This window comes from Burkholderia sp. WSM2232 (assembly GCF_000472545.1).
In the GTDB taxonomy this organism is placed as follows: Bacteria; Pseudomonadota; Gammaproteobacteria; order Burkholderiales; family Burkholderiaceae; genus Paraburkholderia.
On the sequence record NZ_KI421432.1, the window covers coordinates 474526 to 589527 of the forward strand.

Below are 115002 nucleotides of genomic sequence, written 5' to 3' on the forward strand. Positions count from 1 at the left end.
TACCGTTGCGCGATGCACCGGATTGTCGCGTTCGGCCAAGAGCTTGGGTAAAACGGCCGCGCCTTCGCAATGAGCGATTTGCGCGGCTAAACTCGCTTCCGGTCTTCGAGGGATCGCTATCTCAGGACTACCCCGTCCCTCGACTTTCGGCCTGCCGTTCCCTCGGGCGGCAGGCTTTTTTTTCGCAATGCGGCTCACGCAAGCGCGTCATCGACAATGGGTTTGCGAGCCATGAACCAGTAGAAGATCGCGGCGCATCCGGCAATCGCGCCGCCCGAGATGAAGGCAAGCGCGTACGAACCGGTACGGTCCACGATGAAGCCGGCCACGACCGGCGAGAACGCCCCGCCGAAATAGCCGCCGAAGTTCTGGATCGCGCTGACGGAGGCGATCATCGACGAAGGTGCGATGTCGGCTGCAAGCGCCCACGCAGATCCGATCACCGCCGCGATAAATGCGAGCCCTACCGTGAAGAGCGCGAGCGTCACATTCAGCGCGTGCGTGAACGGCAGTGCGATAGCGCATGCAGCCGCTCCCACCGCGCAGCACGCAATCAACAGGCGCTTGGCATCAATCGGCGAAGCGAACTGGCGGTCCACCATCTTCTTCGCAAGGTAGCCCACGGCAATCTCACCGAGCGCGCCGCCAACCCAAGGAATGCCCGCGTACACGCCAAGCTGCGCAAACGAGATGTGAAAGCGGTCGAGCAGATAGAGCGGCAGGAACACAAGAAAGATATTCCACAGCCAGATGGTGCAGAAGTAGCCGAGAATCATGCCCCACACGCTGCGTCGCGTGAAAAGCGATCGCCACCGCAGCGACGAATCGGCCAAAGATCTTTCATGGCCGCCGCCGCCCGCCTCGATGTACTCGCGTTCGTCTTGAGAAAGGCGCTTGCTCTGCGCCGGATTGCGATACAACATCAGGAACAGCAGCGCGAATGCAATGCCAAATGCCCCCGTCACATGAAAGAGAGAGCGCCAGCCAAACGCCACCATCAGCGCGACCAGCACGGCAGGCGCGATGGCCGGTCCCCACTTGGATGACGAATCCCACACGCCGGTAGCGAAGCCGCGCTCCTTTGCCGGAAACCACGCCGCGGTAATTTTCGCGGATGTCGGCCAGCATGGCGCCTCGCCGACGGCAAGCAATGCCCGCATGACGATCAGCCCGGACAGAGAGCCGACCACGCCGGTGAGCCAGGTGGCGACGCTCCACCAGATCATTGCGAGTGCATAAGCGCGCTTCGCGCCGAAGCGGTCGATCACCCAGCCGGCCGGCAATTGCATGACCGCATAGGTCCACGCAAAGACACTCCCCAGCAAACCGATTTGCGTGCGCGTCAAACCGAGTTCCTGAATCATGCCCGGCGCGGCAATGGAAAGACTCGCGCGGTCCATGTAGTTGATGATTCCGCCAATCAGCAGCCAGATCAGCACGTGCCAGCGAAAATTGAAGCGAGCCGGCCGCACCGCGGCGGCCGTGAGCGAACCAGTGGGCTTGTCCATCATGTCTCCGTCCAGGTGGCCGAGATGGCCATTCGTCCTTGCCGATACGCACCGTGCAGCGCACCGGCACTTGTATGCATGTACTGAACGACAAGTGTACGGACGCGAGCGCGAGACCTCCAATGTCGAAACCGCATGTGCCGATAGCGTTTTCGTTATCGTGACGGCGGGTGTATGGCGGCCGCGCACTAAACTATCGGGCGACGCATGCCCCGATGCACCGTCCAATACTCATGGGAGACGAAGTGAAATTCGACACGACAACCGTCCGCCTGATTCTCGCGATAGCCGAGGAAGGCAGCATTTCGCGAGCCGCCGACAAGCTGAGCCTGGCAGTCGCGGCGGCCTCGCGACGCGTGTCGGACCTCGAAGAACAACTCGGCGCGAAGCTCTTCAGACGCGTGCCACATGGGGCGGAGCTCACCGAGTCGGGGGGCAGGCTGCTCGAATACGTCCGGCAGATCGACAACCTGATCGACCGCATGGAAGGCGACGCCGAGGCGCTCAATCACGGCCTTGAAGGACGAATCATCATTGGCGCCCCGAAGGCAGTGGTGATTCAGTTTCTGGCTCGCGAGATCGCGGCCATCCAGCAGAAGTACCCGCGTATCGCGCTGAAAATCGTCGAAGAAAACAGCAGGATCGTGCAGCAACTGCTGCGCGACAAAGTGATCGACGTGGGCATCTACGAGAAGAAAAGCGGCTTTCTCGACCTGGAGAAATTCGCGTACAGGGAGGACCGGCTAGTGCTTGTTCATAGCCGCGCGCATTTCGAATTCGGTGCTGCGCCGATCAGCATCGACGATCTTCTCGACGTTCCCATCGTGAGTCTCGGGAAGGGCTCGGCGGTGCTGTCAGCCGTGGAGCGCGCATATCGCAGCCGCGGCCGGCTGTTTGCGAACAACCTCACGGTGAGCGGCTTCGACACCATGCTGGCCATGGTGCGTCACGGACTTGGCGTCGGCCTTATGCCGCCCGCTGTGTTGCAGAGCTTCCGCCCCGAGGCAGCGCTCGCGTCAGTCGAGCTGGACGGAGACTGGGCAAGTCGCCATTACGTCTTGTCCTGCATCGAGGGACACGCTCAGGAACAAACTCTGCGCAACGTCGTGGAAGCATTGCTCGCCGGACGCTAGCGCGCAACCTGGGTACGTGGTTTCGCCAATCGCGAAACCAGGCATGACGCCGCGATCCTTGCCGCGCGTCCCGCAACTCGGCGACAGTGGAGTCACCACACGACCACCCGACCGAGGAGCAAGCCCGCCATGACCCAATCACCGCATCTACCGCTGCAAGGCATACGCGTGCTCGATGTGAGCCAGGTCATGGCGGGCCCGTTCGCCTGCATGATGCTCGCCGACCTGGGCGCGGACGTCGTCAAGGTCGAGCCGCCCGAAGGCGACCAGACGCGCAGTTCAATGGGCTTCAAGATGAAAGGCCCGGACAGCATGGGCTTTCTGAACCTGAACCGTAACAAGCGCTCGGTCACACTCGATCTGAAGAGCGACGAAGGGCGCGAGATGTTCTACAAGCTCGCGAAAACAGCGGACGTGATCGTCGAGAACTATCGACCCGGCGTCGTGCAGCGTTTGCGAATCGATTACGAATCCATCAAGGCGATCAATCCGAAGATTGTCTATGCGAGCATTTCCGGCTTTGGGCAAAGCGGGCCGTGGGCGTCGCGGCCCGGCTTCGATCTGATGGCGCAGGCCATGTCGGGCGTAATGAGCGTGACGGGCTACAAAGGCGGCAAGCCGGTGAAAGCGGGCGTGCCTGTTGCGGATATCGGCTGCGCGCTGTTTGCCGTGTACGGGGTGCTCTCCGCTTACATCGGCGCGCAGAAAAGCGGCGAAGGCCAGCATATCGACGCGTCGCTATTCGATTCGATCATGGCCTTCTCGATCTGGGACATGTCCGACTACTGGGGCACGGGCGTGCCGCCGACGCCGCTTGGCACAAGCAACAAGATGAGCGCGCCCTACCAGGCCGTGAAGGCGCGCGACGCATACTTCGTGATGGGCGCGACGAACCAGAAGCTGTGGACACGGTTATGCGAGGTGCTGGATCGCCGCGACCTGCTCGAGCATGCCGATTACGCGAGCGTGTCGCTGCGCCTGAAAAATCGCGAGGCAATGATCGAGGCGCTGGAGCAGGAATTCGGCAAGCGCGACAGCGCGGAATGGGTCGACGTGCTGCTTGCGGCAGGCATTCCCGCAGGGCCGATTCTTTCGTATCCCGAAGCATTTTCAAGCGAACACGCCCTGCATCGCAACATGTGCATGGAAATCGATCACCCGAACGAAGGCAAGGTGAAGAACATCGGCTTTCCGGTCAAACTGCTCGGCACGCCGCCCACCGTGCGCCGGCATCCGCCGCTGCTCGGCGAGCACAACGACGAAATCTTCGCGGAAGTCAACGGAGCCGCGTCATGAGTGAAGCGCAACAGGTTCGTCTTACGGTGCATGCGTCAGGCGCGGCCGAAATTCTGATAGACCGGGCCGAGCGGCATAACGCGATGACGCTCGATATGTACGAGTCGTTGCTCGCGCACGTCGCGCAGTGTGAAGCGAATCGCGACGTCCGCTGCATTCTCTTGCGCGGTGCGGGCGGCAAGTCTTTCATCTCCGGCACGGACATTGGTTATTTCGAGGACTTCCGCGATGGGCGTGACGGCGTTGCGTACGAAGCGTTCGTGGAGCGCGTGATAGACACCGTCGAGCGGATCGCCGTGCCGACTATTGCGGTGATCGACGGCTGGGCCGTGGGCGGCGGTCTCGCGCTCGCCACGGCGTGCGATTTCCGCGTTTGCACGGACGCCTCGCGCTTTGGCGCGCCGATTGCAAAGACGCTCTCGAATACGCTGTCGTCGCGCAACATCGCGCGGCTTCAAGCGGCCTTCGGCACACCGCGTGTCAAGAAGATGCTGATGCTCGCCGACTATCTGACGGCTGAAGAAGCGCTTGGGTGCGGCTACGTGCAGGAGGTTTGCGACCGCGCGGCATTGCATGATGCGGCGCACACACTCGCGCAACGATTGATGGCGCTCTCGCCGGTGACGCAGCAGGCGGTGAAGGAAAGCCTGCGACGCATCGTGATCGAACAACGGCTCGACGACGAAGACCTGATCGAAGCCGTGTATGGCAGCAGTCGTTTCCGGGAAGCTGTAGCGGCGTTTACGAGCCGCCGATCCCGCGACTGAACGGCTATCTGAAGCAGATGAACTGAGAAAGCCGCATTCGTCGCACCGACCGATAGATGCGCCGCTCACGCGGCGCATCGGGCCTCGCGCACTCTTTTGCGTGCCTCGGGGCAGCTTTTGTGGCGACGTTCTTGACGTCCCCGCCGCCGCGCGACTACTTAATCGTAGTGGCGATGCTTGTGACGCTTCTTGCCCGAACGGTAGCCACGCGAATAGTCGTCGGCATACGAGTTCGAGCGCGAGATGTTGCCGCCGAGCGCCGCGCCTGCGCCGCCGCCCAAGGCTGCGCCGACCAGGCCGCCGCCACGGCCGCCCATTGCATTGCCGGCCGCGGTGCCCGCGCCGCCGCCCAGCGCGCCGCCGATAATCGCACCGGTGCGCTCCCGGCGGTTCGACGTCACCGCGCCGCCCGCACCACCGCCCACTGCGCCGCCAATCACGGCGCCGGTGCTGCCGCCGACCGCGCCACCCAGCGCGGCGCCCGCGACGCCGCCCAGGCCGCCGCCGAGCGCGTTATTCAGGTCGCCGGCAACCGCCGACAAGGAAGCCGCGCTTGCGAGCGCCGCCACAGCCACAATCTGGAGGATTTTCCTGGACATAAAAGGTCTTTGATTTTTTATGAGACGGCGCCGAGTATAACCGGAGGCTTGAAAGCCCTCTGTAACTGTGGCACGGCTTACCGGTAAGACGTGTAACAAATGATAGCGCCGTCATTTTTACCTCTTGATGCCCCCGCGCTCAGCGCCTGCGCTTCTTCTTCAACTGGATCGTTTCGAACAGTTCGTAGTTCGCGGTCGGCGTTTGATCCGCACCGGGAGCGTGGTAGTAGTTCATCGTGATGGTGGTCTCGCCGCCCGCGTGGCCGGGGTCGTGATCGAACACGGCAATGCCGTAGCCCGTGCCTGTATCGCGTTGCGCGGACCAGATCGCGTCTTCCACGGCATCGGCACCTGCCCGCACGAAGGTGCCCGCCGTCGTGCCCGCCACCGGACGATTGGGCCGCGTGAAGATGCGCGCTTGCGGCAAACCGGTGCCCGCATCCACGCCATACACGTCAAGCGGCGCGCTCGTGCCGCCGCCGCCGAGAATCAGGTGGATCGTGCCCTGGCTAGTGTCGAAGGTGGACGCGCCCGCAGAAATGGCGGACATGACCGGCTTCGGCTGCAAGGTATCGACCGGCTGGCCCGTTGCAATGTCGGTGCCCTTGTGATGATTGCAGCCGCGAACCGGGTAGCTGCGCTCGTAGTCGTGGTCGTGGCCGCACAGCACGAGGTCCACGCCGTAGCGGTCGAACAGCGGCAGCCACGCCTCGCGGATGCCTTTATCCGAGCCGTTGCCCGTCTTCGACGAACTGAGCGCGTCCTGATGCATCTGCACGACGATCCAGTCGATGTCGTCGTCGCCCGCCGCGTGGCGCAGCGTCTTTTCGAGCCAGCGCGTCTGTTCGCCGCCGGTGTAGCCGCGCACATAGAAGGACGTGCCCGGCTGGATCGGCGGATTGCCGGTGCTGGCCGCCGGCACGAGCGGATTGGGTCCGGCCACGAACGCGGCGGCGTCCTGATAGACGACGTCGTCGGCATCGAGCGAAATGAACAGTACCGAACTCACGCGGAAGCTGTACCAGCGCCCCTGAAAATGCGTGTGATTGTCGGGCAGCGCATAGCGCGCGAGATACGATGCGAACCCTTGCTCGCCGTTGTGGAATTCGATTTCATGGTTGCCCGGGCACGGCATCCACGGACGATTCGCCGCCGAGCTCTGGCAGTTGTTGCCGAAGTCGCGCCACACCTGCGGCTGGTGCGTGGGGTTCAGATTGGCATAGCACAGGTCGCCGTTGAGCAGATGAAACAGCGGCTGGAAACGCTCCACCGCCTGCACCGCAAAGCGGCTTTGCGGCGAGGACAGAACCCAGCCGGTGTTCGGTGTCGCGAGATCGCCATAGCTAGTCCAGCGAAACGGCGCGCGGCCGTGCGGCGCTGTGCGAAAGCGGCCGGTAAAGGGCTGCGCCGCGTGGCTGTCGTTTTCGGCCGTGACCTCGTACTCGTAGTTCGTATCCGGCTCGAGACCACCCAAACGCGCATGATAGTTGAACACGACCTCACCGTTCAGGCCGTCGGTGTAGGTAGTCTGCACGCCATGCACGATGTGCTTCTGGCCGCCCGGGCGGCCCACGCGCAGATGCGGCTTGACGGCCGCCGCGAGCGACGCCCATGACACGGTCACTTCGCTCGTGGGATCGTTGCCCCAGGTCAGATGGATCTGCTCGGGCGTGCCGTCCGCCGTGCCGCTCGCGGCGCGCGCCGTCGACAGTGCATTGGCCGCGCCGGCCAGACCCGATGCGCCGGCGAATTTCAGAAACCCGCGACGCGAAACGATGGTAGCGCCCTCATCGGCTGGCGAGGCCTTAGCGTTTTTTGTATTCGACATGTCAGTGTTTGTGGGTAGGAAGAACTGGCGGCTTTTGACCAGCGATCCTAGTCGCGAAACGGTGACAGTTGAATGAAAAGGCCAAACGCCGAGCGCCACGCGCCAACGACCGGGCGCTAACGACCCCGCGACTAAGACTGCCGCGGCTGCGGGTTGTTGGCGGGATCGGTATCGAACTTCGAGACGCCTTGAATGCCGTGTTCGTTCACGAGCTTCAATAGTTCGGTCTCCATCGCATCGGCCGTATGCTTTTCGTAAATCTGTTCGCCCTTTACGTAGACCGTAAACGAACGCAAGTACTTCGCCTTCTTTTGCGGATTTTCAATCGTGTCGCGCGTCCACTGGTAAAGCGGATACTGCTGGATGCCGACGCGCTCCGCCTCGCTCACGTAGTCCGCGAACGCGTCGTACTGGCACTTCACGCTCGCGTCATGCCGATGCAATATCCGTTGAAGCTCCTGGTGCCCGGCGCCGGACGCATCGGCGCGCAGCACATCTGCCAATTCCGGCGCGACGGTGAGCCGAAGCTGGAATTTCAAGGTCGAGTCCACGTGTTGCTCCCAGTCGATGTGAGTCGTGTATCGGGCCGAAGCGGCTGACCGCTTATGCCTGGTTCACGGACTGAGCGGGCAACTGCTCTTCGATGCGCGCGATTTCGCTGCCCTGCACCGGCCTGCCGAGCAAAAAGCCTTGTGCATGGGTGCAGCCCGAGCGCCGCACGAAATCGAGTTGTTCCTGCGTTTCGATGCCTTCCGCAGTGGTCGGCATGCCTATTTCGCGTGCCAATGCAACGATTCCACGCACCACTGCTGCGGACTCGCGCCGATGTACGGACTCCTTGACAAACGAACTGTCGATTTTCAGCTTGTCGAACGTAAAGCGCACGAGCGTGGACATCGTCGAGAAGCCGGTGCCGAAATCGTCGAGCGCGAGACCGATGCCCAATGCACGTAGCCGCGAGATGTTGCGCCGGGTCACCACGTCGTCGTTAAGCAACACTGTCTCGGTCACTTCTATGTTCAGGCGCTCGGGCGGCAGGCGCGTTTTGCGAAGCACGCCCGCCACGATCGACGCAAACATTTCCTCGCGCAACTGCACCGGCGACACGTTGACCGCAACCGGCACCTTGTCGCGCCACATCACGGCTTCCTTGCATGACTGCAGCAACGCCCACTCGCCGAGCGCGAGTATCAGGCCGGTGCGCTCCGCCGTGGGAATGAACGCGGACGGCGAGAGTTCGCCACGCGTCGGATGCGTCCAGCGAATCAGCGCTTCGCGGCCCGTCACGACGCCGCTTGCGAGGTCCACAATCGGCTGATACTCCATGCGCAAGCCGCCGAACGTGCGCAACGCACCTTCGAGGTCGCTGCGCAACAGGCTCAGGCTTTCGTCGGAGACATGCTGTTCGGCGTCGAAAATCGCGTAGGCGCTCTTGCCGCTGCGCTTGACCGCGTATAGCGCACGGTCGGCGCAGATCAGCAGCTGCGGCCCGGTCGACGCATGCTCCGGATACAGCGCGACACCTACGCTCGCGCCGATATGCACGAGCGCTTCGCTCAGCGAAAATGGCCGCGCCAGTGTCTTGACGATGCTGTCCGCGAGCAGCCGCACGTCGCGAGACGGGTCGGGCGCTTCTGAAATCACCACGAATTCATCGCCGGCGAGGCGCCCGACAATATCGGTGGCCGGTATTGCGTCAAGTAGGCGAAGCGCGGCTTCCTGAAGAATCTGGTCGCCGGCGGCGTGCCCCAGACTATCGTTAATGGCCTTGAAGCCGTCCAGGTCGATCAGTAGAACAGCGAACAATTTGTCGCGTTGCGAAGCGCTGAGCGCTGTGCGCTCAAGCAGCAATTCGTTGATGCGTGCACGATTCGGCAATCCGGTAAGGCTGTCGTGATGCGCGAGGCGCTGGCTGGTTTCGCGTGCGAGCAGCAAGGCCACGGTGTCGCGATTGCTGCGCAGCGCCACGGTCAGGAAACCGGCCGCGCAAAACGGCGCCTGAAACAGCAGCACCAGTTTGCCCGAACCTGGCGAAAGCGCCGCGCCCACGCCGAGCAGGCCGAGAATAAAGAAAATCTGCAGCAACACGAGCCGCGGCGTGGCCGCATTACGTCCCGCGAGTCCGCCGACAACGCCGACCGCGCACACATTGCCCAGCAGAAAGAGCGTGGGGTCCGCGCTGACGTTGCACAAGAGCGCGCCGAAGCCAAACAGCGCGCTCCAGAGAATGCTCGCCAACAGGAACGCCGAGGTAGGAGTAGGCAGATTGCGCGCACTACGGCTGCGGCATGCCCAGATCAGCGCCAGACGCACCGTCAGCAACGCGACCACGGCGCCCGTCCATGTGGCGTACAGCAGGCTCGGGTGCAGGTAGTAAGCGGTCACGCAGACACTGATTTCGCATACCGACGCAAAAACAATTGATGCCGTGCGCGTGAACAGATTGGCGAGAAGTATCTGCCGGTTCTCAGCGCTCAGGTTCTGAGCGGACGAGACGATCCACCTGAAAAATGGAGACCTTGGTTCACTAAAAGCCATGACCTACGCATTTTTGTTGGTGAAGGGATCGCAGCCGGCAGCGTGTGTCCCGATTATTACGTAAACACTGTTCAGAAGGTTAATTCGGCCATACGGTGGCGGCTATCGCCTTCCCAATTGTTGAGCACAGGCGCGACAGCAAACGGTTGTGCCGAGCCCTTACGGAAACCCGTGTCGACGAGGTTCTCTATTTTCCCCTTTCGTAAGGTTAACCCCGATTTAAACGCAAACCAACAAAAGGGAAATTCTGTCTGCTGCGTGTAATCCAAGTGCAACCAATCGATATCGCCGTAAAGCCCGGCTTTGCGGCCGGTGTCCCGCGCGCCTGAAAGGAGAGCAATTTGGTCCTGGAACTGGAGCAAGTCAGTGTCGTTTCTGGCGGGCAACCGTATCTATACGGCGTGGATTTGCGTCTTGTCCCAGGCGCCATCAATGTGCTGCTGGGTCCGACGCAGGCGGGCAAGACAACGCTCATGCGCGTCATGGCCGGCCTGGACAGACCGAATTCGGGCCGCGTGCTGGCCGACGGTCAGGACGTGACAGGCGTCAGCGTGCGCCAGCGCAACCTGGCCATGGTCTATCAGCAGTTCATCAATTACCCGGCGATGACCGTCTTCGAGAACATCGCCTCGCCGCTCCGGTTGCAGAAGACCGACTCCGCCGAAATCCGCCGGCGTGTGCTCGAAGTCGCGGCCAAACTGCATATCGAGCATCTGCTCGAGCGGCGGCCGAACGAACTCTCGGGCGGTCAACAGCAGCGCTGCGCGCTCGCGCGGGCCCTCGTCAAGCGCACCTCACTGGTGCTGCTCGACGAACCGCTCGTGAACCTCGACTACAAACTGCGCGAGGAACTGCGCATGGAGCTGGCAACGCTTTTTGCGGACGGCAAGACGACCGTGGTGTACGCAACCACGGAGCCACTCGAAGCGCTGCTGCTCGGCGGCCATACCGCAGTCGTGGATAAAGGCCGCGTGCTGCAATTCGGTCCCACGCTCGACGTCTACAACGCGCCCGTCAACGTGGACGCCGCAGCCGTCTTCAACGACCCGCCCATGAACATGCTGACGAGCGAGCTGAGCGGAAACGGCAGCGCGCGTCTGCCTGTCGGCATCGAGGTTCCTGTCCGCACGAGCACCACGGCAAACGGCAAGTGCCGCATCGGCATCCGGCCGGGACATCTGCGTCTTCAGGCGAAGTCCGCCAACGCGGTGGCCATTCCATGCCGTCTCGAACTGGCCGAACTGAGCGGCTCCGAAACCTATCTGCACCTGCGCACGCTGACAGGCAGCATTGACCTGGTTGCGCAGTTGCAGGGCGTGCATCAGATCGAACTCGGCACTCGCCTCGACGTTTTCATCGACCCGGACGAACTCTTTGTGTTCGGCGCGGATACAAAGCTGGTGTCCAGCCCGGAGGCCGCTTATGGCGCGCATTGAATTCCACGATCTCGCCCACGCGTATCGGCCGAATCCCGCGACGCTGGACGATTACGCGCTGCAACCCATGAGCATGGTGTGGGAAGACGGCGGCGCTTATGCGCTGCTCGGGCCGTCGGGTTGCGGCAAGACCACGCTGTTGAATATTGTCTCGGGTCTCGTCAAACCGTCGGAGGGCAAGGTGCTGTTCGACGGGCGCGACGTGACCGCGCTGAGCGCACGCGAGCGCAACATCGCCCAGGTGTTCCAGTTCCCCGTGATCTACGACACGATGAGCGTGTTCGACAACCTTGCGTTTCCGCTGCGCAACCGCAAGATGCCGGCAACGGAAGTGAAAAAGCGCGTGCACGAAGTGGCTGAGATTCTCGATATGACACGCGAGCTCCCCCACAAGGCCAGCAATCTCGCAGCGGACGCGAAGCAAAAGATATCGCTGGGTCGCGGCCTCGTGCGCCAGGACGTTGCGGCAATTCTGTTCGACGAACCGCTCACCGTGATCGACCCGGCCATGAAATGGATGCTGCGCCGGCAGTTGAAGAAGATCCATCAGCAGCTCAAGCTCACGCTCATCTACGTCACGCACGACCAGGTCGAGGCCCTCACCTTCGCCGATGAAGTCGTGGTCATGACCAACGGCCGCATCGTTCAGAAGGGTGGTGCCGACGCGCTGTTTCTGCGGCCGGACCATGCGTTTGTCGGCTACTTCATCGGCAGCCCGGGCATGAACCTCTGTCCGCTCGAACTGGATGCCGAAGGCGCGCGAATCGGCTCACAACGCCTCGCGCTCGACACCGCCACGCTCACGACGCTCAAGGACGCACATGCACACGCGAACGGCGCGCTGACCTTGGGCATTCGTCCCGAGTTCGTGCGGCTTGCAAGCGAACGGGAAGCGGGCGCCGTGCAGGTTCAGGTACTGCGCGCGCAGCAGCTTGGCAACTATCAGCTCGTCACCGCGCAATGCGACGGCCACATCTTTAACGCGAAGCTGGAACCGCATCTGCGCGTAGTAGACGGCCCCGCCTGGCTGCGCGTGGCCGCGCCCGAAACGGTGTTCTTCTGCAACGACGAAAGAATCGGCACACGCATCTCCGAAGGGGTCGCGCGATGAACAAGCCCGTCAATCAGAAAGCGTGGCTCCTTGTCGTGCCCGTGTTCATCTGCGTGGCGTTTTCCGCGATCCTGCCGCTGATGACCGTCGTCAACTATTCGGTGCAGGACATCATCAGTCCCACACAGCATGTGTTTGTTGGCACCGAATGGTTTCGCAACATCATGACCGATCCCGACCTGCGCGACGCGCTCGGCAGGCAGATCATCTTTTCCGCGTGCGTGCTGCTGTTCGAGATTCCGTTGGGCGTGGGTCTCGCGCTTTCCATGCCGGCTTCGGGCTGGCGCGCGTCGGCGGCGCTCGTGGTGCTTGCGATGCCCTTGCTGATTCCATGGAACGTGGTCGGCACGATCTGGCAGATTTTTGGACGCCCCGATATCGGCCTGCTCGGATACTGGCTCAACAGCCTCGGCTTTGACTACAACTACACCGCAAGCCCTACGGCCGCATGGGTCACCGTGCTCGTGATGGACATCTGGCACTGGACACCGCTCGTCGCGCTGCTTTGCTACGCCGGCTTGCGCGCAATTCCCGATGCGTTTTATCAGGCTGCCGAAATCGACGGCGCGAGCCGCTTCGCCGTGTTCCGCTACATCGAATTGCCGAAAATGCGCGGCGTGCTGATGATCGCCGTGCTGCTGAGATTCATGGACAGCTTCATGATCTACACCGAACCGTTCGTGCTGACGGGCGGTGGCCCGGGCGATTCCACAACCTTTCTGAGCCAGTACCTGACACAAAAAGCGGTCGGCCAATTCGACCTCGGCCCGGCTGCGGCTTTCTCGCTGATCTATTTCCTCATCATTTTGCTGCTGTGCTTCATTCTCTATAACTGGATGAGCCGCGTCGGCAAAGGCGGCCCCGCTGCGCAAGGAGAAGAACATGCAGGATAAGCGCCGCTGGATGCGCACCCTGGTTCTCGTGGTCTACATGGCGTTCGCGCTGATTCCGCTTTACTGGATGCTGTCGATCTCGCTGCGCACGAATGAAGAAACCATGTCGACATTCGCCACGCTGCCGCAGCACGTGACATTCGAGAACTACAGGATCATCTTCACGGACCCGTCGTGGTACTGGGGCTATATCAACTCGATCATCTACGTGCTGATGAACACGGTGATGTCGGTGCTGGTCGCGTTGCCTGCGGCGTATGCGTTCTCGCGCTACCGTTTTCTCGGCGACAAGCACATGTTCTTCTGGCTGCTCACGAACCGTATGACGCCGCCGGCCGTGTTCCTGCTGCCTTTTTTCCAGCTCTATTCGAGCGTGGGTTTGACCGACACGTATATCGCGGTTGCGCTTGCACACATGCTGTTCAACGTGCCGCTTGCGGTGTGGATTCTCGAAGGTTTCATGTCGGGCGTGTCGCGCGAAATCGACGAAACGGCGTATATCGACGGCTATACGTTCCCGGCATTCTTCGTGAAGATCTTTCTACCGCTCATCAAGTCGGGCGTCGGCGTCACGGCGTTCTTCTGCTTCATGTTCAGCTGGGTCGAGCTGCTGCTCGCCCGCACGCTCACCTCCGTGAACGCCAAGCCAATTGCGGCGGTCATGACCCGCACGGTGTCGGCGGCGGGCATGGACTGGGGCGTGCTGTCGGCGGCGGGCGTGCTCACCATTGTTCCCGGCGCGCTGGTGATCTACTTCGTGCGCAACTACATCGCGAAGGGCTTCGCGATGGGGAGAGTCTGATGTTCACGTGGATGTACTGGACGCCCGAGGTGGCGATTTTCTTCGTCTGCATCGTCGTGATGCTGGCCGGCATGACGGCATGGGAACTGCGCTCGCCGACGCACGAACGCAAGGGCTTTCTGCCGATCGCGACGACACGCGGCGATCGCCTCTTCATCGGCCTGCTCGCGGCCGCATATGTGAATCTCGCCTGGATCGGCATTAGCGCCGAAGGCTCGAATTCGTGGCCCGGCTTCCTGGCCTCGCTCGTGGTTCTGCTCGCAATCATGTGGAAAGGCTAAAAACAGACACACGCAATGAGCACTCGCAACTGCCGGTTCCGCTGATGCCCCAGGCGGGCGCCGGAAAGATCGAAGGGGCACGAAGGACACAGGAGAAGACCATGCAACAGAGGAGACGGATCGTCGCGCTCGCAGTGGCAAGCATCGTGTCGGGTGCCTTTGGGAACCAGGCAATGGCGGGCGTGCCTGAAGCACAGAAATGGGTCGACAGCGAGTTTCAGCCGAGCACGCTTTCGAAGCAGCAGCAGATGGACGAAATGAAATGGTTCATCGACACGGCGAACAAACTCAAGTCGAAAGGCGTCAAGGAAATTCACGTGGTGTCGGAAACCATCGACACGCATACCTACGAGTCGAAAACCCTCGCGAAGGCGTTCACTGAAATCACCGGCATTCAGGTGAAGCACGACATCATTCAGGAGGGCGATGTTGTCGAGAAGTTGCAAACGTCCATGCAATCAGGCCAAAGCATTTACGACGGCTGGATTTCCGACTCGGATCTGATCGGCACGCACTATCGCTATGGCGTCATCATCCCGCTGTCGGATTACATGGCGGGCGAAGGCAAGGAATACACCAACCCCGGCCTCGATCTGAAGGACTTTATCGGCACGAGCTTTACCACCGCGCCGGACAAAAAGCTCTACCAGTTGCCCGACCAGCAGTTCGCCAACCTGTACTGGTTCCGCGCCGACTGGTTCGCCCGCAAGGACTTGCAGGACAAGTTCAAGGCGAAGTACGGCTATGAGCTCGGCGTGCCGGTCAACTGGTCCGCGTACGAAGACATTGCCGAGTTCTTTACGAACGACGTAAAGACCATCGACGGCGAAAAAGTGTACGGCCATATGGACTACGGCAAGAAAGACCCGTCGCTTGGCTGGCGCTTCACGGACGCATGGCTTTCCATGGCAGGCGAAGCCGACAAGGGCATTCCGAACGGCATGCCGGTGGACGAATGGGGCATTCGCGTGACGCCGGACGGTTGCCATCCGGTCGGTGCGTCGGTGTCGCGCGGCGGCGGCACCAACAGCCCGGCAGCCGTGTACGCGACCACCAAATACATCGACTGGCTCAAGAAATATGCGCCGCCCGAAGCCTCCGGCATGACGTTCAGCGAAGCGGGCCCGGTGCCGGCGCAAGGCAGGATCGCGCAGCAAGTGTTCTGGTACACCGCGTTCACCGCGTCGATGCTCAAGCCCGGCAACGTGACGAATCCGGACGGCACACCGAAGTGGCGCATGGCGCCCTCGCCGCACGGCGCGTACTGGAAGGACGGCATGCAGAACGGCTATCAGGACGTAGGCTCCTGGACCTTCTTCAAGTCGACGCCGGCCAATCAGCGCGCCGCCGCATGGCTGTATGCGCAGTTCGTGACGTCGAAGAGCGTGTCGCTGAAAAAGTCGATTGTCGGTCTTACGTTCATTCGCGACTCCGACATTCATAGCGACTACTTCACGAAGAACGCGGACAAGTATGGCGGTCTGATCGAGTTCTATCGCAGCCCGGCGCGCGTCGCCTGGACGCCGACCGGCAACAACGTGCCCGACTATCCGAAGATGGCGCAGCTCTGGTGGAAAAACGTCGGCACCGCGGTCGCCGGTGAAAAAACTCCGCAGGCCGCAATGGATAACCTGGCGAAGGAAATGGACCAGGTGTTGTCACGTTTGCAGCGGGCCGGCATGAAGGTCTGCGCGCCCGAGTTGAATCCGCAGAGCGATCCGTCGAAGTGGTTGTCCGACCAGCACGCACCGTGGAAGAAGCTCGCCAACGAAAAGCCGAAGGGCGAAACGGTCAAGTACGAGCAGTTGTTGTCGGCGTGGAAGGCGGGCAAGGTGCGCTGAGCGCCTCGCGCCGCAGTGGGCATGGGTGTGAATGGGCGGCACGGTGTGCCGCCTTTTTTATGTGCGCCGATAACGATGGCAAGGGCAATGGCAATGCCGTTTCCGATGCGCGCTTGCTTCCCCACTACCCGTTTGCCATCTCCACGAGTTTCGCGACCGTGTTCATGTTGCGTGCGGTTCCCGTCTTCGCGGCAGGAATTTTTAGTTTCGTGTCCGCCATGCCGTCGTTGTAGAGAACGTAAATCTCGCGTGTGCCGAGCGCCATTTCTTCATTGCGCTGGCCGCTTGCGTGGGCGAGGGCATCAGCAGGTGGAGGCGCGTCGAGAAAAATCGCCACTGTCCGGTTGGAGGCCGCCGACTTGAACGGATTGGCGGCCAGCACCTGCGCGAGTTCCGCGCCAGTGCGCACCGCGACGCCTACCGGCTTGTCCGCATACTGCTCGAGGCAACGCTCGAGCCGGGATTTCACCGAAGCTTCGGCCAACTTGCTGTCGAACACCACATTGCCGCTCGCAATGTAGGTGCGAACCTCAGTGAAGCCGAGCGACTCGCACATGCTGCGCAACTCGGCCATAGGCAGCTTGCCGGTGCCGCCAACGTTCACCGCGCGCAGAAAAGCAACGTATCGGATCATTGGTCAGATTCTGTTTTATTTAGCGTTGTGAAGACGTATTCATATGAGTCCGGCAGCTCGCACGATCATCAACAAGCCGATGCCCACGATTACAAGCCCCATACCTCGCGCGACGAACCGCCCGCGCGGCGCGAGCCGTTCCAGCGTAATGGCAGCCGTCACCGCAGACATGGCAAGCGGGTTCATCACGCCCGCTACGACGAGCACCGCGGTCAGGCTCGCGCAGCAAAAGCAGCAGTGCAGGCCGAGGCGCGAACCGTATCGTAATGCAGCAGCGGCACGCGAGCGCAATACTGTGTGGACGCAATCCGGCGCTCGCCCGCAGCAGCGCAGATAATGCGCCTTCCAGCTGGACAATTGCAACGCGCCCGCCAGCAGCACGACGACGACGCCAACAACGGGAATCGCGCGCGAAAATGCGGGCATCCGCATTTCTAACATTGCGAGGGCCGCGCCGAGCGCGAACACGACGAGGCCCAACGCCGCCCAGACGGCGAAATACGCGAGGGCGGCCAACCATGTCTGCATTGCCACGCGCTTATGCCCTGCCTTGCGAAGCGCTTCGCCATAGCGCCACCAGGCAGGCGCAGCCGCCGGCAGCATCATCGCAACCATCATCGCAATCCACATGCCGACGAACGATGCCGCAACTGCAGGCCACGTCTGCCCGCATAGCGGCAGCCACATCATCGACATGGTCCAGCCGCCGGGCATGGGCATTTCGCCCATCGCCGACATCGAGAGGCATGCCGCGACCGTCAGCGCCGTGCTGATCGCGAACAGCAAGCCGCAGACGCCGTAAAAGACCGCACGGCGCGCATCCATGCGCGCGCCGGTCTTTGCCCTCGCGAACTTGCGGCATTCGCCAACGCCAACGAGGTCCATTACGCGCCTCAGCGCTTTTCGTATTCGTCGTGACGCCGCCACCAGATGCCGGTCTCGTTGCGCCCCTTCGGTGCGCGGTCGAGCCACTGGTACATGCCCCACAGGCCGTCCAGTCCTCGCGCGTAGGTGGAGTACGTGTGGTACACGTCGCCGTCCTCGAGCACGAACGCGCTGAGTCCTGGCCGATCGCGCGCGTAGGTGGACGGGTCTGTCCCGCAGGTCGCCGCGAACTGCGCGACAGGCTCGGGCGCCGGCACCGCGTCCATCGCGTGACGCCCACGCTGATAGTTGTATTCGACGCTGCCCTCGCGCTGCTGCTCCTCGGTGAACGAGATGTTGAAGTCGAAGTTGAAGTCGCTGCCCGCCGAGGAAGCCCACGGGAACGTCCACCCCATGCGCCGCTTGTATTCCTGCAGCTTCGCGAGCGGCGCCCGCGATATCGCCATCAGCCTGACATCGTGATTGGCGAGATGCACCGCAAAACCGTCGAACCCGTCCGCAATCGACGAACACGACGGGCAACCCGCCTTGTAGTCCGGCCCGAACATGAAGTGATAGACGAGAAGCTGCGAGCGTCCCGCAAACAGATCGGCGAGCGACGCACTGCCCCCTTCGGTCTCGAACCGGTATGTCTTGTCGACGCGAACCCACGGCAATTCCTGACGCCGCCGCGCCAGTTCGTCGCTGCGGCGCGTCAACTCCTTTTCCGCCTTGAGCAGGTCGAGGCGCGCCGCCAGCCATTGCTCGCGGGTGCCGGTGGTATGGGTTGTGGTCATGGCTCTCTCTCCGTTCGGTTTTCTGTCGTCGCTCGATCGTTTCGACACGACGTACTGGTTTGCGGTCGTGCTAGATTAGTACCTGGCTTTCCGACGGTGGGAGTGACAAGTGTGGCGCGATTTCCATGAAGACCGACCCGCTCATTCAGGCTGCGGCGCAGGCGCTCGCGGCCGGTGATCCGCTTAACGCATTGAAGCGCGTCGCGTTGCGCGACGACGCGCCGGCGCTGGCGCTGCGCGGCATCGCGATGGCACAACTCGGCGATCTGGTGCGGGCGAAGGCGCTCGTGCGAAGCGCGGCCCGCGCGTTTGGCGCGAAGCAGGCGGTGGCCCGCGCGCGCTGCGTGATTGCCGAAGCGGAGATAGCGCTGGCATCGCGCGATCTTGCGTGGCGCGCCAAGGCGCTCGCCGACGCGCGCGCGACCTTGGCAGCCCACGGCGACCGCATCAACGCGGCGCACGCCAGTTATCTGGAAGTGCGGCGGCTCGTGCTGATCGGCCAGATCGACGAAGCGGAGCGCATGCTCGACACACTCGATCCCGCGCCGTTGCCGCCCGCGTTAAGAGCCGCGCATGAGCTTGTCGTGGCGAGCGTCGCGCTGCGGCGTTTGCAAACCGCCGCGGCCCGTGTTGCATTTGCCCGGGCGCGGCATGCCGCGCATGAAGCGCGCATTCCCGCGCTGATTGCCGAAGTGGAAAACGCGTCACATGTGTTGCAACTGCCGGCCGCGCGCCTGATAGCAGGTGCAGACAAGCGCCTCTTGCTGCTTGACGAAGTCGAAGGTGTGCTCGCGTCGGACGCGCTCGTGGTCGACGCATGCCGCCACGTCGTGCAGAATGCCGCGACGGCAGTCTCGCTGACGCGGCGTCCAATATTGTTCAACCTCGCGTACCATCTTGCCGAAGCGTGGCCTGCCGACGTGCCGCGCGACGCGCTAATCGCGCGTGCCTTTAAAACACGCCACGCCGACGACTCGCATCGCGCCCGCCTGCGCGTCGAAATGGGCCGGCTGCGCACGGTGCTTGCCGGGTTAGCCGATATCAACGCAACGCGCCACGGCTTTGCGTTGGCGCCCCGTCGCGGGCATGCGGTGGTGCTGCTCGCGCGACCCGTCGACGAAGCTTATGCAGCCATGCTCGCGCTGCTTGCCGATGGAGAGTCGTGGTCGAGCTCGGCACTCGCGCTTGCACTCGGCGCCAGCCAGCGCACCGTGCAGCGCACGCTCGATTCGCTCGCGGCCGCGGGCAAGGCACAGTCTTTCGGTCAAGGACGCGCGCGCCGCTGGATGGCTCCGCCCGCCTCGGGATTCGCGACAACGTTGTTACTCCCCACGCCGGTCACGCTCAATTAGGATGACCACATGAACCGATCGAACGCCACCATCATCCGTGAATACGGTCCCTTTCCGGACGTCCAGCAAGTGGGCGGGGTCACGTATGACGGCCAGCACGTCTGGATTGCGGCCGGCAAGACACTCAACGCAATCGATCCCGCCAGCGGTCAAACGCTGCGCAGCATCGAGGTGGCCGCCGACGCGGGCACGGCCTTCGACGGCCGGCATCTCTACCAGATCGCCGAGGGCCGCATCCACAAGATCGACCCCGCCAGCGGCCGCGTGCTGTCGACCATCCCCGCGCCCGGCGGCACTGGCGCTTCAGGACTTGCGTGGGCCGAGGGTTCGCTGTGGGTCGGCGAGTATCGCGAGCGCAAGATCCACCAGGTCGATCCCGAGACCGGCGCAGTGCTCTCCACCATCCAGTCCAATCGCTTCGTGACGGGCGTGACGTGGGTCGACGGAGAACTCTGGCACGGTACCTGGGAAGACGACGCGAGCGAGCTGCGGCACGTCGATCCGCGCACTGGCGAAGTGCTGGAAAGCCTTGAGATGCCGGCCGGCGTGGGCGTGTCCGGCCTCGAATCGGACGGCGCCGAGCAGTTCTTTTGCGGCGGCGGCAATAGCGCCAAGGTGCGCGCCGTGCGTCGTCCGCAACGCGCTACCGGCGAAGTCTGATAAGCGTCACCCGGCTCACATCGCACCCCCCACATCGCACACCCGCCTGCCTCGCACAGTGTCCTCACCCAGGCTGGCGCGCCTCGCGACGCACTGCCTGCGGGGGGAGCCCGAACCCGCGTACAAACGCCTCACGTAGATGCCGCCGGTCGCGAAAGCCCGTTTCTTTCGCGATGACGTCGAGCGAATGCCGGCTCTGTTCGACCATCAGGCGCGCGGCTTCGAGGCGCAAACTCTCGACAGCACGCGCCGGCGATTGCCCTGTTTCCAGCGTGAAAACGCGGCTGAACTGACGCGGACTGAGATTCACCTTCTCCGCAAGTTCATCTACTGTAAGCGGGCGGCTCAGGTTCTCGCGTGCGTAGGTCAGCGCGCGCTGAATGCGGTCGGACTTCGGCGCGAGGTTGAGCATTTCCGAATGCTGCGACTGTCCGCCCGAGCGCCGCTGGTGCATAACGAGCTTGTGCGCCACCGAGCGCGCCACCTCCGCGCCGTGATCTTTTTCGACCATCGCGAGCGCCATGTCGAGCCCGGCGGTCATGCCGGCCGATGTCCACATGGGGCCGTCGACAATATAGATGCGGTCGTCTTCCACACGGACGTCCGCAAAGCGCTTTTGCATTTCGCGCGCATAGGCCCAATGCGTGGTGGCACGGCGCTGTGACAGCAAACCAGCCCCGGCAACCACGAAACCGCCCGTGCAGATGCCACCGATACGCCGCGCACGCGGCCCCATTCTGCGCAGAAACGCAAGCACATCTTCAGGCGGCGGCGATGCCAACGGATCGTTGACGCCCGCCACAATCCACGTGTCGATCTGGCGGCGCGCGCTTACCGGCCGCGTGCTAATGCTCATGCCGAGCGACGAACGCACCTCGCCGCCCGACATCGAAAAATTTTCTACGTGGTAAAACGGCTCGCCCAGTACCAGGTTCGCATATTCGAAAACAGACTGGGTGGAAATGGCCATCACCTGAAAGCCGTCGCTCAGCAAATATCCAATGCGATGCATGCCGTTTTTTCCTTATGTCTGAAAACATGACGATATATGTCATTTGCGACATCGTCAAAACCGAACAGAATGGTGTCACGCCATCACAACGTATTGCAAAGGAGCGACACCATGACTGAAGCACACAAGGGCACCGCGCTGATCACGGGCGCGTCGTCCGGCATCGGCGCGATCTATGCGGACCGTCTCGCGAAGCAGGGCTACGACCTGATTCTGGTTGCCCGCAACCGCGAGCGCCTTGCGGCGCTGTCGAGCCGCATCACGAACGCAACGCGTCGCAGCGTCGAAATACTGGACGCCGATCTGAACGACAAAGCCGGACTTGCCGCCGTCGAAGCGAAGCTCAAGCAGGACGCGAGCATCACGCTGCTCGTCAACAACGCCGGCGTGGGCACGCATACGCCTCTTCTTGGCAGCGACGTCGACGCGATGCAGCGCATGATCGACCTCAACGTAAGCGCGTTGACGCGGCTCACTTATGCGGCGGTGCCGGGCTTTGTCGCGCGCGGCAAGGGAGCGTTGATCAACATTGCGTCCATTGTCGCGATTGCGCCGGAAATCCTGAACGGCGTGTATGGCGGCAGCAAGGCGTTCGTGCTGGCCTTCAGCCAGTCGCTGCATCATGAACTGGCCGATAAGGGCGTTCAGGTGCAGGCCGTTCTGCCGGGCGCGACCGCAACCGAGTTCTGGCAGACCGGCGGCCTGCCGCTGGAAAATCTCGACAAGTCGATCGTGATGTCCGCCGACGACATGGTGGACGCCGCGCTGGTGGGCTTCGAGCGGCGTGAGCTGGTCACGATTCCGTCGCTGCATGCGCTCGAGAAGTGGGACGACTACGAGGCGGCGCGCCGCGCGATGTCAACGCTGCTGTCGACCAATACGCCGGCGCCGCGCTATCGGGCGGCTTGATCTGATCTGACGCACAGAGCGTTGGAAAGGCTGCAAACCGCGGAAATTAGCCGGGCCGTGGCAACGCAAGTTGCCTACGGTCCGGCTTTCGGCGGTTGGTGGCGGTCGGCAGCGGTTGCTTGCGCTTGCTCGTGCTTGCTCGTGCTTGTTAGTGCTTGTTAGTGCTTGTTAGTGCTTGTTAGTCCTTGCTTCGCGAATCTCCACACTCCATGCCGCAAAAGCGAAACCGCACTGCACGCTCAGGCATGCCGATGACCGTGCTCGCCGCCGCTCATCGACTGCGGCTCGTCATATTCCTGAGAGATGTCCTTGTTCGTGTAGTCGCCCAGACGCGAAGCGGCAATCACGCTCAGCACGCCGCAAAGGAATACATAGAAGGCAATGGCGTAGCCCGTGTGATAGTAAGCAAACAGCGCCGTCGCGATCAGCGGCGCAGGGCCGCCCGCGATCACCGACGCAAGCTGATAGCCAAGCGATGCGCCGCTGTAGCGCAGCCGCCCCGTGAACGACTCGGCAATCAACGCGGCTTGCGGGCCGTACATCATCGAGTGCGGCACCAGCGAGAGCACGATGGCGACGAAAATCCACGTGGGATTGCGCGTGTCGACCATCGCAAAGTAGAGGAAGCCAAAGAGGCCCGCCGCCGCCGCGCCTATGATGTACATGCGGCGTCGCCCGATGAGATCGGACACATGGCCGAACAGCGGAATCGTGCCGAATTCCAGCACCGAGGCGGCCAGCACGGCCGTCAACAGCAGATCGCGGGAAACACCGAGCGTCGTCACGCCGTAAGTGAAAACAAACGCCGTGAAAATATAGAACGGCGCCTGTTCCGCCATGCGTGCGACGGCCGAAAGAAGAATGTCTTTCGGCTGACGGCGGATCACTTCCAGCATCGGCGTCTTTTCGATTTTGCGCTCCGCCAGAAGCTTCGCGAAAATAGGCGTCTCGAGAATGTTCAGTCGAATATAAAGGCCGATTCCGACCAGCACGATGCTCAGGAAGAACGGCACGCGCCAGCCCCATGTGAGGAACGCGTCGCCGGAAATGGCGCTCATGGCCAGCACCGCGAGGTTGGCGAGGAACAGCCCGGCGGGCACACCGAACTGCGGCCACGACGCAACGAAGCCGCGGTGCGCGTTGGTGCGGGCCCATTCCATCGACATCAGCACCGAGCCACCCCACTCGCCTCCCACGCCAACGCCCTGAACGAAGCGCAATAACGTGAGTATCACCGCGCCCCAGATTCCAATGGACGCATAAGTCGGAATAAAAGCCACGGCGAACGTGGCGAACCCCATCAGCAGCAGCGTGACGATGAGCGTGGCTTTGCGACCGATACGGTCGCCGTAGTGCCCAAAAATAGCCGCGCCTACCGGCCTCGCGATGAAGCCGACCGCGTAGATCAGAAACGCCTGGAGTGTGCCGACGAGCGGATCGGACTGCGGAAAGTACAGCTTCGCAAAGACCAGACCCGTTACCGTGCTGTAGAGAAAGAAGTCATACCATTCGATCGTGGTGCCGATCGTGCTGGCGATAACGGCGCGGCGCAACTGGCGCCGCGCGTCCTCTTCGGAGAGGGGCAGCGCCCCTGGTTGCGTGGCAGTCATTTGGCATCCCCCGGGTGAATGCGCGACATCTTCTATTGACATGTTGCACCGGTCGAGGTTCCGGCGACACCACCTGAACGCGCATCGGGCAACGTGGAGCGAAGCCGCTCTGGCGCGCGAAAACGTCAGACGTATTGGGGCCCAAACCCAGAGCGCGGGCCCAAAGCTCGCGCTGAAAGCGCAGGCCCAGAGCGCGGCCCCGCCGTTGGCCGCAGCCGCCATCGGCGCATCCTACGCGCCACACTCGATCACCGCATCGCCCGTTGATCCATCTCAACTGCCAGTCAATCAAAGCGCCCAGTAGTTCTTCAGGACTATCGCCACGCGCAACGGCGTAGTTCCAATGCCGCGCGTGCCACCCCCACTCGGTGGATATTCAGCCGCAGCGCACATGCAGACAATGATGCTCAGTCATTCAAAGGGGCATCACGTCATGAACGCTCTGCCAAACCCGATTTTCGACGCGTGGCCGCTGCAGGACGCCGCGGTGCTGATGCTGTGCATTTCCGTGGCGGTGTGGATGGCCGGCCTCGCGATCGACCTGCGCCAGCGCAACGCACTGCTCCGATCCCGCAGGTCCGCGCGGATCGACCACCCAACTGGAGAATTGCAATGAACTCCCGGCCCATAACAGCGCGGCCTGGTCGCACACTCGCGATCTGGTCTCCCGAAGACAAGGCTTTCTGGGAACGCGAAGGCGAAGCGATTGCCAGGCTCAACCTGTGGATCTCGGTCCCGGCGTTGTTTCTCGCATTCGCAATCTGGCAGGTGTGGAGCGTCGTGGCGGTGAATCTGCCGACGCTCGGCTTCCGCTATTCGACGAACCAGTTGTTCTGGCTCGCGGCGGCGCCCGCGCTGAGCGGCGCGACCCTGCGCATCTTCTATTCGTTCATGGTGCCGCTTGTCGGCGGCCGCCGCTGGACAGCTATCTCGACTGCCTCGCTACTGATTCCCGCCATCGGCATCGGTTTCGCGGTGCAAGACAACACCACGACCTATCCGACGATGCTCGCGCTCGCGTTGCTGTGCGGCCTGGGCGGCGGCAACTTCAGTTCGAGCATGGCCAACATCAGCTTCTTCTTTCCGAAGGAGCGCAAGGGTTCCGCGCTCGGCGTGAATGCGGGACTCGGCAACCTCGGCGTTTCGGTCGTTCAGTTCCTGAGCCCGCTCGTCGTGACAGCAGGCATTTTCGGCATCTTTGCCGGCGAGCCTCAAAGCGTCGTCAAAGCCGGGCAGACCACGCTCGTGTGGACGCAGAATGCGGCCTTCATCTGGGTGCCGTGGATTGCGTTGGCGTCGCTCGCCGCATGGTTCGGCATGAACGATCTCGCGGAAGCCAAGGCATCGTTCGCCGAGCAGGCAGTGATCTTCCGGCGCAAGCACAACTGGCTGATGTGCGTGCTTTACCTCGGCACCTTCGGCTCGTTTATCGGCTATGCCGCGGGCTTCCCGCTGCTCATCAAGAGCCAGTTTCCCGCGGTCAATCCGCTCGCTTACGCCTGGCTGGGGCCGCTCGTCGGCGCCGCGGTGCGGCCGTTCGGCGGATGGCTCGCGGACAAGCTGGGCGGCGCGCGCGTCACGCTCTGGAATTTCGTGGTCATGGCATGTGCCGTGGGCGGCGTGCTGACGTTCCTGCCCAACGGTTCTTCGGCGGGCAGCTTCGGCGGCTTCTTCGCGTGCTTTCTCGTGCTGTTCCTGACGACAGGCATCGGCAACGGCTCGACCTTCCGCATGATCCCGGTGATCTTTCTCAACTCGAAGCTGCGCGAAGTCAACCCGTCCGACCGCGAAGCCGTGCAGCGCGCAACCAGGGAAGGCAACACCGAAGCCGCGGCCACGCTGGGCTTTTCCGCGGCAATGGCGGCCTACGGCGGCTTCTTCATTCCCAAGAGCTACGGCAGCTCCATTGCCCTCACCGGCGGCCCGCAAGCCGCGCTGTACGTGTTCATTGCCTTCTATCTCGTGTGCATCGCCGTGACGTGGTGGCACTACGCCCGCCGCAACGCACCCATGCCCTGTTGAAACCGGAGCCCGTTCCATGAGCCATTTTCTCGACCGACTGACCCACTTCGCGCTCCCCAAAGAGCAATTCGCGGACGGTCACGGCGTAACCACAGGCGAAGACCGCACGTGGGAAGACACCTACCGGAATCGCTGGGCCCACGACAAGATCGTGCGCAGCACGCACGGCGTGAACTGCACCGGCTCCTGTTCATGGAAGATCTACGTCAAGGGCGGCATCGTCACGTGGGAAACCCAGCAGACCGACTATCCACGCACCCGTTGGGACATGCCCAATCATGAACCGCGCGGCTGCGCGCGCGGCGCCTCGTACTCGTGGTACCTGTACAGCGCGAACCGCGTGAAATACCCGATGGTGCGGGCACGCCTGCTCGAACGCTGGCGCGCGGCCCTGCAGGCACACCGCGACCCGGTCGCGGCGTGGGCGTCGATCGTCGAAAATCCCGAAGCGAGGCGCGACTATCAGCAAGTGCGCGGCATGGGCGGCTTCGTGCGCAGCAGCTGGGACGAAGTGAACCGGATCGTCGCCGCGGCCAACGTCTACACGATCAAGACGCATGGCCCGGACCGCGTGATCGGCTTTTCGCCGATTCCTGCCATGAGCATGGTCAGCTACGCGGCGGGCAGCCGCTACCTGAGCCTGCTCGGCGGCGTCTGCATGAGTTTCTACGACTGGTATTGCGATCTGCCGCCGGCCAGTCCGCAAATCTGGGGCGAACAGACCGACGTGCCGGAATCGGCCGATTGGTACAACTCCTCGTACATCATTGCGTGGGGCAGCAATGTGCCGCAAACGCGCACGCCGGACGCGCACTTTTTCACAGAAGTCCGCTACAAGGGCACCAAAACCGTCGCGGTCACGCCGGACTATAGCGAAGTCGCGAAGCTGTCCGACCTGTGGCTGCATCCGCGCCAGGGCACCGACGCGGCCCTCGCGATGGCAATGGGCCACGTCGCGCTCAACGAGTTCTACTTCAGAAAGCGCAGCGAATACTTCGACGGTTACGCGCGACGCTACACCGACCTGCCCATGCTCGTGATGCTCAAGACGCACACGTTGCCGGACGGGCAGCAGACGCTGGTGCCGGACCGTTATCTGCGCGCGAGCGACTTTAACGGCAAGCTCGGTCAATCGAACAATGCGGAGTGGAAGACGGTGGCGTTCGATACGGACGGCCACGCTGTGCTGCCGAACGGATCGATCGGTTTTCGCTGGCATGCCAATGCGGACGAAGACGCGGGCAAATGGAACCTGGAAGAAAAGGAAGCCCGTCACGGCGAGGCCGTCACGCTCAAGCTCTCCGTGCTCGAAGACGGCGCGCAGCCGCATGAAATCGTCGATGTCGCATTGCCCTACTTCGGCGGTGTTCATTCGCCGCAATTTCCCGCCAACGAACTGCAAGGCGAGATCAATCATGTGAAAGCACCGGCGGTGCGCTTGCGCCTCGGCAAGGAAGGCGACGCGCGCGAGGTGCTGGTGGCCACCGTGTTCGATCTTCAGGCGGCGCAGTACGGCATCGACCGGGGCCTCGGCAGCGGCGCGGCCAGTTACGACGACAATGCCGCCTACACGCCCGCGTGGGCCGAGTCGATTACCGGCGTGCCGCGCGATCAGATAATCACCGTGGCGCGCGAGTTTGCCGCCAACGCGGACAAGACGCATGGCAAGTCCATGGTGATTATCGGCGCGGCAATGAACCACTGGTATCACGCCGACATGAACTATCGCGGCGTGATCAATCTGTTGATGATGTGCGGCTGCATCGGCCAGAGCGGCGGCGGCTGGGCTCACTACGTGGGCCAGGAAAAGCTGCGTCCGCAAACCGGCTGGACGGCGCTCGCCTTCGCGCTCGACTGGATTCGTCCGCCGCGGCAGATGAACGGCACGAGCTTCTTCTACGCGCACACGGACCAATGGCGTTACGAGAAGCTGAACATGGAGGAAATCGCTTCGCCGCTCGCGGACAAGCGCGTGTACGGCGGCAGCATGATCGACTACAACGTGCGTGCCGAACGCATGGGCTGGCTGCCTAGCGCGCCCCAGTTGAAGACCAATCCGCTCCAGCTCGCAAAGCAGGCGGCAGCACAAGGAATGGAAGCGAAAGACTACGTCGTGCAAGGTCTTGCCGACGGCAGCCTGCAGATGAGTTGCGAAGACCCCGACGCACCGCAAAACTGGCCGCGCAATATGTTCGTGTGGCGTTCTAACCTGCTCGGCTCCTCGGGCAAAGGCCACGAGTACTTCTGCAAGCATCTGCTGGGCACCGAAAACGGCGTGCAAGGCAAGGATCTGGGCAACGACGACGCGCGCCCCGTTGAAGTGAAATGGCACGACGAAGCGCCGCAGGGCAAGCTCGACCTGCTCGTCACGCTGGATTTCCGCATGAGCACGACCTGCCTGTATTCGGACATCGTCCTGCCGACCGCCAGTTGGTACGAGAAGAACGACCTCAATACCAGCGACATGCATCCGTTTATCCATCCGCTCTCGGCAGCGGTCGATCCGGTGTGGCAGGCGCGTTCCGACTGGGAAATCTACAAGGGCTTCGCCAAAGCGTTCAGCGAAGTGTGCGTGGGCCACCTCGGCGTAGAGCGCGATGTCGTGCTCACTCCGCTCATGCACGACTCTCCGGCGGAACTCGCTCAGCCGTTCGAAGTGAAGGAGTGGAAGAAGGGCGAATGCGATCTCGTTCCCGGCAAGACGGCGCCGCAGATCGCCGTGGTGGAGCGCGACTACCCGAATCTCTTCAAGCGTTTCACCGCGCTCGGCCCGTTGATGAACAACGTCGGCAATGGCGGCAAGGGCATCGCGTGGAAAACGGAAACCGAGGTGACGCAACTCGGCCAGCTGAACGGCCTGACCGAAGACGACGGCCCCACCAAGGGCATGCCGCGCATCGTCACGGACATCGACGCCTGCGAAGTGATCCTCCAGCTCGCGCCCGAAACCAACGGCCACGTAGCGGTAAAAGCGTGGGAAGCGCTTTCCAAAGCCACGGGCCGCGACCACAAGCACCTCGCGCTTTACCGCGAGGACGAAAAGATCCGCTACCGCGACGTGCAGGCGCAACCGCGCAAGATCATCAGCTCGCCGACGTGGAGCGGCATCGAAAGCGAGACCGTCAGCTATAACGCCGGCTATACCAACGTCCACGAATTGATTCCGTGGCGCACGCTCACTGGGCGCCAGCAGTTCTATCAGGACCATCCGTGGATGATTGCGTTCGGCGAGGGCTTTTCGACCTACCGTCCGCCAGTCAATCTGAAGGCAACGGGCGGCGTGCATAACATCAAGCCCAACGGTCACCAGGAAATCGTCCTCAACTTCATTACGCCGCATCAGAAGTGGGGCATTCACAGCACGTACAGCGACAACCTGTTGATGCTCACGCTGAACCGCGGCGGGCCGGTGGTGTGGCTAAGCGAAGACGACGCGAAGCGCGCCGGTATCGAAGACAACGACTGGGTCGAGCTTTTCAACATCAACGGGGCGATTGCGGCGCGCGCGGTGGTCAGCCAGCGGGTCAACTCGGGCATGGTGCTCATGTACCACGCGCAGGAAAAAATCATCAACACGCCGGGTTCGGAGATTACCGGCGTGCGCGGCGGCATTCACAACTCGGTTACGCGGATCGTGCTCAAGCCCACGCACATGATCGGCGGCTATGCGCAACTGAGCTACGGGTTCAACTACTACGGGACCATCGGCACCAACCGCGACGAGTTCGTCGTGGTGCGCAAGATGAAGAACATCGACTGGCTGGACACGCCACGCGGCGACGAGTTCTCTCGCGCCTATCAGACACAGGGCGAGAACCCCTGATACATCGCCGGTCTCAAGGAGCCAAATCATGAAAATACGCGCACAGATCGGCATGGTGCTGAACCTGGACAAGTGCATCGGCTGTCATACCTGCAGCGTGACCTGCAAGAACGTCTGGACGAGCCGTCCCGGCGTGGAATACGCCTGGTTCAACAATGTCGAAACGAAGCCCGGCATCGGTTACCCCAAGGAATGGGAGAACCAGGACAAATGGAACGGCGGCTGGGTGCGCCACGCCGACGGCTCCATTGCGCCGCGCCAGGGCGCGAAGTGGAAGCTGCTCATGCGCATCTTCGCGAACCCGAACCTGCCGCAGATCGACGACTATTACGAGCCCTTCACGTTCGACTACGACCACCTGCAAAGCGCGCCGGAAATGAAAGCGGCCCCGACGGCCCGGCCACGCAGCCTGATTACCGGCCAGCGCATGGAAAAGATCGTGTGGGGACCGAACTGGGAAGAAATTCTCGGCGGCGAATTCAGCAAGCGCAGCAAGGACCGCAACTTCGACGAGATCCAGAAGGACATTTACGGGCAGTTCGAGAATACCTTCATGATGTACCTGCCGCGCCTGTGCGAGCACTGCCTGAATCCGGCATGTGTCGCGTCGTGCCCGTCCGGCTCGATCTACAAGCGCGAGGAAGACGGCATCGTGCTGATCGATCAGGACAAGTGCCGCGGTTGGCGCATGTGCGTGAGCGGCTGCCCGTACAAGAAGATCTACTACAACTGGAAGAGCGGCAAGGCGGAGAAATGCATCTTCTGCTATCCGCGCATCGAGGCGGGACAGCCCACCGTGTGCTCAGAAACATGTGTGGGGCGCATCCGCTATCTGGGCGTGCTGCTGTATGACGCGGATCGTATCGAACAGGCGGCGAGCGTCGAGCACGACAAGGACCTGTACGAAGCACAGCTCGGCATCTTTCTCGACCCCCATGATCCGCAGGTAATCGAGCAGGCCCGCAAGGATGGTATTGCGGAGAACTGGCTGGATGCGGCGCGCGCGAGCCCCATCTACAAGATGGCGATGGACTGGAAGGTCGCGTTGCCGCTGCATCCGGAATACCGCACGCTGCCTATGGTCTGGTACGTGCCGCCGCTTTCGCCGATTACGGCCGCCGCCAATGCGGGCCACATCAGCGCAAACGGTGAGATTCCGGATGTGAACCAGTTGCGCATTCCGGTCAGATATCTGGCCAACCTGCTCACCGCAGGCGATACCAAACCGGTTGTGCGCGCACTCGAACGGATGCTTGCAATGCGCGCCTGGCAGCGTGGCAAGCATGTCGACGGTTGGGAAAACCACGCGGCCCTGCACCAGGTGGGGCTGGGCGTCGAGCAGGTGGAAGACATGTACCGCACGATGGCCATCGCCAATTACGAGGACCGCTTCGTGATTCCGACGACGCACCGCGAGTACGCGGAGAACGCTTTCAACGTACGCGGTGGTTGCGGGTTCAGTTTCGGCAACGGCTGTTCCGACGGCACCACGCATACGAGTCTGTTCGGCAGTGACAAGAAGCGCACGATTCCCATCAAGGTCGAGGTTTGAGCGATGTCCACCCATACCGATTCCCCCGCTTCGCTCGCCACGACACTGCGTGTGCTGGCGCATCTGCTGGACTATCCCGATGCGGCGCTGCGCGCGCATCTGCCCGCCATGCGCGCGGCATTGCGTGCGCAGCGCACGTTGAGCGAGCAACGACTTACTGAAATCGACGCGTTGTTCGGTCAGCTCCTCGACGCTGATGGCCTCCATGCCGAGGCGTCGTATGTCGACCTTTTCGATCGCGGACGCGGCACCGCCTTGCACCTGTTCGAGCACGTCCACGGCGATTCGCGCGACCGCGGTCCGGCGATGATCGACCTGATCCGGACTTACGAAGAAGCGGGTCTTTACCTGTCGTCGCACGAACTGCCGGACCATCTGACCGTGGTGCTGGAATATGCGTCCACGCAACCGCCCGCAGCAGCCGCTGATTTTCTGCGCGAGATCGCGCATATTCTGCGCAACGTGTTTAGCGCATTGACGAGGCGTGAGAGCGCCTACGCAAGCGTGCTCGCGGCGCTGCTCGAACTTGCTGGCGAACCGACAAAGCTGGTCGAGGTTCCCGCCGAGCCGGCGCTCGACGAAACGTGGCGCGAACCAGCCGCTTTCGGCGGCTGCTCATCGGAGGGGCAACGCAGCGCAGGCGCAGTGCAGCCGGTGCATATCGTCAGACCGTCACGCCAGCCGCTACCGGTACAACCCGGCCAGCAGGGTCAGTTTGTTCAATCCGCGCATGGAGCGTCCACATGAACATTACCGCGCACACGTTTTTCTTCAGCGTCTATCCGTACATTTGCCTCGTCGTGTTTCTGATGGGCTGCCTCGCGCGCTTCGATCGCGACCAGTACACGTGGAAAAGCGATTCGTCGCAACTTCTGCGCGCCGGGCAATTGCGCTGGGGCAGCAACCTTTTTCACGTGGGCATTCTGTTCCTGCTGTTCGGGCATACGGTGGGGCTGCTGACCCCGCATTTCATCTATGCGCCGTTTATCAGCGCGCAGCACAAGCAACTGCTCGCCATCGTCTCCGGTGGTACAGCCGGTGCGATCTGCTTTGCCGGTCTGACGCTGCTGCTTCACCGGCGCATGTTCGATCCGCGCATCCGTCTCACGAGCCGCCGCACGGACCTGGCCATTCTCGTGATTCTGTGGGTGCAGTTGTGCCTCGGGCTCGTCACGCTGCCCTATTCGTTCGCTGATCGGGCTGACGCGCACACCATGCTTGCACTCGCCGACTGGGCGCAAGGCATCGTCACGTTCCGGCCCGACGCCAGCGGACTCCTGAGCGTGGAATGGCCGTTCAAAGTGCATATCGTGCTCGGCATGACGGTGTTTCTGCTGTTCCCGTTCACGCGGCTCGTGCACGTATGGAGCGGCTTTGCATCGGTCGGCTATCTGTTGCGCCCGTATCAGGTGGTGCGCTCGCGCCGCCTGAACGTGCCGGCGAGTCATCAACAATCGCGTCGCAGAATCTGACGCGCAGGAGAATCGGCCATGCAAGACAATCTATGCGACGTTGCAACCGTCAACGGAACTGCGCTGTACAGAGAAGGCGAAACGCTATCCGCCGAAGCGCTGCGGCAGCGCGCGTGCATTGAACTGCTGCGTCAGTCGGCCATCGAAGAAGGCTTGCTCGATGCGCACGACCCCGCCCCCGTCGACGGCGCTATCAGCGTCGCTGCGTCCGCGGCCATCGACACGTTGCTCGCGCGCGCCCTGCAATTGCCCGAGCCGACGGAAGACGCCTGCCGCCGATACCACGCCGCGCACACCAGCCGCTTTGCCGTGGGCGAGCGGGTGCGCGCGCGTCACGTGCTGTTTGCCGTCACGCCCGGCCTGGATATCGGCGCCCTGCGCAAACGTGCCGAGTCGTGCCTGCTGGAACTGCGCTGCGAAGAGGCCACCACGGGCGACCGCTTCGCCCGCGTCGCGCGCGACATGTCGAACTGTCCGAGCGGCGCCGACGGCGGCGATCTGGGATGGCTGCGCACAGACGAATGCGCGCCCGAGTTCGCGAAGGAACTGTTCGGCCGGCCGGACATCGGCGTCCTGCCGCATCTCGTGCATAGCCGCTTCGGCCTGCACGTGGTCGAGGTGATGGAGCGCGATCCCGGTATCGTGCCCGAGTTCGATACCGTTCGCGAAGCGGTCGCGCAGGCGCTTCGCCAGCAGGCGTTTGCGACCGCGCTGCGCCAATACATCAGCGTGCTTGTGGGCCGCGCCGATATGACGGGTGTGCAGATGGATGGTGCGGCCTCGCCACTTGTGCAGTAGCCTTGCAGCTTTTCATCTGGCTCGAGGAGCGGCATGTCCTTGACTGATCTTTATCCGGCGCTGAAAGTGACTCACGTGTCACTCGTCAGCGTGAGCGGTGCGCTTTTTGCCGTGCGTGGCGCGAGTGTGCTGACGGGGCGCGTCTGGCCGATGCATAAGCACTGGCGCATTCTCAGCGCCGCGGTCGACACGCTGCTGCTCGCCGCCGGCGTCACCCTGTGGTTCATGCTGCGCCTGAACCCGGCGCGCGACGCATGGCTCGGCGTGAAGCTTTTGCTGCTTGTGCTCTACATAGCGGCCGGCTCGCTCGCCATGAGGCCTTCGCCGAACCTGGCTCTGCGCGCCGCCGCTTATGGATGCGCGATTGGCCTGTATCTTTTCATTGCGTCGATTGCTGTCATGCACAACCCGCTAGGTGTGCTGGCACGCTTCTTCTGAGCGGCGCAATACGCCTCGCATTGATCTGGATCAGTGGGTCCCGGACCTGCGGCCGGTAAATATATCGACTGACATTTCCGCGCGCGCGACCTCGCGCACGCAGTCCAGAGCGATGCAGAGACCCCCATGCGCAGATTCCACACACTGGCCGCGAAGCTAGGCATTATCGGCGGCACGCTGCTTTTGGCGGCGTTCGCTTCGATCGGCTATACGCTGTGGGCAAGCTGGCAGCTCGAGGGCGGCGCAGCGGCTGTCAACGAAGCGGGCCGCATGCGCATGCAAACCTGGCGGCTCGCTCAAACGCTCGCGCGTAGCGACGCGCTCACAGCGAAAGCCCAGCTCGGCCAGTTCGATCAGAGCGTTGCCCTGTTGCGCGACGGCGATCCCGCACGGCCCCTGCTGGTGCCGCGCGATGTACGTTCGAGCGCGGCCTTTGCGGATGTGCAACGCGAGTGGCAAACCATCCGCACGGCCTGGACCGCCACTCCCGCGCCGGACCCGACGCTGGCCGCGCAACAGGCTCAGCGCTTCGTCGAACACATCGACATACTGGTTTCGGCCATCGAAGTGCGCCTGTCCAATCTGACCACCATCCTCAACCTCCTGCAGGTGCTGATGGTCGGCCTGACCATCGCAAGCGCGGTCACGCTCCTGTATTCGGCGTATCTATTTGTGTTCAATCCGCTCGAGCGGCTGCGCTCGGGCCTCGCTCGCGTGCGCGAAGGCGACCTGTCGGCACGGATCGCGGTGGAGTCGAGCGACGAGTTCGGCGCGCTCTCGGAGGGCTTCAACCGCATGGCGGAAACGTTGCAGGAGCTCTACCAGAACCTCGAAGTCAAGGTGGAGGAAAAGACCTTGCGGCTCGCGGCCCAGCATGCGCGCCTGACCACGCTGTACGAAGCGAGCGCCTTTGCCGCTCACGCGTCGACGCTGGAAGAACTGGCCGACGGCTTCGCGAAGCAGGTTAGACGCGTTGCGAAAGCCGATGCATCGGCGATCCGCTGGTCCGACGAAGCGAATCTGCGCTACCTGCTGCTGGCGTCCGATGGTTTGCCGCGCCATATGGCCGACCGGGAACAGTGCATTCCAACTGGCGACTGTCATTGCGGGCAACCGCTGGCGCAGGCGGACACCCGCGTCATACCGATCCGGGTAGACGGCGAAGGCATGCCGCGCGATTGTGGACAAGCGGGTTTCACGGACATGGTGAGCGTGCCTGTACAGCTTCAGGACCGCATGATCGGCGAAATGGACCTGTTCTACCGTGCCCCCACAGCGCTCACCAGCGAAGACCGCACGCTGCTGGAGACAATGGCGAGCCATCTGGCCGTTGCGATCGAAGGGCTGCGCGCCGGCGCTCTGGAACGTGAGGCCGCGGTTGCCGCGGAGCGCAGCCTGATAGCCCGCGAGATTCACGACTCGATTGCGCAGAGCCTCGCCTTCATGAAGATTCAAACCGGTCTGTTGCGCAGCGCGTTGAAGAATTCGGACGCAACGCGCACGGAACAGACGGTCGGCGAACTGGAGGCCGGCATTCACGAAAGCCTGTCCGACGTCCGCGAATTGCTGATGCACTTCCGTACCCGCACCAACGCCGAGGACATTACCGCCGCGCTGCAAACCACCTTGCAGAAGTTCGAGCACCAGACGGGCCTCACCACGCATCTGTCCATAGAAGGTCATGGCGTACCCTTGCCCGCCGACGTGCAGGTGCAGGTTCTACACGTCGTGCAAGAAGCGCTTTCCAACGTCCGCAAGCATGCACAGGCGCGCGAAGTGTGGGTGGACGTGCAGCAGACCCCGCAGTGGCGCGTGGAAGTGCGTGACGACGGCTGCGGCTTTGCAGTGGAAGGCGCCGCGCACGACGAAACCCATGTGGGTTTGCGCATCATGCATGAGAGAGCCGAGCGTATCGACGCGGACGTGGAGATTGCTTCCGTGCCCGGCTCGGGCACCTGCATCGTGCTGACGCTACCTGAACCGAGGAGACTGGCGGCATGACCGAACAGAAACAGATTCGTGTGCTGGTCGTTGACGACCATACGCTATTGAGGCGCGGCGTGATTGCGCTGCTCACGGCCGACCCGCGCTTCGTCGTGGTGGCCGAAGCCGGCGACGCCGGCGAAGCGTATCGGCGCGCTGCAGAAACGCAGCCCGACATCATTCTTCTCGACAATCACCTGCCAGGGGTGAAGGGTGTCGACGCGCTAGCAGGGCTCAAGGAAGCCGCGCCACAGGCACGCGTGTTGATGCTCACGGTCAGCGAGGATGCGAACGATCTTGCTGCAGCGTTGCGCGGCGGCGCACGTGGTTATCTGCTGAAGACCGTGGACAGCGACGCAATGACCACCGCCATCGTCCGAACGATGGCAGGCGAATCGGCAATCAGCCCCGAAATGACCGGCAAGCTGGTGAGCGCGTTTAATGCGCTGCAAAACGGCGTCAAAGCGGACGAAGGCCGTCCCGAGCAGAATCCGATGCGTGATCTGTCGGTACGCGAGGCCGAGATTCTCGCGCATATCTCACAGGGCAGAACCAACAAGGAAATAGCACGCGCGCTGAATATCGCAGAAGCGACGGTGAAGATTCATGTGCAGCACATTCTGCGCAAGCTGAAGCTGAGTTCGCGTGTGCAGGCGGCAGCGTATGCGGTTGCGCACGCTGCGTGATGGCAGCGGCGAGAGGCGTGTGCCGATTGCTGCTCGTTGCACGGAAGGGCGCGCAGTTGCCGTTCCGTCTCGCGGCGACTAAAGCCGATCCTTCCCGTCACCTGCCACTGCCACCGCCACCGCGTCGCAACAAGCGTTGCGACGCGCTATCGCTCAGCCCGCGACTTCCGCCAACTTATCGAGCGATGCGACCTCCCCTTCGTTCGCCAGCAGCGCGCGCTTACGCACGTAGCGCATGATGCTCGTCGCGCCATAACGGGAACCGCCCATGCCCGACTTCTTGAACGCCGTCTTCTCGCCATCGAACATCATCACGCGCGGCAACTCTGTGTCGTTGATGCTCACGCCGCCCGCTTCCATCTTCGTCGCGAAATCGCCGGCCGTGTGCGTGTCGGGGCCGAAGACCGCGCCGCTCAGACCGAACATCGAATCGTTCATGAGCCGCTCTGCTTCGGTCTCGTCACTGAAGCGCATGACCGGCACGACCGGACCGAAAGTTTCCTCGGTCATCAGCGTCATGGTGTGATCGACGTTGGTCACGATCGTCGGGTCTATCCACACGGCGCCGTTCACCTTTTCGCTCTTACCGCCCAGCACGATCGACGCGCCCTTGCCGAGTGCGTCGTCCAGTTGTGCGTCGATGATGTCCGCCTGCTTCCCGAAGATCATCGGGCCGTAGTGACCGCCGTCGCCGGCCGCATGGCTGCGTTTGAGCGCCGCGGCCTGCACGCACAGTTCGCGGACCAGCGCGTCGTACAGCGATTCATGTGCATAGACACGCTCGATCGCATAGCAGACTTGTCCCGAGTTATACAGCGCACTGCGCAGGATACTGGTCGCCGCGCGCCGCACGTCGGAACCGGCCAGCACCACTGCCGCGTCTTTGCCGCCGAGTTCCAGATAGGCAGGAATGAACGCTGCTGCGGCCGCTGCGGCGATTTTCTGCCCGGTCGGCACGCTGCCCGTAAAAACGACGGCGTCGGATTGTGCGACGAGTGCCGCGCCCGTTGCCGCGCCGCCCGTCACGAGCGTGATGATGTCAGCGAGCGCGGGCACTGCCGCAATGGTCCGGCGCAGCGGCTCGATGAAGCGCGGCGTGACCTCGCTCGGTTTGACGATGACCGCGGCCCCCGCAACTAGCGCCGGAATGGCGTCGATGAACGACAGCACCAGCGGGAAATTCCACGGGCTGATGACGCCCACGACCGGATACGGCGCGTAGGTCACCTTGAACACGACATCGGGATGCGCGTCCAGCTTGCGGAACGGCGTGGCGAGCACGGTCGGCGCATGCTCGCAGAATCCGTGGATGAAGTGAATCACGGCACCCAGTTCTTCCGCCGAGATGCGATGGCGCGCCGTATCGACCGAGAGCGCCTCGACCACTTGCGCACCGTTTTTTTCCAGTTCATCGGCCCAGGCGAGCAGCGCCTTGATGCGATATTCGAGGCCGCCTTGCGCCCAGGCACGTTGTGCCTCACGAGCGGCCGACACGGCAGCGCCGATGCGCGCTTCGTCCATGTCGTCAATTTGGTAGTCAAGCTCGCCGGTGCGAGGGTTTCGAACTGCGATGAACGTCATCGTGTTTCCTTACGTTGCGTGGTTTTGCCCGCGTGAGCGGGTCATTCGGGCATCGCATGCCGTGCTTCAGATGCGCGACATGTCTGACGATGACCGATGCTAGCAACGCAATAACACGGCGAACACCGTGCCTCGGGCGATCCGGCCGAATTCCTAAATTAAAGTGCGTGACGCAAAGGGAGCGTGAGAGTCGGCTGTGTCCGTCGTGCTTGCAGGCGCGGGCGCGATCGGACTTGCGAGACGGCGTGCGTCTTTCGGTGCAAAGCCGAAGTAATCGCGAAACGCCGCAGTAAAGCTCGTCTGATGCTGATAGCCCACCGCGAACGCTACCTGTCCTACCGGTTGCCGCTCGCCGACGAGCAGATGCAGCGCGTGATTCATGCGGCAGCGATGACCGTAATCGAATATGGTCATGCCGTAGAGAAACTTGAAACCGCGCTTGAGTTTCGACGCGTTCGTGCCCACGATACGGGCCAGTTCCGGAATGGTCGGCGCGTGCCGCAAGTCTTCCACAATCATCTCGCGCGCCTTCTCGATCAGCCGCAGATCGCGCGCGGACAGCGTCTCGCCGGGCTTGTCCGCGTTCAGATGCGCGAGCCACATTTCGATGCATGCGCACAGAATCTCGGTGCACTTGCCTTCGAGATACAGCATGTGACGTGCGCCCCGATACGGCGACGCAAGCAGCTGCTCTGCGATATGCAATGCTTCGACACTGAACGGCATCTGACGGTTGTAGATCTGGTCGAAACCGATGGCCGCAAGCTCAGCGCGGATGCGGTCCGCTTCGCCGCCGAGCGAGCGCAGCAGCCGGTCGAAGTAACGCTGCGTCACATACAGTCCGACGGACTGCCACGGACCCGGCCCACACGTGACCTGGTAGCGCACGTCCGCGCCCTGGCGGCATACCAGCAGATTCGGTGCGTTCACCTGCAGATTGCCGGTGTCGGAAAAGTCGACGCTCGCCGGACCCGACAGCGAAAAGTGAAATTCGACGAACGACTCGGGCAACACGCTCTCCGAGCGGCTATGCGCGTAGTTGCAATCCGACACAACGATGAAAATTTCGTCCCGGATGCTTGCCATGCGCCACACGCCCTCTTCCGCGTTGCCCGGCACCGGCACCACCGCGCCATACAGGCCAAAATCAGGCACGCTGATGCAGTCGGGCCGCGTGCGCAATGCGTCGAACGCTTCCGTGAGTCGCGATTGCGGTCCCGCAAGCGAGGTGCGAAACAGACCGGCAGGCGTTCCTGAGGACATCGACATATCAGACTCCAGAAGCAGATAACGGACACAGGTGTTGCGCGATCAGCCATACCGCAGACCGGCCTATTATTGCGCCTCCAAAAATACTCCGCTCCTGGTGCGTTCCCCACCCGGCATGCGCAATGCAGGCTGGCTCATCCGAAAGATCGTTTTGCCTAGATCGACGTCCCGATCGCCCAGGCTCCGCGCCAATTGGCGCAGGTATAAGTAGGCCACGCGCGGCAACAGCCGCGCCATGCTCTTATCGATGAGACCTGCCCTACCATGAGACATTATCTTTCCCGGCTGCGCGCACGCGGTGAACTGCTGACCGTGTCGCGCGAAGTCGATCCGCGCTATGAAGCCGCCGCGGTTGCGCGTCGTTTGCAGCAGGAAACGACGCGGCCCGTGCTGTTCGAGAATGTGCGCGGCAGCCGTTTGCCGGTTCTGCTGAACCTGTACACCGACCACGACCGCCTGCGCGAAATCATCCGCTGCGAAAAAGACGAGACGTTCTGCGCCCGCCTTACACGAGAGATTTCGCTCGCCGCCCAACTCGAAACGCCGGTCGAACGCGTCGCGCCGCCCGCCGACTGGATCACCGGCAAGCTGTCCGATCTGCCTATCCTCACCCACCACGAACGCGACGGCGGGCCGTACATCACGGCCGGCGTGTTTCTCGCGAAAGATCCGGATAGCGGGCGCAGCAACCTTTCGTTTCATCGCTCGATGGTGGTGGCCGACGACGAACTTCGCATTCGCCTCGGCAGCAGTCACGACCTCGCGCAGTTCCAGTTGCGAGCCGAAGCGCGCGGTGAAGCCCTTGAAGCCGTGATCCTGCTAGGCGCCGATCCCGAGATCTTCATGAGCGCGTGCGTGTCACTGCCGCCCGACGCCGACGAACTCGCGCTTGCCGCCACCATGCGCGGCGGCCCGCTTGCGGTGCGTCCCGCCTTCACGGTCGATCTCGACGTGCCGGTGTCGGCGGAGATCGTCATCGAAGGACGCATTCTGCCGAACGTGAAGCGCCCCGAAGGCCCGTTTGGCGAATTCATGGGCTACTACGTCGAGGTCGGCGACAACCACGTGTTCGAAGTCACGCACGTGGGCTGGCGCGAAGGCGCCGTGTATCAAGGCTTGATCTGCGGCTCCGACGAAGACTTGCGTCCGCTCGAAGCCGCCACCGCCGCCCGCATCTACAAGGCGATTGCCGGTCAGGTGCGCGGCGTGCTCGACGTGAGCTGCCGCCCGACCGTGATGAACACTGTCATCAAGCTCGACAAGCAATACGAAGGACACGCGCAGCACGCGTTGCTCGCCGCGCTCGGTTCGCATCTCGACTACAACAAGCTCGTGATAGTCGTGGACAAGGACATCGACATCTACAACATGGACGAAGTGATCTGGGCGTTTCTCACGCGCGGCCGCGCGGATACACGCACGATGGTGCTGCACGACGTGCCAGGCTTCTATCGCGATCCGCACAACGACCATTGGGGCAGGCTCGCCCTCGATGCAACGAAGCCGTGGGGACGCGAAGCCGAATTCGAGCGCAAGTCGATCCCGGGCGTGAAGGACATCGTGCTCGGCGACTACCTGCCGCACCTGTCGCGGACCACGCCATGAACGCGCCCCTCACCGCTTTCGCTCGCGAGGCAGACGAGCGGCCACGGCGCATCGTCGTTGCGATAACAGGGGCGACCGGCGCGATCTACGGCGTGCGGCTTTTGTATGCGCTGCGTGCGAGCGGCGCGACCACGCATCTGGTCGTCTCGCGGGCCGGCTGGATGACGCTCGCCGACGAGACCGGCTTGGAGCGCGCGGCGCTGCGCGAAGCCGCCGACGTCTGTCACGATCAGAACGAAGTGGGCGCCAGCATTGCAAGCGGGTCGTTCCAGCATGACGGCATGGTGATTGCGCCCTGCTCGATGAAAACGCTGGGCGCCGTGGCGCACGGTTTCGACGACAACCTCGTCGCGCGCGCGGCGAGCGTTACGCTCAAGGAGCGGCGCAAGCTCGTGCTGCTCGCCCGCGAAACGCCGCTAACGCTGGCCCATTTGCGCAACATGACGCTCGCAACGGAGATGGGCGCGCTCGTCATGCCGCCCCTGCCGGCGTTCTATGCAAAACCGGACAGCATCGAGGCGCTCGTCGATTACACCGTCATGCGCGTGCTCGATCAGCTCGGCATCGACCCGGATCGACCGTACCCGAGGTGGCAAGGACTCGCGGCATCGCTCGTGTCGCGCTGATACATGTGCCGCGCCGGAGTCGGTGCGCCTCTCACGGTTCCTTCATTTTCGCTGCGCGCAAACGACAATGCCCGGAACACAGTTCCGGGCATTTGCTCATGGGCTTGCCGGGTTCGCTATGCCCGCGCAACGGCCGTCGCGCTCTTTCTACCGCTGCCGGCGCGCTTCTTGCGCGACGCCATGGAAAGCAGCGTAACCAGCACGAAGAGCGCGGTGACGAGCTTGAGATCGGAAGGCTGAAAGCCGATCGCGAGCACGACCGAAATCAGCTGGAAGTAGATGATCGAGCCGAGGATTGGCGCGAGCACCTGGCGCAGCATCGAGCGGTTGCCGATCACGGCTTCGCCGAGCAGCAGCGCCGCGAGACCGTTGACGAGCACGCCGAAGCCCATGTTCACGTCTGCAAATCCCTGATTCTGCGCGAGCATCGCGCCGCCGAGCGCCGCGAACAGATTCGCGAGTCCGAGGCCGACCAGCGTGTACACCTTCACGTTGATACCTTGCGCCTTCGCCATCGAAGGACTCGAACCGATTGCCCGCATGGCGAGACCATGTTGCGTGCCGAGGAACCACAGGACACCCACGCCGATGATCGCATCTATCACCGAAAGCAGCACAATGCGCGGCAGATAGCCGCCGCCCGCGTCCGGCAGCCACGAGAACACACTCGAATACGCAAAGAGCGCCGAATTGGGTTGGCCCATTACGCGGATATTGACCGAATACAGCATCGACAGAACCAGAATGCCGCACAGCAGCGTGTTGATTTTCGCCTTTTCGTGGATATAACCTGTCAGCACGCCCGCTGCAAAACCGGCCAGCGCACCGCCGAGCAGCGCCATCACCGGATTGAAGCCAACCATCATCAGCTTGGCGCACACGCACGCGCCAAACGGAAACGCGCCTTCGCCCGTCATGTCCGAAAAGTTGAGGATGCGGAACGGGATCATGATCGCCACGGCGATCAACGCGTACGTCAGCCCCTGCATCATGCCGACCGGCACGAGGCCGATAAAACCATTGATCAGATTCATGCGTTCACCGTGCGTGCCAGTGCTGGCTCTTCGTTGAAGGTCGCCATGAGCTTGTCCATCGTCATGGCGAGTTTCGCGTCGCCCGTCAGGTCACCGACAATGCGTCCGTCGCGCATCATCACGAGGCGGTTGCCGTAGTCCAGCGCGTGCTGCATGTTGTGCGTGACCATTAGCGTCGTCAGGCCCGCTTCGCGCACCACCTGTTCGGTCACGCGCATCACGATGGCCGCCGTGCGCGGGTCGAGCGCGGCCGTGTGCTCGTCGAGCAACAGCAACTGCGGGCGCTGGAGCACCGCCATCAGCAGCGACAGCGCCTGCCTCTGTCCGCCGGACAGCAGCGACGCCTTTGCCTTCATACGCTTTTCCAGACCGAGGTCGAACGACGCCATGCGGTCGCGAAACGCCTCGCACTGCGCCTTCGTCAGGCCGCGCGCGAAGCCGCGCTTGAGCCCGCGCTGACTGGCCACCGCGAGGTTCTCCTCCAGACTCAGCGCCGCAGCAGTGCCGATAGAAGGGTCCTGAAACACGCGTGAGATGTATTTCGCGCGCTGATGCGTAGGCAACGTGGTGATCGCCTCACCGTCGATCGCAATGACGCCCGAGTCGGGTATCACTTCGCCGGCGAGCATGTTGAGAAACGTGGATTTGCCCGCGCCGTTGCCGCCCACGACGACGGCAAAGTCGCCGGCTTGCAGCTTGAGCGACACGTCGGTCAACGCAATCCGCTCATCGACGGTGCCCGGGTGGAAGGTCTTGCTGATCTGCTCCACCGAGAGCATCGGGATGTGTTTCTCGCGCATGGTCATTACCTTTGCGGGCGGCTGGTCTTTCAGTCGATGAAGCATTTGCAATCCTCGAATGACTTCGGCACCGTCAGGCCGATCTTTGCAAACTGACTGCGGCTGATCTGGCTGACGTAGTCGGCCTTGCCCGGCAGCATGACCGGCATCGCACTCGTTTTTTCGCCCCTGAGCACGCGCACCGCCACACGCGCTGCGTTCGCGCCCACGGACTGCAGCGAGACTGCGTACGAAGCCGTCGCCATGCCCTTCTTGATTGCTTCGGTTTCCGAACTGATGACGGGTACCTTCATGCGCTGCATGCTGGCCGCGACCGCCGGGATCGCGGACTGCACGAGATTCGACCCGGTGATGTAGACGAAGCCGACGCCTTCGAGCATCTGCGCGCGCTGCGGGATGTCGTTGACGCTGTCGACGCTGACCGGCTTGAACTCTAGGCCGGCGCGCTTCGCGGCGGCTTCGAGTGCGTGCGTGGTGACAACGTCGTTGGCTTCGCCCGCGTTGTAAAGCGTGCCGAACGACTTGACGCCGGGCAGCAGTTTCTTGGCAAAGGCGAGTACGGCGTCGAAGTCCTGCAGGTCGGACGAGCCGTTGAAGCGGTCACTGCCGTGCTGCCAGTTGGGCGTGAGCCCCGCTGCCACCGGGTCGGTGACTTCCGTAAACACGAGGGGAATAGCCGGGTTCGTCACCACCGAGCGCGCCACCTGCGAGACCGACGTGGTCACCGTGAGGATCAACGCGGGGTTTTTCGTCAGGATTTGCGAGAACATTTGCGGCATCAGCGCCTGCGTGAAGTTCGCGTCGCTGTATGCGTAGTTCACGTTCTTGCCGTCTACGTAGCCTTCGCGCGCCATCTCGTCCTTGAAACCCTGAATGGTCATGGCGAGCGACGGGTGCGGTCCGAGATTCGCAATGCCGATCGTGACGGGCGAGCCGGGCTGCACGAGCGGCGTCGCGGCGCCCGGCGCGCCGGCGGCAAGCGCCACAGGTGCGCCCAGAATGCCGGCAAGCGCAGCCAGGCTGGCGAATCCGGCAGCGCCGGCAATACCGGCGAGCGCGGCAAGGATCGTGCGCCGGGCAGCAGGCTGGCGTCGGACAGTGCTGTTTGAACCCTTCATTGCAGATTTCCGTAGCGTAAATGGGGTAGTGAATTTGTAGCATCGAACCGGGAGCCGAATTTATTCCACTCCCGGCTTTTGCCGTTTCGCTAAAAGTTGAGCCGTTTTGCCTAGTTTTGCGTCCTCGCCAGGACGATTCGCGCCGCGCGTTCGCCGCTCGCGCAGGCGCCCGTCAGAAGCGCCTGCGACGTCCAGTCGCCGCAATACACCACCGGCGGGGCCGCATTGCGTGCCGCGTCCTCCTGCCAGCGCCAGAACGCTTGCAGACGCGCTCCGTAGCCCGGGACGAACACCGGCAGCTTGCGCGCGATCCACTGATTCACAACCGCACACACGTGCCGGTCAAAGTCGGGAATCCGTGCGCGCAACTCGTCGCGCAGCAGCGCGTCGAGGTTCCCGGTCAAACCGCGGCGCTCGGCTTCCTCGGCGGCCTCCGGCGTGAGCTGACAATAGATCTGCGTCAGCGGCCGTCCGCTCGCCGGTGCGGCCGGCAACTGCTGGAACGTCGAGATCCGGCTTGCCGCACCGCGGGCCGCGAACTGCATCAAGGGCGGCAGCGGCTGTGCGAAGCCGTAATGCACGACGCCCAGAGCGTTATAGCGCACCGCATCGAGCATCTCGCGCTCCTCGCGCTGCGGATCGCGCACGAGCGCCCTCGCCAGCGAGCCTTCGGTTGCGCACACAACATGATCGGCCAGCATGACCGCGCCGTCGCGCAGCGTCACCGCGAAACGCGGACGACGCAGCGCGGCGGACGTCGTAGCGGGACGGGCCGCCGCTGTCCGTGCCGCATCGCCGAATGCCGGCTGCGCAGCAGGCGGCACGGTCTCGATCGAGGCAACGGCGGCGCCCGTGCGTACGTCGAGCCGCGTGGCCAGCGCCTGACACACCGTCCCCATGCCGCCCCTTAGCGTGTAGACGGTGTCTTCGCCGATCAGATGCGGCACCGTCGACCGGTAGAAAAGTGCCGACAGGCTTTCTGGATTGAAGCTGCGTGTGGAGCGGAAAACAGGTTCGACCATGCTGGACAACGCTTGCTGACCGATAGCGGCGCGCACGTAGTCGGCGAGCGTCTGCTGGTCGGCGGCTGGATCGACGGCGATGGCGCTCATCGCCCAGTCGGGGTCGACGCGGCCGCGCTGCGCACGCATCCGCAGCGCATGCGTCACCAGCGCGAAACGCTCGCGCATCGACAGAGCGGGCGTCGCCAGCGAGCGCACGGACGGCATCAGTTCGATCGTGTGACTGCCGGCGGGCGACACGCACTGCGCTGTCAGATTACGCAGCGGAACCAGCACGTCGCCCAGCGAGAGATCCGCGATCAGCCGATTGAAGGCGCTGCCGAACGGATACACCAGACGCGCGCCGCTGTTGAACGCAATATCGCCGACGCGCCGGTCGCCCATGCGCCCGCCGATCACGTCGTTCGCTTCGAGCACCGTCACCTGCATGCCGGCGTCTTGCAGCCGGTACGCAGCGGTCAGCCCGGCGATCCCGGACCCGACGACGAGCGCGCTGCCTCTGCTGCCCGCGCCCGCCGCCGGGTGACGCTCATCGCGCTTGGGCGTAGTTGTTTCGATCATTGTCATGTCACTGCCAGGGGAATGCCACAAGGCGCTGCCGACAGACAGCGCCGCTCGGTGTTTTCGAAGACCTGCTTATGGGAGCGGCTTGCCGACTGAACGCGGCACGCGCAACTCGATCAATCTGACGCCAGGCTGCTCGAGCGCTGTTTCGAGCACCGGCTTGAATGCCGCGGTAGCGTCGACAACCCAGCTTTGCACGCCGAATGCGCGGGCAAACGCTGCGAAGTCGATGTTGCCGAGCTCAGTGCCCGCAGTGCGCCCGAAGAGCCGTCGCTGCGCGCCGTCGATCGCGCCGTACGCGCGGTTGTTCACTACCAGCACGAGCAGCGATAGCTCCAACCGCACCGCCGTTTCCAGCTCCTCTGCGTGCATCATCAGGCAGCCGTCGCCGGCAATGGCGACGATCTGTCGGCGCGGCGGCGACACCAGCGCCGCGCCGATAGCGGCGGCAAGCCCGTAACCCATCGCGCCGCTTTTTGGCCCGAGTTGCGTGCCCGGACGACGGTGCGTCAGATACCGTTGCGGCCACATCGCATAGGCACCGGCGCCGGACGTGAGCAGCGCGTCGTCGTCCAGCGCGGCGTCGAGGGTGGCATAGACGGCACGCAGATCGACGGGGCCATCGCAGCGTCCGCCCGCCACGAACGCGAGGCGCCCGGCGCGCAGTGTGTCCATCCATTCGCGTCGCGCATCAAGGAGGTCCGCGTCGCACCACGGCGCGCTGGCCGCGCCCGCGTTGTGCCAGGCGTCGACCGCCGCGTTGGGTTCCGCAAGCAGCGCGAGATCGGCCTGATAGACGGCGTTCAGTTCGGCCGCATCCGCGTGGATATGGACAAGCCGCTGGACACGGTCACGCCCCGTCATCATCTGCGGATGGACCAGCGCATAGCCCTTGAAGCCCTCGCCGAGCGTGTTGATTTCGCCGAGCCGGCCGTTCAGCACGATCAGCAGATCAGCTTCGCTCACGCGTCTCGCGAGCGACGGGTCAATGCCGATGCCGATTTCGCCGACGAACATGGGGTCGTCGTGGTCGATCAGGTCGCGACGGCGGTAGGTGGTGGCCACCGGCACGGCATGCCGCCGTGCAAGTGCTGTGAGCGCCTGCAGCGAGGCGCTGCGCCAGCCCGTACCGCCCACGACCAGCAACGGCCGTCGCGCGGCTGTCAGCAGGCCGCGCAGACGCTCGAGATCGGCGTGCGCGATCGACGGCGCGGGCACCTGCGGCATCGTCGGGAGCCGCAGGCGCGCGTTTGCCTGCGCGACGTCCTCGGGCAGCACCAGCACCACAGGACCGCGACGCCCGCTCATCGCAACGTGCCAGGCACGCGCGAACATTTCGCCGATGCGCGCGGGTGCGTCGATGTAGCCGACCCACTTGGTAAGCGGGCCGAATACGCGCGGAAAGTCGTCGACGTTGAGCATTGCCTCGCGGCCCGAGATCGCCTGGCTCGGCTGCCCGACGATCAGAATCATCGGCGCGCTGTCCGTGTACGCCGTATGCACCGCGAGCGTCGTGTTCAACGCGCCGGGCGCCCGCCCGGCCAAACAGATGCCAGGCTGGCCGGTCAATTGACCGATCGCCTGGGCCGCGTACGCCATGCCCGCTTCGTGACGGAAACTGGCGAGCGTAATCTGCGGCGTATGCACTGCGAGCGCGTCAACTATTTCGAGAATGCCTTCGCCCGGAATGAAGGAGACGACGGGCACCTCGTAGGCGCCCAGCAGTTCGGCGACGATCCGCGCGCCGCTCACTTCGTCAAGGGCATTGTCCGGCCTCGCACCTTGGCCAGCCACGGGCTCATTCGAAGATGCGGGCGCGGACCCACCCGCGGCCTCGCGCGTTGCTGCTGACTGCACTGAAGCTTCAGTGTGCTCGCGACTCATCTGTAATACGACTCCCTTTACATGGCAACATGACGTGACGAAAAGCGGCGCGATTGCGTCCAATCAGCGGCCGCGGCGCCTGCGCCATTAGAACCGATGATAGATACCAGCGGTAATCGCCACCTGCCGTTTGGTCGACGATGCGCCGCCGGAACCGCTGGCGTATTCGATGTTGGCGTGCTGCGCGTCCCCTGCGGCCAGCTGGACGATGCCGTCCAGGTACAGCGCGGTCCGTTTCGACAGAAAGTAGTTGTTGATCAGCGAAATCTGGTGATATTGCGGCTTGAAATCGGTCGGCTGGACCGATCCCGTGGTGTACGTGTAGTCGATTGCGGCCTGATACGCAGGCGTGAAGAAGTGGCTCACGTTGCCTTCGATGTTGGTATAGCTCGCGCGGCCGTGCGAAAGACCGAGCTGCGCCACGCCCAGGTCGTCATAACGACTATGCGTGACCACGAGACCCACGAACGTGTCTTTCGTGAAAGCGAATTGACCGCCCGCGCCGTAGATTTCCATGCTCGAAGGCGTGATGGCATAAGCGACGGTTGGCGAAGCGGCCGAGATCGAAGCGAACGACGCTGTGCTCCACAAGCCTTCGCTCGCCGCCGAAGCAGGGTGATTCATACGCATGTAGGCAGCGGACAGCTTCAGCGGGCCTTGTGCGTAGTTCAGCCCGAAGCCGACCGCGCTCTGGTTGCCGAAGCTGCCCGCCACGCCGCCGAAGCTGTACAGCACACCCGCCTGCAGGCCGCGATACGAAGGCGACACGTACTTCACCGTGTTATTGGTGCGGAACTGGAAGTTGAAGTTGTTGTTGTCGCCGACCGTGGCCGTGTAGCCGTTCCACATAAGCGGCGACGAATACTGCGCGAGCCAGTCCTGCGTCAGGTCGTACTGGCGGCCCAGCGTCAGCGAGCCGAACCGCTCGTCGAGCAACCCAACGTAGGTCTGGCGGCCGAATTCGCGGCCGCCTTGCGCTGCCCTCCCCGAGTTCGGGTCGAAGCCGCCTTCCAGCACGAAGATCGTCTTCAGGCCGCCGCCGAGGTCTTCGGCGCCCTTGACGCCCCAACGGCTCGGACCGTTCGCGGTGCCGATCGAGGCGCCCTTCAGCGAGTTGTTGGAGTAGATCAAACCCGACATTACGACGCCGTACAGCGTGACGCTGGAGCCCGGCGCGCTTTGCGCGTGTGCGGCAGCGGCAAGGGAAAAAAGCAGAGCCGTTGTGCAGATACGTTTCATCTGGAAGGTCCGTAGAGGGATCGATGGTTGCGAGAACATCCGTTCGTAGCAGGTTCAACGCGCCGGTGCGGCAACGCCGTTGCCAGAGCGAAGACTAGAAACGGCACAGACCAGTGACAATCTCCTCAAAATAGTTAGACCCGTTTTCCTTCAATTCTGAATCGCTTCACTAGAGCGCCGCGTCGGACACGGTGTCGGCGCACGGCCTCTCCTGCCTTGTTGCGGCGCACGCCTCATGGCTTTCGCCACGGCGCGACAACGGCCTCGCCGTGGCGGGACATCGCCAGAAGGACCAATAGTTAGGTTTTCGGAACTCTTTATTTCGGCGCCGTGGGCGAGCGGTCATTGCACGACCAGAATGGGACCATCCGATCTGCGCACTGGCGGCGCGGATCCTTTTCTGTCCTCTCTACTCCAGGCAAACACGCCATGAAGCTACTCCGCGCATGTGTTCGACAGATCGGCCGTAGCCGCGCCATCACGGCAACCTTGCTGAGCGCCGCACTCGGCTTCGGCAGCTTCGCGCCGACGGCGGCGCTCGCTCAGGCCACGCCGGCCGCGCCTATCGTCGTCGGCATTGCGAACTTCGGGCCGCATCCGGCGCTCTCGCGCACGATCCAGGGCTTCAAGGACGAGATGCAGGCGCACGGTTACGTCGAAAACAAGAACGTGCGCTATGTGTACAGCGACGCTAACTTCACGCCGAGCCTGATTCCGCAGACGCTCGCGCAGATCGTCGCGCAGCAACCGTCCGTAATTCTCACGCTGACTACTCCGGTTGCGCAGGCCGCCGTGCGCAACGTCGGCAATCTCGACACGCCGCTCGTGTTCTCGCAGGTCACCGACCCCGTCAAGGCCGGCATCGTGCCGGACTGGCAACACGGCAGCAGCCGCATCAACGGCACGTCGAGCGCGACGGACTACGATGTGGTCCTCGCGTTTGCCAAAAAGGTCTTCCCCAGGGCGAAAAAGTTCGGCGTGCTGTACAACGCGGGCGAAGTGAACGATGTCGCCGCCATCGGCAGCCTGAAAGCGGCAGCCGCCAAGGCGGGCCTCGAGATGGTGGCCACGTCCGCGGATTCCACCGTCGATGTGCCGCAACGCGCCGGCACTTTGCGAGGCATCGACTTCTTCTACGCGATTGGCTCGAACCTGATTCAGTCGTCGCTGCCGGCGGTCGCGTCGATCACGGATCACATGCATGTGCCGATCCTGAGCGCTGAACACGAACTGATCCGCAAGGGCGACATCATCGCCGTTGCGTATGCCCCGTCGTACGAATCGCAAGGCGCGCATGCCGCCGACATGGCGTTGCGGATGCTCAAGGGCGTGAAGCCCTCGGCCATGCCCGTGTATCGCGCAGTACCCGCCGACTACAAGGAGCTGATCAACCGCCGCAAGATGGCGGCGCTCGGTCTGCCGGTTCCACCCGCGCTCGACGCGTGCAACTGCTTTGTCAACTGATCGTGAGCGCGCACGCTTTCCCGGATGAGCCCGGCACAAGCGATGCAATGCGCGGCTGCGCAGCGCAGCCATTGCACCCGCGCCGCCGCACGATCCACGGCGTCAGCATCGGCATTCTGATGCTCGATACCGGCTTTGAGCGCCTGCCCGGCGACATCGGTCACGGCGCGACGTGGCCTTTTCCTGTGCAGTACAGCCTCATGACGGGCGTGACCGCGCCGCAGGTGATGGCCGCCACGGGCGGCGATGCGCAGGCCGCCGCGCCGCTGATCGAGCGCTTTGTCGAGGCCGCGCAGCAGCTTGTCGCTCTGGGTGTGGACGGCATTACGACCAGTTGTGGTTTCCTCGTAGCCTTTCAGGAAGCGCTCGGCGAGCGCTGCGCCGTTCCCGTCGCGACCTCGGCGCTACTACAGATTCCTGCGGTGGCGTCGCTGCTGCCGCGTCGTCAGCGTGTCGGCGTCCTGACCGCGCGCGCGGCCTCGCTGACGGCCCGGCATCTGCTTGCCGCGCGCGCACCGCTGGATCTGCCCGTGGCCGGGCTCGCCGAAGACAGCCGGTTCTTTCGCAACCATCTGGAGAACGCGCCGCGCGTCAGTTTCGACGAGCAGGCCGACGACCTGCTCCAATGCGCGGGGGGTCTGCTGCGGACGCATCCTGAGGTTGGCGCGATCGTCAGCGAGTGCAGCAATTTCGCGCCGTACTCGGCGTTGATCAGCGAACGCTTCGGTCTGCCAGTGTTCGATATCGTGACAATGGTGCAATGGTTTCATGCGGGCTTGCGTCCGCGGCGTTTTGCTGCGGGCTCCTGACCCACACACGCATGTCTGCTTGCATTCAGGGCCGTGAGTTGACGGCCGCACGACCCTTCACATCACAGCAATGAGCGCAGCGCCACCAGCGGATCGGCAAGCCGGCCTGCATCGAGTACCTTGCCCGATGCGACGAGCCGTTTGCACGCGCCCATCTCCCGCCCCGCGTTGATGGCGACGACCGCGCGCAACCGGCTTTGCTCATCGACAGCAAGCACGCAGAACGGGCCGTTGCGCGCATCGCCGCGTTCGATCAACGTATGCGACGGCTCGATGACGCCGAGCGTCTGGATGTTGCAGTCGAACTGATCCGACCAGAGCCACGGCCATTGCGCGTACTCTTCTGTCGCGCCGAGCATGTTGGCCGCGGCGGCAACCGGCTGGTCCTGCGCGACCTGCCACGATTCGATGCGCACGTGCCGGCCGAGCAGCGGATTGAAGTGCCGGGTCACTTCGCCCGCCGCAAAAATCTGCGGGTCGCATGTGCGGCACTGCGCGTCGACCACGATGCCGTTATCTGTCTGCAACCCGGCTTCGCGGGCCAACTCCACGTTTGGCACCACGCCGATTCCTACCACGACGATATCCGCCGCAAGCGTCCCGCGGTTCGTCTCGATGAGCGCACAACCGTTTTCATAGCCGATGCGCGAAGGCGTTTCGCCAAGCCTGAGCGTCACGCCGTGCTGCGCGTGAAGCTCCGCGACAAAGCGCGCCGCCACCGGCGGCAGCGAGCGTTGCAGCAGTGTGGTCGCCGGCTCGATCACCGTGGCTTCGCAGCCGGCCTGCGTTACCGCTGCCGCGACTTCCAACCCAATGAAGCCGCCGCCCAGAATCGCTACCTTCTTTGCTGGTGCGAGCGCGGCGCGCAGTGCAAGAGAATCGGCAAGCGTTCTTACGTAGTAAAGCGGCACGCGTTCGTCCACCGGGCCGGGAAACTCGCGCACGCGCGAACCGGTTGCGAGCAGCAGCTTGTCGTAGCCGAGCGCAGTGCCGTCGTGCAAATAAACGCGGTTCTGTGCGCGGTGGATCGACTCCACCGTCGTAGCGAGCCGCAGTTCGATACCGTGCGCGGCGTACCAGTCCAGCTCGCGCACGAACGCCTTCCGTTCGCCGCCGGCCGCCAGCAACGCGTCTTTCGACAGCACCGGCCGATCGTAAGGCGCATGCGGCTCCGCGCCGATCATCACGATCCGCGCGTTCGGGTCGCGTTGCCGCAACGATTCGGCGGCCCGGCGCGCGGCATGGCCGGCGCCGACAATCACATGCCGGTCACTCGACATGAATCTCGACCCGCGAATCGACAATGCGAACGGGGAACGCGCGCACTGGCTCAGTGATCGGCGCGCAACGCGGCGCGCCGCTGCGAATGTCGATCAGCCCCTGATGCAGCGGACATTCGACGCAGCCGTCCTCGACGAATCCGTCCGACAGCCGCGCGTGCCCGTGCGAGCACAAATCGTTCAGCGCAAATACTTCATCGCCAAGACGGAAGACCGCGACCTGCCGGTCGCCCGCAATGACGGCCGCCGGCTCGCCTTCGGCGAAGTCGTCGAGCGTGCCTATCGTGTGCCAGTTATCGAGAGCCTGTTCCATGTGTGTTCCTTCAGATCGGTGTGGCGAGCAGCGTCTGCACGCGCGACGTGTCGTACACCACGCGCTTACTCTGATAACGCAGCCCTTCAGGGGTCCGCACGACGCGGTCGTAATACTTGCCCGCCTGATAGACGTCGGACTCCCCGTTGGCGCGCGTCTGCACCACCACGTAGCTGCTTTCAGTCTCGATCACGCCGTTCTCGTCGCTCAAGACCGTCAGGCCCGAGGTCATGTGGCGATACGTGTGTTCCTCGAAGATGTTGGCGTTGCGCAGCGACACCACGCGATCGCGCAGCATGCGCCGGTTCGTGCAGTGAATGAGGCCGATTGGCAAGCCCATGTCGGCGTTTTCCTTCGGCACGATTTCGTAAGTGCAGTCTTCGGTGAACAGAGTTGGCCACGCTTCGAGGCGGTCGTTGTCGAGATTGCTGACGTACTGGTTCTGCAGCATGTGCAATTCGAACCACAACTTCATCGCTTCCATTCCGGTCCCCTTCAATAGCCCATCAGTTGCTGATAACCCACCCAGAAGCGGCGGATCAGACTTTCGGTGATGACCGTGTCCTGTTGCTCTGGATTGCTGCGCGACATTTCAATCACCGATGTGGCCTCGGCGTCGCGGACCGTGCCCCGTTGCACGAGTTCGGTGGCTTCCGTGTCTTCCATCGAGATGTAGCCGGCCGGGCCGACCAGGTTCGCCTGCTTGATGCGCAGTGCGCGCAGTTCGGGCGTGTCGTCGGTATAGCCAAAGAAGTGAAAGATGAGTTCGAAGCCGTTTGGCCCTTTGGGCAGCAACTGGCGCGCAACCAGCGTGTTGTGAATCTGCTGGATCACGAGCTGCGGGAAGACCGGCTGAATGTGGTTGGTCGTGTCCTCTTCGTACTCGGAGATGTGGCCGAGCACGCTGTCGTCCTCGAGCGAAAAGCCTTCGTCCATTGAGCGGATGTTCTGCTGCTTGTAGGCCGAGGCGGTGTCTTCGCCCGTTTTCGTGACGGTGATGATGCTGTGCAGACCGTGCGTCGCATCCGGAATCGAACGCGCCTTCATGCCGACACGGAAAATGTTGAACGTCGTATGGAACAGATGCAGCATGCTCGCGTGGTACGGGTCCTTCACGTTCTCGAAGTACAGCTTCCAGTTCGACCGCGAATACTGGCGCGTGCAGCCGAGATATTCGATCGGCTTGTGAAAAATGCGGTCGATCCAGGGGCGCATTTCGGCGCCGAGATAGTCGGGCAGCGGCGCGACTTCGTCGCTGAACGTCGCGAACACCAGGCCGCGATAGCTGTCCACCCGCAGCTTGCGCAGGCCGTGGTTTTTCGGATCGAAGTCGGCGGGCATGCCGCTCATGCCTTTCTGTCCGCGCCTAAACGGCACGCCGAGCAGATTGCCGCTGTTGTCGAAGCTCCATTGGTGATAAACGCAGGTGTGCGACGTGGCATTGCCGCGCGCCTTGCGACACACGGATGCGCCACGGTGCGCGCAGCGGTTCACCCACGCCGCGAGCGAGCCGTCTTGCACGCGCGTCACGACCACAGGTGTGTCGCCGACAAAGGTGCTCTTGAAGTCGCCCGGATTCGGTATTTCCGCTTCTAGCGCGACGAAATTCCACGTCGGGCCGCGGTAGATGCGCTCCTGTTCGCGCTCATATACGGCTTGAGAGCTGAACACCTTATACGGGACGCGTGAACCGTCGTCGTTCGGAAACACAACCTGATCCGTGTCCGCGTTCCGGACGATATGCACGGGCATTCCGGCCATTTCCATGCTGATGACTCCGCTAGGTTGCTGTGTGTTGCGTATGAAAGGGAAGCGCCGTTCGTATCGACGTTTTTTGACGCCTGCGGAGTTATTTTTGGAGATCCAGAATAGTGCTGCTATCCGCTTCCGGCAGTGCGCGCGCCGCCTGTCCAATTCAGGCAGTTTTATGCGCGGCGCCGGTCACGGCCGTCATACCGCGCCTTACCTTTTGCCGTCATGACCCGCTCCGCTTTCCGTCCTCACGCGCTGCGCGATCATCGTCTGTTCGAGTCAAAAGACGTCGATGAAACCCGCGAACTCATTTCCCGAGTCATGCAGCCGCATTCGCTCGTGCCGTTTGGCGGCGGCAGCGGACGCTCGCACATGGACTTCGTGAAAATAGGCCGGCTTGGCATCGGCACCATTGGTTTCGGCAGCGGCATGCATGTCGACGTGGAAGCCGTGGACGGTTACTACCTGTTGATGTTCTGCGTGTCCGGCCACGCGGAAGTGCAGGCGGCGGGCCGCACGATCGAAGTGAACGATCGCCAGGGCGTGGTTCGCGCGCCCGGCGACTCGTTCATTGCGAAGCTGTCGCCGCAGTGTGAGCAACTGGTGCTGCGTATCGACCCAGGCGCGTTGCCGCAAGACACCGCGCTCGGCGCAGAGCCGGGCGGCGCGCTCGTGCGCTTCGCGCGCGGCGCTTTGCGCGCCTGGCAGCAACAGGTGAAGCTGATTGCCAGTTCACCTGAACTGCTCGCGAGCGCGTGCGGCAACGCGCGCGTGGGCGAACACGTCGAATCGCTACTGGTCAATCTGCTTGCGGCGGGCTGCACGCAGAACGACGCCCCGGCCGCCGCCACGTCGCGCCCCGGCGTGACGCCCGGCTTCGTGCGCCGCGCGGAGGAAATCATGGTTGCGCGGCTCGCGTCGCCGTTGCAGCTAGCCCACCTCGCCGAGGCGGTCGGCGTGCCGGTACGCACGTTATGCGACGGCTTCCTGCGTTTCCGTCAAACAAGCCCAATGCATTTCTTGCGGCAGATCCGGCTCGAACGCGCGCGCGAAACGATTCTCGCGACCTCGGCCGACGTGCGCATCGCCGGCATCGCGCTCGATTGCGGCTTCACCCACTTCGGCCGCTTCGCACAAAGCTACAGGGAGCGCTTTGGCGAGCTTCCGTCGCAGACCGTCCGCTTGCGCTAACGGCATGCGCCAGTTGCGCGCGGTCAAGCGGGTGCACTGTTCTATCGCCCGCAGTGCACGGCGCTCACCCCGCACATTTACTTGACATCTAAACTATCAACACCTAAATTAACCCCACCAGCAAAGTTCACAGTGGGGACAGCATGCGTATCGTCTGTATCGGCGGCGGCCCGGCGGGCTTGTACTTCGGCCTGTTGATGAAAAGCCGCAACCCGGCGCACGAGGTCACCGTCGTCGAACGCAACCGTCCCTATGACACATTCGGCTGGGGTGTCGTGTTCTCGGACCAGACGCTCGGCAATCTGCGGGCCGCAGACGCGCCCACCGCCGACGCCATACTGAACGCGTTCAACCATTGGGACGACATTGAAATCCATTTTCGCGGACGTACCGTGCGCTCATCCGGCCACGGTTTCTGCGGCATTGGCCGCAAACGTCTGCTGAATATCCTTCAGGCCCGTTGCGAAGAACTGGGTGTGAAGCTCGTCTTCGAAACGCAGGTCACGAACGACGCCGACTATCAAGCCGACCTGATCGTCGCGTGCGATGGAGCGAACAGCGCGATCCGCCAGCACTACGCCGCAACGTACAAGCCGAATGTGGACGTGCGCGATTGCCGCTTCGTCTGGCTCGGTACGAAAAAGCTATTCGACGCCTTCACGTTCGCGTTCGAGAAAACCGAATTCGGCTGGTTCCAGGCCCATGCGTATCGTTTCGACGACCAGACCTCCACCTTCATTGTCGAAACGCCGGAGCGCGTATGGCGTGCCGCCGGGCTCGACGAAATGAGCAAGGAAGAGAGCATCGCGTTCTGCGAAAAGCTGTTCGCAAAGTACCTGGACGGCCACTCGCTGCTATCCAACGCCGCGCATTTGCGCGGCTCGTCGCAGTGGATCCGGTTTCCGCGCGTGGTCAACGAGGAATGGGTTCACTGGCGCGATAATGCCGACGGCACGCAAACGCCAGTGGTGCTGATGGGCGACGCGGCACATACCGCGCACTTCTCGATTGGCTCCGGCACCAAGCTCGCGCTCGAAGATTCGATAGAACTCGCCAACAGCATCGGCGCGCATCCCGGCGATCTGCACGCGGCGTTAAAGCACTACACGGAAGTACGCAGCGTCGACGTATTGCGCATTCAGAACGCCGCGCGCAATTCAACGGAATGGTTCGAGCATGTGGACCGCTACACGTCGTTCGAGCCGGAACAGTTCGCGTATTCGTTGCTCACGCGCTCGCAGCGCATTTCGCACGAAAACCTGCGCGAACGCGACGCACGTTATGTGTCGGGTTTCGAAGACTGGCTCGCGCGGCGCTCAGGCGTCGAGCGCGCGCCGCAAAAGCATTCCATTCCGCCAATGTTTACCCCGTTCACATTGCGCGGCGTCACGCTGAAAAACCGCGTGGTGGTCTCGCCGATGGCGCAATACTCCGCCGTCGACGGCATTGCCGGCGACTACCATCTGATGCATCTCGGCGCGCGTGCAATGGGCGGCGCAGCGCTCGTCATGACCGAAATGACCTGCGTGTCGCCGGAAGCTCGCATCACGCCAGCGTGTCCCGGCATGTATGCGCCCGAGCACCTCACCGCGTGGAAGCGCATTGTCGATCTCGTGCATCGCCAGTCCGACGCGAAAATCGGCATCCAGCTTGGGCACTCCGGCGCCAAGGGCTCGACGCGCGTCGCGTGGGAAGGCATCGATCAGCCGCTTGCGCGGGGCAACTGGCCGCTCGTTTCCGCTTCGCCGCAGCAGTATTTGCGCGGCATCAGCCAGCATTCGCGCGAAGCCTCGCACGACGATCTGCGCGAAATCGAAGCGCAGTTTGTCCGCGCAACGCAAATGTCCGCCGAAGCGAGTTTCGACTGGCTCGAATTGCACTGCGCGCACGGCTATTTCCTGTCGAGCTTTCTGTCGCCGCTCACCAACCATCGCACGGACGAATACGGCGGCTCGCTCGAAAACCGCCTGCGTTATCCGTTGCAAGTGTTCAAGGCCATTCGCGCCGCGTGGCCAGAAAACAAGCCGATCTCCGTGCGAATCTCCGCGAACGATTGGGTGGAAGGCGGTACGACGCCCGACGACGCGGTGCAGATCGCGCGCGCATTCAAGGCCGCGGGCGCCGACATGATCGACGTATCGTCGGGTCAGGTCAGCAAAGAAGAAAAGCCCGTGTATGGCCGCATGTTTCAGACGCCGTTCGCGGATCGCGTGCGCAACGAAGCAGGCATTGCGACCATCGCAGTGGGCGCGATTTCAGAAGCGGACCACGTGAACAGCATTATTGCGGCGGGCCGCGCCGATCTCTGCGCGATTGCACGTCCGCATCTCGCCAATCCATCATGGACGTTGAACGAGGCCGCAAAAATCGGCTATTTCGACGTGACGTGGCCGAACCAGTACACCGCCGCGAAGTCGCAACTCGAACGCAACCTGGAGCGCGAACGCGCTCAGGCTGCGGCGAATGCCGGGCTTTCGGCGCAGGAGCGCGCGCAGCGCGCGGAAGGAACCACGTGAATCCAAACCAGTCGACCCTCGCGGGACAACACGCGGTCGTTACGGGCGGCGGCAGCGGCATTGGCGCCGCCATTGCCGAAGCGCTGCTGCGCGCCGGCGCACGCGTGACGTTGATGGGCCGCAATGCAGAGCGCCTCGACATGCAGCGCGAAAAGTGCCGCGCATTGGGCGAAGTCGCGTGCATCAGCGTAGACGTCACGCAAGAGGAATCGGTCCGTAGAGCATTCAACAAGGCCGGTGCGGTCGACATCCTGATCAACAACGCAGGACAGGCGCAAGCCGCACCATTCACGCACACCGACATGACGCTGTGGCAGCGCATGCTCGACGTGAATCTCACCGGCGTTTTTCTCGGCACGCGCGCGGTGTTGCCGGGCATGCTCGAACGCGGTCGCGGGCGCATCGTCAATGTGGCAAGTACTGCCGGGCAAATCGGTTATGCGTATGTGGCCGCTTATTGCGCGGCTAAACATGGCGTGATTGGTCTGACGCGCTCGCTTGCGCTCGAAGTCGCGACCAAGGGCATCACCGTGAACGCGGTATGTCCCGGTTATACGGAAACGGAACTGTTGCACGCATCGCTGCAACAGATCACCAGCAAGACCTCGCGCACCGAAGAGCAAGCGCGCGAAAGCCTGCTTCGCTCGAACCCGCAACATCGCTTCATAAGTCCCGAGCAGGTGGCCAATGCGGTGCTGTGGTTGTGCCAGCCGGGTTCAGATGCAATCACGGGGCAGTCCGTTTCCATCTCCGGTGGAGAAGTAATGTGAGCAAGCCAGCCAACGTCAAGAAGATTTCGGCGAGCGACAGCAAGGCAGCAGACACCAGGGCGCCGCGCAAGGGCGTCGCCAAACCTGCGGAGAACGTCGTGGATCTGGAAATGAGCACGGGTGCGGACAGCCACATGGGCCCGCGCTTATGGCTGCGCATGCTCACCACGACCAATCTCGTGCAGGCCGAATTGCGCAAGCGTCTGCGTAACGAATTCGACACCACATTGCCGCGTTTCGACCTGATGGCGCAACTGGAGCGTCATCCTGAAGGCTTGAAGATGACTGAACTGTCGCGCCGCCTGATGGTGACGGGCGGCAATGTGACCGGCATTACGGATCAATTGGAAAAAGAAGGGCTGGTTTCGCGCGACACCGACCCGAACGATCGCCGCTCGATCAGCGTATGCCTCACGCCCGCAGGCCGCAAGGCGTTCGACAAGATGGCGGCCGCACATGAGCAATGGGTGGTCGAACTGTTCGGCGGCCTGAGCCTCGAGGAAAAGTCGCGCACACATCAGCGGTTGGGCAAATTGAAAAAGCATCTGCTGGATAGTCTGAAAGACTGATCCACGCCTTTGGCACCGAAGGAGACATACATGCCACAAGCAAACGCCGAAGCTCTTCTGGCCGGCAATCGCGTCACGCTCGCAGGTTATGAAGCGCAGCACTTCGGCTGGGCGGTCGCGAACAAGGTTGCGACTATCACGCTGAATCGCCCGGAGCGCAAGAATCCGCTCACATTCGAGTCGTACGCGGAGTTGCGCGACCTGTTCCGTCAGCTCGCATATGCGACCGATGTGAAGGCGGTGGTGATCCACGGCGCGGGTGAGAACTTCTGCTCGGGCGGCGACGTGCACGACATCATCGCGCCGCTGATCGATTTGCCCATGCCCGAACTGCTGCTTTTCACGCGCATGACGGGCGATCTCGTCAAAGCAATGCGCCATTGCCCGCAGCCGGTGATTGCGGCCGTGGACGGCGTGTGCGCCGGTGCAGGCGCAATTCTCGCGATGGCGTCCGACATGCGTGTTGGCACCGCGCGCAGCAAGCTCGCGTTTCTCTTTTCGCGCGTCGGCCTGGCGGGCTGCGATATGGGCGCTTGCGCGATTCTGCCGCGCATCATCGGTCAGGGGCGCGCCGCCGAACTGCTGTTCACCGGGCGATCCGCGAGCGGCGAAGAAGGCTACGCGTGGGGCTTCTATAACCGGCTGTGCGAACCGGCCGCCCTGCTCGAAGAAGCACAGAAGCTCGCCGCCGATCTTGTCGCCGGTCCGACATTCGCACACGGCATCACGAAGAAAATGCTGCACCAGGAATGGAGCATGAGCATTGACGAAGCCATTGAATCCGAAGCGCAGGCGCAAGCCATTTGCATGAGCACGCGCGACTTCGAGCGTGCGTATCAGGCGTTCGCCGCCAAGTCGCGCCCCGTGTTCGAAGGAGACTGAGTTGAGCGCCCCTACCAACATGGATCTGCATAGCCCGCTGGCGTGGCCGTTTTTCGAGCCGCGTCACCGGGAACTGGCTGCGGGGATCGACGCATGGTGTCGCGACCATGTTTCGCACACGGCGCATGTCGAGCGCCACGAAGTGGATGACGCCTGCCGTCAACTCGTGCGCGACCTCGGCGCGGCCGGCTGGCTCAAGTATGGCGTGGGCGGCGTCGCCTACGGCGGCCACGGCGACACAATCGACACGCGCGCGGTCTGTCTGCTGCGCGAAACGCTCGCGAAGCATTCAGGTCTCGCGGATTTCGCACTCGCCATGCAAGGGCTCGGCTCCGGTGCGATCTCGCTTGCCGGTACGCATGAACAGAAAGCGCACTACTTGCCGCGCGTAGCAAACGGCACGGCAATTGCCGCGTTTGCGTTGTCCGAACCGGAAGCGGGATCGGACGTCGCGGCCATGTCCCTGACTGCGCGCGCAGACGGCGACGCCTACGTTCTCGACGGCGAAAAGACGTGGATATCCAACGGCGGCATTGCTGACTTCTACGTTGTCTTTGCACGCAGCGGGGAAGCGCCAGGCGCGCGCGGCATCAGCGCGTTCGTTGTAGACGCGGATACGCCGGGGCTCGAGATTGCCGAACGTATCGACGTGATCGCGCCGCATCCGCTGGCACGTCTGCGTTTCGCCGGCGCACGCGTGCCGCGCAGCCGGATGCTCGGCGCGCCCGGCGAAGGCTTCAAGATCGCCATGCGTACGCTCGACATTTTTCGCACATCGGTTGCTGCAGCATCGCTCGGCTTCGCGCGACATGCAATGGCGGAAGCACTCGCACGCGCTGCGTCGCGCAAGATGTTCGGCCAGACGCTCGGCGACTTCCAACTCACGCAAGCCAGGCTCGCACAGATGGCTTTGACCATCGACAGCAGCGCGCTGCTGGTCTATCGCGCGGCATGGCTGCGCGATCAGGGCGAAAGCGTGACGCGCGAAGCGGCCATGGCGAAGTGGCACGCAAGCGAAGGCGCGCAACAGGTGATCGACGCTGCGGTGCAGCTGTATGGCGGCATGGGCGTGCAAAGCGGCGTGGCCGTCGAAATGCTGTATCGCGAGATTCGCGCGCTGCGCATTTACGAAGGCGCCACTGAAGTGCAGCAGTTGATTGTGGGCCGCGATTTGTTGAAGGCGCACGCAGCCGCAAATGCGAGCGTAAGCGCAGGCTCAGGCGCGGGAGCAAACCTCAAATGACCGCCCAGTTCGAAAGGCCCGTACGTATCCGCTTTTCGCATTGCGACCCTGCGGGCATCGTGTTCTTTCCGCAGTATCTGGTCATGACCAACGCGCTCGTTGAAGACTGGTTCAACGAGGGCCTGCACATCGACTATGCGCAGATGATCGGCCAGCGCCGCATCGGCTTGCCGATCGTCAAACTCGACTGCGAGTTTTCGCGGCCGAGCCAGATGGGCGAAACCATCATGCTCACGCTCAACGTTACCGCAATCGGCCGGCGCTCCATCAGCCTCGACATTCTCGGTCATTGCAACTGCGAGGCGCGTTTCCGGGCGAAACAGGTGCTGGTCACGACGTCGCTGGAAAGCGGCCGCTCAATCGAGATTCCCGCCGACATCGCGAGCGCACTCGCGACGTTCGCTCCACAGCCTGAATTCAGCGAGGCGCAACGCTCATGAAAAAAGCTCTTCTTCCTGCCGGCTGGGTCAAGCCGCGCGGTTACGCAAACGGCGTCGCGGCCACCGGCATTCAGGTGTTCATTGCAGGCCAGATAGGCTGGGACGAACAGGCGCAGTTCCAGACCGACGACTTCGCGGCTCAGGCAATTCAGGCGCTGAGCAATGTGCTCGCCGTGCTGCACGAAGCGGGCGGCAAGCCAGAGCACCTGGTGCGCATGACGTGGTACGTCACCGACAAGCGCGAGTACCTGGCGTCGCTGAAAGAGATTGGCCGCGCGTTTCGCGAGTTGATCGGCGACTACGACATTGCAATGAGCGCGGTGCAGGTTGTCGCGTTGATAGAAGACCGAGCCAAAGTGGAGATTGAAGCAACCGCCGTCATTCCGCAGTAAAAACATGCAAGCCCTCGTCAACTGAAGCGCTGGAGCCGGCTCGATACCGGGGAGACCACGATGGAACCGTCAGCACACGTCGATACTTTCGCGCGCGACAATCTTCCGCCGCAGGATCAATGGCCTGTTTTTCTGTTGGACAACCCCGACGTGGCTTATCCGGCACGTTTCAATTGCGCGACCGAACTGCTGGATAGAACGATCGAAGCGGGTCACGGCGAGCGTCCCGCCGTGTGGTCGCTGGTGGATGGTGAGCCGCGCGCCACCACCTACAGCGAACTGCTCGTAATGGTGAATCGCAGCGCGCATGTGCTGGTCGACGAAATGGGTTTGCAGCCGGGCAACCGCGTTCTGCTGCGCGGGCCGAATACGTTGCAGATGGCGGTGGCGGCACTGGCCGCGCTGAAGGTCGGGCTGGTTGTGGTGCCGACCATGCCGTTGCTGCGCGCGAAGGAGTTGAAGCAGATCATTGTGAAGGCGCAAGTGCGCGCCGCGCTTTGCGATGCGCGTTTGACAGAAGAGCTCGCGCGCTGCACCGATTCGCAAGACGAGTTCTACTGCGCCGAGTTGAAGCAGACGCTGGTGTTTCATGACGACGCGGCCGGATCGCTCGATACGCTAGCCATTAACAAGCCCGCTGAATTCACTGCCTGCGATACCGCCGCCGACGACGTCTGCCTGATCGCGTTCACAAGCGGCACGACAGGTGAGCCGAAGGGCTGCATGCATTTTCATCGCGACGTGCTCGCCATGTGCGATCTCTTTCCGCGCCATGTGCTGAAGCCTTCTGCCAGCGACATTTTCTGCGGCACGCCGCCGCTTGCGTTCACTTTCGGGCTGGGCGGCTTGCTGTGCTTTCCTTTGCGTGTCGGCGCGTCCACGGTGTTGATCGAAAAGCTCACGCCGCAGACGCTGCTGGAAACCGTCGAGCGCTTTCACGCGACCGTTATGTTCACCGCGCCGACGTTTTATCGGCAAATGGCGCCGCTCGTTGCGCGTCACGATGTGTCGAGTTTGCGCAAGACCGTATCCGCCGGCGAGGCGTTGCCCGATTCGACCAGGCGTCTGTGGCGCGAGGCAACCGGCATCGACATGATCGATGGCATTGGCGGCACCGAGTTGATCCACATTTTCATTTCGGCAGCCGGCAGTGACATACGTCCCAACGCAATTGGCCGCTCGGTGCCAGGCTACCTCGTGCAAGCCGTGGACGACGCCATGCAGCCGGTTGCGCCCGGCACCATCGGCAAGCTCGCGGTGCGCGGGCCGACCGGTTGCCGCTATCTCGCGGACGAACGGCAAACGAAGTTCGTGCGCGACGGCTGGAACCTGCCGGGAGATTCCGTCTATATCGACAAAGACGGCTACGTCTTTTACCAGGCACGCGCCGACGACATGATCGTCTCCGCGGGCTACAACATTTCCGGTCCCGAAGTGGAAAGCGTGCTGCTGCAACATGAAGCCGTGGCCGAGTGCGGGGTGGTCGGCGCACCGGACGACACACGCGGGCAGATCGTGAAAGCCTTCGTCGTGCTGAACCCCGGCTATGCGCCGGATGACAAACTCGTCGCACAGTTGCAGGAATTCGTGAAGAATACGGTGGCGCCGTACAAGTACCCGCGTGTCGTCGCTTTCGTCGATTCACTGCCGCGCACCGAAACAGGCAAGCTCAAGCGCTTCGAATTGCGTACGATGGCATAGCCTTCTTCCTCGCAAACTTCAGGAGACATACGCATGGCCGGCTCTTTCATGGAAGTGGTCGCCCAGGACGGCGGCCGTTTCAACGCCTACGTTGCACGTCCCGCGCAGGGCTCGGGACCCGGGCTCGTTCTGCTGCAGGAAATTTTCGGCATCAACGACACCATGAAAGCGACGGCCGAACGCTTCGCCGAAGAGGGTTACGTGGTGCTGGTGCCCGATCTGTTCTGGCGGATCAAACCCGGCATAGAACTCGGGTATGGCGAAGCCGACATGAAGCAGGCGCTCGACTATCTGAACCAGTTCAATACAGACCTCGCCATCGACGATATCGCGGCCACCATCGCGGCCTTGCGCGCCATGCCCGAGCAGGTCGGCAAGGTTGGGACGGTTGGTTATTGCCTCGGCGGCAAGCTCGCGTTCCTGAGCGCGGCCCGTACCGATGTGGACTGCGCGGTGAGCTATTACGGCGTGGGACTCGACGCGTATCTGGACGAAGTGCCTGCCGTGCGCTGCCCGATGGTGTTTCATTTCCCCGAAAACGACGCGCTGTGCCCGCCGCAAACCCGCGAGCGAATCAGCGCCGCGCTACGCACGCGTGCTCAAATCGAGCAGTACGTGTACCCCGGTTGCGATCATGCGTTTGCCGCGCCTTCGCGTCCGCAATACGACAAGCCCGCCGCAATGATGGCGTATTCGCGCACGCTTGCCTTGCTGCGCAAGGCGCTCGGCCCGGTCTACGATCTGAATGCGCTGTGGGAGGCGCATTGCTACCACGAGTTCGCCACGCGCGACGTGGAAGCCGTCATGCCCACCATGGTTGCAGAGCCCTACGTCAACCATGTTCCTACGATGACGGGCGGCGTCGGTCATGACAATCTCAAGCGGTTTTACACGCATCACTTCGTCAACTCCAATCCGCCTGACACAAAGCTGATTCCGATTTCGCGGACCATAGGCGCGGATCGTATCGTAGATGAATTCATTTTTAGTTGCACGCATAGCTGCGAAATAGACTGGCTATTGCCAGGCGTCGCGCCGACCGGAAAGTACTTCGAGGTGCCGATGCTTGCCGTGGTGTGCTTTCGCGGCGACAAGCTGTATAACGAGCACATCTATTGGGATCAGGCGAGCGTGCTTGTGCAAGTGGGCCTGCTCAATCCCGAAGGGTTGCCCGTGGCCGGAATTGAAAGCGCGCGAAAGTTGCTTGACGAAAGCCTGCCTTCCAACCAGTTGATGGGCAGCAAGTCGCGCGTGTGAATGCGTTGGGCGTGCGGCTAGAAGCCCGACTCGGGACAATAGCCCTATGATGTGACGTTCCACTGGCCAACGTTTGTCGACCCATGCTGACTGTTCATCATTTGAATAACTCGCGCTCGCAGCGCGTCTTGTGGCTACTCGAAGAGCTCGGCGTTCCTTACGAGATCAAGCGATACGAGCGCGATCCGCAAACCATGCTCGCGCCGCCCGAGTTGCGCGCGGTGCATCCGCTCGGCAAGTCACCCGTCATTACGGACGATGGGCTGACCATTGCCGAGTCGGGCGCGATTATCGAGTATCTGGTCGGCAAGTATGGGCAGGGGCGTTTTGTGCCGGCCGCGGGCACGCCTGAGCGGTTGCGCTATACGTACTGGTTGCATTACGCCGAAGGGTCGGCCATGCCGCCGTTGCTGCTCAAGCTGGTGGCACTGCGCATTGCAAGTGCGCCCATGCCGTTCTTTGCCAAGCCCATTGCACGCAAGATTGCGGCGACGTTGCAGTCGAGTTTTATCGATCCGCAATTGAAGCTGCACTTGGGCTACATCGAGAAAGAGTTGGCTAAAAGCCAGTGGTTTGCCGGCGATGACTTCACTGCCGCGGATGTGCAGATGAGTTTTCCGCTCGAGGCGGCGACAGCGCGCGGTGGGTTGGAGTCGCAACTGCCTGGTGTAAGTGGGTTCTTGCAGCGCATTCATGCGCGGCCTGCGTACGGGCGGGCTTTGGAGAGGGGTGGAGAGTATGGGATTTTGGGTGGGGGGTGATGGCGGCACCTGGTCGGGATTTATAGGCGAAAAGGGCGAGGTCATTGCTCGCCCTCCCTTAGCCGCCTCAACGTACTGATCGTACGGATTTGTGAGCCGTTACAGCTAGTCGATCGAATTGATGGTAACGCTCATGTATTGAGCCCAGAGCCGGTTGACCCAATGCGATGGTGCTAAGCATGGCTTCGCCTACCGGTCCTGCGAACGTATCGTCGATTTTTGATCATTCGCGGGGCTCATACTGTGTGTGCGCAAAGCACTCGCTCTAGTGTTCTTCCCCGCCGCCGCACTTGACTATCCCACCTTCGTTGCTCACGGCCCCCGTAATAGGACTATAAAGCGCGAACCGCTTCGCCGAGGAAGTCACGTCAGGCACAAGAACAGGGTAAGGAACTTGTGATTGATCGCTCAACATCAGCTCTGCCGTGTCGCCCCACCTCGGGAGCGTCGCGCTCAGTTCATCGCTAAAAAGCTTGCCCGTAAGCGCAGCCTTCCAGGTCATGTAGCATTCAACGCAGAGCGGTGGAATGAACTTGGTCGAACCAAAACTGACACCGTTGAAGTTCGCAGGCGGCGAAATTGGATCATTGCCTAGCTCCCAGTTGGTGAGCCATGCATCAATTTCAGCGTCGCTGATGGCCTGCGGAAAGCCTCCGTTCGTTGAAACTATTCCGGTACGTTTCGATACCCTCCCATCGGGCCCGTAGCTATACTGGACTGCCAGGTAGCGCTTCTGTCCGCCGTTGGCAGCGCTTGCTTCCTCGTTGTATTGGAAGGAAGAGACGCGCCCGCGCACGTCGTAGCTGATTCCCGCCTGGCCAGTATTTCCTGCAATCTGCGTAGCCCGGTTCGAGGCGTCGCGATCGAGAGTTCGCATTTCCCAACCTGACACAGCATCGCGTGTCGTGGCGATGTTGCCTCTTATGTCGTACGTATAGCTCCAATCCTCCACCGTCCTACCGTCCTGGGCAATTGTGGCAGACAGCAACCGCCCCGCACCATCATAGCGAGCACCGACCGTCAACTGACTTCCCGTCCCGACGGCTTGTAGTCCCTGCTCTCCCGTCAGATCGGTCGTCTGCCTTTCCGCGTAGCCCGACACATTCCCGGCGGAATCGTAGACAAATGCCCTCACCTTGCCAGGCGTGGCCACGAGATGCGGGCGCAACGAACTGCTATCGCTGTACTCGACCGTTGTTACCGTCTTCTTTCCACCGATGGTTGCAACGGCTTTCGTTGGCCGGTTTTCGCTATCCCACGTGTACTGAACATCGCCGTCTGGCGTCTGCCTCTGCTTGAGATTGCCAACCACATCCCAAGTGCGAGACACCGTGCCTCCCGGCGTTGCGATCGAACGAGGACGCAACGTATCCAGGACATCGAAACTGTATGTGCTCACTCCCGACATATCAGTTAGCGTCGTGCTCCCGCGGCCGTAGCTCAACGTCGTATTGCGCCTCGTGTCGGGATGCGTGACAGTGATCGCACGTCCGCTGTCGTCGTATGTCCACGTTGCAATTCGCGACCCGGATTCATCCTTTATGCCGGTCATCGCGTTGGGAAAGCGCGCATCCTCGTACAGGTATTGATGGACATAACCGTCTGGTTGGGTCACGGATGCGAGATTGCCCGCGGCATCGTACGAATATCGAGTAGTCTGGCCGGACGGACGTACCATGCTGGTTATACGACCGCTACTGTCGTATGTCATGGTGATGGTCATTGACGACTGCGCTGTGTTGTCGATTGGCCATTGGCCGATCGCTTCCACTCGCTGTCTATCGTCATAAGCAAGCTTGCGAATCATGCCTGTCCGCGTGCGCTCGAATTCGAACCTCCCGGTGGTATCCGAGTAGCCTTCCGTGGTGCCAAGCAATTCGTCTTTCAAGTAGAAGTAGCCGTCACCGGGTTTGCTCAAGGACAGTGCTTTACTTCCCGCGACAACCCACGCTCCCCCGCTCCAACTGAACGTCACCGGCTGCTGGTTACCACGATAGGCAACAATATGCGGGACACTTGCCTTTACTGCGGCCAGATCGAGCCGCCGCTGCCAGTTGTTGACCCAGTTTCGGCCCATCATGGTCTGTGCGGCGTCAAATGGCTTTGACAGATACGTGCGTCTAAAGACGAGAGGGGAAACATCGCCGCTAGCAAAGTCGGCCTCAGAGAGCGTGACGATCCCCTTTGCTGGAAACACTGGATCTGCTACTGGACAAGACTCGTCAGGCTGCGGGGGAACCGGCACGCCGCCGCAATAGTCCGCAATCCAACTTGTCGCGTTAGGACAGTTGTAGTAATTCATTGCGTTGTACGGATCGTCGTTGCCATTGGACATGGGCGCGGTGCCTGCCACCTGTACAGCGCAATTCGGCGTTCCAGGAATGCCTAGAGACTTCTGATAAACCTGCATGCACTGCATGTAAGTTGCGGCGTTGGCGTAAGTGCCGCATATCAGCATGCAGAGCACAACGATAAAGCGGACATGTGGGCTCGCTAACGCGTCTTTCCATTTCCACGATTTCATACCTCTCCTTTTGTTGTCAGTTAGTGCCGGAGTCGGCTCGACAACTGTTAAGGAGATTTGAATATCTTCACATCCGACAACTCTTAAAGTTTCGGTCAGCTTTCACTCGGTTAAGCTCGGCACGTAAATTGTCGACGCAGTGCATCAGAAGATGGCCGCGTGGTTGTCGTGATTCGGGGCAAACATAGGAAAGTTGAAGAACCGCGAGCTTGCGCCTCAGTTGCTCTCGGACAGCGATTGGGATATCCAACAAAGTCCACCGCGCCCAGGAACTCGTAGTTGTGACGCAAATCCGGCGAATGCTAGACTGAAAAACCCCTCGCCCTCCACGTTTTTCCAACAGGCTGGTCAACATCGCACCGGGCGGCGGGCCCGTCCGGCATCGCGTTCAATCTGGCAACACCCTCGAAGCCGCCGTTATACAGTCAATCGCGGCACAGGAGCCCTCCCATGACCCATTCCATCCACGGCAATAAACGTTGGCTCGCGCTCATGGTGCTGTGCCTCGGTGTGCTGATGATCGTGCTGGACACGACAATCGTGAACGTCGCATTGCCGTCCATTGCCGCGGACCTCGGCTTTACCGAAACGTCGCTCGTATGGGTGGTCAACGCGTACATGCTGACGTTCGGCGGCTGTCTGCTGCTTGGCGGACGGCTCGGCGATCTGTACGGTCATCGCAGGCTCTTTCTCGGCGGCATTACGCTCTTCACGGTGGCGTCGCTTGCTTGCGGGCTCGCCAACTCGCAGGTGCTGCTGGTGTGCGCGCGTGCCGTGCAGGGTCTTGGCGGCGCGATCGTGTCGGCGGTGTCGCTGTCGCTCATCATGAATCTGTTCACCGAGCCGGGCGAGCGTGCCAAAGCAATGGGCGTGTATGGCTTCGTTTGCGCGGGCGGCGGCAGCATCGGCGTATTGCTTGGTGGATTGCTGACCAATCTGCTCAGCTGGCATTGGATCTTTCTCGTCAATCTCCCTATCGGCATTGCGGTGTATGCACTGTGCGTCGCGCTGCTGCCGTCCGCGCGCGGTCACGCGCACGGCGAGCGGCTCGACGTGGCCGGCGCCGTCTCCGTCACTGTTTCGTTGATGCTCGCCGTGTACGCCGTGGTGAACGGCAACGAAGCCGGGTGGACCTCGGCGCAAACGCTCGGCTTGCTGCTCATTGCACTCGCGTTGCTCGCTGCGTTCCTTCTGATCGAGTCGCGCGTTCAGCATCCGTTGATGCCGCTCGGCCTGTTTCGCCTGCGTAACGTGGCGACCGCGAATGTGGTCGGCGTGCTGTGGGCCGCTGCAATGTTCGCGTGGTTCTTCATTTCCGCGCTGTATTTGCAGCGCGTGCTCGGGTATAGGCCGCTGCAAGTCGGGCTCGCGTTCTTGCCGGCGAACCTCATCATGGGATTCTTTTCGCTAGGGCTGTCCGCGCGCGTGGTGATGCGCTTCGGGCTGCGTATTCCGCTCGCCGTCGGTCTGCTGGTTGCCGCGTGCGGTCTTGCGCTGTTTGCGCGCGCGCCGGTGGGGGGAAGCTTTGTCGTCGACGTGCTGCCCGGCATGATGCTGCTCGGCTTCGGCGCGGGCATTGCGTTCAATCCCGTGTTGCTCGCGGCAATGAGCGACGTCGATCCCGCCGATTCGGGGCTTGCGTCGGGCATTGTCAATACGTCGTTCATGATGGGCGGCGCACTCGGCCTCGCGGTGCTCGCGAGTCTTGCGGCTGCGCGCAGCGGCGACATGCTGGCGACGCAAAACGCGCTCGCCGCGCTCAACAGCGGCTATCACGTGGCGTTCGCGTTCGGCGCGATTTTCGCAGCGGCGGCGGGCCTGATTGGCGGTCTGATGTTGCGCGCGGGGCGGCCCGGCGGTGCGGACGCTGCCGTTCCTGCGGATGCCGACACTGGACACGGCGCGGCCGCCGCCGAACGCCCTCGCTCGTCGGGCAACGCGGCGGCGACGGAAAACCTGTGATCGTCATTCAACGCGCTGGCCCGCCGGCGCCGCGCGGCTGTGTTGCTTGGATGCGCTCGCGGTTGTGACCGCGCGAGCGCCAGCCGTTGCGGCGTGTGCGCAAAATGCGTTGCGTGGGCCGACTGCAAAACCGCAAGCGCGATCAAATGCACGCGTTGGCGTGCGGCTATGCTGGCCTCCTGCTGACATGAGGGCCGCTATGAATCCGGTTAGAAAAGCGCTGTGGTTTGTCGAAAGCCACTTTGCAGAAGAACTCACGCTCGACGACATTGCCAACTGCGCATGCGTGTCGCGCTTTCACCTGGCGCGCGCTTTCGAAGCGGCGACGGGCATGCCGGTCATGCGCTATGTGCGCGGGCGGCGCTTAAGCGAGGCCGCGCGACGGCTCGCGGACGGCGCGCCGGACATACTGACGGTTGCCATCGACGCCGGTTACGGCTCTCACGAAGCATTCACGCGCGCGTTTCGCGAGCAATTCGGACTCACGCCCGAAGCGCTGCGCGCGCGTGGTCATCTCGACAACCCTGTCATCGTGGAGCCGATCAAAATGGACGAAACCCATCTCACGCATCTCGAGCCGCCGCGCTTTGAAGACGGCAGGCCGTTTCTCGTCGCCGGTCTGGGCGAGCGCTATACGTTGGAGGGCGCCGCCGCGATTCCGTCGCAGTGGCAGCGCTTTAACGAGTACTTCGGCAAAGTGCCCGGCCAGGTGGGCAACGTGGCGTATGGCGTCTGCTACAACGCGGACGACGCCGGCAACATGGACTACCTGTGCGGCGTGGAAGTGCGCGACTTCTCGGCCTTGCCCGCCGAACTCAGCCGCTTGCGAATTGCCGCGCAGCGCTATGCGGTGTTTAGCCACCGCGAGCATGTGTCGACGGTGGGGCGCACGTGGAACAGCATCTGGAACACGTGGTTGCCGGCATCGGGCCAGGCCCCCGCCGATGCGCCCAGCTTCGAGCGCTACGACGAGAAGTTCGATCCGCTTAGCGGAATGGGCGGGTTCGAGATCTGGTTGCCTTTGAAGGCGTGATTCTGGTTGAGTCGTGGGCGGGCGGGTTGTCGCGCGTTTTATCGTTCTAGCCCGTTATGCGGCATTGCTGTTGCCCGCCGTTGTCTCTGCGGCTCGGTGTTCGCTCAATATTCGCTCAGTGTTCGACCTGGCGTCGCGCGACGAGCGGACGCGAAGCGAGGTCCACGGTCAACGCCGCGGCGCTTTTCGCGGACGGGCTTTTGCGGCGTTTGCTGTTCGCCGTGGCCTGCGACGCGCCGCCTTTCTGCGATGCCTCCCTCAGCAGGTTCGCCGCGTGGCGCGCGGTGATGCGGCTGTGCGGGACGCCCTTTGCATCCAATGCGATGACCTGGAAAAGCTCGCGGTCGCATTCGAGCTCCTGCTGATATTGCTCTGCGGTTTCGATCAGCAGTTCGAGCAGCTTCTGACGACGCTGACGCTCGTCGCGCGTAATAGCAGGATTCCTACATATTGAGGACGCGAGTGTGATCAGTGTGTCCAGTTGAGTCAGGCTCCGGTCGCAGAGGTCGAACGCGGAGAGGGCGAGCTTTTCGTATTGGAGAGCGTCGACGGGGGGACGTGAGAGCGTTGCTTCGGGCTTGGTTGACTTGCTTGGCTTGGTCATGGCGGTGCGATCTCCCTTGATTTGGTGGGTCGCCCGGGCACGCTTTGGGAAGGGTGAGCGGGCATGTGATGTGGTTGACAGACCGGCGTTCCAACGATCCGGCGAGCCTTGCGGCTCCCTCACCACCGCCCGCCCATTGAAATATAGACGCGCAGAGATAGACGCACGACCCGCATGGGCGGGTGTGCGGTTGGAACGTCAGGCTGTCAAACCTGGTCGCGGGTGTCTCCCGACGACTTGATGATTATAAGGTAGGGGATTGAGGGTGCTGCAAGTGGCTCGGCAGGTGTTTTTTGATTTTGGCTGAAGGGCGTAGGACGGGTGGGAAGGCGGGCTCACTTGAGGACATTGCGCGAACGTCTGTGCTCTCGTTGACTTCCCTCTTTCAAAAATGGCGTCTTCCGGCTGCCCTCGATCAGACAGCGGAAGACGCTTTTCGCGTTCGGCAGATCGGATGGCATGAATTACGTCGATCCCTACGATGAAAATCCTGCGCGTGAATAGATCTGCACGGGTACCGGGCACCTGCCTTTAGCAATTAGAATTCGACGCCTCATTAATCTCTGCTTTTTCCAATCGCGACGCGAGATACGAAACCAAGCTCAGAATATTCAGGCAATCCAGCTCAGAAATCATTTGCGGAACAACGCTCGACATTGGAGCATGATTGATCGGATTTCTAAATCCTTTGAACAGCCCTCGCGTCAAAAATTGCTGACCGTCTTGCATGTTCCTCTTTGATTCTGTGTCCAACTCGGATATTTGTATTTGGGGATATTTCCTGAATTTACCATTCTCGAAAGCAAAGGAAAATACGCTGGCAAGTTCGACACCGTCGATGTCCTTTTTAGATAGCGTGCGGATTTTCTCACCATAAAGCTTTGCGCCTTGATCTGCAGCATGGCCGTACTGCTTATTTTTATAGTAGTCGAAGACACCATCTCTTATGCTTTCGTGCAAATGTCTCCAATGTAGAAGTGGATATTCAGGAACCAACGCATACAATGCTTGTACCACTGGCGCATATGTCTCGGACACCTCTTCGTTCCCGCCCATCTCCTTCACGATCGCCTGCACCGATTGAAGGACATTTTCTGGAAGAGTTTCAAACCACTTTTCAGTATCGATTCCCGTCTGTCTCTTCAGTTCTTTATTTTTTTTGTCCGCACGTTTTCTACGCCAGTCTTGACCGACTCGCGCAATCAATTGCGAGAGATATTTCCTGAACTCGCCCATCTCGGCGTTGTCCCAGTTAATGGACTGCCGATTGGTCGATATAACATCTTCATCCAGAAGGTCGATGAAGTCGGCTTTAATCCAGCCAGTCAAATATTGGTAGAAGTGACTAGATGCGCTGTCGGAGAAATATTCTGGGAGATTAACAAGTTTTCCCCGCGAAAAAATCGCCACACCTCTCAGCCCGGAACTTGGAGGAATCGGCGTCTTCGCAGTAATGAAGCTAAGCTCCAACTTACCATGGTATTTGTCGCCAGTCTTGACGAGATCGCGAGTTTCCCATTTGAATTGTTCTTCAACGTTGTCATATCTCCGATCATTGGAGACTTCTATTTTTTTGCCGTTAGGCCCCTTTAATATGATCCGAAAGTTCTTATCAACGATGAATATTCGAGCAAGACTATCTGCCACCCCATTCAAGTCAAAAGGACTTTTTCTTTTCAGGTCGGTTAGCTGAATAGTCGTGCCGCGTCTATTTTTTGTTTTCTGATCGGTTAAGTCGGCTTGTGGACTATAAACACCTTCCGCCAGCAGCAAGGAGTCCCAATTCAAGGTGAATCGATTCCGGAGCCCGTCCCTTACTGTATCGACGATAACATTTTTTGCCAAACCAAAAAGCGCGAGTTTGCCCAATCCCTTCTTTCCTGTAGGCAGTCGCTTGAACTTGCTTGAAGGCTTGTCGCCATCGTCCTTACGCCGGTTTCGACCGATCACGAGGAATTTTTCTTGGATGTCAGACGATGACATCCCAGTGCCATCGTCGTAGACCGTAATCGCAGTCGGGGCACCGTTCTGCTCAAGGAACTCAACCTCTACTTTGGCCGCATCCGCGTCATATGCGTTGGAGATCAATTCTGCAAGTGCCGGAGGTAGCGTGGAATACATTTTCACGCCCAGATGCTCGATTGTCTTGGGGTCAAACTTCAGTTCATATATGCTCACGTCTCGACTCCCCGCAAATGTGCCTTGAATTGAACGGCTTGACGGCGAATGAATTCCGGTGGCAATGCATTGCCAATCATCAACGCTGCAGCATCTTTCCCCCCGGCCATTGAAAATCTATATTTCGGTGGGAACGTCTGCAAAAGCGCTGCCTCGCGGAGTGTGATCGCCCGATCTTCTTCAGGGTGTAGAAATCGACCTTTCGAAGGATTGGTGCATCCGCCGGTAATCGTTGGCGCAACATCTGCCCATGCCATCCGACCATAGACGTCTCGATAACTGTCAGGCCGCCTGACGTGGCAGTCTAGCCAGTATTTTTTTGGGATGTCGGATCGCGAGCCTCCATTCTTTGGTACAAGGGAGATGATAGTCTGGACCTTCTCGCTTCTCAATTCTCGCAGATCGTGCAACGGATCGCCGCTGCGTCCCGGCGGCATCAATCCAGAAATTGCATCCTTGACTGTTCGCCGCTGCGGCGCAGTTTCTGCTTCCGGAATAACGCCAAATCGAGATGCCTTGACGAGAAGTCGTTTGCGTCGCTGGGGAACCCCGTAGTCCGCAGCATTCTTAATTTGAGCAAACGCATCATCCACGTGATATCCAAGACTCCTGAGCTTTATTTGAAGTTCGTCAATCCTCCAGTCCTTTGCCAGGGCTGGGACGTTTTCCAGCATCACGGTCTTTGGGAGCATTGCTTCGATAAAACGAACGAACTCGAAGATGAGGTCATTACGGTCGTCGTGGATAGAAGCGGCCTTGTTGCGGGTTCTGTGGCTTGAAAACCCCTGACACGGGGGACAGCCTGCTAGGATGTCCAAGGATCCACGCTTAAGTCCCAAGTCGCTCATAACCTGCTCTGGGCACATATCTCGGATGTCACCTTTATACATGCGAGATTTTCTATTGTTCATTCGGTATGTTTCAGCGGCGATGGGGTCTTTTTCGATTCCCGCAAGGACTTGAAACCCCGCCTTCTTCAACCCCACCGTCAAGCCTCCAGCACCACAAAACAGGTCAATTGCAGTGTAGTTGGTTTTGGTCATTTGTAGTTCTAGGCGTCGTGTTAATGTCTAATTGGAAGGAATGTTAGCCAAGAATGTGCTTCTTGGCGAGAGAAGAACTTGACATTCCACCGGGCATCTTTCGATAAAGTTATGACCACGGGCGCTCGCGACGGTCGATACGTTGACCAGAAGCATGGCGCCTGTACGCAGCCTTCCGACATCCCGCAGCCGAACGCGAGCGACGGATCTCACCTAAACGCCACAGCGAATATACGCACGTCCTCACCACCGTCCCGGTCGAAGGCCCGAAAATGTTGAAGGAGGCGGCTAGTTTCCAGTGAAAAAGCGAGGTTCGAAAAGCGGTCATCGCGAGCGCAATCTTCATGGTAGAAATGGGCGTACGTAAATCGTTAAAGACGGCCAACTGCTTTCTTGATGACTGTTCGAACAGGCGCCAAGCCTCTGCGGAAAATCCCAAAGAATCCGTTCCTGCGGAACGCCAGCCGCTTCCTGCTATGCTTATTGCCTACATTTCCCAACGCGCATCGCCCCCCCACCCTTGACCACCCAAATCCGCCCCGCCACCGCCGCCGACGCCCCGCTCATCCTCCACTTCATCACCGAACTCGCGGTGTACGAGAAGGCCGAGCACGAAGTCGTCGCCACCGTCGCAGACATCGAAGCGAGCCTTTTCTCCGCTGCATCCACGGCAACGGCGCTCATCTGCGAAATGAACGGCGAGCCCATCGGCTTTTGCGTCTACTTCTTTTCTTACTCCACGTGGCTCGGCAAAAAAGGCCTGTATCTGGAAGACCTCTACGTGTCGCCCACAGCGCGCGGCAGCGGCGCAGGCAAACAGATGCTGCGCCACCTCGCGGGCATCGCGTGCGAGACCGGCTGCGGCCGCTTCGAATGGAGCGTGCTCGACTGGAATGCGCCCGCCATCGGCTTCTATGAATCCATCGGCGCAAGCGCGCAAAGCGAATGGGTGCGTTACCGGCTCGCCGGCGAAGCGCTCAAGGCATTTGCCGCAGGCGACACCTCGAACGCTTCGCCCGTCGCAAAGAACGTCCCGCCCGCAACGTAATGGCAGGTGCGCAGGTCAGGGTCGTCGCCGAAATGCCAGCGGTTGTTCGAGTACGCGCGGCTGTCCGCGTAAGCGGCCACCACCTCGCCGATAATCAGGTCGTGTCGCTGGCTGTCGTCCGGAATCACCTTGCATTCCATCCACGTAATGCAGCCGGCCAGCATCGGCACGTCGATTTTTTCGGCGGCGAAAGTCTCGAGTTCAAACGCGGAGAACTTGTCGATCTCCAGCCCCGCGTTGGTGCCCACGGCCAGCGTCTGCGCAGCAAACTTGCGGCTCGGCAGCTGCAAGCCGAATACGCCGCTTGCTTCAATCAACTGCCGCGTGAGCGTGCGGCTGTCCACCACCACAACCACCTTCGGCGGGTTGAAGTCGAGCGGCATGGCCCATGAAGCCGCCATCACGTTCGAGCGCCCGCCGTGCGCGCTGGTGATAATCGTCACAGGCCCATGATTGAGTAACTGCGTGGCGCGCGGCAATGCCACGGGTTCCCGGCTAACTTGCATATTCGATTTTTGCCCGAGGGTCTGGTCCTGTCAGGGCGGCCGCCAGCAAGCCGCCGCCCTTCACGCGTCAATGCGGCGCTTTGCCGTTGGGAACGGCGTCCACCGGCTTATGCTGCTCTTCCGCCAAGCTGGGGAAAAACGCATTCCAGGCGGCGCGTACGCCGTTCGCCGCGGTGGCCTCCGCATCGATAGGTTCGTCGGCGTCTTTCGCCTCGGCTGGAGCTTCGGCACCGTCGGCGGCGGCTTTCACTTCTTCTTGCGCTCCGTCCACCCCCGCTTGCGATGGGTCGGCGGACAGCCCGCGCCAGTGCGTGAACTCGTCGTCCGGCTTCTCGGTCCACTCGCCCTCGCCGTATTTCGCAAAGGCCGTGTCCCCGCTTGTCAGTTGCACCTCGTACCAGCCGTCGCGCGCGGGCGAGTGAACGGCCAGTTCAAACCACGGGGTCGGTTCGATTTCCTTCATGTCATCTCCACTCGGATAAATCGTCATAGAAAACCACACCAAAGGGATGCTTCATGCCCGGACTGACAGCCATCCGGCGACGCGCACCACGGCGCGCGGAACATGATGCGGGCGACCCGTCCACATGACGTGTTCAGTTCGCCGCGCATAAACGACACGATAGCGCGACATGCCCCGCGCGGACAAACGCAAAAACTTAAGCGCGCCGCCGACGCGGTTTTTCCATGTCCGCAGCCAGTTCCGCCAGCACGCGGACGGCCGGCGCGAGCTTGTCCGCCGCGGTATTGCCATAGCCGATCACAAGGCCGTTGGTCGCGCCGCGCGGCGCGAGCGCGAAGCCGGACAGCGCGCGCGGGCCGAGGCCTCTCGCCAACGCGCGTTCGGTGAGCGTCTCGTCGTCGATGTGCGCGGGCAACCGTAGCGTCAGGTGCATTCCGCAGTCGCCGCCCAGAATCTCCGACGCGCCAAAGTCCGCGGTAAGCGCTTCGCGCAATGCCTGCTGCCGCTCGCGATAAAGCCGCCGCATGCGCCCGAGGTGCCGCCCGAATTCGCCGCTTTCCATGAAATGCGCGAGCGCCAGTTGTTCCAGCCGATGCCCGCCGCGCAGCATCTCGTACACCGCCACTTCGGCATGCTCGGCGATGGCGCGCGGCAGCACCACGAAGCCGATGCGCAGCGCCGGAAACATCGTCTTGCTGAAGGAGCCGACGTAGAGAACGGGCGCCTCGTCCACGAGGCCCTGCATGCTCGCTATCGGCTCGCCGGAGTAGCGGAATTCGCCGTCGTAATCGTCTTCGATCAGCCACGCGCCAGCGCGGCGCGCCTCGGCGATCAGTTCGAGCCGCCGCGCCACGGAGAGCACCGCGCCCGTCGGATACTGGTGCGCAGGCGACGTGTAGATGAGCTTGGGCGGATGCGCGGCCCACGCGCCGGGCGGCACGCAGATTCCTTCGGCGTCGACGGGCATCGGCTGGATGCTCAGATCGCCCTGCCTGAACGCCGCTTTCGCGCCGCGATAACCGGGGTCTTCCATCCACACTGTGTCGCCGGGATTGGTGAAAAGCCGCACGCACAGGTTGAGCGCCTCCTGCGCGCCCTCGGTAATCACGATCTGCGAGCCCTCGCAGCGCACGCCGCGCGCCATGCGCAGATGGGCAGCAATCGCGTCGCGCAGCGCGGGTTCACCGGCCGGCGTGCCGTAGCCGAGCGCGAGCGGCAGCGAGCGCTCCATCGCCCGTTCGAGCGCGCGCCGCCAGGCGGCGAGCGGAAAGCGGTCCAGCGCGGGCGTGCCGGCCGTGAGCGGCAGCGCGTTATCGACATGCGTGCGCGTGGCCGTGAACTGGCCGACGCGAGCGGCGTACGTCACCTCGGGTGCGGCAGGCTGCGCAGGCGGCTCGCCGCGCGCCGCGCGGCTCGAGAGCGGACTTACGCGGGTGCCCTTCTTGTCCGCGACCACATAGCCGACCGCCGCCAGGTGCTCATACGCGATCACCACGGTATTGCGCGACACGCCCATTTCCGCCGATAGCAACCGCGACGACGGCAACAGCGAGCCCGCCGGCAAGCGGCCGCCCAGAATGGCCTGCTGCAGGCGTTCGATCAACTGCTTTTGCAGCGGCGCGGGCTTTTGCGCGCTGTGCGGGGCGTTGGCGTGGGCGCTGGCGCTCGCGCGCAGGGCTTTGTCACGGTTCGCGGCCGTATGAATAAGCGGGCCAATAATTTCGATCATGACGGCTGGACCTATCGAATCTGTCTGAGTTGGATCTTTTTAACATACCACGATTGACGTATCGTGCATCTGATTCAGACGACCAACAATGACCAGAACGCGAGGACTACGCACATGGAACCCCGACGCAACGCCTACGGCCAGCCAATTGGCGCGCCGCTGCCCGACTGGAACGGCGCGAAGCCGCCCGGACGCGCGCAGCTCGCGGGACACTATTGCCGCATCGAGCCGGTGGACGTGGAAGCGCACGCGGCCGATCTGTTCGACGCATACAACTCGGCGGCGGATGGCCGCGACTGGACCTATCTCGGCGTCGGTCCGTTCGAGACCGCCGACGCGTATCGCGAGCATCTGGGGCGCCTCGCTGCATCGGCTGATCCGCTGCACTACGCGGTGATCGACAGCGCGAGCGGAAAGGCGGTCGGCACCTTTGCGCTGATGCGTATCGACGCCGCCAACGGCGTGATCGAAGTGGGGCACGCGGTGTACTCGCCGCGTCTGAAGCGCACGCGCGTGGCGACCGAGGCGATGTTCCTGCTCATGCAATATGTGTTCGATGAACTCGGCTATCGGCGCTTCGAATGGAAATGCGATTCGCTGAACGAACCGTCGCGCGCGGCGGCGCTGCGTTATGGCTTCACGTTCGAAGGTGTTTTCCGGCAGGCGATTGTTTATCGTCAGCGCAACCGCGATACGGCGTGGTTTTCGATTATCGACAGTGAATGGCCCGCGCTGCGTGCGAGCTATCCACGTTGGCTCGACGACGCGAATTTTAATGCCGAAGGCCGGCAGGTTCACAAGCTGGGCGATCTGATTGCGCGGCAAAGGGCGGGGACCGGGGACGCGGGTTGACGCTGGGGAGTGAGGCGGGTGGAAGGCGGCGGGTGCTGGGCTACCTATTCGGACGCGAGTGGCGCGCGCCGCAACACGATGGTCGGCTGGCCTTTGTATGCGGTGCGAAGTTGCTCGCGATAGCCGGTTTTGTGCGCGACTCGCAGCGACGCTTCGTTCTGAGGCGCCACGATGCAGGCCGTGGCCACGCTCGGCCATGTCTCATCGGCCCAAGCAATGGCGGCACGCACGGCTTCGGTCGCATAGCCTTTGCCGTGCATCGACGAACTCAATGCCCAGCCAATCTCTGGCGTGCCGGTCAATGAAGGCTCCATGTCACGCTGGAAATCCGCAAAGCCGACTTCGCCCACGAACCGCCCGCTTTCTGTTTCGCGCACCACCCAGAAGCCGTAGCCGAGCAACGCCCAGTGACCGACGTAACGCAGTAGTCGCGCCCACACTTCCTCGCGTGTAAATGGCTTGCCGCCGATAAAGCGGACTACCTCGGCATCGGACCACATGACAAGGCTGTCCGGGAAGTCGTCGCGGGTGGGCGCGCGAAGGGTGAGGCGGGCGGTGGTGAGGGTGGGGGGTGATTGGACATAACAAATAGAGAATCTCGTTTCAACGAACTGTGTTCATTCAGTTATTACGCTTACCTAAATGATAATATCTTTTCCGCTCAGCGCGGCCGCAGGCATTGTCGGGCAAAGAAAGACAGTCCGTTGTTACGCGCCATCGAACGCAAGCAAGCATAAGGGCAATGGCGGGAACAAGGACGGCCGCGCTCCCTACGCCAACTCCAAAAACCGCCCCAAGCAAGGATTCCGATTACCCGGCGACCACGCCAGCACCTGCTCGATTAAAGGTGCATCGACCAGCGGCTTGAACACCACGCCCGCAAGCTGCGCCTTGCGCATGGAAGCCGGCACGAGCGCGACACCCACGCCTTCGTCAACGAGACTCAGCACCGTCTGCTGCAATTGCACTTCGAACCGAACGTCCGGCTCGAAACCACCCGAGCGACAATGATCGAGAATCGCGGCGCGCAAAGTGGGCGCCACTTCCTCGGATGCGAGCACGAACGGCTCACCGGCCAATTGCGCAATGGCGAGCCGCCGCGCGCGGGCTCGCGGATGAGCGCGCGATAACGCCACGCAAAGCGGCTCGCGCAGAATCGTGCGCGTGGCCAGCCCCTTGTCCGGCTGATGCGGAAACATGATGGCCGCGTCGATGTGCCCCGCCACGACCTGCGCGGCAAGATCGTTGGACACCACCTCGCGCAGATTCAATGCAACCTCGGGATATGCCGCACCGAACGCCCGCGCGTAACCCGGCACCACGCTATAGGCCGCGCACATGGTGAAGCCGATGGCGAGCTTGCCCGCGTTGCCGGACGCCGCTGCCTGGGCATTGCTCACCGCCTGCTCCACCGAAGCGAGAATCGCTTTGGCATCCGCGTAAAAGCGCTCGCCCGCGGCAGTGAGCGTCACGCTGCGAGGGCTGCGCTCGATCAGCGTCACGCCGAGGCTCGCTTCCAATGCCGCGAGTTGGCGGCTTAACGGAGGCTGCGACAGATTCAGGCGCGTCGCCGCACGCCCGAAATGGCGCGTCTCGGCCAGCGTCACGAAGTAGCGCAGCGGCTTGATGTCGAGCACGGTTTCACCCATTCATTTCGACGATGCATAAAAGGTATCGCCGGAGCCAAAAAACAGTATTGGATTGTATCAACGCAAATCACTACGCTGACGCGTCGCCCTTCCTATTCGCGCCTTCGCTCACGCGCTTTACACCGATGCTAGCCACTCTCGAGATTCTGCTTCCCGTCTTCGGCCTCATATTCGCGGGCTTTGCCTGCCGCCGGCGAGGTGTGCTCGGGCCGAACTCGGCGTCGGAGCTCAATCGCTTCGTGGTGTGGCTCGCCCTCCCTGCGCTGCTCTTCGACACCATGGCGCGCGCCACGTGGCAGCAGCTGTATCAGCCTGCCTTCGTCATTACGTTTTCGGTGGCATGTGCGGGCATCTTTGCGCTGATTCTCGTCGTGCGCCTTGTGAACGGCCGGCATCTCGCCGACGCGAGTGTCGACGCCATCGCCGCCTCATATCCGAACACGGGCTACATCGGCTTTCCGCTCGGCCTGATCGCGTTCGGTCAGGCGAGCCTCACGCCCACCACCATCGCGACCATTCTGGTGGCGTGCGTGCTGTTCGCGGGCGCCATCGTGTTGATCGAAATCGGTTTGCAGACAGAACGCACACCGCACAAACTCGGCCTGAAAGTGCTCGGCTCTCTGGCGCGCAATCCGCTGATCGTGTCCCCTGTCGCAGGGGCGCTGTTCGCCAGCACGCACGTGCCGCTGCCCGCGAGCGCGGAGACGTTTCTCAAGCTGCTGAGCGGCGCGGCCAGTCCCTGCGCGTTGGTGAGCCTCGGCTTGTTTCTCGCGGAAAAGCGTCCGTCGCCGCCCGGCACGCGCGGCATTGCGTGGCTGCTAACGCTCGTGAAGCTGATTGCGCAGCCGGCGCTGACATGGTGGCTCGCCGCGCGCGTCTTCGGGCTCTCGCCGGCGCTGGTCGAAATGGCGGTCGTGCTGGTGGCGCTGCCCACCGGCACGGGACCCTTCATGCTGGCGGAGTTCTACGACCGCGAAGCGCACATCACGTCGCGCACCATCCTGCTGTCGACGCTGGGTTCCGTCGTCACGCTCTCGCTTCTCCTGCTATGGATGGGCCATCGCACCTGAACCAGAACGCCCTAGCCTCTGCCAGACGCACCGTTTTTCCAGCCGTGCCGCATCACAGGCTAAGATTCATGCCGCCGGGCGCTCGCGACGCCCGGCGAAACAAGACAGTTTGCCTTGGAGAATCTGATGTCTGAAGAGTATGAAGTGCACGGTCCGCACGACCATGCGGTGCATCACGCCGGTAATCACGACGCGGACTCTTTCGGGAGCCGCATGGCCGTCATCACGGCGGTGCTCGCGACAATCGGCGCGCTATGCGCGTACCAAAGCGGCAATAGCGAAAACCTCGCGCTGTACTACAAGAACGAAGCCGCCATCAAGAAGACGGAAGCCTCGAACCAATGGAACTACTACCAGGCCAAGGGCGAGAAGCAGAACCTGGCCGAGCTCGGCGCGGCGCTGTCGGGCGAGAACTCCGAGGCGCACGCAAAATTTGTCGCGGACGTCGACAAGTACAAGCAGCAGAAAGAGCCGATTCGCGCCAAAGCGGAAGCATTTGAAAAAGAAGTGCTCGACAACGACACGAAAAGCGAAGCGCTGTTGCATGGCCACCATCGCTGGGCGCAGGCCACCACGCTCATTCAGGTCGCCATCGCGTTGTGCGCGATCACGTTGCTGACGCGCAAGAAGTGGCTGCGCAATGTTTCTTTCGTGGTCGCGCTGGCGGGCGTCGCAACCGGCGCGCTGGCATTTTTCGCGTCCTGAAAGGAGCTCGGCGTGGTTGATAGCGCAGCCGTTCTCGGCGTGTTGTCCGTCTATGTGGCGGGCGTGGTGATTCCCGGCCCGAACTTCGTTGCCGTCGCCCATAAGGCCGCGTCGGCTACGCGCGTCGAAGCGCTTGCGGTGGTGGCGGGCATCGTGCTCGTCAACCTCTTTTGGGCGAGTTGCGCGATCCTGGGCGTCGGCATTGTGTTTGCGGCGTTTCCGTGGCTCGCGTTCGCCGTGAAGGTGGCAGGCGCCGCCTATCTGCTGTGGTTCGGCGGACGGCTCATCTTCAAGGCTTCGCGAGGCAAGCACCAGCAGACGGTGCAAGCAGCGAACGGCAGCCTCCGTCAGGCGTTCGTGCAAGGCTTCGCGACGAATATCGCGAACCCCAAATCGGTCGCGTTCTTCGCTGCGGTGTTTTCGTCGGCGGCACCGCCGAACGAGACCATTGACACCTTTCTGGCGATGCTTGGCATGGTGTTCGTCGTGGCAAGCAGCTGGTATGGCTTTGTCGCGTTGACGCTGTCGCAGGCGCACATAGCGTCGGCATATCGGCGCAGCAAGGCGTGGGTCGACCGCGTGTGCGGCGGCGTTATTATTGCGCTGGGTGTGCGTCAGTTGCTTCGGTGACGGCTTGCGCGGCACCTGCCCTCACCGACGCGGGTTGCCGTGCGCCGCGGCTGGGCGGCTGGGCGGATGGGCGGCTGGGCGGATGGGCGGATGGGCGGATGGGCGGATGGGCGGATGGGCGGATGGGCGGCTGAGCGGCTGAGCGGCTGGGTGGCTGGGTGGCTGGGTGGCTGGGCGGCTGGACGGACGGACTCGCGGACTCGCAGACGGGTGGACGGGTGGACGGGTGGACGGGTGGACGGGTGGACGGGTGGACGGGTGGACGGGTGGACGGGTGGACGGGTGCACGGGTGCACGGGTGCACGGGCGGACGGGCGGACGGGCGGACGGGCAGACGGGCAGACGGGCAGACGGGCAGACGGGCAGACGGGTAGACGGGTAGACGGGCAGACGGGCAGACGCGCGGCGAGTTTATGCGCACAAACTCGCCGCGGCCTACTGCATGGCGGAGCGCGCCCGTTCGAGCAGCAGCTCGCGTTCGCGTGCATTGCCCGTCATTGCGGCAGCGCGCTGGAACTCCGCGCGCGCTTCGTCCATGCGGCCGAGTTTGGCAAGCAGATCGCCGCGCACACTCGGCAGCCAGTGATAGTTCGCCAGCCTTGCGTCGGCGGCGAGCGCATCCACGATCTCAAGTCCCGCAGCCGGACCGAATGCCATGCCCACCGCAACCGCACGGTTCAACTCGACAACCGGCGAAGGCGCCACCTGCGCCAGTGCGTCGTACAAAGCGACGATCTGCGCCCAATCCGTGTCCTCCGCCCGATGCGCGCGCGCATGACATGCGGCCAGCGCCGCCTGCAACGCATATGGCCCGCTCGCGCCGCCCAACGCGTGTGCCGTGCTAAGCGCAGCCAGTCCGCGGCGAATCAACAGCGGGTCCCAACGGCTGCGATCCTGATCGAGCAACAGCACCGGGCGGCCTTGCGCGTCGGTGCGCGCATGCATGCGCGAAGCCTGAATCTCCATCAACGCGACAAGGCCGTGCACCTCGCTTTCGTCGGGCACGAGGCCGCTGAGCACGCGCCCAAGCCGCAGCGCTTCCTCGCAGAGCGCCGGGCGCATCCAGTCGTCGCCGCCGGTGGCGGAATAGCCTTCGTTGAAAATCAGGTAGATCACTTGCAGCACCGACGCGAGCCTGGGCGCCCGTGCTTCAGCCTGCGGCACCTCGAACGGCACTTTTGCCGCCGAAAGGGTGCGCTTCGCCCGCACGATTCGTTGCGCGATGGTCGGCTCCGGCACAAGAAACGCGCGCGCGATTTCGTCGGTCGTCAGGCCGCCGAGCAGGCGCAGCGTGAGCGCGACGCGGGCGTCCGTCGACAACACCGGATGACACGCGGTGAATACGAGCCGCAGCAAGTCGTCGCCGATGTCGTCGGCACGCGCGGCGTCCAGTGCGTCGACGAAATCGGGCACGAGATGCGCCTCGAGCGCGTCCATGTCGTGGCCCAGCTCCTGGCGCTTGCGTGCGTGCAGTGCTTCCTGCCGCAAGCGGTCGAGCGCGCGCTTTTTTGCTGTTGCCATCAGCCACGCTCCAGGATTGTCGGGTACGCCGGCGTCGGGCCAATGCTCGAGCGCCGACACCAGCGCGTCTTGCGCCAGTTCTTCGGCGAGCCCGACGTCGCGCACCATCCGCGCGACGTGGGCGATAACCTTGGCGGACTCGATCCGCCAGACGGCCTCGATGGCACGATGAGTGGCCAGTTTCGTCACAGAGTCAGCCCGCCGCTCTGGCGTTCGGGTCCATGTAGATCAGTTCCCAGATATGGCCGTCTATGTCTTCGAAGCCGTGGCCATACATGAAGCCGTAGTCCTGCGGCGCGCGCGGCACGCTGCCGCCCGCGGCCACCGCTTTCGCGACCAGCGCGTCCACTTCGCCGCGGCTTTCGCATGACAAACCAACAAGTGCTTCCGTACTTTCCTTCGGATCACAAAGCGATTTGCGCGTGAACGATTTGAACAGCTCTTTCACCAGCAGCATTGCGTAAAGATTTTCACCGAGGACCAAACACGCCGCCTGTTCGTTGGTGAATTGCGGGTCAAAGCTGAAACCGAGCGCGCTGAAAAACGCCTTCGACCGTTCGAGATTGTCGACGGCGAGATTCACAAAGATTTGTTTGTGCATGATGAAATCCAATAATCGGTTGGCGGCAAATCAGCGACGGCCCGCTTCAAGCTCGCGAAAACGCTCGAGTTCCGGACTCGGCTCGAAGTCCTCCAGTTCGTAGAGCTGCCTCACTTCGATTTCCCCGTCGACGTGTTCGCCGGACGGCGCCGGAAAACGCCGCGCCCATTCCATTGCTTCTTCGCGCGAACGCACCTGGATCAAGGTGTAACCGGCAATCAGTTCTTTGGTTTCGGCAAACGGGCCGTCAATCACCGTGCGCTGGCCGCCGCTGTAGCAAACGCGCCAGCCTTTCGAGCTTGGCTGCAAACCGGTGGCGTCGAGCAGCACGCCCGCCTTGGCGAGTTCTTCGTGGTAGGCGCCCATTGCCGCCATTAGGGACGCTTCGGGCATTTCGCCGGCTTCGCTTGCGGCAGTCGCTTTGACCAGGATCATGAATCGCATCGCCGTTACTCCGTTTGTCGTGAGAAGTGAGGTTGAGCGCGGCCGGTTGGCCGCTCTTACTCACACGACGGGCAATGCAGGAGCGATTCGACAAATACGTCGCACCGCCTGGGGAAAACCCCGAGCAAAAAGATTCGCTCGCCTACATGAAGCACGGGCCGAGCTTGCGTACCTCGACAGTGCACCATGTCGCCGCCGGACAGGCTTGCGCAATTGCCACGGCTTCTTCGCGTGACTCGGTGTTCAGCAGGTAGAAGCCGCCGATCATTTCCTTTGCTTCTGCGAAGGGTCCGTCGAGCAGCTTTGGCTGGCCGCCGCGGACCTGGACGCGCACGGCGTCGCTGGAGGAAGTCAGTGCTTCGGCCGCGAGCAGTTTGCCGCGCTCCTTGAGGTCGGCACCGAAGCGAAGCATCTGGTCGTACACTTCGCGGCCCTTGGCCTCGCCGCGTTCCGCGCGTTGTTCCGGGGGCTCGACGATCAGCAGCATATAAGACATGGTGTCTCCAGTTATTACGCTGCGGACCGGCAGCCCGGCAGTCGTACAGCAGGATTGAAAGCGCCCAGCATGAACGCGAAAAGCCAGTCTAACAAGCGCGGATCGTTCCGGTAAACCTGCGTCGGCGATTACTGCGCGCCTCGCTGCGCGGTTTTACGAAGACTCGTAAGCGCTTCGCAGCGCGCGGATTTGCACCCGACGCGCGGCACGATGGCGCGGATTGAAGTATTCTCCCCACGCGCTGACAGCCGCGATAATGCCGGCCATTAATCTGCGAGAAAAGAGACCAGTGTTTTACGATTTAACGCGACGGCGGCGAATCGAAAACTGATGCCGGCATAAGCAGCCGGTTTCAAAGCAAAACAAATCACACCATCGGGGAAACACATGCATCGACTGTCAGCACGCAACGCCATTGCGGCCGCCGTGACTATTGCTTTGCTTCAACTGGGCGGTTGCGGCGGCGGCGGCTCAGGCTCGGGGTCCGGTTCGTCCAGTACGCAGACCACGACGCCAAGCTCCGTGACCGGCACGGTAGCGAGCGGCAGCCCGTGGGTCGGCGCGAGCGTGACCTTGATGGACGCCACCGGCGCGCAGGCCACCGCAACTACCGACGCCCAGGGCGCCTACACGCTCGCGATCAAAGGCATGACCGCGCCGTTCCTGCTCACCGCAACGGACGCGAGCGGCCTGTCGCGCCCACTGGTCTCTGTGCTCGCCAAGTTGCCCAGCGGAACGGCGCCCGCCATCGCCAACATCACCACGCTGACCACCGCAATCGCCGCAATGTTGACGGCCTCGGGTAATCTGTCCGATCTCGCGTCAAGCACGGCACTCGCCAAAGTCACGCTGTCGTCGGTTCAGATTGCGATCATCACGCTCGACGCAATACTCGCCGACGTGCTCACGCAAAACGGCCTTCAGGCGGCCGGTTTCAATCCTGTGGGCACGGCGTTCACGCCGAATCACACGGGCGCGGACGCGGTCATCGACACGCTGTTGCTCGTTCCTGGCGCAAACGGTGGCCTGTTGCTCGCGTCGAATGCCGCGCCCGGCAACACGATCGCGTTGAACAAGCAGACGGGGCTGTCGACGAAACTCGCCGCGCCTTCCGTCGCGGCAAATTATCTCGAGCCGCTCGCGTCGCTGCTGACCGCGTGCGCCGCGACGGGCGCGCTGAATACGTCGTGCTCGCCGGCCATCGACGCGACTTATCTGGACAACGGTTCAAGCGACCTCGCCGTCGGCCAGGGCTTGTCCGACGCATTGCTGATGGGCGCGCGCTTCGGCTCGCCGAAAACTCTTGCCTTCTTCACGCGCAACGGCAAGCAACAGGCGCTCGTGCAGATTCCCCTTACGCTCGCGGACGGCACCGCAACCGCTGCGTACAGCATCGCGCAACAAATGACAGCGCCGGTGACGCTGGCCAACGGCACGCAGCTTGGCTGGAACCTGATCGGCAATCAGTCGCAATTCGCGGTGTCGATTAATTCGCGAATGCAGCGCACCACGTTTCTCGATACGCGGCTTAACGACGTGAACCGCTACGAGTCCGGGCTCGACATCACGATTCCCACTTCGCGGAACCTTGGTGTTTACTCCGCGTCCGTCAGCGGTCCGGGCCTCGCCGCGCCAGTCTGGCTGCTGTCGCGTGCCGCCGCGGGCAATAGCGCGCTGGGTCTTGCCGATGCCGCATTGAGCGCCGCGCCGGTCACGCCCGCAATGAGCGCAAGCGGCACATCCATGTATCGCTGGTCGTGGCAATCTCTGTCGTCGACGGCGAGCTTCGCGCCACCCGCTTCGAGCGGCGTGTACGCCGCGCAGGCTGTCGATGTCAGCAAGGTTCCGCTCTTTGCAACCTACACGGTTACGTTCTACGACAGCAACGGCGCGAAGCTCGGCCAGTCGCAGGTGATCAATCCGGGCAGCCCGCTCGGCGCGGCGGCGGGCGCAACCGTAGCATGGCCGACCTTGCTGCCGGACTTCGCGACGCAGTTTCTCACGCCTCGCGGATCGCTCGCCGGCATTCAGTACGCGATGAGCGTGAGCTGGTCGAGCCTCGTCAATGGACAGGACGTGGCTTATCCGGTGAACTCGGTGCGAATCCAGGCATCGGGGCTGACGCTGGCGGGTGTGAATGGGGAGATAGACGGCTTTGCAGTCGGCAAACCGAACAACACGACGCTTGGTCAATATCAGACAACGGTGAGCGCGGGCATTGATTCATTCGGTGCGCAGACATGCACCAATTGCCCGTTCCCCGCGTTGACCTCAGGTGCGTCGCGCGTGGTCGAACTCGGCGGCAGTCAACAGGGCATCGGCTACTACGCCGTGACGCAGTACAACGATTAACCGCCGCGTTAAACACGCCCCATGCGGGGCGTGTGATCATCTCAAGCCGATGCGGGCGTCACAGCACCGCGTCGGCCAGCGCGTTGGTGCGCGCAGAGCGCATCAGGCCTTCGATCATGCGCGCCTGGGCGCTGGCAATCTCGCTCAACGACGCAACCGCGAATTGCCCGTCGAGAATCGCCACAGCCGTGCAGAGGCTGGCGTATTCGTCGTCGCTTAGCGTCCATGCGCCGGTCCGCTGCTCGCGTTGATCCAGATGAACCATCGCAGCGTGCCCGCGCTGAATATCGTCGAGTGCGTCTTCGCCCAGGCCCAGACGCGCGAGTTCCTGCGACACCAGCAAATGCCTGCTCAGCGTCATGTGCAGATCCCGCGAGCCGTGGCCGCGCCGGAATGCGTCGAGCGCCGCATAGCACTGCAGGATCAACGTGGCGGTGACCGGCTCGTGCGCGGTACGGCTATGGGTCAGCGCACGCAGCAGCGGCGACATGGCCGGCCGATTGTGTTTGCGGACTCGCGATTTACTGGACATACGTTCAACCTCCTTCGCTAACTCTCGGCTTCATCGCCAGATCGGTACGATTTTCCGGCGACGAATGCCGCCGATGCGCCGGCGGCTCGACAGCCTCTAATGTGAGTCTGTGTAAGCATGATGGCAAGCCTTTATTAAGACCGGCTTAAACGCGGAAATTCCCGGGCGTCCACGACATAGACGAAAAAAAAGCCCTGTTCCCGCGAGAGAACAGGGCCGGACAGGATGGAAGAGTCGTGCTTGCGCGTGGATGCTCGCAGACTTGTGACCATCGAAACTGATAGAGCTGTTGCTGCTTCTGGTATTACTGCTGCTGCGAAAAAGTGTGTTGCAAGCTTTACTGCCACTGCCAAGACGTTGGTTGCGATGTCAACTGATACTGCGATTGCGGTTACTACTGCTGGTGCTGCTGGCACTGCTACGACTACTGCTACTGCTAGTACCGCTACTGCGATTACATAACCACTGCGACTGCCATTACACAACTACTGCTGCTGCCACCGCTGCTGCTACTACCGCTACCTCCACCGCAAACACACATTCTGCTGATTCAACCACTGCTAGTACGGCAAAAACTGCGAACAACGATTTGCTGCTTGACCTGCCACTGCGCCAATTGCCTTGCTTCTACTTCGTGTTGCTTACTGCACTGCCGCGTTGACCACCGCGGCGAACTGCCATCAACGGTACGGTTCAAAACGACGCGGGGGGAAGACCGCATCGATGGGCTCGGTGTTTTGTCGCTCCATGGAAAACAGTTTATGCGAGCGAGGGCCCAGGCAATTGGGCAAAAGGAAGGGATTTGCGACGCCTGTTTGACGAATGAGCGTAACAATCGGGGACGCATGTGGGGGAGCACTGCAGGAGAGAAACCGCAAGACAGCAAATAAGGCTAATGCGACTACGGCTACCGCGCGCCGCCGCGCCAACTCAACGCAACCGGAGACGATACAACGAAAACGCACGCAACGTCATGCCGACGCTGCGTGCGCATACGGTAACGGACATTAAGCAACGGACATTAGCGCGCGGCAAAGTCGCTGATGGTCAGCAGGACTTTCTCGCCCGGCCGGGCCAGCATCTTTCTTTCGGCCACGGCGGTAATGCGTTTGCGGCCATCGGCAAATGTCTTCAGCATGCGGTCTTCCGCAGCACCGCGTTGCAGCCAGAAATGCTGCTCCAGCGCTTCACGCGTGACGGCGCATTCGAGGTCCCGTCCTCGCGCCGAAAGCTGGAAAATCACCGCGCGCCCGTCTGCCGAGACGCTAGGTTCAAGCTCGATAATCTCCATGGCCCACCTCGCAAAGTTGGTTATGCCGTCCGCCCTCATCAACGAACGACACCGAACAAAACTGAATACACACACAAGCCCGCATGGCTTTCCGCTGATGAATCGGCTACTGCGCGGCGATTACATCCATCGTAAGCGAAGGTGGGAACGCGTGCATTTCTGGGTGACTGGATGAACCCGTCGACGAATTCATCGGCGGCGACGCCGGCAAATTCCCGAGGCCCATCGGCGACGAAAACGCACGCGCGTGCGTAAGCGTCGGCACGCGCGGCGCGTTACTCGACGCGCGCGAATGTTTCACACAGAAGTCATGCAACAGCGTACTCAAGCTAGCGGACATCGCGTGTGTCCCGCCGCGCACTCCGCGCGACGCGGACGCAATTGCAAACCAGGAATGCGGCGGTCGCAATTCCTGGCTGACCACACCGCGCGAATCGGTGAAACGCAGACAGCCTGTGTCGGGATAGAACACAAGCGTTGTCACGTCGCCGTTTATTGCGCGCGTCAGAATGTGTGGTTTCGTATTCAGCATTGTTGGTCGTGGGCCAGTTGGCGCCGTGGGTATCGTTCTGTAGCGCTGGCTACCGTTCGGCGGCGTTTCGGCGTGTCGCGCCGCGAGGTCCTGGACCTGCGCGCGTATCGATTCGCGGGTACGACAAAAGCAAGGCACATGCCAATAGACCCAAAATGCACTACGCTTCGCTTCGGCCGCGTGCGACAAAGGCACCCGCGATGCCGCACGCAAGCGGCAAGCATCGGCGGCGCCTGATGCACCGCGGAAAAAACCGCGACCGACGGCGCGACGTCGGGCCGCAGTACGAACCGCGAGGCGGGTCCATTCACTGCGCAGGCCCAACCGCTCAAATGCCGATGCATGGTAAAAATGCGCTGCCGGCGTGACAATTCACGCCCATTCTTACTAACGGGCCGCGCGCCCGAGAGCGCCTGGACATGTCCGATGCCGACCCTGCTATCACGCTGCGCCCCGCCACCGCCGAAGACGAAGCGTTTCTCTTCGAACTGCGCAAGGCGACGATGACCGAGCACCTCGCGCGCGTCGGCGAGCCCACGGACGACACCGCGCATCGCGCGCGCGTGCTGCACCGTTACGACGCGGCGCGCGTCATATGTGTCGACGGAATGCGTGCCGGTTTGCTCAAAGCACATCGCACTGATACTGAGTGGCTGGTCGTTCAATTGCAGATCGCGCCCGCACTGCAAGGGCGCGGCATCGGCGAGCACGCGCTGCGCACGGTGCTGCGCGCGGCCGACGCTGTCGCATTACCCGTCGCGCTCAAGGTGCTAAAAGGCAATCCGGCGCGGCGCCTTTATGAGCGACTCGGCTTCGCAATTACGGGCGAAGATGAAAGAGAGTTTCACATGAGGCGCGCGCCGCGGCGCGTGTCGGCGGAAACCGAAGCAGAATAAATGGCGGATAACGACTGACTCATCAAGAACCCAGCATGACTCTTCGTCACACTTCAGCCATTCGCAACTGGCACGCACATGTCTATTTCGATGCGACGACGCGCGAGCCCGCGTGGGCTTTGCGCGAGCAAATCGAAGCCCACTGGCAAGGCAAGCTGCAAATGGGCCGCTTTCACGAGCGTCCGGTCGGGCCGCATCCTATGTGGTCGTATCAGTTGGCGTTCGCGCATGAGCAGTTCGGCGATCTGATTGCATGGCTCACGCTCAACCACGGCGCGCTCGACATCTTCGTGCATCCCAACACTGGCGACGCGTTGCGCGATCATCGCGACGCCGCGATATGGATTGGCCGCTCACACCAGCTTGTGCTCGACGCGTTGATCTGACCAATACGCGGCCGCGCCGCTCACATGTTCGTGTACGAACTGCACCATCCGCGCGCCGCAACCTGTTTGTCGCCAAACAGCGTGCAGCCGCCGTACGTGTCGGTCGCGCTTCCCTGGAACAGCGAACAGGTACTGCACTTCTGGTCCGCCTTGTACTGCGGAAATTTGGCCTTATCGACCTTTGCCGCGTCTTCCGTATAGCCGAGCGCCCGGGCTTGCGGATCCGTTTCGCTGAGCGTATTCGCGCCGGCGGCGAATGCCGTGCGTGAAAGCGCGAGCGACGAGCCGGCGCTCACGCTCATCAACAGAAAATGGCGGCGCGACGTTTTCATTGTTTTTCTCCGATGCGAATTGGGGGACATGCGCTGACAACAAGCGCTGACTGGCTACCGCTCAATCGAGAAATCGCGTGAATCGTTCAACCGGCTCGCGCTCGGTGCGAAGCGCGTTGACCGGCGCGCTTTCGTCCGCAAAACCGAGCGACATGCCGCACACCAGTTGCTCTTCGGGCGGCAGCCCGAGTTGTGCCGCAATCACCTGATGAAACGGCGTGAAAGCGGCCTGCGGACAGGTATCGAGGCCACGCCCGCGCGCCGCGGTCATGATGGCTTGCAGAAACATGCCGTAATCGAGCCAACTGCCGCGTTCCATCACCCGGTCGATGGTAAAAAACAGACCCACCGGCGCACCGAAGAAGCGATAGTTCTGCGCGTGCTGCTCATGCATGCGGGCCTTGTCGCCCTTGCCGATACCCAGCAGGCCATACAGGTCCCAGCCGATCTTGCGGCGGCGGTCGATATACGGCGACACCCAGTCGCGCGGATAGTACGCGTACTCCTCGCGATAAAGCTCGTCGCGCTGCGGATTGTCATAGGCCGCGACCAACGCTCCGGACAAACGCGCGAGTGCGCTGCCCGTCAGCACATACACCTTCCACGGCTGTGTATTGGTGCCCGACGGCGCGCGGCTTGCCACTTCGAGAATCGCCTCGATCTCGGCGCGCGGCACCAGCGTTGGCAGAAACGCGCGCACGGAGCGGCGCGTGAGCAGTGCGGCGTCGACCGGATTGGCCGCGTGAGGTGGGGCTTCGTGCATCGGCTGTGTCATCGTTGGAATTCCGCATGAGCGGCAGACGAATGGGCTGCAACGATTCTAGCGCGAGCGGCGCTTCGTACGCGCGCAGGCACGCAGCTTACGATTTGAATGCGCATTGCCGCGCCCGCGAACGCGACTCTCGTTTTGCGTTTATCCTCTTTGCACGCTTTTCGCACGGCTTTCCATCGCAATCGTTTTATCCAATTCCGGAGTTGAGCATGCAATACCGCAAATTCGGCCGCACGGGCCTGACTGTTTCGCGCCTGTGTCTTGGCACCATGACCTTCGGCCTGCAAACCGAAGAAGACGCTTCGCGCCGTATTCTCGACACCGCTGCGGATGCCGGCGTGAATTTCATTGATACGGCCAACGTCTACCCGCTCGGCGGCGGCGAAGAAAACGCGGGACGCACGGAGGAAATCGTCGGGCGCTGGCTGAAAGGCAAGCGCGACCGCTTCATTCTGGCGACCAAGGCAGTGGGCAAAATGGGCCCGAACGCCTGGGACCAGGGCGCGTCGCGCAAGCACCTGCTGGATGCGATCGACGCCTCGCTGCAGCGTCTTGGCACCGACTACGTGGACCTCTATCAACTTCATTCCGACGATGCCAACACCCCGCTCGACGAAACACTAGAAGCGCTGGACGTGATTGTGCGCTCGGGCAAGGCGCGCTATATCGGCGTGTCCAATTTTCTTGCGTATCGGCTCGCGCGTGCGCTCGGCCGCGCGGACGTGCTACGCGTGGCGCGCTTCGTGTCGGTGCAGCCGCGCTATAACCTGCTGTTCCGCCAGATCGAACGCGAACTGCTGCCTCTCGCCGCCGAAGAGCAACTCGCCGTGATGCCGTATAACCCGTTGGCGGGCGGCTTGCTGACCGGCAAGCACAAGCTCGATGCAACGCCCACGTCGGGCCGCTTCACTGAGAGCGTCGGCACGGCGGGTTCGATGTATCAGGAGCGCTACTGGCATCAACGCGAGTTCGAGACTATCGAGCGTCTGAAAGCGGTTGTGGCACCGACCGGCGAATCGCTCACACGAGTGTCGCTTGCGTGGGTGCTCGCCAACCCGCTCGTCACGTCGGCGATTATTGGCGCGAGCCGCGCCGAGCAGTTAAGCGATACGCTCGCGGCATCCGAGTTCGAACTGGACGCAGAACTGAAAAAGCAGCTCGACGAAGCCAGTGTCGAATACCGCTGGGGTGACGCGGCGCGCTGATCGCCGCACCGCCGTGCAAGGCGACTGGGCGCGGCTCAACGTGCTGCGCTCAGCGCCCGTATCTGAGCACCGTGCTGGCGGCCGCAACCACATGGTCCTTCATGGCGGCAAGCAACGCCTCTCGGGTGAGGCCCGCCGGTAAGGCGTTCGGCGCGAGATCGAGCGCATACACCTGCGCGAGATAGTGATGCGGCACGTCGCCGACCGGCGGACACGGACCGTAATAGCCGGGGCCGCCCGTCCGGTTGGTTCCCGCGACGCTGCCTGCAGGCGGCGCGGCGCCCGCCTCCAGTGCGGTAACCGAAGGGGCAATGCCATACAGCACCCAATGCACAATGCCCAGCCCCTTGGCGCCGTCGGGATCGAAGATCGTCACGGCGAAGCTCCTGGTACCCGCGGGCACGTTGCGCCATTGCAGCGCGGGCGACACGTTGCCGCCGCCGCAGTTGTTGGCGCTGGCCGCGTGCGTCGATTCAAGTGTGCCGCCGTCGGACAGACCAGGCGAAGTCAGGGTAAATGCCTCAGCGGCGTGAGCCTGCGCCACGCCGAGCGCGAGCAACGCACCCACACAAGCAAGGCGCCGTACAGCGCCACGGTAAGCCGTTCCCATCATGTACTTTTTGCTCCAGCTATAGCTGCGCGTCTGTCGAGGTCTACCTGAACTTGCCCGTGCGTGCATTGGCTTCGGGCAACTGCCGCGTTTCGCGCACCGACCGCGGATGCCACAGCCGCGCCCCGCCTTGAATGCCCGCGTCGTTCGAAACGGTTGCCACGTTCGCGGGCAACTCGAATTTGAGGCGCGCCGCGTTGCCGCCGCCAATCCACAGCCGGTCGTAGTTCACGAGCGATTCGAGTATGCCGATCACCTTATGAACACGCCGGTTCCAGCGTTTATTCCCGGCTTTCTCGCGCGCCGCTTCGCCAATGTATTCGTCATAAGCCACGCCCTTATTGCTGACCGGATGATGCGCGAGTTCAAGATGAGGCATCAGCTCGCCGTCGCGAAAGAGCGCCGTTCCCGCGCCCGTGCCGAGCGTCAGTACAAATTCAATGCCCTTGCCTTCTATCGCGGCGAAGCCCTGCATTTCCGCGTCGTTGATCATGCGTACCGGCACGCCGCCGAGTTTTTGCGCGAGCAGGTCGGCAAGCGCAAAGTTGCGCCAGCCTTCCACGCCGAAATGCGGCGCCGTCAGAATGCGGTTGTCGCGCACCACGCCGGGAAAGCCGATCGACATCAACTGCGCGGGTGCCTTTGCGATGAGCGGCTCGACCAGTGTGGCCAACGCATCGACCAGTTGCTCAGGCGTGCAAGGGTGCGGCGTGCCCACGCGCACGCGCTCGGTTTGCATCTCGCCGTTTGCATTGATGATGGCCGCTTTCAGGCCAGTGCCGCCAACGTCGATTGCAAGAATCCTTTCGTTGCTGGTTGCTGCCTTATCTTTGGATGTCGCCACGGTTACCCCCGTTGGTGTGGTTATGCTCAGGGCTTTCACTTCTTCTCGACCGCGGCTGTGGTCAACGGCCGCCATGCGCGGCCGTCGCGTGCGAGCATCGCATCGGCTTCGGCCGGTCCTGCGCTGCCCGCTGCATAGCCGTGCACCGCAAGCGCGCCGCCGGTTTTTGGGTGCAGCACTCCGTCAACCGCGCACCAGCCCGTTTCTATGCTGTCGGCGCGCTGGAACAGCGTCTCGTCCCCGAGCATGCAGTCGTACAGCAGCGTTTCATAGCCGACGTTCGCCCGCTCGGCGAAGAAATCGCCGTAGTCGAACGAAGACTGCACCGGGCCGACCTGCATCACCGGTCCCGGCGTTTTGACGTTGAAATCGAAGCTCGTGCCATGCGCCGGATCGATGCGCAAGGTCAGCACATTGGGCGTGAGTGCGCCGACCGGCGTATCGCGAAACAGCCGGAACGGCACAGGCTTGAGTTGCACGGAAATTTCCGTGCGCCGCGCGGCCAGCCGCTTGCCCGTGCGCAGGTAGAAAGGCACGCCGGCCCAGCGCCAGTTCTCAATGAATACGCGTGCGGCGGCATACGTTTCCGTGCTGCTGTCGGGCGCGACATCGGGCTCCTCGCGATAAGCCACGCCCGCAGGGCCCTTTTCGTATTGGCCGAATACGACGTCATCAGGTGTGAGCGGCAAGATGGCGTCGAAAATTTCCGCTTTTTTATCGCGCACGGCTTCCGCGTCGAACGAGTTGGGCGGCTCCATCGCCACCATGCCGAGCAACTGGAACAGGTGATTCGGCACCATGTCGCGGAACGCGCCGGTCTGCTCGTAGAACTTGCCGCGCCCTTCAACGCCAATGGTTTCGGCCGCCGTGATCTGCACGCTGTCGATATATTCGCGCCGCCACACAGGCTCGAATAGTGCGTTTGCGAAGCGCACCGCCAGGATGCTTTGCACAGTGTCCTTGCCGAGAAAATGATCGATGCGATAGACCTGCGATTCCTGCGCGTACGAAAGAATGTGGGCGTTCAGATCGCGCGCCGATGCGAGGTCGTTGCCGAACGGCTTTTCGATCACGATGCGGCGAAAGCCAGCGCCCTCCTTCAGCAAGCCCGACTCGCCGAGATGCCCGACGATCGGTTTGAAGAAGCGCGAGCCGACCGCCAGATAGAAAATCACATTGCCGCCGGGCGCCTGAGCGAGCTTCTGCGTGAGACGCGCAAAGGTGTCCGGCGTCTCGAAGTCGCCGGTCATGTACTCGAGGCGTTGCGCGACCCAGTCCCACGCTTTGTCGTCGAGCTTACCGGCGTGAAAGGTGCTGGCTTTGTCGGCAGCGAATTTTTGCAGCGACTGGTGCAGGTCTTCGACCCACTCGTTGGTTTCGCGCTCGCCGTGATTCACGCCGACAATCTGCATGCCGTCGTCCAGCAGGCCGTCCACCGCGAGGTTGTAGAGCGCGGGCATGAGAAGCCGTTTTGTCAGGTCGCCGCCCGCGCCGAAAATGACCAGCGTGCAAGGCGGCGCAGGCCGTTTGCCCGCGGGCGACGCCGGCGCGCCGTGAGCGCTCGCGCTCACTTTGCAACTGCGCGCCGTGGCGACATTGCTGTTAGCGTCCGCGTTCGAAGCATGAGCGGCTTGAGAGTTCGGTGTAGTCGACATGGGATTCACTTGGAAGCGCCAATGAAACGGACGTGGCAATACTGGAAAGACCACGCCCGCACCCACACAGTTCAACCACCACACAGCTCTATTTCACCGGACTACTTGCCAACGCCGAGGCCGCTTCGTGCTCAGCCGCCGGCTCGGGCGCGGCCTCGGGGGCGGCCTCCGTGCGCGGCGCCGGACTGGACGGGGCCATTGGGATCGGTGCACGCCCCGGCTCGCCCGCGAGCGGCACACTGCCTGACGCGGCCATCTCGCGTGGTTGCAGCAGCAATGCGACAAGCCCCGTCCAGCCCGTTTGATGCGAGGCGCCCACGCCGCGTCCGTTGTCGCCGTGAAAGTACTCGTGGAACAGGATCAGATCGCTCGAACGCGGGTCGGCTTGCAGCAACGGGTAGGCGCCCATCACAGGACGCTCGCCATTCTTGTCCTTGAGGAACAGCGTCGTGGCCCGACGCGCGAGCTCATCGGCAATTTCGCACAGCGAGAATTTCTGTCCCGAGCCTGTCGGATATTCGACGCGGAACGCGTCGCCGTAATAGCGGTGGAACTCATACAGCGACTCGATCAACAGATAGTTGACGGGCATCCACACCGGGCCGCGCCAGTTCGAATTGCCGCCGAACACGCGCGTGTCCGACTCCGCCGGCAGATAGGCGACGGTGAAGCTGTTGCCGTTGTGATTGAACACAAACGGATGATCGCGGTGACTGCGCGACAGGGCGCGCACGCCGTGGTCGGAGAGAAACTCGCTTTCGTCGAGCGCACGCCGCAACAGCGCCTTCATCCGATGTCCGCGCAACACGGACAGCAGCAGTGCGTTGCCCTTGCCGGGTTCGTTCCAGCGCGAGACCAGCTTCGCAAGGTCTGGCCGATGCTTGAGGAACCACATGAGCCGATCGCGCAATCCGGGCAATTCGCCATGCAGGCGCTCTTCCAGAACATGCACGGCGAACAGCGGAATGAGCCCGACAATCGAGCGTACGCGCATGGGCACACTGGTGCCGTCGGGCAGGCGCAGCTTGTCGTAGAAGAATTCGTCTTCGCTGTCCCATAGTCCGGTGTCGCAGCCGTCGTCGCAACTCACGGCTTGCGCGATATACAGGAAGTGCTCGAAAAACTTCACGCCGATATCGACGAACACGTGGTTCGCATACGCCAGTTCAAGCGCGATACGCATGAGGTCGAGCGCGTAGGCAGCCATCCACGCTGTACCGTCCGCCTGATCGATATGCCCGCCGGTAGGCAGCGGCGACGAACGATCGAAAATGCCCACGTTGTCGAGGCCGAGAAAGCCGCCCTGAAAAATATTGCGGCCGTCCGCGTCCTTGCGGTTCACCCACCAGGAGAAGTTGAGCAGCAGCTTGTGAAAAATAAGCTCGAGAAAGTCGCGATCAGGCTTGCCGGTGAGTGCGCGGTCGATCTCGTACACGCGCCACGCGGCCCAGGCGTGCACCGGCGGGTTGGCGTCGCCGAGCGCCCATTCATACGCCGGCAATTGCCCATTCGGATGCTGATAGCGGTCCTTCACCAGCAGCAGCAATTGACGTTTCGCAAACGCAGGGTCGATCAATGCGAACGCCGCCGCATGAAACGCGAGGTCCCACGACGCGTACCACGGGTACTCCCACTTGTCCGGCATCGACACGATGTCCGCGTTGCACAGGTGCATCCAGTCCGCGTTGCGGCCACGTTTGCGCGCGGCGGGCGGCTCGGGCTGCAACGGGTCGCCTTCTATCCAGCGATGCACGTCGTACCGATAGTACTGCTTGGACCACAGCATGCCCGCTAGCGCCTGGCGCTGCACGAGGCGCGCGTCCGGGTCGTCCATGTCGCGTTGCAGTGCGCCGTAGAATTCGTCGGCTTCGGCGATTCGCTTTGCAAAGAGCGCGTCGGCGTCGAGCGGCACCTCGTCGGGACTCGCCTCGGGACGCCAGCGCATGTACACCACGGCGCGTCCATGCGGGCCAAGTTCAATCGCCGCATGCGCGCCCGCCTTCGTGCCGCGGTCGCGACGCACCGCTTGTTGATCGCCATGCACGAGGTAATCGTTAAAGCCGTCCTTGAAGGGTCCTTGCGCTTCCATGCCGTAGAGGCGCTGCACGTTCGTGTCGTTTTCGCAGAAGAGCCACGCAACGTGCGGTGCGTCGTTCGACCAGGCCGTCACGACAATCGGCGCATGTCCATGCTGGTGTCCGATCAATTGCGCGTTGCCGTCATGGTCGGTAGTTGCGACCAGCGACGGCTTGTCGGGGTTCTCTTTCCACGACCACGAATTGCGCGCCCAGATTTGCGGCAGCACATCGAGCGACGCGGACTCGTCCGCGCGATTCTCGATTGTCACGCGCATCACGATGTCGTCGGGCGCGTGCTTCGCATATTCGACCTGTACGTCGAAGTAGCGCAAATCGTCGAACACGCCAGTATCGAGAATTTCGTACTCCGGCATGTCGCCGCCGCGCCGCGCGTTTTCCTCGATCAGGTCCTGATACGGATAAGCGGCCTGCGGATACTTGTAGAGCATGCGCATGTACGAATGCGTGGGCGTGCCGTCGAGATAGAAGTACAACTCCTTCACGTCCTCGCCGTGATTGCCCTGCGCATTCGTGAGACCAAAGAGCCGCTCTTTGAGAATGGGGTCCTTGCGGTTCCATAGCGCAAGCGACACGCACCAGCTCAGCGTGTCGTCGCCGAAACCGGCAATGCCGTCTTCGCCCCAGCGGTACGCGCGGCTGCGCGCATGGTCGTGCGGAAAGTACTCCCAGGCGGTACCGTTCGCGCTGTAGTCCTCGCGCACCGTGCCCCACTGACGTTCGCTGAGGTACGGTCCCCAGCGCTGCCAGTGAGCACAATCCGCCGAATGCAGACGTGAACCCTCAGTGGTGGCGAACAGATTCGCAGCGCGCAGCGGTGGCATGACAGCTTCCTTGCGTCGGGCTTGGCGGTGGGACACACATCGTAGCGCGGTTTACGCGATGTTGCGATCCAACCGTGCAAGCAATTGCTCGACGCGCAGCAGTTCGCCAAGCGACCACGCCTGGAACGGCGTGCCGGCGGGCGCATGCGGTGCGTCGCCGTCTGCGATTTCGGAAATGTGATCGAGCCCGGCGTGATCGAGATGCATGTAAAGCGGATCGAGAAAACGGGTTCTGGCTTGCTGGCGGGCCTCTTCTGCATTGCCGCGCACACGCAGCCAGGCCTCGACGAACGGGCCGAGCAGCCACGGCCACACCGTTCCCTGATGATAGGCGCCGTCGCGTTCGTAGGGCGCGCCGCTATAGCGGCCGCGATAAGCGGGGTCCGTGGGCGCGAGGGTGCGCAAACCGAGCGGCGTCAGCAAATGCGTTTCTACCTGGTCCACCACTGCGCGCGCCGCCGCGCCTTCGAGCAAGGAGAACGGCAGGCCGCCGATCGCGAATATCTGATTCGGACGAATCGAGCGGTCCACTGCGCCGCTTACATGATCCACGTCTATGTTGTCGAAAAGCGCTTGCGTCGAAGGATCGACGAAACGCGCCTGAAACGCCTGCAAGGCGCGCTCCGCCGGTTTCTGCCATTGGGTGTTCCACGTTGCTGCAATGCGCAATGCGTTGATCCACAGTGCCTGCACTTCAACCGGCTTGCCGATGCGCGGCGTCACGACCCAGTCGCCGACCTTTGCATCCATCCACGTGAGCTGCATGCCGGGGACGCCCGCGCACAGCAAGCCGTCGTCCGCGGATGCCTTGATGTTATAGCGCGTGCCTTGCGTGTAGCCTGCGAGAATGGCGTCGCCGGCTGCCTGAAGGCGCGCCTTCGTTGCGGCGCCCGCATGGCCAGTTGCGAGGTAGTCGTGCACCGCAACGATGAACCACAGCGCTGCATCCACGGAGTTGTATTCGGGCGTGTCGCCATAGTCGGGAAAACGATTCGGCAGCATGCCGTCGGACAAGGTGCCGGACCATTCGAGCAAGATCGCTTCGGCGGCGTCCAGCCGGCCAATTGCGATGAGCAAGCCGCGCATTGCAATAAACGTGTCGCGACCCCAATCCGTGAACCACGGAAAACCCGCGAGTATCGTGCGGCCCTCGTTGCGCTGCACGACATAGGCATCGGCGGAACGTTGCAGGCGCGAGCCGAATGCGGTGCGGCGCTGCTGTTCGGTTTGCGCGAGCGTTGCAGCGCGGCTTGCGGCAGCAGTGTTCGCGGACGTCGTATCGGATGCGCTCAAAATCATCACGGCTTCGGCTCCGGCATTTGCCAGATCGAAGCTGAACACGCCAGGCGTCGCGAGGTCCTCGCTGAAGTCAAGGCCGCGCTCATACTCCCGAACGTAGCTGAAGTTGTGATACCAGTCGGGCGCGTGCACATAACTGCCGTTGGTCGCGGCATAAATGCACGGCACGTTGCCGTACGGTTGCCAACTCGCGCAACAGGTGTCGCTGCTGATGTGTGCGGTGAAGTTGAATGCCGCGTTCTCGTGATGCAGCGCGTGATAGTCGCGGCCTGACAGCAAGGGCCTGACTTTCAACGTAAGCGCGCCAGATTGCGATGCACTTGGCGACACCTCGGGCACAGGTTCCCGCCGCCAGCGCAATACCGTTTCGCATGTCGCCTTGCTCACGAATACTTCCGCCGTGATCAGCGTTTGCGCATTGAACTGAAAGCGCCAAGTTGGCCACGGCTCAGTGGTGAACTCGAGCAGGTTCGCCGTGACATCCGGGTACAGCACGTCGGGCTCATAGCGTTGCATGCTCAGTGGATAACGCTCGCCATCGGCTTCGAGCCACGCCTCCACACCATTGACAAGCACCATGCGGCCCGCCGGCGGACGCGTGGCCGCGAGCAGCAGGGCGTGATAGCGGCGCGTGCGCAACGTGCCCACGGTGCCCGACGCAAAGCCACCCAGGCCGTCTGCTTCCAGCCATTCGTCTTCGAGGCGCCTCATGTCGAAAGGTCGTTCGAAATGTGTCATGGCGTGAGCAATGGTGCGAAAGAAGGCGCTGATGTGTCCATTCTCCTACTTATCACTTTCCGGTTCCTTTCGAACAACTCACAAACGCGAGTCGTTTTTTCCACTCGCAAACGTTTCACAATTATTTCTTGAAAGGGTTGGAGACTGCATCCGCTTTCACGAAACAGGATGCAGACATGAGCAGAGAAAAACGTCTCGTCGTCGTCATGTTCGTTGCACTCGCAACCTTCACGCTAAGCGGCTGCGGCGCGGACGACTCTACATCCGCCAATGCCAATGCGTCTGCATCGCCATCGTCGGCCTCTTCGAATAACGGCGAAAGTCGCACAGCCTTCGACACGGCACGCTCACCCGCTTTGTCTGCCGCCGCGATGCCCGACGCAAGTGCGGCGCTCGCCGCCAACGCCGCTCTCGCTTCCGACACCATCGCGCAAAACATGCAAGCCAGCCTGGCTGCGGACAGCCAGCAAGTGGCGCCCGTCATGCGTTACGCACCCGGCGACAGCGCGAGCAGCAACTGACCGATTCCACCGGCGCGCGAGGCGCGCTATTCTTCCCCCCGCAGAAGGTGATATTCCATGACATCAAATAGCCGTCGCCGTTTCCTGCAGACCGTGGCTTCATCCGCGGGTGCTGCCGCCGCGCTTACCGCGCTGCCCGAGTCCATTCGCAATGCGTTGGCCGTTCCCGCATTCTCGCGCACCGGCACCATTCGCGACGTCGAACACATTGTCGTGTTCATGCAGGAAAACCGCTCGTTCGATCACTACTTCGGCCATATGCGCGGCGTGCGCGGCTACAACGACCGCTTCCCGATTCCGCTGCCAGGCGGCAAGCCGGTGTGGTATCAGCCGTCGAAGGCGGACCCGACCAGGCCCGTGCTGCCGTTTCACCTGGATACATCGACCACCAGCGCGCAATGCGTGGGCGACCTCGATCACAGCTGGTACAAGACGCACGCCGCGATAGACGGCGGTCGCTACGACCAGTGGCCGGCCAACAAGACCGACATGACGATGGGCTATCACCTGCGCAGCGACATTCCGTTCCACTATGCGCTCGCCGACGCATTCACGGTTTGCGACGCGTACTTCTGCTCGCTGCCGGGCCCGACGCACCCGAACCGCTCGTACCTCATGACGGGCACCGTGGACCCGACCGGCAAGTTCGGCGGCCCGCTGCTCGACAACAACGATTGGGTGGACGGCGACGGCCCGCCGAACTATCAGTTGCTTTCGTGGACGACCTACCCCGAGCGCCTGCAAGCGGCCGGCATTTCATGGCAGATCTACCAGCAAGGGCTGACGGGCGCCGATCCGCTGAACGGCAACTACGGCACTAACATCCTGCAGAACTTCACGAACTTCATCAATGCGCAGCCGGGCTCGCCGTTGTATGAACGCGCGCAAACGGTGCGCACCATCGACGACCTCAAGGCCGACGTACTCGCGAACCGCTTGCCGCAAGTGTCGTGGCTGTGCCCGCCCGCCGCATACTCGGAGCATCCGCAATACACGCCCGCTTACGGTGCCGAATACACGTCGCAGATTCTCGACGCGTTGACCGCCAACCCGGAGGTATGGAGCAAGACGGTGCTCTTCATCATGTATGACGAGAACGACGGCTTCTTCGACCACATCGTGCCGCCGCAGCCCGCCACCACGGCCGCGCAGGGCAAGTCCACGGTCAGCACGGAAGGCGAAATACACAACGTGGTGAACCCGGGGCGCGGCGGCAAATATACGGCCGACGGTCTGCCATACGGCCTCGGCCCGCGCGTGCCGATGACCATCGTCTCGCCGTGGAGCAAGGGCGGCTTCGTGTGCTCGCAGGTGTTCGATCATACGTCGGTGATCCGCTTCATCGAAACGCGCTTTGGCGTGGCGGAGCCCAACATCACCGCATGGCGCCGCGCCGTATGCGGCGATCTGACCACGGCGTTCGACTTCCGCACGCCTGATTCGCGAATCCCGCCCCTGCCGGACACGAGCAACTACAAGAGCATTGCCGACAACCAGTGCGCCACGCAGCCGAAGCCCACGGTTCCCGCGACGCCAGGCACGATCGATCCGCAGGAAAGCGGTATCCGTTTCGCACGCGCCTTGCCGTACGAACTGCATGTGAACGGCCACGCAAACGCGAAGCAGAACACCTTCGAGATTTCGTTCGGCAATACCGGCGCACAGGGCGCGCACTTCTATGTGTACTCGGCAAACCGCACGGATGGTCCGTGGCGTTACACCGTCGAAGCCGGCAAGTCGCTTGACGAGTCGTTCGACCTGACGCTGACCAACGGCGTCTATGCATTCGAAGTGTTCGGCCCAAATGGCTTCGTGCGCAAATTCGCGGGTAATACGCAAGCCGCGGCGCAAGCTGCAACGCAGCTCGCGCGAACCGCGGGCGGCCACCACCAGGACAAGCCGGCGCAGCCTGAAGTGAAGGTCCAATACGATGTCGCCAATGGCAACGTGTTCCTCAAGTTCAGCAACAAGGGCGGAAGCCTCGCGCGCCTGACGGTGACCGACAACGCGTATGGTGCCCGCGCGCGTCCGGTGATCGTGCCGGCCGGCGCGCATATCGAAGAAGCATGGGTGCTCGCGTCGAGCCACCACTGGTACGACTTGACCGTGACGAGCAACGACGACGACAGCTTCTCGCGCCGCATGGCGGGCCATGTGGAGAATGGCAGACCGAGCATCAGCGATCCGGCTGCTATTGCGCCGGTGCTGGTGGCGAACTGAGGCAGGAAATGTGAGGCTTCGGTCAGACGCGCGCGGTATCGGCGCGTCTGGCTGGAGCCTCGGTCGCGCGCAGCATTTTGATGCGGCGGGACTTCATGAGTGCGCCATTACGCCGCCATCACGCCGCCATTTACGCGCCCAGCAACACTCCGGTTCTAAAGGGCCGTGCGCCCGTCACACGGCCCAGCGGCGCGCCTGCCGTGACGAAGCGGATGGCGCGGCGCATGTAGAACACACCTTCTGTGTTGCTGGTCAGCGTGGTGGTTTCGTCCGTCAACGGATCGACGATATCGAACAGCGGCTGCCCGACGCTGATCTTGTCGCCAATCTTCGCGCGATGCACGAGAATGCCGCTCACGGGCGCGTAAAACTGTTCGCTGCCGGCAAGCGGCGTGGCGGCCGTCAGTAGCGGCGGCAATGGCTTCGCCTCAAGCACCACGGCCTTGCGCCACGCAAGGTAATCGACGATCGCGTCGGCGTCCTGCTGCGCCGCTTCGTATGAAACGTCGCGCTGGCCGCGGCATTCCACCGTCACCGCAACGGCGCCGTTCGGCACCGGCTTGTCGGCCGGCATCTCCTGCTGCAATCGCCACCAGAGCAGGCTGTGCGTTTCGTCGAACGCCTCGCCGCCGGAATTCGTTGCAAGCAGCGACGCCTGTGCGCCGAGATAACGCGCCAACGGTTCGAACTGCGGCCACGCCGCCTCGCTCGTGTAGAGATGCATTGCGGCTTCGAGTGAACAGTGCAGGTCGATCACCACGTCGGCGTCGAACGAAAGCTTGAGCAGCGACAACTGCAACGACTCGAATTCGCTCAACGGCTTGTGCGCGGCAAGTTCCGCCGCAATCAGCCGGCGAATGATCCGCACGTTTTCCGCCGGGTTCGGACCTAGCGCTTCGCGAGCCTGCGCGACCAGTTTCGGAAACTGGAAGAAATGGCGGTTAAAGTTCTTGCCGCTTGCCAGATCGAAGCGCCCCACAAACTGTCCGAGCACATATTGTGCGAGTCCGACCGGGTTTGCGACGGGCACGAGCACGACCTGTGCATTCAGCGCGCCTTGCCTTTCGAGTTCGAGCAAACGGCGCTTGAGCAGGAGCGTGGTCAGCATGGCGGGCGTTTCGTCGGCGTGCAGCGAGGCCTGGATATAGATCTTTTCTCCGCTGTGGGCCGCGCCGAAGTGAAACGACACGAGTTCGCGATGTGTTCCGATAGCCGGCGAAAGAAGCGGATGCGATTGCCTGTTCATGACAGAAGAGCGTGTGGTTGGAGAGCCCCAAGCGCGGGCATCAATTGCCGTATGGGTCGAAATTGCTTTTCGCCGCGACCAGGTGCACTGACGGCTGTGCGGAAGAAAGGTCCGCCTGCAGGACGTTATGTTCAACGGCGCGCTATGATCCCAACCGACAGACCGTCTGGGGCGGTTCATGGCAAAAATGCATGTCCGGCTGTTTGCCGGCTCGATGCGGAGGCGCTTGGAAAATCGCTAGTGCGCGCCGGCCTCGCTATCAGCCTCGGCCCTCACACTTGGGAGTTGGATCGAGGGCCGGCTTCCAGGTCAAATTGTTCGACGTATCTCTATGAATCCAAAACAGAGTGAAACTATTCCAATGACCTCGCGACAAGAACAAGCTGTGCAGAGCTTGAATGCGGCGCAGCTTCAGCAGATTGACGAAGCGATTATGCGCAACGTCATCAGCAACTGGCGAAAGGTTTCAAGGGTGGTAGGAACGGCCCTCGTTGAAAACAGCGAGCACATCAAAGACATACCCGATCTTTTTTACGCACAAAGGATAGGAATGCTTGCGGCCACTGGAAAGCTCGAAATTACGGGCGATGCACTGGACATCAGACACACCGAAGTTCGGTTGCCGACTAAAGCGTGAAAAGTCGCACATCAATTTTTCTTCGTCAAAGCGTAGCGTTTCGCGGCGTCGCGCCAGCGAGCCCTGTGCGCCCCAAACGCGCGATCGAGCAAACCGTCTGCCTGCTGCAACGCGCAGCCATTCCACTCACACCCGCCGCGCAGGAACTTGCGACGATACTCGCGTCGTACACGCGTACGGTGCAAGGGCGGTAAGACGACTGACGCGGTTGCGGCCTCGCCGTTGCGCGTAAGCTTGGTGCCACGGGAGCATCGGCCGGGCATTCTCTGGCTCGCGCGTTCGTCGCGGGCGCTGCCAGCAAGGCCGCCGCACTGCGACTACAATTGGAGCCCCCTGCCCGGCGCACACAACATTCACACAGCATTCAATGCGTTAATCAAAACGAAAGCGCGAGGCAATGTCGCAGACCATCAACAGGAGTTTTCCCACATGATGAATCGAGACAATCCCGTCTGGCTGATTACCGGCTGTTCAACCGGCTTTGGCCGCGAACTCGCAAAACTGGTGCTGGAGCGCGGCTGGCGCGCCGTGGTCACCGCGCGCGACGTATCCAAAGTGAAAGACATTGCCGAGCCGTACGGCGAGCGCGCGCTCGTCGCGCCGCTCGACGTGACGAACCGCGCGCAGATCGACAACGTCGTCGCACAGGCCAAGCAGCGCTTTGGCCGCATCGACGCGCTCGTCAATAACGCCGGCTACGGTTATCTCGCCGCAATCGAAGAAGGCGAAGATCGCGAAGTGCGAGCCATGTTCGAGACCAATGTGTTCGGTCTGGTCGACATCACGAAGGCCGTGTTGCCGATCATGCGCGAGCAACGTAGCGGCCTCATCGTGAATGTGTCGTCTATCGGCGGGCTCACCAGCTTTGCGGCAACCGGTTATTACCATGCGACGAAATACGCGGTGGAAGGCTTGTCCGAATCGCTTGCCACCGAAGTCGCGCCGCTCGGCATCGGCGTGCTGATAGTGGAGCCCGGCCCGTTCCGCACCAACTGGGCCGGCCCGTCGATCAAGCAATCGGCCACCGTCATCGACGACTATGCGGCCACGGCCGGCGAGCGGCGCAAGCAGACGGAGGCGCGCAGCGGCAAGCAGGCCGGTGATCCGGTGCGCGCGGCGCAAGCGATCATCGACGCCGCGCTCTCGGACAAGCCGCCTCTGCGTTTGCTGCTCGGCAAAACCGCGCTGGAACTTGCGCGCAAGAAGCTGGACTCCATGCGCGGCGACTTCGATGCGTGGGAAGCCACTACCGTAGGCGCCGATTACCCGGACGCCTAGAACTCCACCAGCGCAAAGTCTTCCTTGCCCACGTCGCACAGCGGGCAACGCCAGTCGGCGGGAACGTCGGCCCAGCGCGTGCCCGGCGCGATGCCCTCCTCCGGCAAGCCGGCGGCTTCGTCGTAGATCCAGCCGCAGATTACACAGACCCACTGCTTCAGGTCGGCGGCGGCCAAGGCATTGGCGGCATTGATGGCATTCGCGTTCGCGGCCGGCGGGTTCGGCGTGCCGCGCGGTTGCGAATCCGCGGTCTGGTCAAGGCTGACGACGAGCGGCGCCTCAGTCCTCGCGCCGTGGCTGGCGAGGCGCGCTTGCAACCGTTCCAGCAGGCGCTGCGCCTCGTCTTGCGTAAGATCGATCCAGTATGGGTCGCCAGCGCCGTCGTTGAGCCGTTCGGGTGAAAACTGGAGTTCCAGTGCTACGCCCTTCTTGTACATGACGGCGTTAGACGAACAGATTCAGCACGATGTCGGCGATCACACCGGCGGCGGCGATCAGACCCAGAAGTTGAAGCAGAGTAAGGGATTTGCGAGCCGAGGCGGGGAGTTGTTGCGTGGTCACGGGGCGGTCTTCAGAGATCAGAAAAAGCGCAATAGTACACGGGTCGCGCCGCGGCCCATGCCGATTGGCGCAAACCCGCTCGCATCAGTTAGCAAGGCGTTGCCGACTGAGCGCTATTATCGCCGCCTGCCCGTGCAGGATTATTCACAACGCGGAGATGCATTCATTCGCGGCAAGCCGGAAAGCGGCCCGCCGCGCGAGGCTCAGGTTTTAGCCACCGGATTGCCCTGACGCGAGTCCCAGAAACGGATCACTTCGGTATGCCCCGAGCCCGCGCCAACCACCTGGTCGGGCGCCCCGCTTTCGCGCAGCAGCGCGCGCAAGTCGTTGATAACCGGGAACACCTCATGATTCCAGTCTGCGCCCTGCGAATCGTGCGCGCGTTGCTCAGCCTCGACGATCTCGCGGTCTTCCTTGAAGATGCGCTCAGTGAACCACACCAGCAGCGGCCATGCGAGATTCAGTGCACCGGGAATGCCCGGCTTGCGAATCGACAACAGCCCGAACGTGCGGTTGGTGCGCTGCTCGCGGTCGAGCGGCACATACACGATCCACAGATCCATCACCAGTGTCTTTTCGGACGTGCGAATCTGCAGCGTCTGATACGGATACTCGGTGCGGATCGTCATCACGTCCTTGTCGTTGTCGCCGCCCGTCTTGCGGCTCTGGCCGAACACGATCGCCTCACCAATAGGCTGCTGGCCGGCCATGCGCGCAAACGTGTAGTCGACTTCGACCCAGCCTTCGCCGCGCCGCCGACCGAGCGAACGCGCGCGCATCTGGCCCATCTGCCGGCGATGCAGGAACTGATGGTTCATGTCCATCAGATTTTCGTGCATGAACGAGTAGTGGCAATTCACCGGACGCCCAAAGCGCCGCGTCTTGTACTTCTTGTCCGACACGGAGCCGAGCTTGGGCAGGGGACGCACCTCGGCCATCGCCGGATCGCCGGGAAACACGAAGATGAGCCCTTCCACTTCCCGGCACGGGTAGGAACGCACGCCATTCGGCAGACGCTCGCGCCCGAGGTACGGCACGTCGATGCATTTGCCCGAGCAGTCGTAAGTCCAGCCGTGGTAGCCGCAACGAATCGATTCGCCGTCGACCACGCCCTGGTGCAAGGGCACCTGCCGATGCGCGCAGCGGTCCTCGAGCGCGAACACCTTGCCGGACTCGGTACGCGCGAGCACGATCGGATCGCCCGCGAACGTGACCCCATGCGTCTTGCCGCGCTTCACTTCATGCGACCACGCGAGCGGATACCAGTAATCCGGATGGATGCCGACGCGGCGCAAGTCGCGCACTGGCGCGTCGTTGGCAGCCGGCCCCTGCGCGGGAGCGGCTTTCGGCGATGCCGCATGCGTTGGCGACGCCTCGACGGTGTTTTGTTCGAGCGGGGGAACAGCATGCATAGTGTGGAGCCTCCGTGCACGTGCGGATAGAGTAGGCGGCCGCCTGTCGCGGCCGTTATCGTCGTCAGTCTACTCGAAGCGGGCACGGCATGGGTCCGGCGGGGTCATAACGCCGCGCCGCGGGACCTGAAAAGCGAGCCTTGCTGGGGTCGCTCTTTAGGCGTCCTCGCGCGACACCAGGCCTGTGCGGCGCTGCACGCCCCACGCGCGGCCGCCGCGCAGAAACTGCAGCCAGCCGAGCGCCGCGCCCGCGTGCCGCAGCAACTGGAACGTGAACGGCTCGGCCACCGCCGCGAGCATTGCCATCCCCATGCCGGCGCCGCTGCGCGCGCCGGTCCAGCGTCGGTAGAGATGGATGCTCCAAAGATAGAAGGCCAGATCGATCGCCGTTTTGACGCCGATCACACTGAAGATGGAAATCACAAGCGCGCCGTGGCCGCCGAACAGGAATGCGAGCAGCAAGGCGAACGCGGTCAGGCCGTAGATCGGCTGCATCGTGTCGAGCGCCTTCACCGGCAGCATCAGCATGCCGAGCGTGCCGTAACGCGGGTTGCCGGTCATGTCGCGATTCCAGTACTGCGTCTGCAGGAAGCCCGCGAACCAGCGGCGGCGCTGGCGCAGAAAACCCGCGAGGTTGTCGGGCGCGTCCGTCTGCGCATGCGCGCCGCCGATCACGCGCACGTCCCAGCCCAGGCCGTGGTCGACGGAATAGCGGCGCAGCCGGTGAATCAGTTCGTAGTCTTCCACCAAGCACTGTGGATCGAAACCGCCGACGTCGACGAGCGCGTCGCGCCTGAACGACGCGAAGGCGCCTGACACGAGTAGCAGACTGTCGGCGCGCATCCACGCAAAACGCGCGATGAAGTTGCGCATGTATTCGTAGGTCTGGAACCATTGCAGCACGCGGCCCGACGCCGACTTGCCGCACACCGGAACCAGAATGCCGGCAGCCGCGACGAGCTTCGGGTCGCTCGCGAAAGCGGCGCGCATGGCGTAGGTGGCGTCGTCGTCGAGAAGCGTGTCGGCGTCGACCGTCATCACGGTTTCGGTGGTCATGAGCGTGATCGCCGCGTTCAGCGCGCGCGCCTTGCCGCCGTGCGGCATGCGCAGCCAGAACAGATTCGGGTAAAGCGCGCTCGGCGCGCTGAGTTTGCCCTCGGCGGGCGCAACGAGGCCGAAGCGGTCAGTGAGCAGCGTGTGAGTCTGATCGGTGGAGCCGTCGTCGGCAATTACGATTTGCGCGGGACCGTGCACCTGCCGAAGCAACGCCGCGATGGTGACGGGCAGCACGGCCGCTTCGTTGTGCGAGGCCACGATCACGCCCATGTCAGGCAAACTGCGCTGATCGTTGTCAGGCTCGAGGGGCGGCGCACGGCGCATCAAGGGCAAGGCTTTCCACGTGACGAACGCAAGCAGCAACGTGTCGTAAAGCACGTAGACGATGCCGGTGGACCACGCCACCACGCCGTGCAGAAAGAACGCACGGGCGAACAGCAGTAACCACGCGGCGACCACGGCGGCATGAATCAGCGTGCTCGAAAACGTCGTGCCGCGCGGCACGAGACGAGGCGATGCAAGCGCGAACGCCTGTTCCAGGGTGTTTTTCAAAGTCGGGAAGGATGGGTGTGGTTGCGGTTTCGGAACATGAGCCACGCAGCGCTCAGGGCAGCATGCGTTTCAGCACCGATTTGCGGTCGATCCACTCGTGCTTCAGCGCACCGCCGACATGCATGGCAAGCAACGCGTACAGTGCATAGCCGAGCCACGTATGCAATGCGCCGAAGCGGTCATGCAGCGTTTCCTTGAGTGCCGGCGCCATGTTCATGATGTAGCCGATGCGCGGCCACTCGAACAGGTCGAACAGACGCATGGGATGTGTAGCCGCATCTTTCCACGCGGAATCGTGCAGCCAACCGGAGAGCGGTAGCGCGATCATCAACAGATAGAGCAGAAAATGCGCCGCATGGGCGGCAATCTTTTCCCACGACGGAAATTCGCGCGGCAGCGGCGGTGGCTTGTGCGATACGCGCCATAAGACCCGCATCAGCGCAAGGCCGAGCACCGTGATGCCGATGGACTTGTGTGTATCGACCGCTAGCCGCACCCAGTCGTCGGGCAGCGACTCCGCGCCGAGGCCCAGCACGACGTTGCCCACAATGAGCAGAGCGATCAGCCAATGCAGCGTGATCGCCGTGCGTGTGTAGCGCGATGGCGCGGTTGCTTCGGTTTCTCCGGTCAGGCGTTGAGCGTGCGTGTTCATAGGTCGTGCGATCGGCGAGCAGATCGTCAGCAAATTTTCAGTTAAACGTCGGGAAAATGTCGGCCAAACCGCAGCGACAGATTCGAGGGGCGGCTTGCAGTGGCGTGCCGTTCATTGACAGAACCGCGCAGTGTGCCGTTTTATTCCATCTCGCGCTGAATGATCTGTTTCGGTTCGTTTCATCTCGCCGGTCTGCGAGCGCGCCCAAGGGTCGCGCTATTCGCGACGCAAGAAAAAAATCTCTGTGGCGTGCAACGCGCGATAGACCGATTCAATTGGCATGGCAGCGTATCGCATCCTCTAATAAAAAGCCCTGTGTTTGCCGCACTCGCCTGGCCCACGCCGCTTAACTGGAGAGATCCGATGTCGCAACCCGAGCCAAATGTAGACGAAGTGGTGAGAAGCATTGCAGAGGAAACCGATACGCCGACCGAAACCGTCTCGAAGATGTATGCGGACACGTTGGCCGATTATCGCCATCAGGCCCGCGTACAGGATTACGTGCCGCTATTCGCGGCGAAGAAGGTGCGCAACAAGCTTCGCGATGGGTCGCATCGCGAGCACTGATACGGCCGCTGCCCCGGCGCAATGGCCGTCGTAGCGCGCAGCCGATTGCTTTGGCGATCTGTCATTCGTCGGCTGAATGAATGAATGCGCGCGCGATTGCATGGAGCCCACCGCTTATTTTTTCCCGCTGCTAGACTGGACCCCGTTCAAC

Annotated in this window: 103 protein-coding genes and 1 pseudogene; 54 read left to right on the plus strand and 50 right to left on the minus strand. The window is 62.4% G+C overall.

All coding sequences use genetic code 11. The annotated features are described in order from the left end of the window. Positions 1-194: 194 nt before the first annotated feature. Positions 195-1508, minus strand: a complete 1314-nt coding sequence (locus tag F757_RS0131945; protein WP_027214901.1) for an MFS transporter — start codon at positions 1506-1508, stop codon at positions 195-197. 245 nt (positions 1509-1753) lie between these two features. Between F757_RS0131945 and F757_RS0131950 the strand changes: the two genes are divergently transcribed. The 3 genes from F757_RS0131950 to F757_RS0131960 all read left to right on the plus strand — a co-directional run bounded on the left by F757_RS0131950 (position 1754) and on the right by F757_RS0131960 (position 4704). Further along, positions 1754-2641, plus strand: a complete 888-nt coding sequence (locus F757_RS0131950; protein ID WP_027214902.1) for a LysR family transcriptional regulator — start codon at positions 1754-1756, stop codon at positions 2639-2641. A gap of 129 nt (positions 2642-2770) precedes the next feature. After that, the gene (locus F757_RS0131955) at positions 2771-3937 is read left to right on the plus strand and encodes a CaiB/BaiF CoA transferase family protein (protein ID WP_027214903.1); all 1167 of its coding nucleotides are present in this window, start codon (positions 2771-2773) and stop codon (positions 3935-3937) included. Next, a complete protein-coding gene (locus tag F757_RS0131960) occupies positions 3934-4704 on the plus strand; it encodes an enoyl-CoA hydratase (protein ID WP_027214904.1) in 771 nt (256 codons plus the stop codon). The genes F757_RS0131955 and F757_RS0131960 overlap by 4 nt, the downstream gene beginning before the upstream one ends. A gap of 158 nt (positions 4705-4862) precedes the next feature. Here F757_RS0131960 and F757_RS0131965 read toward each other — a convergent pair whose 3' ends face one another. From F757_RS0131965 to F757_RS0131985, 5 genes are all read right to left on the minus strand, one after another. Further along, complete coding sequence (locus tag F757_RS0131965; RefSeq protein ID WP_013342316.1) at positions 4863-5303, minus strand: hypothetical protein; 441 nt, start codon at positions 5301-5303, stop codon at positions 4863-4865. Positions 5304-5442: 139 nt separating this feature from the next. Continuing rightward, on the minus strand, positions 5443-7131 hold the full coding sequence (locus tag F757_RS0131970) for a purple acid phosphatase family protein (RefSeq protein ID WP_027214905.1): 1689 nt from the start codon (positions 7129-7131) through the stop codon (positions 5443-5445). Positions 7132-7262: 131 nt separating this feature from the next. After that, positions 7263-7682 carry a hypothetical protein gene (locus F757_RS0131975; protein WP_027214906.1) on the minus strand — a complete coding sequence of 140 codons (420 nt, stop codon included), beginning with the start codon at positions 7680-7682 and terminating at the stop codon, positions 7263-7265. Positions 7683-7734: 52 nt separating this feature from the next. Then, positions 7735-9669 (minus strand): putative bifunctional diguanylate cyclase/phosphodiesterase, encoded by a 1935-nt coding sequence (locus F757_RS0131980; protein ID WP_027214907.1) that lies wholly within the window; start codon positions 9667-9669, stop codon positions 7735-7737. A 71-nt stretch (positions 9670-9740) separates the two neighbouring features. Then, entirely contained in the window at positions 9741-10031 is a 291-nt protein-coding gene (locus F757_RS0131985; protein ID WP_027214908.1) for a hypothetical protein, read from the minus strand. Between F757_RS0131985 and F757_RS0131990 the strand changes: the two genes are divergently transcribed. From F757_RS0131990 to F757_RS0132015, 6 genes are all read left to right on the plus strand, one after another. Continuing rightward, entirely contained in the window at positions 10011-11105 is a 1095-nt protein-coding gene (locus tag F757_RS0131990) for an ABC transporter ATP-binding protein (protein WP_027214909.1), read from the plus strand. The genes F757_RS0131985 and F757_RS0131990 overlap by 21 nt on opposite strands. Continuing rightward, positions 11092-12216: an ABC transporter ATP-binding protein gene (locus F757_RS0131995; RefSeq protein ID WP_027214910.1), complete on the plus strand. Its 1125-nt coding sequence runs from the start codon at positions 11092-11094 to the stop codon at positions 12214-12216. The genes F757_RS0131990 and F757_RS0131995 overlap by 14 nt, the downstream gene beginning before the upstream one ends. Beyond that, the gene (locus F757_RS0132000; RefSeq protein WP_027214911.1) at positions 12213-13109 is read left to right on the plus strand and encodes a carbohydrate ABC transporter permease; all 897 of its coding nucleotides are present in this window, start codon (positions 12213-12215) and stop codon (positions 13107-13109) included. The genes F757_RS0131995 and F757_RS0132000 overlap by 4 nt, the downstream gene beginning before the upstream one ends. After that, positions 13099-13911: a carbohydrate ABC transporter permease gene (locus F757_RS0132005; RefSeq protein WP_013342309.1), complete on the plus strand. Its 813-nt coding sequence runs from the start codon at positions 13099-13101 to the stop codon at positions 13909-13911. Before F757_RS0132000 ends, F757_RS0132005 begins: the two co-directional genes overlap by 11 nt. Next, complete coding sequence (locus F757_RS0132010) at positions 13911-14192, plus strand: DUF2160 domain-containing protein (protein ID WP_027214912.1); 282 nt, start codon at positions 13911-13913, stop codon at positions 14190-14192. Before F757_RS0132005 ends, F757_RS0132010 begins: the two co-directional genes overlap by 1 nt. Positions 14193-14293: 101 nt before the next feature. Continuing rightward, positions 14294-16033: an ABC transporter substrate-binding protein gene (locus F757_RS0132015; RefSeq protein WP_027214913.1), complete on the plus strand. Its 1740-nt coding sequence runs from the start codon at positions 14294-14296 to the stop codon at positions 16031-16033. A gap of 124 nt (positions 16034-16157) precedes the next feature. On the opposite strand, the gene F757_RS0132020 is transcribed toward F757_RS0132015, so the two are convergent. The 3 genes from F757_RS0132020 to F757_RS0132030 are packed head-to-tail and all read right to left on the minus strand — an operon-like array spanning position 16158 to position 18328. Further along, positions 16158-16667: a DUF1697 domain-containing protein gene (locus F757_RS0132020; RefSeq protein WP_027214914.1), complete on the minus strand. Its 510-nt coding sequence runs from the start codon at positions 16665-16667 to the stop codon at positions 16158-16160. Between the two features lie 39 nt (positions 16668-16706). After that, positions 16707-17552, minus strand: coding sequence for a DUF2182 domain-containing protein (locus tag F757_RS0132025; RefSeq protein ID WP_027214915.1), 846 nt, complete (start codon positions 17550-17552; stop codon positions 16707-16709). 8 nt (positions 17553-17560) lie between these two features. Next, entirely contained in the window at positions 17561-18328 is a 768-nt protein-coding gene (locus tag F757_RS0132030; protein WP_027214916.1) for a DUF899 domain-containing protein, read from the minus strand. 125 nt (positions 18329-18453) lie between these two features. Here F757_RS0132030 and F757_RS0132040 point away from each other — a divergent pair, with 125 nt between their 5' ends. Beyond that, positions 18454-19680 (plus strand): hypothetical protein, encoded by a 1227-nt coding sequence (locus F757_RS0132040; RefSeq protein WP_027214917.1) that lies wholly within the window; start codon positions 18454-18456, stop codon positions 19678-19680. Positions 19681-19689: 9 nt separating this feature from the next. Beyond that, positions 19690-20340, plus strand: a complete 651-nt coding sequence (locus F757_RS0132045; protein ID WP_027214918.1) for a Vgb family protein — start codon at positions 19690-19692, stop codon at positions 20338-20340. A 64-nt stretch (positions 20341-20404) separates the two neighbouring features. On the opposite strand, the gene F757_RS0132050 is transcribed toward F757_RS0132045, so the two are convergent. Next, on the minus strand, positions 20405-21352 hold the full coding sequence (locus tag F757_RS0132050; RefSeq protein WP_027214919.1) for a GlxA family transcriptional regulator: 948 nt from the start codon (positions 21350-21352) through the stop codon (positions 20405-20407). A gap of 111 nt (positions 21353-21463) precedes the next feature. On the opposite strand from F757_RS0132050, the gene F757_RS0132055 reads away from it, so the two are divergent. Then, positions 21464-22261, plus strand: a complete 798-nt coding sequence (locus tag F757_RS0132055; protein ID WP_027214920.1) for an SDR family NAD(P)-dependent oxidoreductase — start codon at positions 21464-21466, stop codon at positions 22259-22261. A 239-nt stretch (positions 22262-22500) separates the two neighbouring features. Here the strand turns inward: F757_RS0132055 and F757_RS0132060 are convergent, their stop codons facing one another. After that, a complete protein-coding gene (locus tag F757_RS0132060; RefSeq protein WP_027214921.1) occupies positions 22501-23871 on the minus strand; it encodes an MFS transporter in 1371 nt (456 codons plus the stop codon). Positions 23872-24304: 433 nt separating this feature from the next. Here F757_RS0132060 and F757_RS0132065 point away from each other — a divergent pair, with 433 nt between their 5' ends. From F757_RS0132065 to F757_RS0132110, 10 genes are all read left to right on the plus strand, one after another. Beyond that, entirely contained in the window at positions 24305-24487 is a 183-nt protein-coding gene (locus F757_RS0132065; protein ID WP_035467760.1) for a hypothetical protein, read from the plus strand. Continuing rightward, complete coding sequence (locus tag F757_RS0132070) at positions 24484-25893, plus strand: NarK family nitrate/nitrite MFS transporter (protein WP_027214923.1); 1410 nt, start codon at positions 24484-24486, stop codon at positions 25891-25893. The genes F757_RS0132065 and F757_RS0132070 overlap by 4 nt, the downstream gene beginning before the upstream one ends. Positions 25894-25909: 16 nt before the next feature. After that, on the plus strand, positions 25910-29716 hold the full coding sequence (locus tag F757_RS0132075) for a nitrate reductase subunit alpha (RefSeq protein WP_027214924.1): 3807 nt from the start codon (positions 25910-25912) through the stop codon (positions 29714-29716). 28 nt (positions 29717-29744) lie between these two features. Further along, positions 29745-31268, plus strand: a complete 1524-nt coding sequence (narH, locus tag F757_RS0132080; protein ID WP_027214925.1) for a nitrate reductase subunit beta — start codon at positions 29745-29747, stop codon at positions 31266-31268. A 3-nt stretch (positions 31269-31271) separates the two neighbouring features. Further along, positions 31272-32015, plus strand: coding sequence for a nitrate reductase molybdenum cofactor assembly chaperone (gene narJ, locus F757_RS0132085; RefSeq protein WP_027214926.1), 744 nt, complete (start codon positions 31272-31274; stop codon positions 32013-32015). Beyond that, entirely contained in the window at positions 32012-32740 is a 729-nt protein-coding gene (narI, locus tag F757_RS0132090; protein ID WP_027214927.1) for a respiratory nitrate reductase subunit gamma, read from the plus strand. The genes narJ and narI overlap by 4 nt, the downstream gene beginning before the upstream one ends. An 18-nt stretch (positions 32741-32758) precedes the next feature. Then, complete coding sequence (locus F757_RS0132095; RefSeq protein ID WP_027214928.1) at positions 32759-33538, plus strand: peptidylprolyl isomerase; 780 nt, start codon at positions 32759-32761, stop codon at positions 33536-33538. Between the two features lie 33 nt (positions 33539-33571). Next, on the plus strand, positions 33572-33976 hold the full coding sequence (locus tag F757_RS0132100; protein WP_027214929.1) for a SirB2 family protein: 405 nt from the start codon (positions 33572-33574) through the stop codon (positions 33974-33976). Between the two features lie 126 nt (positions 33977-34102). Further along, entirely contained in the window at positions 34103-35977 is a 1875-nt protein-coding gene (locus tag F757_RS0132105; RefSeq protein ID WP_027214930.1) for a type IV pili methyl-accepting chemotaxis transducer N-terminal domain-containing protein, read from the plus strand. Then, positions 35974-36645, plus strand: a complete 672-nt coding sequence (locus F757_RS0132110) for a response regulator (protein WP_027214931.1) — start codon at positions 35974-35976, stop codon at positions 36643-36645. The genes F757_RS0132105 and F757_RS0132110 overlap by 4 nt, the downstream gene beginning before the upstream one ends. A 153-nt stretch (positions 36646-36798) precedes the next feature. Here F757_RS0132110 and F757_RS0132115 read toward each other — a convergent pair whose 3' ends face one another. Further along, positions 36799-38226 carry an aldehyde dehydrogenase family protein gene (locus F757_RS0132115; protein WP_027214932.1) on the minus strand — a complete coding sequence of 476 codons (1428 nt, stop codon included), beginning with the start codon at positions 38224-38226 and terminating at the stop codon, positions 36799-36801. A gap of 153 nt (positions 38227-38379) precedes the next feature. Continuing rightward, positions 38380-39495 carry a helix-turn-helix transcriptional regulator gene (locus F757_RS34500; protein ID WP_051376911.1) on the minus strand — a complete coding sequence of 372 codons (1116 nt, stop codon included), beginning with the start codon at positions 39493-39495 and terminating at the stop codon, positions 38380-38382. A 264-nt stretch (positions 39496-39759) separates the two neighbouring features. Between F757_RS34500 and F757_RS0132130 the strand changes: the two genes are divergently transcribed. Together F757_RS0132130 and F757_RS0132135 are read left to right on the plus strand one after the other, a co-directional pair. Next, on the plus strand, positions 39760-41100 hold the full coding sequence (locus F757_RS0132130; protein ID WP_027214933.1) for a UbiD family decarboxylase: 1341 nt from the start codon (positions 39760-39762) through the stop codon (positions 41098-41100). Further along, positions 41097-41726: a UbiX family flavin prenyltransferase gene (locus F757_RS0132135; protein ID WP_027214934.1), complete on the plus strand. Its 630-nt coding sequence runs from the start codon at positions 41097-41099 to the stop codon at positions 41724-41726. The genes F757_RS0132130 and F757_RS0132135 overlap by 4 nt, the downstream gene beginning before the upstream one ends. Positions 41727-41842: 116 nt before the next feature. Here F757_RS0132135 and F757_RS0132140 read toward each other — a convergent pair whose 3' ends face one another. From F757_RS0132140 to F757_RS0132165, 6 genes are all read right to left on the minus strand, one after another. Continuing rightward, the gene (locus F757_RS0132140) at positions 41843-42760 is read right to left on the minus strand and encodes an ABC transporter permease (protein WP_027214935.1); all 918 of its coding nucleotides are present in this window, start codon (positions 42758-42760) and stop codon (positions 41843-41845) included. Then, on the minus strand, positions 42757-43539 hold the full coding sequence (locus F757_RS0132145; RefSeq protein ID WP_027214936.1) for an ATP-binding cassette domain-containing protein: 783 nt from the start codon (positions 43537-43539) through the stop codon (positions 42757-42759). The genes F757_RS0132140 and F757_RS0132145 overlap by 4 nt, the downstream gene beginning before the upstream one ends. A gap of 50 nt (positions 43540-43589) precedes the next feature. Further along, the gene (locus tag F757_RS0132150; RefSeq protein ID WP_027214937.1) at positions 43590-44678 is read right to left on the minus strand and encodes an ABC transporter substrate-binding protein; all 1089 of its coding nucleotides are present in this window, start codon (positions 44676-44678) and stop codon (positions 43590-43592) included. A 110-nt stretch (positions 44679-44788) separates the two neighbouring features. Then, positions 44789-46261 (minus strand): protoporphyrinogen/coproporphyrinogen oxidase, encoded by a 1473-nt coding sequence (locus F757_RS34510; protein WP_084531104.1) that lies wholly within the window; start codon positions 46259-46261, stop codon positions 44789-44791. Between the two features lie 75 nt (positions 46262-46336). Next, on the minus strand, positions 46337-48058 hold the full coding sequence (locus F757_RS0132160) for a thiamine pyrophosphate-dependent enzyme (RefSeq protein WP_232221498.1): 1722 nt from the start codon (positions 48056-48058) through the stop codon (positions 46337-46339). 177 nt (positions 48059-48235) lie between these two features. Next, positions 48236-49387, minus strand: a complete 1152-nt coding sequence (locus F757_RS0132165) for a porin (RefSeq protein WP_027214939.1) — start codon at positions 49385-49387, stop codon at positions 48236-48238. Positions 49388-49816: 429 nt separating this feature from the next. Between F757_RS0132165 and F757_RS0132170 the strand changes: the two genes are divergently transcribed. Both F757_RS0132170 and F757_RS0132175 read left to right on the plus strand, forming a co-directional pair. Continuing rightward, complete coding sequence (locus F757_RS0132170) at positions 49817-50851, plus strand: ABC transporter substrate-binding protein (protein ID WP_027214940.1); 1035 nt, start codon at positions 49817-49819, stop codon at positions 50849-50851. Then, entirely contained in the window at positions 50830-51660 is an 831-nt protein-coding gene (locus F757_RS0132175; RefSeq protein WP_232221499.1) for an aspartate/glutamate racemase family protein, read from the plus strand. Before F757_RS0132170 ends, F757_RS0132175 begins: the two co-directional genes overlap by 22 nt. Before the next feature lie 62 nt (positions 51661-51722). On the opposite strand, the gene andAa is transcribed toward F757_RS0132175, so the two are convergent. Genes andAa through andAc form a run of 4 tightly spaced genes read right to left on the minus strand, consistent with a single transcriptional unit; the run spans position 51723 to position 55020 of the window. Then, positions 51723-52940: an anthranilate 1,2-dioxygenase system ferredoxin--NAD(+) reductase gene (gene andAa / locus F757_RS0132180; protein WP_027214942.1), complete on the minus strand. Its 1218-nt coding sequence runs from the start codon at positions 52938-52940 to the stop codon at positions 51723-51725. Next, a complete protein-coding gene (gene andAb / locus F757_RS0132185) occupies positions 52930-53253 on the minus strand; it encodes an anthranilate 1,2-dioxygenase ferredoxin subunit AndAb (RefSeq protein WP_027214943.1) in 324 nt (107 codons plus the stop codon). The genes andAa and andAb overlap by 11 nt, the downstream gene beginning before the upstream one ends. Positions 53254-53263: 10 nt before the next feature. Beyond that, a complete protein-coding gene (gene andAd / locus F757_RS0132190; protein ID WP_027214944.1) occupies positions 53264-53737 on the minus strand; it encodes an anthranilate 1,2-dioxygenase small subunit AndAd in 474 nt (157 codons plus the stop codon). An 11-nt stretch (positions 53738-53748) separates the two neighbouring features. After that, positions 53749-55020: an anthranilate 1,2-dioxygenase large subunit AndAc gene (gene andAc / locus F757_RS0132195; protein WP_027214945.1), complete on the minus strand. Its 1272-nt coding sequence runs from the start codon at positions 55018-55020 to the stop codon at positions 53749-53751. A 210-nt stretch (positions 55021-55230) separates the two neighbouring features. Between andAc and andR the strand changes: the two genes are divergently transcribed. From andR to F757_RS0132250, 11 genes are all read left to right on the plus strand, one after another. Next, entirely contained in the window at positions 55231-56196 is a 966-nt protein-coding gene (andR, locus tag F757_RS0132200; RefSeq protein WP_027214946.1) for an anthranilate 1,2-dioxygenase regulatory protein AndR, read from the plus strand. 143 nt (positions 56197-56339) lie between these two features. Further along, complete coding sequence (locus F757_RS0132205) at positions 56340-58712, plus strand: bifunctional salicylyl-CoA 5-hydroxylase/oxidoreductase (protein ID WP_027214947.1); 2373 nt, start codon at positions 56340-56342, stop codon at positions 58710-58712. Continuing rightward, positions 58709-59482 carry an SDR family NAD(P)-dependent oxidoreductase gene (locus F757_RS0132210; RefSeq protein ID WP_027214948.1) on the plus strand — a complete coding sequence of 258 codons (774 nt, stop codon included), beginning with the start codon at positions 58709-58711 and terminating at the stop codon, positions 59480-59482. Before F757_RS0132205 ends, F757_RS0132210 begins: the two co-directional genes overlap by 4 nt. After that, positions 59479-60051, plus strand: a complete 573-nt coding sequence (locus F757_RS0132215; protein ID WP_027214949.1) for a MarR family winged helix-turn-helix transcriptional regulator — start codon at positions 59479-59481, stop codon at positions 60049-60051. The genes F757_RS0132210 and F757_RS0132215 overlap by 4 nt, the downstream gene beginning before the upstream one ends. A gap of 30 nt (positions 60052-60081) precedes the next feature. Next, positions 60082-60933 carry an enoyl-CoA hydratase family protein gene (locus F757_RS0132220; RefSeq protein WP_027214950.1) on the plus strand — a complete coding sequence of 284 codons (852 nt, stop codon included), beginning with the start codon at positions 60082-60084 and terminating at the stop codon, positions 60931-60933. A gap of 1 nt (position 60934) precedes the next feature. Beyond that, entirely contained in the window at positions 60935-62176 is a 1242-nt protein-coding gene (locus tag F757_RS0132225) for an acyl-CoA dehydrogenase family protein (protein WP_027214951.1), read from the plus strand. Continuing rightward, positions 62173-62616 carry an acyl-CoA thioesterase gene (locus F757_RS0132230; RefSeq protein ID WP_027214952.1) on the plus strand — a complete coding sequence of 148 codons (444 nt, stop codon included), beginning with the start codon at positions 62173-62175 and terminating at the stop codon, positions 62614-62616. Before F757_RS0132225 ends, F757_RS0132230 begins: the two co-directional genes overlap by 4 nt. Continuing rightward, entirely contained in the window at positions 62613-63008 is a 396-nt protein-coding gene (locus F757_RS0132235) for a RidA family protein (protein WP_013342280.1), read from the plus strand. The genes F757_RS0132230 and F757_RS0132235 overlap by 4 nt, the downstream gene beginning before the upstream one ends. Before the next feature lie 60 nt (positions 63009-63068). Further along, on the plus strand, positions 63069-64709 hold the full coding sequence (locus F757_RS0132240) for an AMP-binding protein (protein ID WP_027214953.1): 1641 nt from the start codon (positions 63069-63071) through the stop codon (positions 64707-64709). A gap of 33 nt (positions 64710-64742) precedes the next feature. Next, positions 64743-65966: a dienelactone hydrolase family protein gene (locus F757_RS0132245; RefSeq protein WP_027214954.1), complete on the plus strand. Its 1224-nt coding sequence runs from the start codon at positions 64743-64745 to the stop codon at positions 65964-65966. Between the two features lie 83 nt (positions 65967-66049). Next, positions 66050-66727, plus strand: a complete 678-nt coding sequence (locus F757_RS0132250; RefSeq protein WP_027214955.1) for a glutathione S-transferase — start codon at positions 66050-66052, stop codon at positions 66725-66727. Positions 66728-66992: 265 nt separating this feature from the next. Here the strand turns inward: F757_RS0132250 and F757_RS34515 are convergent, their stop codons facing one another. Continuing rightward, the gene (locus F757_RS34515) at positions 66993-69251 is read right to left on the minus strand and encodes a DUF6531 domain-containing protein (RefSeq protein ID WP_084531110.1); all 2259 of its coding nucleotides are present in this window, start codon (positions 69249-69251) and stop codon (positions 66993-66995) included. 450 nt (positions 69252-69701) lie between these two features. Here F757_RS34515 and F757_RS0132260 point away from each other — a divergent pair, with 450 nt between their 5' ends. Both F757_RS0132260 and F757_RS0132265 read left to right on the plus strand, forming a co-directional pair. Continuing rightward, positions 69702-71213: a DHA2 family efflux MFS transporter permease subunit gene (locus F757_RS0132260; protein WP_027214956.1), complete on the plus strand. Its 1512-nt coding sequence runs from the start codon at positions 69702-69704 to the stop codon at positions 71211-71213. 199 nt (positions 71214-71412) lie between these two features. Further along, entirely contained in the window at positions 71413-72246 is an 834-nt protein-coding gene (locus tag F757_RS0132265; protein WP_027214957.1) for an AraC family transcriptional regulator, read from the plus strand. 115 nt (positions 72247-72361) lie between these two features. Here F757_RS0132265 and F757_RS0132270 read toward each other — a convergent pair whose 3' ends face one another. The 3 genes from F757_RS0132270 to F757_RS0132280 all read right to left on the minus strand — a co-directional run bounded on the left by F757_RS0132270 (position 72362) and on the right by F757_RS0132280 (position 76071). After that, positions 72362-72850 carry a hypothetical protein gene (locus F757_RS0132270; protein WP_027214958.1) on the minus strand — a complete coding sequence of 163 codons (489 nt, stop codon included), beginning with the start codon at positions 72848-72850 and terminating at the stop codon, positions 72362-72364. Positions 72851-73381: 531 nt separating this feature from the next. Continuing rightward, entirely contained in the window at positions 73382-75028 is a 1647-nt protein-coding gene (locus F757_RS0132275) for a TIGR02391 family protein (RefSeq protein WP_027214959.1), read from the minus strand. Next, the gene (locus F757_RS0132280) at positions 75025-76071 is read right to left on the minus strand and encodes a DNA cytosine methyltransferase (protein ID WP_027214960.1); all 1047 of its coding nucleotides are present in this window, start codon (positions 76069-76071) and stop codon (positions 75025-75027) included. Before F757_RS0132280 ends, F757_RS0132275 begins: the two co-directional genes overlap by 4 nt. Before the next feature lie 520 nt (positions 76072-76591). Here F757_RS0132280 and F757_RS0132285 point away from each other — a divergent pair. Further along, positions 76592-77119, plus strand: a complete 528-nt coding sequence (locus F757_RS0132285; protein WP_027214961.1) for a GNAT family N-acetyltransferase — start codon at positions 76592-76594, stop codon at positions 77117-77119. On the opposite strand, the gene F757_RS0132290 is transcribed toward F757_RS0132285, so the two are convergent. From F757_RS0132290 to pdxR, 3 genes are all read right to left on the minus strand, one after another. Continuing rightward, positions 77026-77625, minus strand: a complete 600-nt coding sequence (locus F757_RS0132290) for a flavin reductase family protein (RefSeq protein WP_027214962.1) — start codon at positions 77623-77625, stop codon at positions 77026-77028. The genes F757_RS0132285 and F757_RS0132290 overlap by 94 nt on opposite strands. Positions 77626-77692: 67 nt before the next feature. Next, the gene (locus F757_RS0132295; protein ID WP_027214963.1) at positions 77693-78088 is read right to left on the minus strand and encodes a hypothetical protein; all 396 of its coding nucleotides are present in this window, start codon (positions 78086-78088) and stop codon (positions 77693-77695) included. Positions 78089-78284: 196 nt separating this feature from the next. Beyond that, positions 78285-79817, minus strand: a complete 1533-nt coding sequence (gene pdxR / locus F757_RS0132300) for a MocR-like pyridoxine biosynthesis transcription factor PdxR (protein WP_027214964.1) — start codon at positions 79815-79817, stop codon at positions 78285-78287. 114 nt (positions 79818-79931) lie between these two features. Between pdxR and F757_RS0132305 the strand changes: the two genes are divergently transcribed. Continuing rightward, on the plus strand, positions 79932-80669 hold the full coding sequence (locus F757_RS0132305) for a GNAT family N-acetyltransferase (RefSeq protein ID WP_027214965.1): 738 nt from the start codon (positions 79932-79934) through the stop codon (positions 80667-80669). A 44-nt stretch (positions 80670-80713) separates the two neighbouring features. Here F757_RS0132305 and F757_RS0132310 read toward each other — a convergent pair whose 3' ends face one another. Continuing rightward, on the minus strand, positions 80714-81259 hold the full coding sequence (locus F757_RS0132310; RefSeq protein WP_027214966.1) for a GNAT family N-acetyltransferase: 546 nt from the start codon (positions 81257-81259) through the stop codon (positions 80714-80716). Between the two features lie 180 nt (positions 81260-81439). Further along, the gene (locus F757_RS0132315; protein WP_027214967.1) at positions 81440-82306 is read right to left on the minus strand and encodes a LysR family transcriptional regulator; all 867 of its coding nucleotides are present in this window, start codon (positions 82304-82306) and stop codon (positions 81440-81442) included. Positions 82307-82443: 137 nt separating this feature from the next. Here F757_RS0132315 and F757_RS0132320 point away from each other — a divergent pair, with 137 nt between their 5' ends. The 3 genes from F757_RS0132320 (at position 82444) to F757_RS0132330 (ending at position 84723) form a co-directional block, all read left to right on the plus strand. Continuing rightward, the gene (locus F757_RS0132320) at positions 82444-83388 is read left to right on the plus strand and encodes an AEC family transporter (protein WP_027214968.1); all 945 of its coding nucleotides are present in this window, start codon (positions 82444-82446) and stop codon (positions 83386-83388) included. A 126-nt stretch (positions 83389-83514) separates the two neighbouring features. Then, the gene (locus F757_RS0132325; RefSeq protein ID WP_027214969.1) at positions 83515-84093 is read left to right on the plus strand and encodes a DUF4337 domain-containing protein; all 579 of its coding nucleotides are present in this window, start codon (positions 83515-83517) and stop codon (positions 84091-84093) included. A 12-nt stretch (positions 84094-84105) separates the two neighbouring features. After that, positions 84106-84723, plus strand: a complete 618-nt coding sequence (locus tag F757_RS0132330; RefSeq protein ID WP_027214970.1) for a LysE family translocator — start codon at positions 84106-84108, stop codon at positions 84721-84723. A 435-nt stretch (positions 84724-85158) separates the two neighbouring features. On the opposite strand, the gene F757_RS0132335 is transcribed toward F757_RS0132330, so the two are convergent. The 4 genes from F757_RS0132335 to F757_RS0132350 all read right to left on the minus strand — a co-directional run bounded on the left by F757_RS0132335 (position 85159) and on the right by F757_RS0132350 (position 87785). Next, a complete protein-coding gene (locus tag F757_RS0132335; RefSeq protein WP_027214971.1) occupies positions 85159-86433 on the minus strand; it encodes an RNA polymerase sigma factor in 1275 nt (424 codons plus the stop codon). Between the two features lie 4 nt (positions 86434-86437). Next, positions 86438-86845, minus strand: coding sequence for a VOC family protein (locus F757_RS0132340; protein WP_013342259.1), 408 nt, complete (start codon positions 86843-86845; stop codon positions 86438-86440). Positions 86846-86875: 30 nt separating this feature from the next. Continuing rightward, positions 86876-87289: a YciI family protein gene (locus F757_RS0132345; RefSeq protein WP_027214972.1), complete on the minus strand. Its 414-nt coding sequence runs from the start codon at positions 87287-87289 to the stop codon at positions 86876-86878. Between the two features lie 142 nt (positions 87290-87431). Next, a complete protein-coding gene (locus tag F757_RS0132350; protein ID WP_027214973.1) occupies positions 87432-87785 on the minus strand; it encodes a YciI family protein in 354 nt (117 codons plus the stop codon). Between the two features lie 387 nt (positions 87786-88172). On the opposite strand from F757_RS0132350, the gene F757_RS0132360 reads away from it, so the two are divergent. Continuing rightward, positions 88173-90137: a hypothetical protein gene (locus F757_RS0132360; protein ID WP_027214974.1), complete on the plus strand. Its 1965-nt coding sequence runs from the start codon at positions 88173-88175 to the stop codon at positions 90135-90137. A 58-nt stretch (positions 90138-90195) separates the two neighbouring features. Here the strand turns inward: F757_RS0132360 and F757_RS0132365 are convergent, their stop codons facing one another. Both F757_RS0132365 and F757_RS0132370 read right to left on the minus strand, forming a co-directional pair. After that, entirely contained in the window at positions 90196-90669 is a 474-nt protein-coding gene (locus F757_RS0132365) for a hypothetical protein (RefSeq protein ID WP_013342255.1), read from the minus strand. Positions 90670-91690: 1021 nt separating this feature from the next. Then, positions 91691-91960: a DUF1488 domain-containing protein gene (locus F757_RS0132370; protein ID WP_013342254.1), complete on the minus strand. Its 270-nt coding sequence runs from the start codon at positions 91958-91960 to the stop codon at positions 91691-91693. A 951-nt stretch (positions 91961-92911) separates the two neighbouring features. Between F757_RS0132370 and F757_RS0132385 the strand changes: the two genes are divergently transcribed. Together F757_RS0132385 and F757_RS0132390 are read left to right on the plus strand one after the other, a co-directional pair. Continuing rightward, the gene (locus tag F757_RS0132385; RefSeq protein ID WP_027214976.1) at positions 92912-93388 is read left to right on the plus strand and encodes a GNAT family N-acetyltransferase; all 477 of its coding nucleotides are present in this window, start codon (positions 92912-92914) and stop codon (positions 93386-93388) included. Between the two features lie 35 nt (positions 93389-93423). Next, positions 93424-93774, plus strand: a complete 351-nt coding sequence (locus tag F757_RS0132390; RefSeq protein ID WP_027214977.1) for a DOPA 4,5-dioxygenase family protein — start codon at positions 93424-93426, stop codon at positions 93772-93774. 20 nt (positions 93775-93794) lie between these two features. Here the strand turns inward: F757_RS0132390 and F757_RS0132395 are convergent, their stop codons facing one another. Together F757_RS0132395 and F757_RS0132400 are read right to left on the minus strand one after the other, a co-directional pair. Continuing rightward, on the minus strand, positions 93795-94106 hold the full coding sequence (locus F757_RS0132395) for a high-potential iron-sulfur protein (protein WP_027214978.1): 312 nt from the start codon (positions 94104-94106) through the stop codon (positions 93795-93797). A 61-nt stretch (positions 94107-94167) separates the two neighbouring features. Then, on the minus strand, positions 94168-94881 hold the full coding sequence (locus tag F757_RS0132400) for a nitroreductase (RefSeq protein WP_051376914.1): 714 nt from the start codon (positions 94879-94881) through the stop codon (positions 94168-94170). Positions 94882-95087: 206 nt separating this feature from the next. On the opposite strand from F757_RS0132400, the gene F757_RS0132405 reads away from it, so the two are divergent. Next, positions 95088-96083: an aldo/keto reductase gene (locus F757_RS0132405; protein ID WP_027214980.1), complete on the plus strand. Its 996-nt coding sequence runs from the start codon at positions 95088-95090 to the stop codon at positions 96081-96083. A gap of 49 nt (positions 96084-96132) precedes the next feature. On the opposite strand, the gene F757_RS0132410 is transcribed toward F757_RS0132405, so the two are convergent. The 5 genes from F757_RS0132410 to F757_RS0132430 form a co-directional block, all read right to left on the minus strand. Continuing rightward, complete coding sequence (locus F757_RS0132410) at positions 96133-96696, minus strand: YbhB/YbcL family Raf kinase inhibitor-like protein (protein ID WP_027214981.1); 564 nt, start codon at positions 96694-96696, stop codon at positions 96133-96135. Between the two features lie 40 nt (positions 96697-96736). Then, complete coding sequence (locus tag F757_RS0132415; RefSeq protein ID WP_027214982.1) at positions 96737-97537, minus strand: ROK family protein; 801 nt, start codon at positions 97535-97537, stop codon at positions 96737-96739. A 35-nt stretch (positions 97538-97572) separates the two neighbouring features. Then, entirely contained in the window at positions 97573-99192 is a 1620-nt protein-coding gene (gene zwf / locus F757_RS0132420) for a glucose-6-phosphate dehydrogenase (protein ID WP_027214983.1), read from the minus strand. Between the two features lie 88 nt (positions 99193-99280). After that, entirely contained in the window at positions 99281-102112 is a 2832-nt protein-coding gene (locus F757_RS0132425; protein ID WP_027214984.1) for an MGH1-like glycoside hydrolase domain-containing protein, read from the minus strand. A gap of 51 nt (positions 102113-102163) precedes the next feature. Next, complete coding sequence (locus F757_RS0132430; RefSeq protein ID WP_027214985.1) at positions 102164-104149, minus strand: amylo-alpha-1,6-glucosidase; 1986 nt, start codon at positions 104147-104149, stop codon at positions 102164-102166. A gap of 176 nt (positions 104150-104325) precedes the next feature. On the opposite strand from F757_RS0132430, the gene F757_RS0132435 reads away from it, so the two are divergent. Beyond that, positions 104326-104670 carry a hypothetical protein gene (locus tag F757_RS0132435; protein WP_027214986.1) on the plus strand — a complete coding sequence of 115 codons (345 nt, stop codon included), beginning with the start codon at positions 104326-104328 and terminating at the stop codon, positions 104668-104670. Between the two features lie 57 nt (positions 104671-104727). Beyond that, complete coding sequence (locus F757_RS0132440) at positions 104728-106890, plus strand: phosphocholine-specific phospholipase C (RefSeq protein ID WP_027214987.1); 2163 nt, start codon at positions 104728-104730, stop codon at positions 106888-106890. A 130-nt stretch (positions 106891-107020) separates the two neighbouring features. Here the strand turns inward: F757_RS0132440 and F757_RS0132445 are convergent, their stop codons facing one another. Beyond that, on the minus strand, positions 107021-108136 hold the full coding sequence (locus F757_RS0132445) for a succinylglutamate desuccinylase/aspartoacylase family protein (RefSeq protein ID WP_027214988.1): 1116 nt from the start codon (positions 108134-108136) through the stop codon (positions 107021-107023). Between the two features lie 331 nt (positions 108137-108467). Here F757_RS0132445 and F757_RS0132450 point away from each other — a divergent pair, with 331 nt between their 5' ends. The 3 genes and pseudogenes from F757_RS0132450 (at position 108468) to F757_RS0132460 (ending at position 110051) form a co-directional block, all read left to right on the plus strand. After that, positions 108468-108773, plus strand: a complete 306-nt coding sequence (locus F757_RS0132450) for a DUF3658 domain-containing protein (protein ID WP_084531113.1) — start codon at positions 108468-108470, stop codon at positions 108771-108773. A 74-nt stretch (positions 108774-108847) separates the two neighbouring features. Next, a pseudogene (locus F757_RS36765) lies at positions 108848-108967 on the plus strand (LysR family transcriptional regulator); the annotation flags it as partial. 235 nt (positions 108968-109202) lie between these two features. Continuing rightward, on the plus strand, positions 109203-110051 hold the full coding sequence (locus F757_RS0132460; RefSeq protein WP_027214991.1) for an oxidoreductase: 849 nt from the start codon (positions 109203-109205) through the stop codon (positions 110049-110051). Here F757_RS0132460 and F757_RS36770 read toward each other — a convergent pair. The 4 genes from F757_RS36770 to F757_RS0132485 form a co-directional block, all read right to left on the minus strand. Next, entirely contained in the window at positions 110048-110488 is a 441-nt protein-coding gene (locus tag F757_RS36770; RefSeq protein ID WP_084531116.1) for a rubredoxin, read from the minus strand. The two genes, F757_RS0132460 and F757_RS36770, sit on opposite strands and share 4 nt — an antisense overlap. A gap of 327 nt (positions 110489-110815) precedes the next feature. Next, complete coding sequence (locus F757_RS0132475) at positions 110816-112024, minus strand: aromatic ring-hydroxylating oxygenase subunit alpha (protein ID WP_027214993.1); 1209 nt, start codon at positions 112022-112024, stop codon at positions 110816-110818. Between the two features lie 156 nt (positions 112025-112180). Continuing rightward, on the minus strand, positions 112181-113632 hold the full coding sequence (locus tag F757_RS0132480) for a glycosyltransferase family 2 protein (protein ID WP_027214994.1): 1452 nt from the start codon (positions 113630-113632) through the stop codon (positions 112181-112183). Between the two features lie 52 nt (positions 113633-113684). After that, entirely contained in the window at positions 113685-114284 is a 600-nt protein-coding gene (locus F757_RS0132485; protein WP_027214995.1) for a cytochrome b, read from the minus strand. A 363-nt stretch (positions 114285-114647) separates the two neighbouring features. Here F757_RS0132485 and F757_RS0132490 point away from each other — a divergent pair, with 363 nt between their 5' ends. Further along, positions 114648-114851, plus strand: a complete 204-nt coding sequence (locus F757_RS0132490) for a DUF3562 domain-containing protein (RefSeq protein ID WP_027214996.1) — start codon at positions 114648-114650, stop codon at positions 114849-114851. The last annotated feature ends 151 nt before the right edge of the window (positions 114852-115002 follow it).

What these genes read in the sequence shown, in the direction of transcription:
- F757_RS0131980 (WP_027214907.1), bottom strand. Translation starts at nt 9,669, where the DNA reads ATGGCTTTTAGTGAACCAAGGTCTCCATTTTTCAGGTGGATCGTCTCG.
- F757_RS0132370 (WP_013342254.1), bottom strand. Translation starts at nt 91,960, where the DNA reads ATGGAGATTATCGAGCTTGAACCTAGCGTCTCGGCAGACGGGCGCGCG.
- F757_RS0132170 (WP_027214940.1), top strand. Translation starts at nt 49,817, where the DNA reads ATGAAGCTACTCCGCGCATGTGTTCGACAGATCGGCCGTAGCCGCGCC.
- F757_RS0131945 (WP_027214901.1), bottom strand. Translation starts at nt 1,508, where the DNA reads ATGGACAAGCCCACTGGTTCGCTCACGGCCGCCGCGGTGCGGCCGGCT.
- F757_RS0131965 (WP_013342316.1), bottom strand. Translation starts at nt 5,303, where the DNA reads ATGTCCAGGAAAATCCTCCAGATTGTGGCTGTGGCGGCGCTCGCAAGC.
- F757_RS0132485 (WP_027214995.1), bottom strand. Translation starts at nt 114,284, where the DNA reads ATGAACACGCACGCTCAACGCCTGACCGGAGAAACCGAAGCAACCGCG.
- F757_RS0132030 (WP_027214916.1), bottom strand. Translation starts at nt 18,328, where the DNA reads ATGACCACAACCCATACCACCGGCACCCGCGAGCAATGGCTGGCGGCG.
- andAc (WP_027214945.1), bottom strand. Translation starts at nt 55,020, where the DNA reads ATGGAAATGGCCGGAATGCCCGTGCATATCGTCCGGAACGCGGACACG.
- F757_RS0132205 (WP_027214947.1), top strand. Translation starts at nt 56,340, where the DNA reads ATGCGTATCGTCTGTATCGGCGGCGGCCCGGCGGGCTTGTACTTCGGC.
- F757_RS0132325 (WP_027214969.1), top strand. Translation starts at nt 83,515, where the DNA reads ATGTCTGAAGAGTATGAAGTGCACGGTCCGCACGACCATGCGGTGCAT.
- F757_RS34515 (WP_084531110.1), bottom strand. Translation starts at nt 69,251, where the DNA reads ATGAAATCGTGGAAATGGAAAGACGCGTTAGCGAGCCCACATGTCCGC.
- F757_RS0132165 (WP_027214939.1), bottom strand. Translation starts at nt 49,387, where the DNA reads ATGAAACGTATCTGCACAACGGCTCTGCTTTTTTCCCTTGCCGCTGCC.
- F757_RS0132320 (WP_027214968.1), top strand. Translation starts at nt 82,444, where the DNA reads ATGCTAGCCACTCTCGAGATTCTGCTTCCCGTCTTCGGCCTCATATTC.
- andAd (WP_027214944.1), bottom strand. Translation starts at nt 53,737, where the DNA reads ATGGAAGCGATGAAGTTGTGGTTCGAATTGCACATGCTGCAGAACCAG.
- F757_RS0132425 (WP_027214984.1), bottom strand. Translation starts at nt 102,112, where the DNA reads ATGCCACCGCTGCGCGCTGCGAATCTGTTCGCCACCACTGAGGGTTCA.
- F757_RS0132250 (WP_027214955.1), top strand. Translation starts at nt 66,050, where the DNA reads ATGCTGACTGTTCATCATTTGAATAACTCGCGCTCGCAGCGCGTCTTG.
- F757_RS0132475 (WP_027214993.1), bottom strand. Translation starts at nt 112,024, where the DNA reads ATGCATGCTGTTCCCCCGCTCGAACAAAACACCGTCGAGGCGTCGCCA.
- narH (WP_027214925.1), top strand. Translation starts at nt 29,745, where the DNA reads ATGAAAATACGCGCACAGATCGGCATGGTGCTGAACCTGGACAAGTGC.
- narI (WP_027214927.1), top strand. Translation starts at nt 32,012, where the DNA reads ATGAACATTACCGCGCACACGTTTTTCTTCAGCGTCTATCCGTACATT.
- F757_RS0132150 (WP_027214937.1), bottom strand. Translation starts at nt 44,678, where the DNA reads ATGAAGGGTTCAAACAGCACTGTCCGACGCCAGCCTGCTGCCCGGCGC.
- F757_RS0131995 (WP_027214910.1), top strand. Translation starts at nt 11,092, where the DNA reads ATGGCGCGCATTGAATTCCACGATCTCGCCCACGCGTATCGGCCGAAT.
- F757_RS0132270 (WP_027214958.1), bottom strand. Translation starts at nt 72,850, where the DNA reads ATGACCAAGCCAAGCAAGTCAACCAAGCCCGAAGCAACGCTCTCACGT.
- narJ (WP_027214926.1), top strand. Translation starts at nt 31,272, where the DNA reads ATGTCCACCCATACCGATTCCCCCGCTTCGCTCGCCACGACACTGCGT.
- F757_RS0132340 (WP_013342259.1), bottom strand. Translation starts at nt 86,845, where the DNA reads ATGCACAAACAAATCTTTGTGAATCTCGCCGTCGACAATCTCGAACGG.
- F757_RS34510 (WP_084531104.1), bottom strand. Translation starts at nt 46,261, where the DNA reads ATGATCGAAACAACTACGCCCAAGCGCGATGAGCGTCACCCGGCGGCG.
- F757_RS0132105 (WP_027214930.1), top strand. Translation starts at nt 34,103, where the DNA reads ATGCGCAGATTCCACACACTGGCCGCGAAGCTAGGCATTATCGGCGGC.
- F757_RS0132245 (WP_027214954.1), top strand. Translation starts at nt 64,743, where the DNA reads ATGGCCGGCTCTTTCATGGAAGTGGTCGCCCAGGACGGCGGCCGTTTC.
- F757_RS0132135 (WP_027214934.1), top strand. Translation starts at nt 41,097, where the DNA reads ATGAACGCGCCCCTCACCGCTTTCGCTCGCGAGGCAGACGAGCGGCCA.
- F757_RS0132280 (WP_027214960.1), bottom strand. Translation starts at nt 76,071, where the DNA reads ATGACCAAAACCAACTACACTGCAATTGACCTGTTTTGTGGTGCTGGA.
- F757_RS0132065 (WP_035467760.1), top strand. Translation starts at nt 24,305, where the DNA reads ATGAACGCTCTGCCAAACCCGATTTTCGACGCGTGGCCGCTGCAGGAC.
- F757_RS0132000 (WP_027214911.1), top strand. Translation starts at nt 12,213, where the DNA reads ATGAACAAGCCCGTCAATCAGAAAGCGTGGCTCCTTGTCGTGCCCGTG.
- F757_RS0132010 (WP_027214912.1), top strand. Translation starts at nt 13,911, where the DNA reads ATGTTCACGTGGATGTACTGGACGCCCGAGGTGGCGATTTTCTTCGTC.
- F757_RS0131970 (WP_027214905.1), bottom strand. Translation starts at nt 7,131, where the DNA reads ATGTCGAATACAAAAAACGCTAAGGCCTCGCCAGCCGATGAGGGCGCT.
- F757_RS0132100 (WP_027214929.1), top strand. Translation starts at nt 33,572, where the DNA reads ATGTCCTTGACTGATCTTTATCCGGCGCTGAAAGTGACTCACGTGTCA.
- F757_RS0132490 (WP_027214996.1), top strand. Translation starts at nt 114,648, where the DNA reads ATGTCGCAACCCGAGCCAAATGTAGACGAAGTGGTGAGAAGCATTGCA.
- F757_RS0132075 (WP_027214924.1), top strand. Translation starts at nt 25,910, where the DNA reads ATGAGCCATTTTCTCGACCGACTGACCCACTTCGCGCTCCCCAAAGAG.
- F757_RS0132070 (WP_027214923.1), top strand. Translation starts at nt 24,484, where the DNA reads ATGAACTCCCGGCCCATAACAGCGCGGCCTGGTCGCACACTCGCGATC.
- F757_RS0132050 (WP_027214919.1), bottom strand. Translation starts at nt 21,352, where the DNA reads ATGCATCGCATTGGATATTTGCTGAGCGACGGCTTTCAGGTGATGGCC.
- F757_RS0132405 (WP_027214980.1), top strand. Translation starts at nt 95,088, where the DNA reads ATGCAATACCGCAAATTCGGCCGCACGGGCCTGACTGTTTCGCGCCTG.
- F757_RS0132360 (WP_027214974.1), top strand. Translation starts at nt 88,173, where the DNA reads ATGCATCGACTGTCAGCACGCAACGCCATTGCGGCCGCCGTGACTATT.
- zwf (WP_027214983.1), bottom strand. Translation starts at nt 99,192, where the DNA reads ATGTCGACTACACCGAACTCTCAAGCCGCTCATGCTTCGAACGCGGAC.
- F757_RS0132400 (WP_051376914.1), bottom strand. Translation starts at nt 94,881, where the DNA reads ATGACACAGCCGATGCACGAAGCCCCACCTCACGCGGCCAATCCGGTC.
- F757_RS0132395 (WP_027214978.1), bottom strand. Translation starts at nt 94,106, where the DNA reads ATGAAAACGTCGCGCCGCCATTTTCTGTTGATGAGCGTGAGCGCCGGC.
- F757_RS0132220 (WP_027214950.1), top strand. Translation starts at nt 60,082, where the DNA reads ATGCCACAAGCAAACGCCGAAGCTCTTCTGGCCGGCAATCGCGTCACG.
- F757_RS0132130 (WP_027214933.1), top strand. Translation starts at nt 39,760, where the DNA reads ATGAGACATTATCTTTCCCGGCTGCGCGCACGCGGTGAACTGCTGACC.
- F757_RS0132110 (WP_027214931.1), top strand. Translation starts at nt 35,974, where the DNA reads ATGACCGAACAGAAACAGATTCGTGTGCTGGTCGTTGACGACCATACG.
- F757_RS0132265 (WP_027214957.1), top strand. Translation starts at nt 71,413, where the DNA reads ATGAATCCGGTTAGAAAAGCGCTGTGGTTTGTCGAAAGCCACTTTGCA.
- F757_RS0131960 (WP_027214904.1), top strand. Translation starts at nt 3,934, where the DNA reads ATGAGTGAAGCGCAACAGGTTCGTCTTACGGTGCATGCGTCAGGCGCG.
- F757_RS0132235 (WP_013342280.1), top strand. Translation starts at nt 62,613, where the DNA reads ATGAAAAAAGCTCTTCTTCCTGCCGGCTGGGTCAAGCCGCGCGGTTAC.
- F757_RS0132055 (WP_027214920.1), top strand. Translation starts at nt 21,464, where the DNA reads ATGACTGAAGCACACAAGGGCACCGCGCTGATCACGGGCGCGTCGTCC.
- andAb (WP_027214943.1), bottom strand. Translation starts at nt 53,253, where the DNA reads ATGGAACAGGCTCTCGATAACTGGCACACGATAGGCACGCTCGACGAC.
- F757_RS0132350 (WP_027214973.1), bottom strand. Translation starts at nt 87,785, where the DNA reads ATGTCTTATATGCTGCTGATCGTCGAGCCCCCGGAACAACGCGCGGAA.
- F757_RS0132295 (WP_027214963.1), bottom strand. Translation starts at nt 78,088, where the DNA reads ATGAAGGAAATCGAACCGACCCCGTGGTTTGAACTGGCCGTTCACTCG.
- F757_RS0132390 (WP_027214977.1), top strand. Translation starts at nt 93,424, where the DNA reads ATGACTCTTCGTCACACTTCAGCCATTCGCAACTGGCACGCACATGTC.
- F757_RS0132045 (WP_027214918.1), top strand. Translation starts at nt 19,690, where the DNA reads ATGAACCGATCGAACGCCACCATCATCCGTGAATACGGTCCCTTTCCG.
- F757_RS0132015 (WP_027214913.1), top strand. Translation starts at nt 14,294, where the DNA reads ATGCAACAGAGGAGACGGATCGTCGCGCTCGCAGTGGCAAGCATCGTG.
- pdxR (WP_027214964.1), bottom strand. Translation starts at nt 79,817, where the DNA reads ATGATCGAAATTATTGGCCCGCTTATTCATACGGCCGCGAACCGTGAC.
- F757_RS0132440 (WP_027214987.1), top strand. Translation starts at nt 104,728, where the DNA reads ATGACATCAAATAGCCGTCGCCGTTTCCTGCAGACCGTGGCTTCATCC.
- F757_RS0132005 (WP_013342309.1), top strand. Translation starts at nt 13,099, where the DNA reads ATGCAGGATAAGCGCCGCTGGATGCGCACCCTGGTTCTCGTGGTCTAC.
- F757_RS0132060 (WP_027214921.1), bottom strand. Translation starts at nt 23,871, where the DNA reads ATGACTGCCACGCAACCAGGGGCGCTGCCCCTCTCCGAAGAGGACGCG.
- F757_RS0132240 (WP_027214953.1), top strand. Translation starts at nt 63,069, where the DNA reads ATGGAACCGTCAGCACACGTCGATACTTTCGCGCGCGACAATCTTCCG.
- F757_RS0132345 (WP_027214972.1), bottom strand. Translation starts at nt 87,289, where the DNA reads ATGCGATTCATGATCCTGGTCAAAGCGACTGCCGCAAGCGAAGCCGGC.
- F757_RS36770 (WP_084531116.1), bottom strand. Translation starts at nt 110,488, where the DNA reads ATGTACAAGAAGGGCGTAGCACTGGAACTCCAGTTTTCACCCGAACGG.
- F757_RS0132020 (WP_027214914.1), bottom strand. Translation starts at nt 16,667, where the DNA reads ATGATCCGATACGTTGCTTTTCTGCGCGCGGTGAACGTTGGCGGCACC.
- F757_RS0132025 (WP_027214915.1), bottom strand. Translation starts at nt 17,552, where the DNA reads ATGGACCTCGTTGGCGTTGGCGAATGCCGCAAGTTCGCGAGGGCAAAG.
- F757_RS0132305 (WP_027214965.1), top strand. Translation starts at nt 79,932, where the DNA reads ATGGAACCCCGACGCAACGCCTACGGCCAGCCAATTGGCGCGCCGCTG.
- F757_RS0132145 (WP_027214936.1), bottom strand. Translation starts at nt 43,539, where the DNA reads ATGCTCTCGGTGGAGCAGATCAGCAAGACCTTCCACCCGGGCACCGTC.
- andAa (WP_027214942.1), bottom strand. Translation starts at nt 52,940, where the DNA reads ATGTCGAGTGACCGGCATGTGATTGTCGGCGCCGGCCATGCCGCGCGC.
- F757_RS0132445 (WP_027214988.1), bottom strand. Translation starts at nt 108,136, where the DNA reads ATGAACAGGCAATCGCATCCGCTTCTTTCGCCGGCTATCGGAACACAT.
- F757_RS0132260 (WP_027214956.1), top strand. Translation starts at nt 69,702, where the DNA reads ATGACCCATTCCATCCACGGCAATAAACGTTGGCTCGCGCTCATGGTG.
- F757_RS0132140 (WP_027214935.1), bottom strand. Translation starts at nt 42,760, where the DNA reads ATGAATCTGATCAATGGTTTTATCGGCCTCGTGCCGGTCGGCATGATG.
- F757_RS0132430 (WP_027214985.1), bottom strand. Translation starts at nt 104,149, where the DNA reads ATGACACATTTCGAACGACCTTTCGACATGAGGCGCCTCGAAGACGAA.
- F757_RS0132040 (WP_027214917.1), top strand. Translation starts at nt 18,454, where the DNA reads ATGAAGACCGACCCGCTCATTCAGGCTGCGGCGCAGGCGCTCGCGGCC.
- F757_RS0131955 (WP_027214903.1), top strand. Translation starts at nt 2,771, where the DNA reads ATGACCCAATCACCGCATCTACCGCTGCAAGGCATACGCGTGCTCGAT.
- F757_RS0132450 (WP_084531113.1), top strand. Translation starts at nt 108,468, where the DNA reads ATGAATCCAAAACAGAGTGAAACTATTCCAATGACCTCGCGACAAGAA.
- F757_RS0132290 (WP_027214962.1), bottom strand. Translation starts at nt 77,625, where the DNA reads ATGCAAGTTAGCCGGGAACCCGTGGCATTGCCGCGCGCCACGCAGTTA.
- F757_RS0132410 (WP_027214981.1), bottom strand. Translation starts at nt 96,696, where the DNA reads ATGATGGGAACGGCTTACCGTGGCGCTGTACGGCGCCTTGCTTGTGTG.
- F757_RS0132115 (WP_027214932.1), bottom strand. Translation starts at nt 38,226, where the DNA reads ATGACGTTCATCGCAGTTCGAAACCCTCGCACCGGCGAGCTTGACTAC.
- F757_RS0132365 (WP_013342255.1), bottom strand. Translation starts at nt 90,669, where the DNA reads ATGTCCAGTAAATCGCGAGTCCGCAAACACAATCGGCCGGCCATGTCG.
- F757_RS0132460 (WP_027214991.1), top strand. Translation starts at nt 109,203, where the DNA reads ATGATGAATCGAGACAATCCCGTCTGGCTGATTACCGGCTGTTCAACC.
- F757_RS0132230 (WP_027214952.1), top strand. Translation starts at nt 62,173, where the DNA reads ATGACCGCCCAGTTCGAAAGGCCCGTACGTATCCGCTTTTCGCATTGC.
- andR (WP_027214946.1), top strand. Translation starts at nt 55,231, where the DNA reads ATGACCCGCTCCGCTTTCCGTCCTCACGCGCTGCGCGATCATCGTCTG.
- F757_RS34500 (WP_051376911.1), bottom strand. Translation starts at nt 39,495, where the DNA reads ATGTCGATGTCCTCAGGAACGCCTGCCGGTCTGTTTCGCACCTCGCTT.
- F757_RS0132435 (WP_027214986.1), top strand. Translation starts at nt 104,326, where the DNA reads ATGAGCAGAGAAAAACGTCTCGTCGTCGTCATGTTCGTTGCACTCGCA.
- F757_RS0132385 (WP_027214976.1), top strand. Translation starts at nt 92,912, where the DNA reads ATGTCCGATGCCGACCCTGCTATCACGCTGCGCCCCGCCACCGCCGAA.
- F757_RS0132095 (WP_027214928.1), top strand. Translation starts at nt 32,759, where the DNA reads ATGCAAGACAATCTATGCGACGTTGCAACCGTCAACGGAACTGCGCTG.